Here is a 114366-nt window from a genome sequence, read left to right as displayed (position 1 = left end):
AACGGTCAGGTCCAGCCGCTGCGCGAGCACATCGCGCTGCAGGTGTCGAGCCCGGCGCAGGCGCAGAACAAGCACGGCGAGGCCGAGATCAAGCTCGCGGCCGGCCACACCGGCGAGCCGCTGCTGCCCGGCACGTTCGTCGACTACGAGCTGCGGCCGCGCGAGTACGAGCTGAGCGTCGCGCAGACCATCGTGCGCGTGCACACGCGCGTCGCGGACCTCTACAGCCAGCCGATGGACCAGGTCGAGCACCAGCTCAAGCTGACCATCCAGGCGCTGCGCGAGCGCCAGGAGTTCGAGCTCGTCAACAACAAGGACTTCGGTCTGCTGCACAACGCGGACCTCAAGCAGCGCATCCACACCCGCTCCGGGCCGCCCACCCCGGACGACATGGACGAGCTGATCAGCCGCCGCCGCAAGACGAAGTACATCCTGGCGCACCCCAAGGCGATCGCCGCGATCGGCCGCGAGGCGAGCAAGCGCGGTCTCTACCCGCAGCTCGCCGACGTCAACGGCACCCAGGTGCCGTCGTGGCGCGGCATCCCGATCCTGCCGTGCGACAAGCTGCAGATCACCGACCAGGGCACCACGTCGATCATCGCGATGCGCACCGGCGAGGAGAACCAGGGCGTCATCGGCCTGCACCAGACCGGCATCCCCGACGAGTACGAGCCCGGCCTCAACGTGCGGTTCATGGGCATCGACGAGCACGCGGTGCTCAAGTACCTGGTGAGCACGTACTACTCGGCCGCCATCCTCGTTCCCGACGCGCTGGGCGTGCTCGAGCACGTCGAGATCGGCCGCTGATGACCGAACTGCTTGATCTCGCGCGGACGGCGGGCCGACCGGCCGGCGAGGTGCTCGCGTGGAGCAAGGCGCAGGTCGACCCGGCCGCTCGGGCCGCGGTCGACCGGATGCCCGAGTCGATGGGCCGGATCGCGGCCTACCACTTCGGGTGGTGCGACGGTGCGGGCAACCCGACCCGTGCCGATGGCGGCAAGGCGATCCGTCCCGCGCTGGTGCTGCTGGCCGCCGAGGCGGTCGGCGGCCTGGCGCCGGACGCGGTGCCCGCCGCGGTCGCGGTCGAGCTGGTGCACAACTTCTCGTTGCTGCACGACGACGTCATGGACGGCGACACCACGCGGCGGCACCGGCCGACCGCGTGGACGATCTTCGGCACCAACCCGGCGATCCTGGCCGGTGACGCGCTGCAGACGCTGGCGGTGGACGTGCTCGCCGCCAGCGAGCACCCGCGTGCGCTGGACGCGATCCGCTCTCTCGGCGACGCGGTCGTCGCGCTGCTCGACGGGCAGGCCGCCGACATCGACTTCGAGACGCGGTCCGACGTGTCCGTGCCCGAGGTGATCACCATGGCGCGCGGCAAGACCGGCGCGCTGCTCGGTGCGGCGTGCGCGCTGGGCGCGTTGTTCGGTGGCGGCACGCCGGAGCAGGTGCTGCACCTGCGCGGGTTCGGCGAGTCTCTCGGGCTCGCGTTCCAGTTCGTGGACGATCTGCTCGGCATCTGGGGCGACCCGGCGGTGACGGGCAAGTCCGCGCACTCGGACCTGGAGAGCCGCAAGAAGTCGCTGCCGGTGGTGCACGCGCTCGAGTCGGGCACGTCGGCAGGCGCGCGGCTCGGTGCGCTCTACCACCGCCAGGAACCGTTGTCGGCGGCCGAGCTCGCGCTCGCGGCCGAGCTCGTCGACGCGGCCGGCGGCCGGGCGTGGGCCCAGCAGCAGGCCGACGAGCTGCTCACCGTCGCACTCGACCACCTCGGTTCGATCTCACCGACCCCTCGCGCCGGCGCCGAGCTGGCCGCACTCGCCCAGCTGGTGACCCGCAGGGACCACTGATCGGGTGTGCCGTCAGGGGCACCCTTGCGGCGTCGCGAGGGTGCCCCTGACGGCACCTCAAGAAAGGCTGGCGGCATGGACCGCACCGTCCTGCTCGCCTCACCCCGGTCGTTCTGCGCCGGGGTGGAGCGGGCCATCGAGATCGTCGACCGGCTGCTGGAGCAGCGCGGCGGACCGATCTACGTGCGCAAGCAGATCGTCCACAACGTGCACGTGGTGGCGTCGCTGGAAGCGAAGGGCGCGGTGTTCGTCGAGGAGCTGGACGAGGTGCCGCCGAGCGCGACGGTCGTCTTCTCCGCGCACGGCGTCTCCCCCGCGGTGCGCGACGAGGCCGCGCGCCGCGAGCTGGACGTCATCGACGCGACGTGCCCGCTCGTCACCAAGGTGCACGCCGAGGCGCGCCGGTTCGCCGCGCGCGGCGACACGATCGTCCTCATCGGACACGAGGGGCACGAGGAGGTCGAGGGCACGATGGGTGAAGCGCCGATGGTGCTCGTCGAGACCGCCGACGACGTCGCCCGGCTCGACCTGCCCGGCGACCAGATCTCGTACCTGACCCAGACCACGCTGGCCGTCGACGAGACGGTCGAGGTCGTGGACGCGTTGCGCGCCAAGTACCCCACCCTCCTCTCCCCCGGTTCGGACGACATCTGCTACGCGACGACCAACCGCCAGGTGGCGGTGAAAGCCGTTGCGGAGGAAGCGGATCTGGTGCTCGTGGTCGGGTCGCGCAACTCGTCGAACTCGGTGCGCATGGTGGAGCTGGCCAACCGTTCCGGCACGCCCGCGTACCTCGTGGACGACGCGAGCGAGATCAAACCCGAGTGGCTGGAGGGCGCGCGCGTGATCGGCCTGAGCGCGGGTGCGTCGGCACCACCGGAGCTCGTCGACGAGGTCATCTCGGCATTGGGCCCGCGTTCGGTGGTCGAGCGAACGCTCGCCGAGGAGACCATCCAGTTCACGCTGCCGTCGGCGGTGCGCCGTGCTCAGTGAGATCACCGGTCCCGGCGCGCTGCGCGCACTGTCCACTTCGGAGCTCCGCGCGCTCGCGGACGAGATCCGCTCGTTCCTGATCGCGAAGGTGCACCGCACCGGCGGCCACCTCGGCCCGAACCTGGGCGCGGTGGAGCTGACCATCGCCGTGCACCGGGTGTTCTCCTCCCCCACCGACGTGGTGCTGTTCGACACCGGCCACCAGTCCTACGTGCACAAGATGCTCACCGGCCGGGCGGGCGACTTCGAGTCGCTGCGCCAGGCCGGTGGCCTGTCGGGCTATCCGTCGGTCGCCGAGTCCGCGCACGATGTGATCGAGAACTCGCACGCGTCGACCGCACTGTCCTATGCGGACGGTCTGGCGAAGGCGTTCGAGCTGACCGGCCACTGCGACCGCAGGGTCGTCGCGCTGGTGGGTGACGGCGCGCTGACCGGCGGCATGTGCTGGGAGGCGCTGAACAACATCGGCGGCGCACCCGACCGCCCGGTCGTGATCCTGCTGAACGACAACGGCCGCTCGTACGACCCCACGACCGGTGGTCTGGCGCGGCACCTCACCGAGCTGCGCGAGGGTGGCCAGAACAACCTGTTCACCAGCATGGGCCTCGAGTACGTCGGCCCGGTGGACGGCCACGACCTGGAGGCCGTCGAGAACGCGCTGTGGCGCGCCAAGCGACTGGGCCGCCCGGTGGTCGTGCACTGCCTGACCGTGAAGGGCAAGGGCTACGAGGCCGCCGAGCAGGACGAGTCCGACCGCATGCACGCCGTCGGCGCCGCCGGTTCCTCGAGCGGCCGCACCTGGACGCACGCGTTCGGCGACGAGATCGTCGCGATCGGCGCCTCCCGTCCCGACGTCGTGTGCCTGACCGCCGCGATGCTGGAGCCGGTCGGCCTGCGCGCTTTCGCGGCCCGCTTCCCCGACCGCGTCTTCGACGTGGGCATCGCCGAGCAGCACGCGGTGACGTCCGCGGCGGGTCTGGCGATGGGCGGCCTGCACCCGGTCGTCGCGGTCTACGCGACCTTCCTCACCCGCGCCTTCGACCAGTTGCTCATGGACGTGGCGCTGCACCGCCTGCCGGTGACGTTCGTGCTGGACCGCGCGGGCGTGACGGGTCCGGACGGCGCTTCGCACCACGGCATGTGGGACGCCTCGATCCTCCCGGTCGTGCCCGGCCTGCGGCTCGCCGCACCCCGCGACCCCGCCCGCCTGGCCGAACTGCTGCGCGAGGCGGTCGACGTCACCGACGGGCCGACCGTGGTGCGCTACCCGAAAGCCTCGGTGGGCCCGGACATCCCGGCCGTGCGGCGCGTCGGCCACTTCGACGTGCTGACCGAACAACCGGACGCCGACGTGCTGCTCGTGGCGGTCGGGCCGCTCGCCGAGCCCTGTCTCGCGGCGGCCGCCGAGCTGGCCGGGCACGGTGTCCGCGCCTCGGTGGTCGACCCGCGGTGGATCGCACCGCTGGACCAGCACCTCGTCCAGCACGCGGCCGGCTTCCGGCTGGTGATGGCGGTGGAGGACACCACGTCCACCGGTGCGCTGGGTGCCCGGCTCGGGCAGACCATGACGGGCACCGGCACGACCGTGGCCACGTTCGCCCTGCCGCCCCGGTTCCTGCCGCACGACTCGCGGGCCCGGATCCTGCGGGCGCACGGGCTCGACGCGGCCGGTATCACCACGAGCGTGCTGAAGCGGCTGACCGGGAGGTAGGACTCAGGCCCGAGCGCGGCGGCGGGTGACCAGCCAGCCGATCCCGAACGACAGCACGATGGCGAGCGCGCCCACCAAGGGCGCCTTCACCTCGGCGGGAGCGGCCAGCGGGCGCACCGCCGTCGCGATCAGCAACAGGATCGGCCCCTGCACCACGAACGCCACGAACGCGCCGCGGTTGACGGCCGCGGGCACCGGTTTCCGCAACCGCCGCTGGGCGAACCCGACCATCCACAGTGATCCGGCGACCACCAGAACACCCTCGATCACCGCGAGCAACATCGCCTGCCAGCGGAACCCGCCGAGGAACGGCCCGGCGTCGTCCGCCAGGTCGAGCACACCGAGTGCGGCGGCGGCCACGGGCAGCAGCAGGATCACGAAGACGACGATGGTGCGGCACAACCGGTACACGTCGTCCGGGATGCGTTCGGCCAACCGGCGGCCGCCCGCGATGCCCAGTGCGAACATCCCGAGGCACTGCGGCCACCACCACAGGTGCAGGTCGCCGATCTGGCCGCTGCGGGCGGGGAACACCAGCCGCACCGCGAACGTCGTCAGCGCCACGAGCACGGTCACCCGCACGACGTGCCTGCGGGCGAGCAGCGTGGTGCCGTCGGTCTTGCGGAACGTGAGCGCGGCGTAGCCCACCGAGAAGATCAGCAGCACCAGCACGAACCACAGGGATCCGCTGTCCAGCAACGGGTCCCGGTGCGTGAGGACCCACCAGAACGACACGTCGCGCCCGGCACCCCGGTAGGCCACCCACAGGAAGAACGGCCACACCAGCAGAGCCGACGCCGCCCAGGGCAGGCCGAGCCGCACCGACCGTTCGAGCGCGAAGCGCTTCGGTCCCTTGCGCCGCACCGAATCCGGTGTCAGCAGACCGGCCATGAAGTAGAAGACGCCCATGAAGAACAAACCGGACGGACCGATGACGGCGGCGAGCACCGTCTCCACGCCGGGGTGGAACGTCACCTCGTTGATCTCGTCGTAGGGCCACCCGCCGATCGCGGAGTAGCCGAGCAGGGCGTGGCCCCCGATGACCCAGGCGACCAGGATCACCTTCAGATTGTCCACTGCGGACAGACGCGTGCGACGTTCGGCGGTGGTCGACACATCATCCATGTTGCTACGGGCGGTCCCCCGTGTACACACCGATCGCGCGGAACCTGAGACCGGGTTCCGCGTACTCCTCCAGCGCGTGGGCCACCCAGCCGATGACCCGTGCGACCGAGAAGACGGCTTCGCCCGCCTCCGGTGGCATGCCGAACAGCCGGGCCATCTCGGCCAGCGCCAGGTCCGTGTTGGGGAAGGTGTGGGGCTGGCCTGCGATGACCTCGTCCGCGACGAGCGGGCCGTGCGGCCGCAACGCCGCGAGCAGGTGCTCGGCGCGCGGATCCCGCCGCTGGTAGACGGCGTGCCCGAAACCCGGCAGCCCGGCGCCGGAGCGCAGACGTTCACCCAGCGCTCGGGCCGGATCGTTCTCAGCTTCCAGCAGGAACCGGTGCGCGATGGTGCTCGCCGTGCCGTGGTACTGGCCCTCCATGGCACCGAGCCCGGCCGACACCACCGCGTACAGGTGCGCCCGCGCGCTGGCCGCGACCCGCGCCGCCAGCGTCGACACCGCCAGGTCGTGATCGGCCATCAGCACCAGCGCGGTGTTCAGCAGCTCCGGCTGCGGCGGTTGGTCGGTCAGCTTGGCCCACAAGCGGTTCGCCAGGTCGTCACCGCATGGCGCCTGCCGGGCGGGCAGCGTGTCCACGACCAACGCGATGAGCGCCGCCGCGCCGCGCACGACCGACGGCGGTGCCAGGTCGAACCGCAGCGGGTCGGAGGCACCGGCGACCGCGACGGCGACGCGGATGTGGTCGGTCAGCGTGGCCGTCGGCGGCAGCGAGCCCACGACGGAGGCCACCTGCTCGCGCACCGCGTCCGGTGCGGTGAACCGGCTTTCGGCCAGCGCGCCGGTCCACAGCAGCTGCGCGACGGACTCGACCGGGTGCGCGGTCAGCTCGGTCACGTCACGACCGCGGTAGTAGAGCCGGTCCGACTCCAGGAGCGTGATCTTCGTCCTGATCCGCTCCGTCGCGCCGACGCCGCCGCCGCGGGACCGGTCCGCGAGCGCCTCGACCTCGTCGGCCGCGAACATGCTCACCCGGTTGACCTTCGTGCTGGTCAGCATGCCGCGACTGACGTACGCGTAGACCGTCTCGGGCTTCACGCCGAGCCGCCGTGCCGCTTGAGCGGTCGTCAACATTGATTCCATCAATATTGACGATACATGGATAGTGAAATCATGACCGCTGCGATTGAAGTACCAAGGGGTTTGAAGGACGTCGTCGTGACCACGACGGCGCTGGGGGACGTGCGCGGCACCGAGGGCTTCTACCACTACCGGCAGTACTCGGCGATCGAGCTTGCGCGGACGCGGACGTTCGAGGACGTCTGGTTCCTGTTCGTCGAAGGCCACCTGCCGTCGCCCGCCGAGCGCGCGGACTTCGCCGCGGAGGTCGCACCGCTGCGCGCGCTGCCGGACCAGCTCCGCGCGGTGCTGCCGGCGATCGCGACGAGCACGACACCGCTCTTCGGCCTGCGCACCGCGTTGTCGATGCTGCCGTCCGCCCCGATGTGGGACGCGCCGATGGCGCAACGCCGCGCCGACGCGCTGCGGGTGTGCGCGGTGACGCCGACGATTCTCGCCGCGCTGCACCGGATCCGGTCCGGCGCGCAACCGCTGGAGCCGCGCGACGACCTCTCGGCGGCCGCGAACTGGCTGTACATGGTGACCGGCACCGAGGCGCCGGCGGACGTGGTGCGGGCCGTCGAGCAGTACCTGATCTCGACGATCGACCACGGCTTCAACGCGTCGACGTTCACGGCGCGCGTCGTCGCTTCCTCAGGCGCTGACGTGGTTTCCGCCATCACCGCGGCGATCGGCACCTTCTCCGGACCGCTGCACGGCGGCGCGCCGGATCGCGCGCTGGAGTCGCTCGACCTGATCGGCTCACCCGAGCACGTGGACGCGTGGGTGCGCGCGAGGATCCTCGGTGGCGACCGCATCATGGGCTTCGGTCATGCGGTGTACCGCACCGAGGATCCCCGCGCACGGATGTTGCGGGACATCGCGGTGACGCTCGGCGGCCCGCTGGTCGACTTCGCCATGACCGTGGAACGCCGAGTCGTAGAACTGCTGGAGGAACTCAAGCCGGGCCGTTCCCTCCATGTGAACGTCGAGTACTGGGCAGGGGTGACTCTGGAACTGTGCGGGATTCCCCGGACAATGTTCACGCCGACGTTCGCGTGCAGCCGAGTGATAGGCTGGAGCGCGAACGTCTTGGAACAATCCATCGACACCAAAATTATTCGACCAATAGCCCGTTACAGTGGACCGCATGCTCCAATGCCGGTCCCACAGGCGCTTTAGTTGTACGGTGTGTGACCTTCGGCGATCACAACCGGCGCGGATGGAGTAGTGTCAGTAGCAGCGGCAATGGCGGGGGAAGCGGCGAGTCCGGCTGCGATCGCAGCAGCCAACACGAGGAGTCGGACGGGTCGCATGAGAAACCTCCGTCAATATGCGGGGCGAAGGTGTGCGCCATCGGTGGGCAACCGTTGGTCGGATCAGTATGAGGTCAAAACAATAGTTTGGATAGAACGAAGTACAACGAACAGGTAAACACCCACCGGCTAATGTCGAACTGGCACCGAATAGAACTCTTCCAGCACACTGGCTATTCGGGTGAATGGTCTTGTTCCCCTGCGGGCCTGCTTGTAACCTCCCCGAGGTGCAACCAAACGCGTTGCGGCTCGTCGGCCGTGACCGCGAACTGACCGGCCTCGCCAGGCGTGTGGAGGATCTCTCCAGAGGGCGCGGCGACGCCGTGCTACTCGAAGGCGACCCCGGCATCGGCAAGACCACGCTCCTCAAGTCCGTCACCGCGATCGCCGACGCCCAGATCCGCTGGGGCGCCGGCCACGAGCTCGGCCGAGTCCTTCCCTTGCAGCCCTTGGTGGACGCACTCGGCACGTCTCGCTCCGAACTCTTGGGCAGCCGCGGTGACGCGGCGGGTTCGGACCTCGTCGCGGCCACGGCGGAGCACCTCATCGAACGGGTCGAGAAGCTGTGCGCGGACGGCCCGCTCGTACTGGTCGTCGACGAGCTCCAGTGGGCGGACTCGGCGACGATCGCGGTGTGGCGCAGGCTGGCCGGGCTCGTCGCGCAGCAGCCACTGCTGCTGCTCGGCGCGGCCCGGCCGATCCCGCAGCGGGACGAGCTGATCGCGTTGCGCCGCACAGGTGTGCATCGGGTGCGGCTGGGCACGCTCCCCGCGTCGGCGGTGGCGGACCTGCTCGGGTACATCTTCGGCGGCACGCCGGACAAGGCGTTGCGGAAGCTGGCCGCGGGGGCCGGTGGCAACCCGATGTACGTCGTCGAGCTGGCCGAGGCACTGGTGCGCAGCGGCTCGGTCGAGGTGGTCGACGGGAACGCCCGGCTGATCAGCACCCAGGTGCCGGACTCGTTGTCCAGCGCGATCGCGGACCGCCTCGGATTCGTCAGCCAGGACACCAGAACCGTGCTCGCCGCAGCCGCGATGCTCGGTCAGGAGTTCCGGGTGTCCGACCTCGCGGTGGTGCAACGGCGCCGGGTGTCGGAGCTGCTGCCCTCGTTCCAGGAGGCGATCGCGGCCGGGGTCCTGGTCGACTCCGGCGAGGCGCTGGCGTTCCGGCACGGCCTGGTGCGCACGGCTCTCTACGACGAGGTGCCGCACGCGGCGCGCTCCGCATGGCACCTGGAGGCGGCGCGCGAGCTCGCCGAGGCCGAAGCCGAACCGGAACGCGTAGTGGTGCAGCTGCTCGCAGCGCAGGACACCGATGCCTGGGTCGTGCCGTGGCTCGTGCGGCACGGGCAGGAGCTGGTGGGCCACGCACCGGACGCCGCGATCGACCTGCTCGGCCGGGTCGTCGACACGGACGTCTCGGTGCCGCAACGGGAACGACTGCTGAGCCTGCTCGCGGACGCGCACTTCCGCGCGGGCGACCACGAGAAGGCCGAGGAGTGCGCGGTCGCCGGTCTGGCGCTCGCGGACGTGGTTCCGGTCGACCTGCACTGGACGCTCGCGCAGTGCCGCAGCCTCACCGGCCGCTCCGAGGAATCGCTCGCCGACCTCGACCGGGCCATGCCCGGCACGTCCGGGCGCGACCTCGCCAGGTTGCTGGTGCTGGCCGCGCGGGCTCACTTCGACCTGGGTGACCTGGACTCAGCGCAGAAGGCGGCGGCGGACGCCTTCGAGGAAGCAACCGCCTGCGCGGATCGCGGCACCATCAGCTGGGCGCTGCACGTGCGCGCGATCGTGGCGATCGTTCGCAACGCGATGCACTCCGCGCTGATCCTGCTGGACCAGGCACTCGCGGTCGCGTCCGCAGCCGACGGCACCGGTGATCTCCGGCTGCTGTTGCAGATCAACCGCGCGCTGGTGCTCGACGACCTGGACCGCCGCGAGGAAGCCGTGGAAGCCGCACGCGCCGTGCGGCACGCCGCCGATGCGGCGGGCAACATCGTCCGGCTCGCCCAGGCGCAGAGCGCACTGGGGCAAGTGCTCCTCTACACCGGCGAGTGGGACGACGCCCTGGTCGAGGTCGACCTGCTCGGCGACGACGTCAAGGACCCGCGGGTCTGCTCGACCGACCGCGGCGTGGCCGCGCTGATCAACCTGCACCGAGGTGACGCGAAGTCGGCGCGCAAGCACCTCAACGCGGCAGGCGAGGACAACGGGATCGTGGTCATCACGGTCACTCTCGCCAGAAGCCTTCAGCTGGAACAGGAAGGTGACCTCGCGGGTGCTCTGGAGGTGCTGCGGCCGGGTGTCTACGGCGATGTGGTCGTCGACGAGCTGCTGCCGGACGCGGTGCGGCTGGCCGTCCAGGTGGGCGATCTGGACCTCGCGCGCTTCGCCGCCTCGTACGCGGAGTCGTTGGCGGACAAGCTGGACGTGGCGCACCGTCGGGCCGCCGCGGTGCACTGCCGGGCGTTGCTGGACGGTTCTCCCGACGAGCTGATCCGGGCCGCCGACACCTACGGGGAGGCCGGGTTGCCCGCGCGGGCGGCGGAAGCCCTGGCGTCCGCGGCGCTGCTGCTGGCCGCGTCCGAAGCCAAGGTGGAGGCGCGGGCGGCGATGACCCAGGCGATCGAGCTCTACACGGAGCTGGGCGCCGAGTGGGACGCGCTGGCGCTGCTGTCCCACATGCGGGAGCACGGAATCCGGCGCGGGCCGCAGGTCAAGCACCGGCGGGCCCGCCACGGGTGGGAGAGCCTGACGCCGGCCGAGCAGCGCATCACCGAACTGGTCGTGCAGGGGTTGTCGAACCAGCAGATCGGTGAACACCTGTTCCTGTCACGACGCACCGTTGCCACTCACGTGTCCCACGTGCTCGCGAAGCTGGGCGTCCGATCCCGCACCGACATCACACGGGAGGCCGTGCGCCGGGGAGTCGTGGCGGGCTAGCACCCGGAAGCACAACGGGACGACGTACCACCAGATGCTGAACCAGCCGAGCAGCCCTGTGGTGATCCAGACGGCGATCGGTGTGCTGAGCACGACGTCCAGGATGAGCATCAGCGACGTCGCGAGCGCGAGCATCAGCAGGAACAGCCCGCCGGTCGCGAACCGGTTGGAGGCGCGCACGAGCTCTTTCTTGAGCCGCTTGCGGAAGACCACGCGGTGGAAGGACGCGGGGGCGATGAGGAGCGCGGTGCTCGACGCGCCGAGCACGAGGCCTGCGACGTACAGGTCGCGCTGGAAGCCGGTGAACTGGCCGAACGCGGGGGTGAACGCGAGCGTCAGCAGGAACGCCAGCAGCAGCTGAACGCCGGTCTGCGCGACCCGGACCTCCTGCAGGATCTCCGCGTAGCTGCGGTCGAGCTGCTGGGTCGGTGTCTCATTGCGCGCGATCGCGTTCCACCGGTCGTACTCGTCGATCCTGCTGACCATGGTCAGTCGCCTCCGCCGTGTGTGGTCCTAGGTGGACCACACTGGCGGTGGTGATCGACGCAGACATCCGTCCGGTGACGTACACGGGAAGGTCAGATCAGGGCGTGGATGTCGGCGCGCACCCGCTCGCGATCACGATCGACGACGTCCGAAGACCCCGCCAGCCCGGCCGAACGGTCGCGGTGAGCGTTCAGCCAGAGGGCGACAACTGCGATGAGGAGGAGAACTGCTGCGGTAGTCATGGCAGTAAGTTTGCGCTCGACGACATCCCGCCAACAGTGGCAGATCTGTCGATGTGCGCTAATATTCTGCCATGCTTCGTTCGGTGGCGGTTCCCTTGATCGAAGGCGTCGCGCCTTTCGAGTTCGGCCTGCTCTGCGAGGTGTTCGGCATCGACCGGACCAGCGACGGAGTGCCGCCGATCGAGTTCCGCGTGTGCGGTGAGCACCCCGGCGAACCCGTGCCGACCTCCATCCCCGGCGTCGCGCTGACGCCCGCGCTGGGACTCGACGCACTCCAGGACGCCGACCTCATCGCACTGCCCGCCGCCCGGATCCGCGACGACTACCCACCCGCGGTCGTGCGCGCGCTGCAGGAGCTGCACGGCACGAAGACGACCGCGCTGTCGGTGTGCAGCGGCGCGTTCCTGCTCGGCGCGGCCGGCCTGCTCGACGGTCGCCACTGCACCACGCACTGGCGCGAGACCGAGATGTTCCGCCAGCGCTTCCCGCTCGCCAAGCTCGATCCGGACGTGCTGTTCGTCGACGACGGCGACATCATCACCAGCGCGGGCACCGCGGCGGGCATCGACGCGTGCCTGCACCTCGTGCGGCGCGAGCTGGGCACCAAGGCGGCGACCGCGATCGCCCGCCGCATGGTCGTGGCGCCGCAGCGCGACGGCGGTCAGCGGCAGTTCGTCGAGCTGCCCATCCCCGAGTGCACCGGCGACAGCCTCGAGCCCGTGCTGGAGTCGACGCTCAAGTCGCTGTCCGCGGACCACACCGTCGCGTCACTCGCGCGGCAGGCCAACATGTCCGAGCGGACGTTCGCGCGCAGGTTCGTCGCCGAGACCGGCACGACCCCCAACAAGTGGCTGACCATGCAGCGCGTGCTGCACGCCCGCAAGCTGCTGGAGGAGACCACGATCGGCATCGACGAGGTCGCCACCGAGTGCGGGTTCGGGACGGCGGCGCTGCTGAGGCACCACTTCCACCGCGTGGTGGGCGTGCCACCGAGCGACTACCGCCGCTCGTTCGCCTGCCGCTGAGCCGCCTGCGCGCTGAGCCGACTGCGCTAGGCCGGCTCGTCGCACGCGGTCGTCAGCTTGTCGACCACCCGCTGCGAGATCCGGGCGAGCACGGCGACCTCCTCGTCGGTGAGGTTGTCGAACATCAGCTCGCGCACCTGCTCGACGTGCCGCGGCGCGGCGGCCTCGATCGCCTCGCGCCCCTCGTCGGTCAGCACGACGAACGCGCCGCGCCCGTCCGACCGGCAGTTCTCCCGCCGCACGAGGCCGCGCTTCTCCATGCGGCCGATGTGGTGCGAGATGCGGCTCTTCTCCCAGTGCAGGTTCCGCGCGAGCTCCAGCACCCGGACGCGCCCGTCCGGCACGTCGGTCAGGTGCACGAGCACGGCGAAGTCGGCCATCGACAGGTCGGAGTTCGCCTGCAGGTCCCGGCTCAGCCGCGCGTTCAGCTCACCCTGCATCCGCAGGTACGCACGCCACGCCTGCTGCTGACCGGCGTCCAGCCATCGAGTCTCCTGCGTCACTCCACCAGTGTACCGGAATAGTTGACACATCACCCATGTTGGTGGCAATGTAGGTGACACATCAACGAAGCGTCCCGGAAGGACACGACATGACCACGGCCACCAACCTCTCCGAACTGACCGGCGACTACGTCATCGACGCCGCGCACTCCCGCATCGGGTTCGTGGCGCGACACGCGATGGTCACCAAGGTTCGTGGCGCCTTCAACGAGTTCGACGGCAAGATCAGCATCGACGGTGACAACCCCGCGGCGACCTCGGCCCAGGTCGTGCTGAAGGTCGCCAGCATCGACACCCGCCAGGCTCAGCGCGACGAGCACCTGCGCAACAACGACTTCCTCGCGGCCGACCAGTACCCGGAGATCAAGTTCGTCTCCACGGCCGCCGAGCAGATCGACGAGACCACGTTCCGGCTGACCGGTGACCTGACCATCAAGGACGTCACCCGCGGCCTGTCCATCGACTTCACCTTCGAGGGCGTGGCCAAGGACCCGTTCGGCAACACCCGCGTCGGCTTCGAGGGCTCGACCACGATCAACCGCAAGGACTTCGGCGTGACGTGGAACGCCGCGCTCGAGACCGGCGGCGTCCTGGTGGGCGAGAAGGTCGTCCTCGAGTTCGAGATCTCCGCCATCAAGTCCTGAACCGCAGCTCCAGTGCCGTCAGGGGCACCCTCGCGACGGAAGACGTCACGAGGGTGCCCCTGACGGCGTGAGCGCGGTGACCGGGCGAAGTTTCGGTCACCTCGCTCACGGTTCACGGACGATCGCGACCGGGCAGGGTGCGTGGTGCACGAGCGCCTGACTGGTGGACCCGAGCAGCAGCCCGGTGAACCCGCCCCTCCCCCGGCATCCGACGACGAGCAACCCGGCGCTCTCGCCCAGCCGCAACAGCAGCGGCGCCGGCCGTTCCCGCGCCAGCACCTGCTCCACGACGACATCCGGGTACTTCTCACCCCACCCGGACACCCGCTGCAGCACGCCATCGACCTCACCCCCGGCGTGCGCGACGACGAGCACCACGCCGCGCGCCGAAGCCTCCTCGAACGCGAACCCCAGTGCGGCGTCGGACCCGGCGGACACGTCGACGCCCACCACGACGGGCCCGGCGACGGACTCCCCGCGCACCACGACCACCGGACACGACGCGTGCGCGGCGAGAGCGACGGCCGTCGACCCGACGAGTGCGCCGGTGAACCCGCCGAGGCCGCGCGACCCGAGCACGATCTGCCGCGCCCGCACCGACTCCTCGAGCAGCGTGGGCACGGAGTGCTCCATCCGGAGGTCGTGCTCCACCACCAGATCGGGTGACACCGAGTGGGCCGCCGCGACGGCGTCCGAGAGCCACAACCGTCCCTGGTCGTACATCGCCGAACGCAGCTCGCGCGCCGAGCTGATGACTTCGGGGTAGCCGCGCGTGGGCAGGCTGTAGGCGTGCACGAGGCGCAGCGGCGAGCGGTACCTCGTGCACGCATGGGCTGCCCAAGCAACCGCGGCCAACGCCGATCCCGATCCGTCGACCCCGGCCACGACGGGCAGAGCGGATGTGGTCATGATGCCAACGTAAGGGGGCCAACGCGTTGCGCCGCGTGCCGTAGGTCCTCTTCTCCCAGGGTCCTTCGAACCGCGCTACCGTGAGGTCCATGGTGACGCGCGTGTTCCTCGTCGACGACCACGAGATCGTCCGCCGCGGCATCGCGGACCTGCTCGAAGAGGAGCTGGACCTCGAAGTCGTCGGTGACGCCGCGAGCGTCACCGAGGCGCTGGCCAAGGTGCCGTCGGCACAGGCGGACGTGGCCGTGCTCGACATCAGGCTGCCCGACGGCAACGGCATCGAGCTGTGCCGCGAGCTGCGCAGCAAGCTGCCGGGGCTCCAGTGCCTCATGCTCACGTCGTTCGCGGACGACGAGGCGCTGTTCGACGCGATCATGGCCGGGGCGTCGGGGTTCGTGCTCAAGCAGATCCTCGGCGCGGACCTGGTGAACGCGGTGCGCACGGTCGCCGCCGGGCAGTCGCTGCTCGACGCGCGCACCACGAGCGCGCTGCTCAACCGGATCCGCAGGGAGCGCGAGGAAGGCGACCCGCTGCGGATGCTGTCCGAGCAGGAGCGCACGGTGCTCGACCTGATCGGTGAGGGCCTCACGAACCGGCAGATCGCCGAGCGCATGTTCCTCGCCGAGAAGACGGTGAAGAACTACGTGTCGCACCTGCTGGCCAAGCTCGGCATGCAACGCCGCACGCAGGCGGCCGTGTTCGCGAGCCAGTTCCGCAAGCCCGAGGACAAGCCCAGGTAGGACGAACCCAGATCGGTCGAACTAGGTGGGCAGCGGCACGCGCCACGTCACACGGGCGCCGCCTGCTGGTTCACCGGTCACCGCGAGCTCGCCGCCGAACCGCTCCGCGCGCGCCTGGAGGTTGCGCAGGCCGCTGCGCGCGACGCCGTCCGGCATGCCGATCCCGTTGTCCACCACCGAGATCACGAGCTCGGTTCCGGCCTCGACGGTGACCGTCAGCTCGGACGCTCCCGAGTGGCGCACCGCGTTCGTCACGGCCTCGCGCACGACGGCTTCCGCGTGTTCGCCGATGTCCGGTGGCACGGAGTTGTCGACGGTGCCGGACATCCGGACCGCGGGCGAGAACGCGGCGTTCTCCGTCAGGTCCGCGACGAGGTCGAGAAGCCTGCGCCGCAACGAGGTCTGATCCGTCGAGTGCAGGTCGAAGATGGACGTCCGGATCTCACGCACGGTCTCGTCGAGCTGTTCGACGGCGGTGCGCAGCCGGTCGACGAGGTCCGGCTCGGTGAGCTTGCGCATGGTCGCCTGCAGGGTGAGCCCGGTGACGAACAGCCGCTGGATCACGTGGTCGTGCAGGTCGCGCGCGATCCGGTCGCGGTCCTCCAGCACGTCCAGCTGACGCTGAGATCGTTGCTGCTCAACGAACTCCAGCGCGACGGCCGCCTGGTCCGCGAAGGACGCGAGCACCGGAACCTGGTCCGGCAGGAACCGGTTGCCCCCGCTGCGCCGCAACGCGAGCAGCACGCCGGTGATCACCGGGCCGGACCGCAGCGGCACCGCCAGCGCCGGCCCGAAACCGCCCAGCGCGTCGACGTCGTCGGCGAGCAGCGGGATGCCGGAGCGCACCACGTCCGTCACCCCGAAGTCCTCCGGTGAGAACTGCTCGACTGGCGCGCCGGCGCACGCGGCGACGTGCATCGGGACGTGCTGGTGGTCGCCGAGCGCGATCAACGCCGTGTCCGCGCCCGAGAGCTCGACCGTGCGCTGCGCGATGAGCCGCAGCGCGTGGTCGCCGGACGCGCCGCCGAGCAGCTCCGCGTTGATCTCGCCGATCGCCTCGAGCCACCGTTCACGCATGCGTGAACGTTCGAAGAGCCGTGCGTTCTCAATGGCGACACCGGCCGCGGCCGCCAGCGCCTGCAGCACGGCCTCGTCGTCCGGGGTGAACTCCTCGGCGTCGGTCTTCTCCGTCATGTAGAGGTTGCCGAAGACCTCGTCGCGCACGCGCACCGGCACACCGAGGAAGCTGTGCATCGGCGGGTGGTTCGGCGGGAAGCCGACCGACATGTCGTGCTGGGCCAGGTCGCGCAGCCGGATCGCGGTCGGGTCCTTGATCAGCGCGCCGAGCAGGCCCTTCCCCTCGGGCAGATGCCCCATCGCGGCACGGGTTCGCTCGTCGATGCCGACGTACACGAACTCGGCGAGGTCGTCGCGGGTGCCGAGCACGCCGAGCGCTCCGTAGCGGGCGCCGACGAGGTCCACCGCGGCCTGCACGATGCGCTGCAGCGTCGAGTCCAGCTCCAGCCCGGAGCCGACGGCCAGCACCGCGCCCAGCAGCTCCTGCATGTGGTCCCTGGTGGTGACGATCTCGTCCATCCGGTCGCGGACCTCACCGAGCAGCTCGTCGAGGCCGCGTCGTCGCAGGTGCCCACCACCGAATCCGCTGAACCGACCCGACATGCGACCCGCCATGCAGGACAGCGTGACACGACTGGCAGACCCGCACCAACAATGGCCCTAGCAAGTGAGGACCTTCGGCCGTTCCGCCCGCCAGCCTCCCGATCGGACAGTGGACACCATGACTACGGCGGCGACTCCCGCACTCGGCCTGGCCGGTGAGGACGTCCGCGGCGTGCTCTCGCTCGCCTCCCCCGATCCGCGGTGCCACTTCGTCGTCCTGCCCGATCGGATCGAACTGCACACGACCTCCCCGCACGGCAGGGACAGCAGGCTGGCCTGCGGTGCCGCGCTGCTGAACGTGCGGCTGGCGTTGCAGGGTCACGGCGTCCGCCCGCTGGTGACGCTGCTGCCCGGCCCCAGCGCAGGCAACGCGGCGGCCGTCGTGCGGCTGGGCGGCTACCAGGAGCCGAGCGCCGAGGTGCTGGCACTGCTGCACGCACTGCGCACGCACCGCCGGTCGTGGTCCGCGGTGCCCGCTGTCGACGTGCACCGGGGGCTGCTCGCGCGGGCGGCCGAGGTGGAACGAGCGTGGCTGCACGTGATGGCGCGGAACGGGTCCGGGCAGTCGGACGTGGTGGTGTGTTCCTTCTCCGACGGCGACGCCGCCGAACTGCGGGCTGGGCAGGCCGTGCAGCGAGTGGTGCTCACCGCCGCGACGGTCGGCATCTCGCTGCGGCCCGTGTCGCACCAGGTGTGCCTGTCCGCGCTGCGCGCGGACCTGCGCCCCAGCCTCGGCAGCACGCTCGTGCCGCAGACGGTGCTGCGCTCGGGCACGTGACCGGGACACCGGAACGCGTCCGGCCGCGCCGCGCGGGGGTGATGCGCGGCGTGACCGGACGCGGCCAGCGGGTGGAGGTGTCAGGGATTACTTGTACGTGGTCGTGATGAGCTTGTCCGGTTCGGCAACGGGAGATTCAACGAGCAGGTTCTTGTACTCGTCCTCGATGCCCTTGTTGTGGATCTGAATGGCGACAGGCGCCACCCGTCCCGCGGGCTCCTTCTTGTCCTCGAATTTCAGGACCTCGATGCCCTTGCACTTGGTCTGTCCCTCCGGGATCGGACAGCAGGCCATCCGCGCGATTCCGGTGGTCTGGTTGGCGAGCAGTTCGCACTGCGCCCACTTCTTGACGTCCCAGTTCGGGTGCGGGTACTTCGTGAACAGGCCCTTGCCGCCGTTGTTGTGCCCCGGCCGGTAGTCCCACGCGCCGCCGTTGGGCGGCTGGAACTGGATCGCGCCGAGCCCGTTGAGGGCGGGCGTCTGGATCTTTCCCCAGATCAGCACGGTCGGCTTGTGGTTGCCCGACACCTGGCGAACGTGGAAGATCCAGCGGAAGCTGCCGTACGACTGCTTGTTGTAGTACAGCCACCCCCTCGACGCGTCCTTTTGGCTGTGGATGGCGCCGCCCTTGACCACGAAAGCGTCCTTGGCGTGCGCGGTCCAGCCGTCGAGTGTCTTGCCGTCGAAAATGGGAACGAGGTTCGGTTCCGCGGCTCCGGCCGATGGCGCTCCCATCATGCCGACGAGCAACGCGAATCCGACCGCCAGTATCCACAATGGACGACGAATCATTTTACCGTCCTCGACTGAAGGATTTACCTCAGCGACGGTGGACTCAGGTTAGGAGCAAGTCATCGGGTCAGTCAACTCCAGTCATCCAAATGACTCACGTGAAAAGCGGACATTTCGGCCTCAGCGACCCGATGTCACCGCCCGCCAGACGAGACGTCCCAGCTCAGCGTGACAGATGTCGTTGTGCGCCCCGGCGATTCCATCGCTCGTGGAGACAACGGATCGCGCGTCGACGTTGTGCACCCGCCCCGGTGCCAGGTCGTGCACCTGCCGGACGTCGCCGTGGTGCACCGCTCCGACGTCCGGCCCGTGCACGCCGTGCACGCCGATGCCGCCGTACCTGGGCGGGCCGTCCGGGTCGTAGTCGAGCTGGCGGCCGGACCAGGCGGCCAGCGGGTAGAACGTCCCGACCGCGCGGTCGTGCACGGACGTGCTCACCACGATCGGCCCGGTGACCTTCCGGTTCGCCAGCACCGGCCGGAAGAGCCCCGCCGTGCCCGGTTTCGCCGGGATGGCCGAGCAGAACGACCACAGCGACATCGCGCCCTGGATCAACGACAGCGACGCGACCGGACGTGTCGCCCCCGCGGCGGCGGCCGAGGCGACGATGGCGCCGAAGCTGTGCCCCATCAGGTGGATCCGCGCGCCCGGCACGCTGCGCTGGAGGTCCCGCACGAACGCCGCCGCACCGGTTTCGCCGAACGTCCGCGCGCGCTTCTTCATCTTCCAGAACGTCAACACGCGAAGCGGCGTGAAGAGTCCTGCCTGGCGCAGGTCGTCGTCGAGCCTGCCGCCCTGGTACAGCCGCTCGGCGTCGAACGGTTCCCGGTCGCCCTCGGCCGAGTCGTCGGCGACGAGCCGGTCCAGCTCCTCCAGCGCCAGCCGCACGTCGGGCGGCAGCGTGGCGGGCGCGAGCTCGTCGAGTGCGGAGTGGACGATGGTCCCGATCGCCCGCCACGCCTCGGGACTGTCGCCGAACACGGACGCGTCGGCGTCCTCGTTGCCCCACGCCTTGCTGGGCCAGTGCAACCCGACGAGCAGCGACCGGAAGCCGCCGGGCAACGCGCGCACACGTCGCCGTTCCTCCACGCAGTCCGCCATGGTCGCGATCCACCTGCCGTACTGCTCGCGCGCGGCGGGGATGTCGCCGTTCCACCCGTGGCTGAAGACGAACACGTCGGTCGGCTGCTCGGACGCGGCGAGCGCCAGCACTCCTCTGCTGTCACCGCCGCGCTCGGTGCCGTTCTCGTCGTAGCTCAGCAGGTGGTAGTGCACGTCGTGGCCGGGCACCTTCTCCTTGGACATCTCCAACCTCCGTTCAGCACGCGCGCACGGCGGGATCACCGACCACCACGTAGTTGCGCGCGTCGTTGCACGCGGTCCAGAGCCAGGCGAGTCGCCGGTCGTCGGCGCCCAGCTGGTCCAGCCGCGTCGTCAGCTCGGCCGCGATCTCCGACCAGCGGCAGTTCACCGCTTCCATCGCGGTGCCGAGCCGATGTCCTTCGTGGAGCGACAACACCGCGCTCACCATCGCGGTGATGTGCTCGTCCGCCCCGTCCCACAGGAACGAGTAGCCCCACGCGCGGTCGACGTGACCGACGAACGCGAGCGCCCCGTGCACGAGCAGCCGCTGCGGCAGCCGCGACACGTGCGCGGCGAATCCTCCGCTGTAGCAGGCGAAGGAGAACACGACGCGCGGCACGACCGGCGCGACGACGTCGGCGGCGCAGAGGTAGTGGCGCTGCTCGATCGGTTGCGCGGCAAGAGGTCCGGGCCAGTCCTGGCACACCAGCGCGCCCTGGACGTCGCGCGCGTCGCCGTCGCGGCTGCCGAGTCCGTGGGTCGCGGTGAAGAGGATCCCGGGCCCGCCGGCCAGCAGGTCGCGCAGCCGTTGTTTCGTGGCCGGTGCGCCGACGTCCTTGGTGACCGCGGCGCCGAACGCGGTCAGCTCGCGGGCGAGCGGCTCGGCGAGCTTCCGCGCACTGAGCCCAGTCGGCTCGTCGTCGGGGTTGCTGGTGGCGAACAGGTGCGCGGGAACCGTTGCGACGCCCCGTTCCTCGGCCGCGACGACGTGCCGGGCGTAGGCCGCGTACTCGGCGACGGTGTCGAAGTCGACCCGGCCGACGGCGTACTGGACGTCCAGCAGGTACTGGAACGAGTACGGGACGAGCGCGGGCGGGCCGACGATCAGGAGGTAGTACGGCACGCGGCGGGGATCGGCCGGGCCGGGCCCCATCCCGTTGCGGCGCAGGAAGGTGCTCTTGTCCTCGCCGGGGCGGACGACCAGCTCCCGGTAGTGCGCGCCCGCCTGGCCCGCGCGCAGGTCGAGCAGCGGGCACAGCGCGTCGATGATCGCCGCGTCCAGCCCGTCCGGGACGACCAGGCCCCAGCCGGTCTGCGCCAGGTCGTCGAGATCGCGGACGAACGACGCCGTCCACGCCGCCAGCTCGCGCGGCAACACCGACCGCCGCGCCGTTCTCGCGATGTCCGCCGGGGACTGGGCCGGGAACAGGTAACCGCCGGTGCCCGCATCGATACCGTTGAACTCCACCGCACTCACCTGCCCGTCTGCTCCGTTTATCGGGAGCAGACGGGCAAGTGCGAATAGATCGGCCGAGAAAGAACCCGGACGGCCTAGCTCTTCGGTGCTCGGGGCTAGATGTTGCGGCGGTACTGGCCGCCGACTTCGAAGAACGCCTCGGTGATCTGGCCGAGAGTGCACACGCGCGCCGCGTCCATCAGCACCGCGAACACGTTCTCACCGGACTGCGCCGCGTCGCGCAGCGCCGTCAGCGCCTTGTCCGCGTCCGGCCGGTGCGCGTCCTGGAACGCACGCGTGCGGTCGACCTGGGAGCGCTTCTCGTCCTCGGTCGCCCGCGCGAGCTCGATGGTCACGTGCTCCTCGTCGCCGTGCGGCGCGAGGAACGTGTTGACGCCCACCAGCGGCAGCGAGCCGTCGTGCTTGCGCTGCTCGTAGAGCATCGACTCGTCCTGGATGCGGCCGCGCTGGTAGCCCGTCTCCATCGCGCCGAGCACACCGCCGCGCTCGGAGATCCGGTCGAACTCGGCGAGCACGGCCTCCTCCACGAGGTCGGTCAGCTCGTCGATGACGAACGAACCCTGCAGCGGGTTCTCGTTCGCCGACAGGCCCCACTCCTTGTTGATGATCATCTGGATGGCCATCGCACGCCGCACGCTCGACTCGGTCGGCGTGGTGATCGCCTCGTCGTAGGCGTTGGTGTGCAAGGAGTTGCAGTTGTCGTACAGCGCGCACAACGCCTGGAGCGTGGTGCGGATGTCGTTGAAGTTCATCTCCTGCGCGTGCAGCGAACGACCCGAGGTCTGCACGTGGTACTTGAACTTCTGCGACCGCTCCGCGGCGCCGTAGCGGTCGCGCATGGCGACCGCCCAGATCCGCCGGGCGACGCGGCCGATGACGCTGTACTCGGCGTCCATGCCGTTGGAGAAGAAGAACGACAGGTTCGGTGCGAAGTCGTCGATGTTCATGCCGCGCGCGAGGTACGACTCGACGTAGGTGAAGCCGTTGGCGAGCGTGAAGGCGAGCTGGCTGATGGGGTTCGCCCCGGCCTCGGCGATGTGGTAGCCCGAGATCGACACCGAGTAGAAGTTGCGGACCTGCTGCCCGATGAACCACTCCTGGATGTCGGCCATCATCCGCAGCGAGAACTCGGTGGAGAAGATGCAGGTGTTCTGGCCCTGGTCCTCCTTGAGGATGTCGGCCTGGACCGTGCCGCGCACGTTCGCCAGCGCGTAGGCGCGCAGCTGCTGCGACTCTTCGAAGTTCGGCTCGCGGTCGTGCTCGGCGCGGAACTTGTCGACCTGCTGGTCGATGACCGTGTTGAGGAAGTAGGCGAGGATCGTCGGCGCCGGGCCGTTGATCGTCATCGAGACGGACGTGGTGGGCGCGACGAGGTCGAAGCCGTCGTAGAGCGCCTTCATGTCGTCCAGCGAGGCGATCGAGACACCGGAGGTGCCGATCTTGCCGTAGACGTCCGGCGGGGTGTCGGGGTCGCGGCCGTACAGCGTCACCGAGTCGAACGCGGTCGACAGCCGGGTCGCGGGCGAGCCCTGCGAGAGGTACTTGAAGCGCTTGTTGGTGCGGAACGCGTCGCCCTCGCCGGCGAACATGCGGGCCGGGTCCTCGCCCTCCCGCTTGAACGGGAAGACGCCCGCGGTGAACGGGAAGAAGCCGGGCAGGTTCTCCTTGCGCAGGAAGCGCAGCAGCGAGCCCTTGTCGTCGTAGCGGGGCAGGCTGACCCGGCGGACCTTGTTGCCGGACAGGGTCTCGCGGGTGAGCTTGGTGTGGATCTCCTTGTCCCGCACGCGGAACACGAGCTCGTCGCCCTCGTACTGCTCCTTGGTCTCCGCCCACCGCGTGAGCGCGTCCTCGGTGTCGTGGTCGATCTTGCGCTGCGCGGCGTCGACGAGACCCGCGATGTCCTCGGTGGACTTCTCGGCGCTCTCCAGCGCCTGCCGCGCGACGTCGAGGCCGGTGTGCCGCTGGACCGCGACCACCTGCTCGTCGGTCTTGCGGTGGTAGCCGCGCACGGTGTCCGCGATGTCGCTGAGGTAGCGGGCGCGCTGCGGCGGCACGACCGTCGACGCGGACGTGGAGACCTTGGTGTCGACGTGGGTGAGCGCGCCCTCGGTGACGTGCAGGCCGTGCTCGACGAGACCGTCGCGCAGGAACTGGTAGAGCGCGGTCACGCCGTCGTCGTTGAACGTCGCGGCGCTCGTGCCGTACACCGGCATGTCGTCCCACTTGGCTCCGAACGCCTCGCGGTTGCGGACCATCTGGCGCCCGACGTCGCGGCGCGCGTCCTCGGCGCCGCGGCGCTCGAACTTGTTGATCGCGACGGCGTCGGCGAAGTCGAGCATGTCGATCTTCTCCAGCTGCGACGCGGCGCCGAACTCCGGCGTCATCACGTACAGCGAGAAGTCGACGAACGGCACGATCGCCGCGTCGCCCTGGCCGATGCCGGGCGTCTCGACGATGACGAGGTCCGCGCCCGACGCCTTGCACGCCTCGATGGACTCCTGGAGGCCGTCCGGGATCTCGGTGCCGGCGCGGCGGGTGGCGAGCGAGCGGAAGAAGACGCGGTCGCCGTCGAGGCAGTTCATCCGGATCCGGTCACCGAGCAGCGCGCCGCCGCCCCTGCGCCGGGTCGGGTCGATGGCCAGCACCGCGATGCGCAGCTTGTCCTGCTGGTCGAGGCGGAACCGGCGGACGAGCTCGTCGGTGAGCGACGACTTGCCGGAGCCACCGGTGCCGGTGATGCCGAGCACCGGGACCTTGCGGGCGTGCTCGATCTTCGGCGCCTTGCCAGCCTCGATCAGCGTGATGGCCCGCGCGAGCGCGTCGTCCGCACCGGTGAGCAGCGCGTCCCAGCTCCGCGGCGCCTGCGCGCTCAGGTCGGTGTCACAGCTCTCGATCATCGAGTTGATCATCTTGGCGAGGCCGAGCGTCTGGCCGTCGTGCGGGGAGAAGATCTTCGTGACGCCGCGGCCGTGCAGCAGCTCGATCTCCTCGGGGACGATCACGCCACCGCCGCCGCCGAACACCTTGATGTGGCCCGCGCCGCGCTCGTTGAGGAGTTCGACCAGGTAGGAGAAGTACTCGACGTGTCCGCCCTGGTAGGCGCTGATGGCGATGCCCTGCGCGTCCTCCTGGATCGCGGCGTCCACGACCTCCTTGACGCTGCGGTTGTGCCCGAGGTGGATGACCTCGGCTCCTTGCGACTGCAAGATTCGCCGCATGATGTTGATGGCCGCGTCATGCCCGTCGAACAGGCTCGATGCGGTCACGAAGCAGACCGGGTTCGCCGGACGGTGCAAGGTGTTGGCCATGAGAATAGTTTGACGTCCTACTATTGGTCGTGCAACTACTGGTGTTTCACGTCTCTGAATCGTGCTAGCGGTGGCCACTCGGATGGACCAATATCTGACCCATGAGTCAACGTGTCGCGGTGACCGGGGGTAGCGGCAAGCTCGGCCGCGCGGTCGTCACCGATCTGCTCCAGCACGGCTGGGAAGTGCACAACCTCGACCTGGTCGCGCCGCGTGACCAGGAGTGCGAGCACACGAGGATCGACCTCACCGACTACGGCCAGGTCGTCGAGGCGCTGACCTCGATCGACTCGCGCTACGACGGGATCGACGCCGTCGTGCACCTGGCGGCGATCCCCGGCCCCGGCGTCGCACCGAACGCCGCGACGTTCGCCAACAACGTCACCAGCACCTACAACGTGTTCTCCGCCGCGCGGCACGCGGGCATCCGCAACGTCGTGTGGGCGTCCAGCGAGACGGTGCTCGGCCTGCCGTTCGACACTCCCCCGCCGTACATCCCGGTGGACGAGGAGTACGCGGGCCGCCCCGAGACGGCGTACTCGCTCGGCAAGCTGCTCGACGAGACGATGGCCGAGCAGTTCTGCCGCTGGGAGCCGTCGATGAAGATCATCGGCCTGCGCTTCTCGAACGTCATGGAGGTGGCGGACTACGCCCGCTTCCCCGCGTTCAACGACGACCCGTCGCTGCGCAGGTGGAACCTCTGGTCCTACATCGACGCCCGTGACGGCGCCCAGGCCGTGCGACTGGCGCTGGACCTCGACGCGACCGGCTTCGACGAGTTCATCATCGCGAACGCCGACACGTGCATGACGACGCCGAACGCCGAGCTGGTGGAGAAGGTGTACCCCGGCGTGCCGCTGACCCGCTCGTTCGAGCCGCACGAGACGCTGCTGTCGATCGACAAGGCGCGCCGCGTGCTCGGCTTCGCACCCCAGCACTCCTGGAGGGACGCGTGAAGTACCGCAAGCTCGGGGCCACCGGCCTGGACGTGTCCGCGCTGTGCCTCGGCTGCATGAGCTACGGCGAGCCCGGCCGCGGCGGGCACCCGTGGTCGAAGGACTACGACGAGTCCCTGCCGTTCTTCCGGCAGGCGGTCGAGGCGGGCGTCAACTTCTTCGACACCGCCAACGTGTACTCGGACGGCTCGTCCGAGGAGGTCACCGGCCGCGCGCTGAAGGAGCTGACGAAGCGCGACGAGGTCGTCATCGCGACCAAGGTGTTCGGCGAGATGCGTCCGGGCCCCAACGGCCGCGGCCTGTCCCGCAAGGCGATCTTCACCGAGATCGACAACTCGTTGCGCAGGCTGGGCACCGACTACGTCGACCTCTACCAGATCCACCGGCTCGACAAGACCGTGCCGCTGGAGGAGACGCTCGAGGCGCTGCACGACGTGGTGAAGGCGGGCAAGGCCCGCTACATCGGCGCCTCGTCGATGTACGCGTGGCAGTTCGCGAAGGCGTTGTACACGCAGCAAGCGCACGGGTGGACGCGGTTCGTGTCCATGCAGAACCACTACAACCTGATGTACCGCGAGGAGGAGCGGGAGATGCTGCCGCTCTGCGCGGACCAGGGCGTCGCCGTGATCCCGTGGAGCCCGCTCGCGCGCGGCAGGCTCACCCGCGACTGGGACGCCACGACCGCCCGCCAGGAGACCGACGAGTTCGGGCGGACCCTGTACGTGGAGTCCGACAAGGAGATCGTCGAGCAGGTGGCCGCGGTGGCGTCAGCCCGCTCCGTGCCACGGGCTCAGGTGGCGCTGGCGTGGATGCTGCGCAACCCCGTGATCACCGCGCCGATCATCGGTGTCACCAAGCCGCACCACCTGGACGACGCGGTGGCCGCGCTGGACGTCGAGCTGTCCGACGACGAGGTGCGGCAGCTCGAGGAGGCCTACGTGCCGCACGCGATCGCCGGTCACTCCTGAGCTTTGAGGTGCCGGTAGGTCTCTTCGTCGAAGGCGACGAGGCGGACGAGTTGTACTTGCGTGTGCGCCGCCCGGATCGTGCTCATCGCGATCCGGGCGGCTTCGTCCGAAGGGAAGCCGTAGATGCCGGTCGCGATGGCCGGGAACGCGATGCTCCCGGCGCGCAGGTCGTCGGCCACTTCGAGGCTGCGGCGGTAGCACCTGGCGAGCACGTCGGCCTCGCCGTGGCCGCCGCCCTCCCACACCGGTCCGACGGTGTGGATGACGTGCCGGATGCGCGGTCCGAGCCCGAAGCTCGGCGTCGCCACGGCGTCACCGGGCGGGCACGGGGCCTGCGCGGCACCGGCCTTCGCGAGCTCCGGTCCGGCCGCGCGGTGGATCGCGCCGTCGACACCGCCCCCACCGAGCAGCGACTCGTTCGCCGCCGTCACGACGGCGTCGACCTGCTCGTCGGTGATGTCCCCGCGCACGACCTGGATCTCGGCCACCACCGCATGGTGCCAGTGCGGTGGCCGGGTTTCCGGCGTGTTCACCGTCCGCGTAGCGCGGGACTCGCCGAGGGATCGCATCACCTCGGCGAGCCCCGTGATCAGCCCTGCCGGGCGATGGCGAAAGCGGGCTGGCCGTTCGCGTCCTCCTGGACGTCCAGCACCTTGTCGTCGAGGAACCGCGCCGCGGCGGGCTCCATGATCACCCGCGCACCGGACTCCGAGGCGATCACCTCGTCACCCGGCGTCGGTTCGCTGACCGACAGCTCGAGCGAGGTCTGGCTGTCCTCGTCCCCCTGCAGGCTGAACCGCAGGCCGTGGTCACCGGCTGCGGGGGAATCGGTCACGAGCTCCTTGATGACCTCTGCGGCCACTGGGGTCACTTCCAGCATGTCGACCCTTTCCGTAGATGACCCGACCGGTGTTCCCCGCATCCGGAGCCGATGAACACGATTCAGCGGGCCGATTGCCGTGGTCCTGGTCACGCGGCGTGTCGCACCCCGCTACTGTCACGCCGTGCCAGTTGATCTCGACGGGTGGCGTGCCGACCCGAGCCGCTGGACCGAGGTCGCCTGCGACGAGGTCGTCGGCGCGGACGGTCGGCAGGAGGTGCTCGCCCACCGGGCGGCGCAGTGGAGCGTCGGCGAGAGCATCGTCGAGGCCACCGAGCTGCCGTCGAGGTACGGCCAGGCCGACGACGTCTGGCTGCTGCGGGAAGCCCAGTGCGCCAACGGCGACACGCTCGTCGGCATCGACGCCGCCGCCCTCTGCCCGGTCGGGGTGCCCGAGACGATCGCCTTCGTCGAGGCTGGCGCACACCCCGACCGCGACGCCCTGCTCGACCACCTGGTCAGCCACCGCGAGGAGGTCGCGTGATCGAACGGCTCCGTCCTGACCACGGCCCCGCGCTGCTGGCGTTCGAACAGGAGAACCGCGCGTACTTCGCGGCCTGGGTCCCCGACCGCGGCGACGCGTACTTCACCGACTTCGACGCCCGGCACCGCTCCCTGCTCGCCGAGCAGGCCACCGGCCTGTGCCACTTCCACCTGGTGCTCGACGCCGACGGCTCGGTGCTGGGCCGGGTGAACCTCGTCGACGTGGCCGGCGGCACCGCCGAGCTCGGCTTCCGGATCGCGCTGAAGGCGGCGGGCAAGGGCCTGGCCACCGCGTCCGTGCGGGCGGTGTGCGACCTGGCGCGCACGGAGTACGGCCTGACCTCCCTGCGCGCGTCCGCCGCCGTCGTGAACACCGCCTCGCGCACCGTCCTGTCCCGCGCCGGGTTCGTCCCGACCGGCTCGGCCGTGCTCTCCGGTGAACCCGCCATCAGCTACGTGCTCCGGCTCACCAGCGCCGACACTCAGAGCTCGGCCAGCCAGGCCGAGTAGCGCTCGTCGGTCCATCCGGAGCTGGCCGACCGGCCGGTGCCGGCTAGCGGGGCTCGTCCCCGGTCGTCACCACGTTCTCACCGGACACCTCGACTTCGATCACGGGCAGCGGGTCCTCCGCAGGCCCCTGCACCACCTTCCCGTCCTCGGAGCTGAACCTGCTGTCGTGGCACGGACAGATGATCACGTTCTCGACGATCTCGTTGACCGTGCAGCCCTCGTGGGTGCAGACCGCGTTGAACGCGGTGAACGTCGCCTCGGCAGGCTGAGCGACCACGGCCACGTCGTCGCCGACCTGGACGACGATGCCGCCGGTCAGCGGGACGTCGGCCGTCTTCGCGAGCACGGTGCCAGGCGGGATCGTCGCGCGACCCGCGGTACCGCGGGAACCGGCGTGGGCGGTGCCAGTCGCGCCGCAGGCCAGGGCGGCCGTGGTGGCGCAGCCGATGAAGCAGCGGCGGGTCAGAGCTGTGGTGGGAGCGTTCGGGTCCATGTGCGGTAGTCGCCTTTCTGCAAGGCGGCGGAGGCACCACGGAGGATCGTCGCGCCCGCAGCCCGGCGAAAGCTCGCACCCGGCTTCCGCATCACGCATGCCGACCGGGACGAAGCCTCGGCGCAGGCGTCAGGCCGCGTGCCGGGCGGGCTGACGCACGTGCCCGCAGTGGCTGCACACCCGCTGAGTGGGCATGGGGAACTCGGCCAGCAACCGCCAGGCGTCCTCGAACGTGGGCGGCCGCAACCCCGGCACCAGCAGGCTGTCCAGCACCTCCTGCCGCCGGCGCCCGCGCTCACGACAGCGCTGCACCGGGTCGCGCAGGTGCGCGCGGGCCTGCGAAGCGGCGGCCGCACGGGCCGACTCCCCCGCCTCGGCCAGCGGCGTGCGAGCCCGAGGCGCGTTGAGCGCCGCGTTGCGCCGGTTGACGCGCCACCACTGCCCCAGCGTCATGCCGGGTAAAGGCGGACGCGCGAACCCCGACCCGTCGCCGGACCAGGCGCGGAGCCGGGCGTGCAGGAACTCGTGCGCCACCTGGTCGCGGCCGCGCGGCCTGCCCTGGCTGGCGCCGTCCGGGCGGGTGTCGACGGCACGCAACAGGGCATCGACGCACCACCCGGCCGCGAACCACGGCGCCAGCACGTCGCGGATCCGGGAGAACACGGCGTCCGGCCAGCTCGCGCGCGAGCACAGGGCCTCGACGGCCACGTCGACCTCGCGGTCCGTCTCCGGGACCACCCGGCCTGGCCAGCGGCGGGGGTCGAGTCGCGTCTGCATCGTGAGCCTCCTCGAACGAAACGAACATCTGTTCGAGATGGTGCCACCGGGGTCTGACAAAAACGCGATTCAACTACTCTGACCTGCGGAAACTGCCTCGTTCGGGACCAGAACAGCCGCGCCGCGAACCCGGCCGGCACGCAGGTCGTCGAGAGCGCGAGCGGCGCCGGCCAGCGGATACTCCGACACCTCCACGTGCAGCCGATGCGCGGCGGCGAACGCGAGGAACGCACGGGCGTCCGCGCGGGTGTTGGACGTGACGCTGCGGATCTCGCGTTCCTGGAAGAGGTGCTCCTGGTAGTTCAGCGGCGGCACGTCGGTGAGGTGGATGCCCGCGATCGCCAGCACCCCGCCGCGGTCCAGCGCTGCCAGGCAGGCGGGCACCAGCGGTCCGACGGGCGCGAACAGGATCGCCGAGTCCAACGGCTCGGGCGGCGCCGACCCGGCCGACGCGGCACCGAGCGACAACGCCAGCGAACGCGCCTCAGCGGACCGCGTCACGACGTGCACGACCGCACCCCGAGCGATCGCGACCTGCGCGGCCAGGTGCGCGCTCCCGCCGAACCCGTAGATCCCGAGCCGCCCGCCGGCGGGAACCGACGCCCGCTCCAGCGCCCGATATCCGATGATCCCCGCGCACAACAACGGCGCCAGCTCGACGTCGCGGTACCCCACAGGCAGCCGATGCGCGTAGTCAGCGGGCACCACGGCGTACGACGCGTACCCGCCGTCGGCGTCCCATCCGGTGTAGAGCGACGAGGGGCACAGGTTCTCCGCGCCGCGCAGGCAGTACCGGCACGTCCCGCAGGTGTGCCGCAGCCACGCGATACCGACTCGCTCCCCCACCGCGAAGTCCCCCGCCGCCACCTCGACGGTCCCGACGACCTCGTGCCCCGGTGTCACATGTGGACGGTGCACGGGCAGATCGCCGTCGACGACGTGCAGGTCCGTCCGGCAGACACCGGACGCCAGCACGCGGACCAGCAGCTCACCCGGAGCAGGCGAGGGGACCGGAACGTCACGCACCTGCAACGGCGCGGTGTGCCACGCGAGCATGCGTCCGAACCTACGCTGACCCGGTGCATCCCGAATCCCACGAAGAGGTCACCGGCGACCGGATGAACTGGCTGCGCGCCGGAGTGCTCGGCGCGAACGACGGCATCGTCTCCACCGCGAGCCTCGTCGTCGGCGTCGCGGGCGCGACGACCGCGCTCTCGCAGATCATGGTCGCGGGCCTCGCGGGCCTCTTCGCGGGCGCGATGTCCATGGCGTCCGGCGAGTACGTGTCGGTGTCCAGCCAGCGCGACGCCGAGAAGGCGCTGCTCGCCAAGGAGAAGCGCGAGCTGAAGGAAATGCCGGAGGAAGAGCTCGAGGAACTGGCCGAGATCTACCAGGAGAAGGGCCTCCAACCGGACACCGCGCACGAGGTGGCCGTCCAGCTCACCGAGCACGACGCGCTCCAGGCGCACGCCGAGGCCGAGCTCGGCATCGACCCCGACGAGCTCACCAACCCGTGGGGCGCCGCCATCGCGAGCTTCATCAGCTTCACCGTCGGCGCGCTGCTCCCGTTGCTGGCCATCGCGTTCTCCCCGGTGTCGCTGCGGGTGCCGATCACGGTCGTCGCGGCGGTGCTCACGCTGGCGCTGACGGGCGCGGTGAGCGCGAAGCTCAGCGGTGCGCCGCAAGGCCGTGCGGTGCTGCGCAACGTCGTCGGCGGGCTGATCGCGATGGGCGTGACGTACGGCATCGGCTCACTGGTCGGGCAGGCTGTCTGATCGAAACGATCCAGTGGCCAGGTTTCGCGGTTAATCGTGGTCACCTGGACTCTTGCGGTGTACGCCGAACGCATGCACATCACCCTCGCGACCTCGGCCGACGTCGGCCGCGTCGCCGACATGATCACCCGCGCGTTCCACGACCTCCCGCCGTCGCGGTGGCTCGTCCCCGACCCGGCCGCGCGCGCGGAGCTCACCCGCGCGAACTTCACCACGTGGATCGCGCACGCGCTCAAGCACGGCCACGTCGACCTGCTCGACGACGCCCGAGCCGCCGCTGTCTGGTTCCACCCCGACGAAGGCCCGGTCCCGCTGCCGGACGACTACGCGTCCACCGGCCGGTTCCGGCTCATGGACGACACGTTCGCCGCACACCACCCCGCGGACGACCGGCACCACCACCTGTCGTTCCTCGCCGTCGAGCCCGCCCACCAACGACGGGGACTCGGCACAGCGATGCTGAACCACCACCACAGAACGCTCGACGAACGCGGGCTCTCCGCGTTCCTCGAAGCCAGCTCCCCGGCCAACGTCGAGTTCTACCTGGAAAGCGGTTACCACGTGCTGGGTGAGCCCTACCGATTGCCAGAGGACGGGCCGCCGATGTGGCCCATGTGGCGGCAGGCCTGACGGTCGTGTGCCGCCCGTCCGGTGCACGACCGGCCGGGCGGGTGCATGCTGGGTGGGAGCCGCCAACGTGAGGAGTCCGATGCTCGGCCTGCCCGACGACACGCGTGCCGTCCTGTTCGACCTGGACGGAGTGCTCACCAGCACGGCCGTTCTGCACCGCGAAGCGTGGAAGAAGACGTTCGAGGACTATCTCGGCGAACCGTTCACCGAGGACGACTACCTGCGCTACGTGGACGGTCGGCCCCGCTACGAGGGCGTGCGGACCTATCTCGAGTCGCGCGGGCTCCAGCCGGCCGAGGACACCGTGCGGCAGGTCGGCGACCGCAAGAACGCGCTCATCGACCAGATCATCAGCGAACGCGGTGTCCAGCCCTACCCCGGCTCGGTCGCCTACGTGGAGGCCGTCGAGGCCGCGGGCCTGCCCATTGGCGTCGTCACGTCGTCCGCGAACGCCACGCGCGTGCTCGAGGCGGCCGGGCTGACCCGGTTCGTGAAGGCGCAGATCGACGGGCTGGTGATCACGCGAGAAAACCTGCGCGGCAAGCCCGCACCGGACTCGTTCTTGGCCGGAGCGCGCGCCTTGGGCGTCGAACCGGCGCACGCGGCGGTGTTCGAGGACGCCATCGCCGGTGCCCAGGCGGGACACGCCGGCGGCTTCGGGTACGTCGTCGGAGTCGACCGCGGTGCCGGGGAGAAGGCGCTGAGCGAAGCGGGCGCGAACATCGTCGTCAAGGACCTGGCGGAGTTGCTGTGAGCTACGCGATCGAACCGTGGCAGCTGCGCTGGCGGGGACTGGCCGTCGACCAGCTGCGCCGCACCGAGTCGACGTTCGCGCTGTCGAACGGCCACATCGGCCTGCGCGGGACGTTGGACGAGGGCGAGCCGCGCGGCCTGCCCGGCACGTACCTGAACGGCTTCTACGAGGAGCACGACCTGCCGTACGGCGAGGCGGGCTACGGGTACCCGGAGGCCGGTCAGACGATCGTCAACGTCACCGACGGCAAGATCATCCGGTTGCTGGTCGAGGACGAGCCGCTGGACATGAGGTACGGCCGGGCGCTGGAGCACGAGCGGGCGCTGGACTTCCGCACCGGCACGCTGCGCAGGCGCACCGTGTGGGAGTCACCGACCGGCCGGGTCGTGACGGTGCGCAGCGAGCGGCTGGTGTCGTTCACGCAGCGCGCGGTCGCCGCGATCCACTACGAGGTCGAGCCGCAGGACGACCTGCAGCTCGTGGTGCAGTCGGACCTGCTGGCCAACGAGCCGATCGAGCGGCACACCAACGACCCCCGCGTCGCCGCCGCGCTGGACGCACCGCTGATCTCCGAGTTCACCTACGCCGAGGACAAGCGCGCCGTGCTCGCGCACCGCACGCGCCGTTCCGGCCTGCGGATGGCCGCCGCGATGGACCACGTGCTGAGCGTGGAGAACGGCGTCCACACCGCGATCAGCGCCGAGGACGACCTGGCGCGCTTCACCGCCGCCGTCGACGTGCCCGCGGGCGGTTGCCTGCGGCTGACCAAGTTCCTCGGCTACGGCTGGTCGGGACAGCGGTCGGCTCCCGCGCTGCGCGCCCAGGTCGAGGCCGCGCTGGCCGGCGCGTTGCAGACCGGCTGGGACGGGATGCTGGCCGAGCAGCGCGCGTTCCTCGACGACTTCTGGGAGGTCGCGGACATCACGCTGGACGGCGACGACGAACTCCAGCAAGCGGTCCGGTTCGCGCTGTTCCACGTGCTGCAGGCGGGGGCGCGCGGCGAGACTCGTGCGATCCCCGGCAAGGGCCTGACCGGTCCCGGCTACGACGGACACGCATTCTGGGACACCGAGATCTTCGTCCTGCCCATCCTCACCTACACGCTGCCCGAGGCCGCGCGCGACGCGCTGCGCTGGCGTCACTCCACTTTGGACAAAGCACGCGAACGCGCCCGCGTGCTGGGACTCGACGGCGCGGCCTTCCCGTGGCGTTCGATCAACGGCGCCGAGTGCTCGGCCTACTGGCCCGCCGGAACCGCGGCGTTCCACGTGTCCGGCGACGTGGCCTACGCGACCGCGCAGTACCTCGACGCGACCCAGGACGAGGCGTTCGACCGCGGGTGCGCGGTGGAGCTGCTGGTGGAGACCGCGCGGCTGTGGACGTCGCTCGGCCACCACGATCGGCACGACGGGTTCCGCATCGACGGCGTCACCGGCCCGGACGAGTACTCCGCGATCGTGGACAACAACATCTACACGAACCTGATCGCACAAAGGAACTTCCGCGCCGCCGTCGACGCGTGCACCCGGCACCCCTCGGTGGCAGCCTCGTTGGACGTGTCCCCGGACGAGCTCGCGGCGTGGACGTCCGCGGCGGACAAGATGACCATCCCGTACGACACGCTGCTGGAGGTGCATCCGCAGTCCGAGAACTTCACCAAGCACGCGGAGTGGGACTTCGAGAACACTCCCGAGGACTGCTACCCGCTGCTGCTGAACTACCCGTACTTCGACCTGTACCGCAAGCAGGTCGTGAAGCAGGCGGACCTGGTGCTGGCCATGCAGCTGCGCGGCGACGCCTTCACCGCCGAGCAGAAGGAACGCAACTTCGCCTACTACGAGGCGCGGACCGTGCGCGACTCGTCGCTGTCCGCCGGAACGCAGGCCGTGCTCGCCGCCGAGGTCGGGCACCTCGAGCTGGCGTACGACTACCTGCTGGAAGCCGCCTACACGGACCTGCACGACCTGCACGACAACGTCCACAACGGACTGCACATGGCCTCACTGGCCGGCGCGTGCGCGGCGATCGTCGCCGGGTTCGGCGGGATGCGCGACCACTCGGGCCTCACGTTCGCACCCCGCCTTCCCCTCTGCCTGCGGGGCTACACGTTCCGCCTGTGCTTCCGCAACACCAGGTTCTGCGTGTCGGTGACGTCGTCGTCCGCCACGTACGAGATCATCTCCGGCGGCGCGCTGGAGCTGCACCACCACGGCGAGCCGATCACCGTGAAGCCCGACTCCCCCGTCACGATGCCCATCCCGCCCACGCCGTCCCCGCCGCGCCCCGCGCAGCCGTTCGGACGCGAACCACGTGCCAGGATTCCGAACGGCACATGACTTGCGGAACGCGCTCCCACGAAGTTGGCTGAGGGGGTGGACGCCTACGCACCTCGCCCCGAGCACAAGTTCAGCTTCGGCCTGTGGACCGTCGGCTGGCGCGGCGCCGACCCGTTCGGCCTGCCGACCCGCGAGCCACTGGAGGCCACCGAGGCGGTGGAGCGGCTCGCGGAGCTGGGTGCGTGGGGCATCAGCTTCCACGACGACGACCTGATCCCCTTCGGGGCTTCCGCGTCGGAACGCTCCTCTCGTGTCGACGCGTTCCGCAAGGCGCTGGACGCCTGCGGCCTGGTCGTGCCGATGGCCACCACGAACCTGTTCACGCACCCGGTGTTCAAGGACGGCGCGTTCACCGCGAACGACCGGGACGTGCGCCGGTACGCGTTGCGCAAGACGCTGCGCAACATCGACCTGGCCGCATCTCTCGGCGCGTCCACGTACGTCCTGTGGGGCGGCCGCGAGGGCGCGGAGTCACCCGCCGCCAAGGACGTCGGCTGCGCGCTGGACCGGTACGCCGAGGCGCTCAACCTGCTGTGCTCCTACGTGCGCGACCAGGGTTATCCGATCCGGTTCGCTCTCGAGCCGAAGCCGAACGAGCCACGCGGCGACATCCTGCTGCCGACGATCGGCCACGCGCTCGGGTTCATCTCGCAACTCGAGGAACCGTCGCGCGTCGGGCTCAACCCGGAGGTCGGGCACGAGCAGATGGCCGGGCTGTCGATGGTGCACGGCGTCGCGCAGGCGTTGTGGCAGGACAAGCTGTTCCACATCGACCTCAACGGCCAGAACGGGCCCCGCTACGACCAGGACCTGCGCTTCGGCAACGGGGACGTCAAGACCGCATTCTTCCTGGTGGACCTGTTGGAGCGCGCCGGGTACTCCGGGCCGCGGCACTTCGACTTCAAGCCTGCCCGGACCGAGGACTACTCGGGCGTGTGGGCCGCCGCGGCCGGGTGCATGCGGAACTACCTGATCTTCGCCGAGCGGGCTCGGGCGTTCCGGGCCGACCCCGAGGTGCAGGAAGCTCTGCTGGCGTCCCGTGTGGACGGTCTGGCTGTGCCGACGGTCGGGCCGGACGAGACGTTGGCTTCGCTGGCGGACGACGCGTTCGACGTCGAGGAGGCCGCGGTGCGCGGGATGCACTACGAGCGGCTGGACCAGCTCGCACTGGACCACTTGTTCGGTGTCCGCTAGGCGCGGCACTGTTCGTCGGCCAGCGCGGCCGTACGACACCGCAAGTCCGCCCGAAAGCAGCAGGTCAACGCGTTGCATGTCCTTGGGACATACGGATTTCAACCACTCAGGTCCAGCACGACTTTCACGTCGTCAGGCCGGGTCTCGAAGGCCTCGACAAAACCGTCGAGCGGGACTCTCCTGGTGATGAGATCGGCCAGCCAGGAGAGGTCCACTCGCGACAGGATCTCGGCGGCGGCGCGGTAGTGCCACAGGTTCGAGTTGACGGTGCCGAAGACGACCTGGTTGGACAGCACCATGTTCCGGTTGAGCAGGCCGGCGTCGACGGTCAGCCGTTCCTCCGAGGGAACTCCGGTCAGACACACGATTCCGTTGCGGGCCACCGAGTCGAGCACGTCGAACACCAGCCGGGGCGCGCCGGTCGCCTCGATCGCGACGTCCGGGAACAGCTTGGTGGGCATCGACGTGTGGTAGGTCGCCCCCAACCTCTCCACGAGCGATGGTTTCGGGCCTGACGTGGCCTGGTCGAGCACGTGCACGTCCAGGCCGCGGTTGACGCCGATCATCGCGGCGAGCAGTCCGATCGGGCCCGCGCCGGTGATCAGGACGGTGGACGGTTCGAACCAGCTGCGCGCGCTGATGCGGGAGATCTGCTCCCACGCCTTGACGACGATCGAGGTCGGCTCCACGAGCACACCGACGGAGTGCAGGACCGGGTCCAGGCGGACCGTGAAATCGACCGGGACGGTCCAGAGCGTGCTGCCGTAGCCGTCGATGCCGGTGATGCCGCGCTCGGTGTACTCGCCGTTGCGGCACATGTCGAACTCGCCCCGCGAGCACGCCGGGCACGGCACGGGATCCGGGCGGCGCACGACGCCGACGACGTAGTCGCCCACCTCGAAGTCGCCTGCCGGTGTGAGAACCCGGCCCAGTGACTCGTGGCCGAGCACCAGGCGGCCCGCGGTGCCGAACTCGCCGCGGACGATCTCGCGGTCGGTGCCGCAGATGCCGATGGCCAAGCCCTCGACCAGCAGTTCTCCGGCGAGAGGAACCGGATCGGGCACCTCGTCGAGCGAGAGCGAGCCGGCGTCCGCGGGGTCGACCATCAGTGCGCGCATGATCCGAATGTTCACCCCATTGACACGTCACGGCAACGGCACGGACTATGAGAGCGCTCTCACACTGCCCCCTGCCTCGTGAGGAGATGCTGTGCGCAAGCACTTCCGGTCAGCCATGACGCTGATCGTGTCCGTCCTCGTCGGACTGGCAACGTTGTCAGCACCGTCGGCACAGGCGGCACCGCCGAGCATGTTGCCGCTGACCGTCCAGAACAACTCCGGCCGCGGCGACGCGGTGTACCTGTACGTCACCGGCATCCTGAACGGCAGGGCCGGCTACCTGAACGCGAGCGGCGGGTTCACGCCGTGGACCGGCGGCGCGATCCCACCGAGTCCCGCGCCGGACGCGTCGATACCCGGTCCCGGCAACGGCGGCAGCAGGACGCTGCAGATCCCGCTCGGTCTGGCCGGTGGCCGGATGTACATGTCGTTCGGGCAGAAGCTGAAGTTCTTCCTCGTGCCCGGCGGCAACCTGGTGCAGCCCGCGCCGTGGGCGGCGGGTGACGCGAACCGCGACATCCTGTTCGACTGGAGCGAGTTCACCTACGACAACGGCGGTCTGTGGCTGAACAGCTCGCAGGTCGACATGTTCAGCGTCCCGCACGCGGTCGAGGTGACGACCGGCACCGGCGCCGTGAAGCGGACCGGTCAGCTCGTGTCCGGCGGCCGCAACCGGATCTTCGACCAGCACCAGGCGCTCGGCGGCGACTGGGCCCGTCTCGTGTACAGCGCGGGCGGCCAAAGGCTGCGCGTGCTGAACCCGAGCAAGGGCCTGGACGCGGGTGTGTTCAACGCCAACTACTTCAACAGCTACGTCGCCGGCGCGTGGTCGACCTACCAGTCGCAGCCGCTGACCGTCGTGCCCTACGAGAACCAGCCCGGTGTCCGGTTCACCGGCCGCACCAGCGGTGGCGTCCTCAACTTCACCAACACCTCCGGTGGGCACGTCGCGTCGTTCCAGCAGCCGTCGAGCCGCGACATCTTCAACTGCGACGGCAGGCTGGCCGCGCCGAACAACGACATCGGGGCGATCTCGCGTTCGCTGTGCGCGGCGCTGAACCGGTCGACGCTGGGCTTCCTGCACACCCAGCCGACGACCAACCCCAGCCAGTTCTACACGCGGGCGACCACCAACCACTACTCGAAGATCATCCACCAGAACATGGTGGACGGTAAGGCGTACGGGTTCGCGTTCGACGACGTCGGCCACTTCGAGTCGCTCGTGCACGACCCGAACCCGCGGGCGGCGAAGGTGACGCTCACGTCGTTCTGATCATCGCGATCACGGACTCGTCGAGCTGACCGACCGTCTGGTCGGGCCGCAGGAGACGGCGACATCCGTCGAGCTCGACCACGACGGATGTCGCCTCGCCCGGAACGCTGAGCAGAGCGAACTTCGTGTGCTGCGCGGTGCACACGGCGGCGGGGACGGCGTTGTCGAGTGCGGCCAGCAGCGACTTGGCAGCGTCGTCCCTGATCGTGTGTCCCGCGACGAACTTCCCGACCTCCTGCTGAGTCTCGTAGACGCAGACGCCGATCGCGCCGACCGCGGTCCGCCAGATCGGCGTCGCCGGCCCCGGCTCAGCGCTGCTCGCCTCGATCGCGATGAGGTCCTTGTACGACTCCGAGCACCCGGCGTCCATCGACTGCTGGCTCTGCACCTGCACCACCGGCGTCTCCGCGATCGTGCGGAACGGCAGCGCCTCCAACGCCTTGCGCGCCTCGATCCGCGGCTTGCCGCACGAGTCGACCGGCACCTGGGGCAGAACCGCCCTTCCGGCCGCGTCGACCAGCAGGAAGTACGGCGGCACCACCAACTCCATCGTGCACGCGCTGGCGGTCGGGCCGTCGGACGGCCTGCGCAGCTGGTCGACCAGCTCCTGCGCGTTGGTGTCGGAACGTTCGGCGATCTGGATGGTCCACTCGCCCTTGCCCTGAATCTCGCGGACCTCGGTGCGGCAGCGCAGCACCCAGGTCGTGGCGAACCCGTCGGGGATGCTGCCCCTGGTCACCTGCTCGCCGCCGGGGAGCGGGTCCTTGTCCGGGGGCGGGCAGTTCGGGTCGGCCCAGACCGGCGGGGCGATCGTCTGGACCAAGCCGAGCGGTGCTTTGCCGCCGCATCCCGCCACGACGAGCAACACCGTTATCGCGCATGCCTTCCACCGCACCACGCCCACCCCCGTCGCTTCTCGTGGTGAGGACGGTGCGGAGGTGCCGGGAGGTTGCACGGCACCGGGCGTAACGATCAGCGGCCTCGCGGGGAAAGTCAGGAAAGCCTGCCGCGAGGAGGTGCCGGTTGAAGGTCGCGATCGCCGTCGTGTGCGTCCTGCTCGCGCTGGGCCTCGGTGGATGGGTCTGGTACCTGTCCGGCCTCTCCCTGCAGGACAAGGACAGCGCGTCGAGCGTGCTGGCCGGCGTCGCCGCGGTGATCTTCGGGGTGACGGGTGTGGTGCTCGGCGTCGCCGCGCTGCGCCAGCGGTCCGAGCAGGCGGCGGGCATGGTCGGCGAACGAGGCGTGCAGGGCACGATCAACGCGCCGGTGATCACCGGCGACCACAACACGATCACCGGCTGGTCGCCGCGGGCGATGTGGGTGATCGGCGTGATCGTGGCGCTGGCGGCGTCGGCGTCGATCGCGTCCGTCGTCATCGCGCTGCGCGGCGATCCGCCGGTGCGGCTCGGGGCGTACACGGTGACGGTGCGCGGCAGTGCGATCGGCGGTGACCCGTTCGAGCTGCAGGGTGAGCTGCGGATCCGGAAGGCGACGGACGGGCAGCCGTACGAGTGGTGCATGAAGGTGGGGTTCCCGATGGGGACGCCGAAGCCGGGCGCCATCTGGTTCGGCACCAACGGGACGTGCTTCGGCAAGGGTGCGGACAAGCCGGTGGCGACCGTCCGCGAGTCCGGCGGCGAGCACACGCTCACGCCGCTCAGCCCTCCTCCTCCACTGGACCAGTCGGCGAACACGTTCACCGCCACGTCCGGGCTGCTGGCCGTCGCGTACCAGCCGAACGCGGGCGACGTGCGGTTCCGCGCCACCGAGCAGCGGCAGGAAGGCACGCTGAGCCTGCAGGGACTGGCGTTGAGCGGGCTGAGCACGCCCGGCACGTTCACCGCGACGTTCACAGCGGTGCTGGTGTCCGACGACCCCGAGGCGCAAGTGTCGTCGCCGATCGACCCGGCGTTCGGCGAGAGCGAACAGCCTGCTCCGCCGCCGGACGTCAAGGGCACGCGGTACACCATCCGGACCATCACGTCGTTCAAGGCGAAGGCGGGCAGCGAGCAGTTCGAGGCATCGGCGCGCAGCCGGTTCGCGGCGGCCGTGTTCGTCATCGACGCCCGCGAGGACGGGGCGTTCGTGTACGACCCGCCGGACGCGCGCGACGACGTCTTCCCCATCACCGGCAAGGTGCTGAACACCGGACCGGTGCACGTCCTCGCTGGTAGCCGGGACGCGGGAAGCGGGCTCACGGCCGCGCACGCGGAGGTCGGCGGCACGCTCGACCTGACGGGGCAGGCACCCGTGGTGCGGTTGACGTTGAAGACGACCACCGGAATGGGCACGGAGTCGACCTACGAGGTGGAGGCCGTGCTGCAGTCCTGAGGAGAAATTTCGCGTACCGGCCACGCCCGGCTGAACCAATTGCAGTCTTGATTTTGAGACTGGTGAGCACCACTGTGTGAAGGCCGCCGCCGCGGCTCGCACAAGGTGGAGTCGGCGACCATGCAGGTGCGGATCTTGCTCGTCGAGGACGACGAGCGCATCCGGCAGGCCCTCGGCCTGGCACTCGGCGACGAGGGTTTCGACGTCGAAGACGCGTCGTCCGGCGAACAGGCCTTGCGACGACTCGACAACGAGGCGTTCGACGTCGTGCTGCTCGACCTCGGGCTGCCCGGTGTGGACGGTCTCGAGGTGTGCCGGACGCTCCGGTCGCGCGGTGATCTGCCGATCATCGTGGTGACCGCGCGGGCCGACGCGCAGGACGTGATCGCCGGGCTCGAAGCGGGCGCGGACGACTACGTCACCAAACCACTCATGGCCAGTGTGCTGGCGGCGCGCATCCGCGCGTTGCTCAGGAGACGCGGGCCCGGCCGGGCCGGGGACACGCTGAGGATCGGTGACATCGAGATCCGCACCCAGGAGGGCCTGGTGCACCGGGCCGGGGCAGAGGTGCACCTGACGCGCACCGAGTTCCGGCTGCTCGTCGAGCTCGCGGGCGCCGCGGGGCGGATCGTGTCGCGCGAGCAGCTGCTGCAACGCGTGTGGGGCTACGACTACTTCGGCGACACCCGGCTGCTGGACGTGCACATCCGCAGGTTGCGCCGCAAGATCGAGCCCAACCCGGACGACCCCGCCGTCGTGCTCACCGTGCGCGGTGCCGGATATCGGATCCACACATGAGGCGCATTTCGCTGCACTGGCGGGTCGCGATCATCCTCGGGTTCGGTTCGCTGCTGGTCACGGCCGTGCTCGCGACGGCGACGTGGAACCTCGCGTCCGGCTACATGATCCGCCAGCGCGAGGGCAGCGCGGTGCGGCAGGCCGAGGTCAACGTGCGGCTGGTGGAGAAGTCGCTCGACTCGACCGGGCTCGACGAGCTGCTGACCGGTCTCACCACCGGGCCGGACTCCAGCATCCTCGTGCTGCGACCGGGGAACCTGCTCACCGCCGGACGTCCGGTGCGCGTCGACGACCTGCCGTCACGACTGGTCGACCTCGGGCGCGAGGGGGTCGCGGCGCGGCAGCGGACCGTCGTGAAGGACCTGCCGGTGATCGCGGTGACGATGCCGGTCGCCAACTCCGTGTACGTCGAGCTGTTCCCGCTGGAGCAGCTGGACCGGGCGTTCCACTACATCAGCAGCCTGCTGATCGCCGGGACGGTCGCGAGCGCCCTGCTCGGGGCCGTGCTGGGGTCGTGGGCGAGCAGGCGTGCGCTGCGGCCGTTGAGCGAGCTGAACAGCGCCGCGACCCGCATCGCGGGCGGCGACCTGCAGGCCAGGCTGCCGGAGCAGGGCGACCCCCACCTCGCGACGCTCGCCGCGACGTTCAACTCGACGGCCGAGGCGCTGGAACAACGGGTGCGCCGCGACGCGCGGTTCGCCAGCGACGTGTCGCACGAGCTGCGGTCGCCGCTGACGACCATGGTCAACGCCGGTGAGGTGCTGCGGCGCAGGCTGTCGCTGCTGCCCGGTCCGGCGGGCCGCGCGCTGGAGCTGCTGACGTCCGAGGTCGACCGGTTCTCCCGGATGGTCGTGGACCTGCTGGAGATCTCGCGCGACGACCAGACCGACGACCGGACCCGCGAGGAGGTCGACCTGGGTGCGCTGGTGCGCAACGTGGTCGCCACCCGGCCGCAGCTGTCGGAGGTGCCGATCGAGGTGTCCGAACCTCCGGTCGTGGTGGTGGCCGACCGGCGCCGGTTGGACCGGGTGCTGACCAACCTGCTCGACAACGCCGAGCGCCACGCGGGCGGCCCGGTGCGGCTCGCCGTGCTGCGCGGGGACGGCGTCGCCCGGCTCGAGGTCGACGACGCGGGCCCCGGCGTGCCCGCAGAGCTGCGGGAACGCATCTTCGAGCGGTTCGCGCGCGGCACCAGGGGCGGCGAGTCGGGCAGCGGGCTGGGGCTCGCGCTCGTCAGCGAGCACGTGAAGCGGCACGGCGGGTGCGTGTGGGTGCAGGACCGCGACCCCGGCGGCGCCCGGTTCGTGGTGGAGCTGCCGTGCGCTGGGTGATGCTGGCCGCCGCACTCGTCCTCACCGGCTGCGGTGTGGACCACCAGGACGAGCCGGTGCAGATCAGCAGGTCCGCTCCCCCGCCGAGCACCCCGCTGGTCACCGAACGCCCGTGCCCGCTGACCAGCTCGGCGGCTCCCGCGCCGTGACCCGCTACTGGCGTTCGGCCGGGGACCACGGCTGGCGGCGGTCGCGTCCGGCGAACTGGACCTGGTCGCGTCCGCTGCGCTTGGCCCGGTAGAGGGCCGCGTCGGCGGCCGCGAGGAGGCCCTCGATCGTGTCCTCGGCGACGTCCGGCCACACCGCGACGCCGATGCTGACGCCCAGCCCGCCGACCGCGCCGACGCTCAGCCCGTGCACCTGGGTGCGGATGCGTTCGGCGATGACCGTCGCCTCGGCCTCGTCGACACCGGGCAGCAGGACGGCGAACTCCTCGCCGCCGAACCGGCCGACCGAGTCGCCGCGCCGCACCGCGCCGTCGAGGCACAGCGCGATCTGCCGCAGCACCTCGTCGCCCGCCTGATGGCCGTGCGTGTCGTTGATGTCCTTGAAGTGGTCCACGTCGACCATGAACAGGCCGAGCCGGGTGCCGGGCTGCTGTGCGAGCCGGTGCAGCTCCATCCGCGCCTGCAGGTGCCACGCCTCGGCGTTGAGCAGGCCGGTCTTGGTGTCCGTGCGGGCGGCGAGTTCCAGCTGGTGGATGAGCACCGTGCGGTGCAGCGCGACGGCCGCGACCACCATGGGCACTGCGAACCCCGGCCACCACAGCGTGCCGAGCGCGACGAACCCGCCCATCGCGAGCTGGCCCGCCTCCAGCAGGTTGTCGCCTGCCGTGCCGATCGCCTCGCGCGGATGCACCTTGGCCGTCATCAGCACGATGCCCGCGACCAGAGCCGTGTTGACCGTCCAATGGGTCACCCCGGACGCGACCAAGGAGAGCAGGTCGTTGAACCCGGATGGCGGACCATCCGTAAACCCGGTCAGCCGGGCAACCGCGCCGGCCGCCAGCACGACCAGCGTCATCATCGACGCGGTGAACACCGAGCGATGCGGTGGTCGGGAGGCGTCCCATCGGCCTACCATCCACCACCGGTGCAGGTAGATGACCGCGACCAGGAGCACAGCGGGTGGTGCGGGGAGTGCCAGTGCGCCAGCGAAGATCCAGATGCTGCACAGATCCACGTGCGGCACGCGGCTGTGGTCGCGCCTGATCCGCTCAATCCACTGGGAAGCCTGCAGGTGAGCGACCGCGCACGCGGCGAACACCGCGAACGTGATCCACGAGCGCGCGCTGACCGGACGCGCGGCGAGCACCGTCAGCGTCAGCGCGGCAACGTCCACCAGTAGGACGTAGGCCACCGCCCTGCGGGGCAGTGACCATAGGGACCAGGTCATGTTCGAAAGGTAACCCGTTCAAGGAGGTGAACACCATGCGCGACAAGATCTGGTGACTCAGGTGCGGGACCACGCGGCGGCCGCGGCGAGCGCCAGCACAGTTCCCGCGGCACCCGCCACTGCGATGGTGACGGCGGCGCTGCCCGTCCATGACGCGACAACGCCACCGAGCGCCACGCCGATCCCCTGCGCCGCGATGAGCCCGCTGCGGGCGAACCCGAGCGCCTGACCTCGGCGTTCGGGTGGCACGAGCTGGACGAACGTGGCGCCCGCGGTGATCTGGTAGGCGCTCGCGGCGCCGCTCAGCGCCAGCAGCACGAGCGCCGGGACGAGGCTCGGTGACGCCAGGTAGCCGAGCAGCGGCAGGCTCGTGAACACCGCCAGCACGCCCAGCCAGCGGGCCCTCGACGGCAGGAAGCGCAGCGCGAACGCGCCCACGATCATCCCGGCGGGATCGGCGGCCAGCAGCAGGCCCACCGCCGCCGCGCCGACCCCGATCTCGTCGGCGTACGGCGCCGCCAGCCCTTCCGGGACGACGCTGAACAGGGCGAGCCAGCCCAGCAGCATGAGGACGCGGAGCTGGCGGTCCGTCCACACCAGGCTCGCGCCGGCGCGGATCTGCCCCCACCACTGCGCCCAGTCCGTCCGGGAGACCTCCCGCGGCGCGGGACGTGCCTTCAGCCCGAACCGCAGCAGCACCGCCGACACCGCGAACGTGGCCGCGTCCACGGCCAGCGCGCCGGACGTCCCGAGCAGCGCCACCACCACGCCACCGCCGGCGAACCCGGCGAGCAGCCCAGCCTGGTGCGTCACGAGGTGCACGGACTGGCCGTCCTCGTACCGCTCCCCCAGCACCTCCGGCAGCAGCGCGCCCTGCGCGGCGGCGAACGGCGGCTCGGCGAGCTGCACCAGCACCAGCAGGCTCGCAACCAGCACCAACGGCGTGCCGGGGACGGCCATCAGCCCGACCAGCCCGGCCCGGACGAGGTCGCTGACCACCATCACGGTCCGCCGGGGGAACCGGTCCGCGAGCCCGCTCAGCAGCACGCCGGACACGAGGTTCGGCAGCATCGTCAACGCGTAGGTGAGCGCCGTCCACGCGGCCGAGTGCGTGCGGTCGAACACCAGGATCGACAGCGCGACGCGGGCGAGCTGGTCACCCGCGATCGAGAACAGGGACGCCGTCCACAGCGTTCTGAACTCTCCGATCGCGAACACACCAGCCCGCACGCGTCGCTCTCTTTCAATCAACACTGAAGCTATTACACCAAATCACGTCGCATGGTCGTCCAGCAGGCGATCACCGCGAACACCGAAAGGTAACCGGCGACCAGCAACGACGCCGTGGTTCCGCTCAACTCGGTCAGCACACCGGGTGCCCCGGTCGCCCCGAACGCACCCGCGAGGTTCCCCGCCGCGCCGCCCGGCAGCACCTTCGTCAGGTCCTCGACCGGCCCGAGCAGCGCGCCGACGCCGCGCAGCAGGTTCTCCACGACGACCGCCCACAGCAGCCCGAGCCCGACCGCGAGCGCAGGCCCGCGGGTGAGCACGCCGAGCACGACCCCCATCGCCGCCCACATCCCGGCGATCAGCACCGACGCGCCGAGGCCCTCGGCGAGGTGCCCGATCGACGGGAACGACCACGACTGGTCCTCGAGCGTCGCCACCAGCACGGACGCCCCGAAGTCCGCCACGAACGTCGCCGCCACCAGCAGCAGCACGATGGAGGCGAGCGCCGCCAGCGTGCCGCCCATCGCGGACAACCTGCGCGGGCCCGCCGTCAACGTGGTCTTCCAGGTGCCCCAGCCGTAACCGCTGCCGACCGCGAGCGCGGCCAGCACGATCACGATCGCGCCGCCGAACATCGGCAGGCCGCGCAGCACGGCCTCGGCCGACATCTCCGGCATCATCTGCGCCAGCAACTGCGCGCCGGACCGGCCGTTCTCAGCCTCGTCGCCGCTCTTGAAGGCGACGTAGTTGAACACGTACCCGAAGGTCAGCGTCATCACGAGCCACACGCCGATCAGCACCCACGTGGCGGGCCACTTGAACAGGCGCAACAGCTCCGCACGGTAGCTACCCATCACGACACAGCTCCTAGATCGTTCTTGGCGGTCATCTCGAAGAAGACCTCTTCCAACGTCCGGCGCAGCGGCCGGACCTCGCGGACCTCGACGTCCGCCTCGACGAGCTTGCGCACGATCACCGGCGCGTACTCCTCGGCCGCCTGCACGTGCAGCGCGCCGTCCACGACGACGCTGTCGTCCACGACCAGCGCCGCCTTCTCGATCGGGTCGGCGCGCACCAGCAGCACCGTGTCCCCGCGCAGCTCCGCGACGGTCGACTCGGCGACCAGCCTGCCGTTGGTGATCACACCGACGCGGTCGCAGATCTCCTCGACCTCGCCGAGGAGGTGGCTGGACAGCAGCACCGTCTGGCCCTGTTCGGCCAGTGCGCGCACCAGGTCGCGCATGTCGGCCATGCCCGCGGGGTCGAGCCCGTTCGTCGGCTCGTCCAGGATCAGCAGCTTCGGCTGGCCGAGCAGCGCGGCCGCGACGCCGAGGCGTTGCTTCATGCCGAGCGAGTACGAGCGGAACTTCGCGGCGGCGGCACCGGTCAGGTCCACCTGCTGGAGCACGGCCTCGACCTCGACGTCCCGCGCTCCCCTGCGCCGCGCGTGCACCCGCAGGTTGTCCCGGCCGGACAGGTAGGGGTAGAAGCCCGGTCCCTCGATGAGCGAGCCCACCTGGTGCAGGCCCTTCGGCGAGCCGGGCGGGTGGCCGAGCACGGTCGCGCTGCCGCCACTGGGCCGGATCAGGCCGAGCAGCATGCGCAACGTGGTCGTCTTGCCCGCGCCGTTGGGCCCGAGGAACCCGTAGACCTCGCCCTCGCGGACGTTCAGGTCGACCGCGTCGACCACGGCGCGCGAGCCGTAGCGCTTCGTCAGCTTCTCCGTTGTCACGATCATGCCGACAACTGTCGTGCGCGGACTCGTAGTTCGTCGTCCGCTCGGGAGCGGCTCGAAGATACGCACATCTGCGTACGCCCGGCGCCTTATCGTCGGAGCATGCGGATCTCGTGGCAGGACATGGCACTCACCGGGGCGCTGGTGGTGATCGGCTTCGGCGGTACCCGGTGGGCGGCTCTCCTGCAGAGCGCGGAAAGCCCAGGCGGGCTCGCGTACGGGCTGGTGGTGGTGGCCGCGCTCAGCGTGCTGTTCAGGTCGATCGCTCCACTCTGGACCTATGCGATGACGGTCACCTGCATCGCGGTGTACCTGTGGCTCGGCTACCCGTTCGGGCCGATCCTGCTGAGCGGGATCGCCGCGATGTACGCGGTGGCGCTGCGCTCGTCGGTCCGGACCATCCTGATCTGCGCCCTCCTCTACACCGCCGTGGTCGTGCCGAGGTTCGTCGCCGAACCGCTCGACATCCTGACCTGGTCCCTGGGCTGGATCTTCCTGCCCGCCGCGGTCGGTTTCGCGATGCGGATCCGGCGCCGGTCCGTCGCGGACACCCGCGAGCACGCGGTGACCGAGGAACGGCTGCTGCTCGCGCAGGAGGTGCACGACGTCGTCGGCCACGGGCTCGCGGTGATCGCGATGCAGGCCGGTGTCGCCCTGTACGTGCTCGACCGCGACCCGGCGAAGGCCCGCGCGTCGCTGGAGGCCATCCGCGACACCAGCCGTGACGCGCTGGACGGCCTGCGCGGCGAGCTGGACTCGTTGCGCGGCAACGCACCGCTGCGGCCGTCGACCTCCCTTGTGGACATCCCCGCGCTGGCGGCGCGGATGCGCTCGGCCGGCCTGCCGGTGTCGGTGGTGGTGTCCGCGGCGGATCTGCCCGAGGCGATCGAGACCGCCGCCTACCGGATCGTGCAGGAGTCGCTGACGAACGTGCTGCGGCACGCCGGTTCCGGCGTCACCGCGTCCGTCGAGGTGTCCGTGGTCGACAGCGTGCTCGTCGTGTCGGTCGTGGACACCGGTGCGACATCGGACTTCGTGGAGGGCCACGGCATCACCGGCATGCGCCGCCGCGCGACCTCGCTGGGCGGCACGCTGGACGCCGGACCTGACGAATCGGGCGGCTTCGCCGTCCGCGCCCGGATACCGTTGGCGTCATGATCAGGGTCGTGGTCGCGGACGATCAGGCGCTCGTCCGGATGGGCCTGCGCACGCTGCTGGAGACCGAACCGGACTGCCAGCTGATCGGGGAGGCCGCCGACGGGCGCGAGGCGCTCGCCCTGATCGGGCGGACGAAACCGGACGTCGCGTTCCTCGACATCCGCATGCCGTTCCTCGACGGGCTGGAGGTGCTGCGCCGCGTGTCGAGCGACCCGGCGCTCGACGCCGTGCGGGTCGTCATGCTGACGACGTTCGAGATCGACGAGTACGTGTTCGAGGCGCTGCGGTGCGGTGCGAGCGGGTTCCTGCTCAAGGACAGCGACCCCGGCGACCTGCTGCGCGCGGTGCACGTGGTCGCCGACGGCGGGTCGCTGCTCTCCCCCACCGTGACCCGCCGCGTGATCGAGCGGTTCTCGTCGGGCGCCTCCGCGAAACCCGTGCCGCACCTGGACAAGCTCACCGAACGCGAGCGCGAGATCATGCGGCACGTCGCGAGCGGCGCGTCCAACGACGAGATCGCCGAACGGCTCGTCATCAGTCCGGCGACCGTCCGCACGCACGTGTCGCGCGCGATGATCAAGCTGGGGGCGCGTGACCGCGCCCAGCTCGTCGTGTTCGCGGTCCAGTCAGGCCTGACGTGAGCTCGACAGGGTCGCCAGGCGGTTGATCAGCACCGGGGGCGGCGGCATGTCCGCGATCTCCCTGCTCACCTCGGACGCCGCCGCGCGCAGGCCGGGGTCGGTGAGCAGGCTGCCGACCAGGTCGGGGCTGATGTCCTCCGACGTGGCGCTCACGCCTGCTCCCCTGGCCGCCACCGCGGCGGCGGTGATGAAGCGGTCCGAGCCGTCGGGCAGCACGAGCTGCGGGACGCCGGCCGTCAGCGCCGCGAGCGCGGTGCCCGAGCCGCCGTGGTGGATCACCGCGTCGGACGTGCGGACCAGCGCGTCCCACGGCACCCAGCCGCACGGGGTGACGTTGGAGGGCAGCCCGCCCAGTCCGCTGATGTCGATGTCGCCCATGACGAGCACGAACTCGGCGTCCACCCCGGCCGCCGCGGACACGACGCGGTCCAGCCTGCTCAACCCGCCGACCTTCGGCGCCACCGTCCCCAGCGTCACCGCGATCCGGGCGCGCGGGCCGCGCGGGGGCACCACGCCCTCGCCGTTGTGCGAGACGGGACGCATCGGCCAGCCACGACTGACCCCGCCCACCATGCTCGGCGGTGCCACGTCGATGGACCACACCGGCTCCACCGGCACGGACAGCTGCGCCACCATCAGCTCGTGCAGCGGCGCGATGTCGGTGAACCCCAGGTCGTGCCGCACGGCGGGCACACCGGCGGCGGTGGCCGCGGCCGCCGCGGCCGGGAACAGGTACTCGTAGACCACCACGTCCGGCCGCCAGGACCTGGCCAGCTCGATCGCCCGGTCCACGACGAGGTCGTTGACCAGCGCGGCGAGTGGCACGAACGCGGCACGGTCGGCGGAGTTCGACTCCACGGTGCGCGCCATCTGCTCCGGGAGCTTCGCGGCGCCCAGCGCGCGCAGCTCGCGGCGCCAGTCGACGCCCGGCGCGATGTTCGCGAACGGCAGGTCACCGACCGCGGACTCGGCGCCGTCGAGCGACGCCACCAGCACCTCGTGCCCCGCCGATCGCGCGGCGTTCACCAGTGGAATCAACGGAAAGAGATGGCCTGCCGCGGGAACACCGCAGAACAACACGCGCATGACTCGCGATTGTCTACAGCCCAGAGCCGGTTATCAAGAAAAAACACCAGCTGAGACGCTGTGGATTTAGTGCAGGTCAGCGGGTATCTTTCGCATCGTGAACGAGTCCGCGCTGGTCGGCGAACGGCTGACATTGTCAGCATTCACACAGCTGTCCGGAACATTGGGCGGCTATCCGTTCGTGAAGGTCGTGGTGGATCGTGAGACATCTCTCATCCACTTCATGGACAGTCGCGAGAACCTCTTTCACGTCAAGTACATCGCGGCCGAGATCCTGCACATCACCCCTGATGAGCTGGAACGGACCCTCGACCAGTTCAACTACGAGGTCTACCACCGGCCCGACCGCAGGTTCTGCCTGGGCATCCTCGCACTGCACGGCGGTGACCGGCGATTCTTCTCGCTGGAAACGGTCGAAGCGGACACGATGACCGCGGAAATGCTCCAGTACTTCTACACGTTCGTGCGAGAACACGTCGATCCGAGCCTGCCGATCCTCCTCAAACCTGCCAACCACCTGCAAGAAACGCACGTGGCGGGCATACCGGCGGATGAGCTCCCCCGTGTGCTGAGTCATGAGCTTTTCTCATCTGCGCCGTTCGTACCGCTCAATCCCGGTACGACCGAAGGGCGGCTGCGAGTCTTCCGTACGGACGACGAATATCACGCTGCGCAACGGCCGGAGTGGCACGACATCATCGTGATGCACCGGGTGCCGGACGACATTCCGCGGCTCGCCGGCATCGTGAACTCCGAGCACACCACGCCTCTTTCGCACACGAACGTGCTCGCGTCCGGATGGGGCATCCCGAACGCCATCCAGGTCGGCGTGCTGGAGGAGGTCGTCGCCCTCGACGGCGAGTGGGTGCGCTACGAGGTCGACGCCAACGGCACCGGGATCGTGCTGGAGCCCATCGAGCGTCCCGCGTCGGCCGACGCCAAGCCGTCCTGGCTGGCCACGGCCATCACGCTGGACGAGCCCGAGGCGGAGTCCGGCCGGATCCTCCCGCTCGCCGAGCTGGGCTGGCGCGACCACGTCCGCTACGGCACCAAGGCCGCGAACCTCGGTGAGCTGTGCGAGGTCGCCGCGTCCGGCTCGAACCGGTGGCTCGGCTTCTACCGGATCGCCCGGCCGCCGCGCGACAACCTGCTGTCCTACCTGGCGCGGCTGCTCGACACCGACGAGGCCGGGATCGACGACGCGGCGCGCGCGCTGTTCGCCGAGCACGTGCGCGTCCCGCGTGGCATCGCGCTGCCGTTCTCGCTGCACCAGCGCTTCCTCCAGTCGTCGCCGCGCATCCAGCAGACGATCGGCAAGCTGAAGTTCGCGCTCGAGGTCGACGTGCCCCAGGTCGACGCGATCTGCGTGGAGCTGCAGAACCTCATCCGCGCCACCCGGTTCCCCGACGACCTGCTGAACCTCGTCGACGAGGCGATCATCCGGCACCTGTCCGGCGTCGGCACGTTCGTGGTGCGCAGCTCGTCGAACGCCGAGGACCTGGCCGGGTTCTCCGCGGCGGGCATCTACGAGTCGGTCAACCACGTGAGCGACGCGCGCGGGATCTTCAGCAGCATCAAGGAGGTCTGGGCGTCGCTGGTGTCCACGCGCAGCAGCAAGCTCCGCGCCCAGGCGGGCATCTCGCTGGACGACGCCTTCATGGGCGTGGTGATCCAGGAGCAGGTGCGCGCGGACTTCGGCGGCGTGCTCGTCACGACGAACCCGATGAACCGCAACGACTTCCGCAACGTCTACCTCAACGTCTCGCCCAAGGTGACCGACGTCGTCGAGGGCGGCGACGCGCCGTTGCAGTACCTGTTCAACACCGTCGAGGGCGGTGGGCGGACCGTGTCGCTCGGCGCCGCCGAGTCCGATGTGGACGACAAGACCAAGCTGCGGCTCCAGCAGCTGGCGCTCGCGGGCAGGCTGCTGCAGTCGCACTTCTCCCCGGACTACCGGTTCGGCCAGCCGGTCGACATCGAGTGGGCCGCCGACGCCGAGCACTTCCACCTGTTGCAGCTGCGGCCCTACGCGTGAACGTGATCCGCCTGTACAAGGCGTTCCAGCTGTGCAACGGGCTGCTGTGGTGGCTGCCGATCTTCTACCTCTACCAGCGCGACATCGGGTTGAGCGACCAGGAGATCTTCGGCATCCAGGCCATCTACTACGTCGCGTTCTGCCTGCTGGACGTGCCGACGGGGGCGCTGGCCGACCGGTTCGACTACCGCCGGTTCCTCCAGCTCGGCGCGATCACGATCACGATCGCGAACCTCGTTCCGGTGTTCGTCCAGAACTACTGGGGCATGCTGTCGCACTTCCTGCTCATCGCGCTGGCGTACTCGTTCACGTCCGGCGCGGGCAGCGCGTACCTGTACGAGTACCTGCACCGCACCGGCCGAGACGACGAGTACAAGAACGCCGAGGGCGGTGCGCGCGCGTACAGCCTCATCGGCCGCGTCGTGTGCCTGCCCGCCGCGGGTGTGCTGATGCAGTGGCACGCGACGTCGCCGTACCTGTTGTCCGCCGCGGCGACGCTGGTGGCGCTGTTCTTCGCGTTGCGGCTGCCGCCGTTGCCGCCGGGCGAGCACCGCCACGAGCAGATCGCCGTGACGCGGGCGTGGCGGGTGCTGCGCGCGTCGCCCTTGCTGGCGCTGCTGATGGTGCAGGGCGTCGCGATCTTCACGCTGGTGCGCATCCTGCAGGCCAACCTGTTCCAGCCGGTGCTGGACGCGAAACACCTGCCGGTGGCCGGTTTCGGCGTGCTGATGGCCGTGACGACGCTGTTCGAGGCGGCTGGTGCGGCGCGGCCGGGGCTGTTGCGGCGCAAGGTGAGCGACCTGCGCGCGGTGTTCCTGCTGACCGTCGTGATGGCCGTGTGCCTGGCGCTGCTGGTGCCGCTCGGCATCGTCGGCGTGGTCGTGTGCCTGTGCGTGTTCTCGCTGGCGTCCGGCCTGTCGTTCCCGGTGCAGCGGCAGCTGGTCAACGACGCGATCACCGACCCGCGCAGCCGCGCGACCCTGCTGTCGATGGAGTCGCTGATCGACCGGGCCGTGTGCTCGCTGGTGATCTTCGCGCTCGGCGGCTACCTGTCGCGCGGCGCGATGAACGACTTCCTGCTCCACGCGGCGATCGGCACGGTCCTGCTCATGGCCGTCGTCGCGACGACGATCCACCTGGTCCGCACGAAGGAGCGCTCGAGGTGACCAAGATCCTCTACCTGTACGTCAAGGGCGGCCCGCCGCTGGAGCACTCGTTCCCCCGCATCGCGGGGAGAGCCGAGCTGCACGTGCTGGCGCTGATGCCGTTGCCGGACACGGCGGTCGACCAGTGGCGGCCGGTGTGCGCGAGCATCACCGAGGCGTTCGACGCGCCGCGCGGCAAGGAGCTCGTCGAGTTCGTCGCCGAGCACGCCGCGGCCATCGGCGCGGACGCGGTGATCACGCTGTCCGAGTTCGCCGTGCTGCTCGTCGCGCACGTCGCCGAACGACTCGGCCAGCGCGGTGCGAGCGCGAACGTCGTGCGGGCGCGGGACAAGCGGCTCATGCGCGAGACGTGGCAGGCGGCCGGCGTGCCGATCCCCCGGTTCCGGCGCGTCGAGTCCGAAGAGGACCTGCGCGTCGGCGTCACCTCGCTGACACCGCCCGTGCTGCTGAAACCGGCCTGGGGCGCGGGTTCCGTGGCGCAGCTCGTGCTGAACGACCCGGCCGAGGTGCCCGCCGCGTGGCACGAGGTCGGCGAGGCGCTGCGGCTGGGCGGCGAGGTCGGCATGAACGAGCTGTACCAGTCCGGCACCGACGCCGACCTGCTCGTGGAGGAGATCTTCAGCGGCACCACCGAAGGCTGGTACGACGCCCCCGGCTACGGCGACTACGTGAGCGTCGAGGGCATCGTCGCGGACGGCGTGTACCGCCCGCTGTGCATCACCGCGCGGCTGCCGGTGATCCCGCCGTTCACCGAGGTCGGCAGCACGGCTCCCTGCGTGCTGCCGGAACCGTTGCAGCGCAGGATCGAGGACGTGTCGCGGCAGGCCGTCGACGCACTGGAGCTCGGGACGTGCGGCACGCACACCGAGATCAAGCTCGGCGCGGACGGCTCGGTGACGGTGATCGAGACCGGCGCCCGGTTCGGCGGTGTGATGATCACGCGGGAGATCGAGGAGGTCTTCGGCATCGACCCGATCGCGATGCTCGCCGACGAGCTGCTCGGCCGGGACGTCGACTATCCGGCCCGCATGCACGTCACCGCGGGCCGGGCCGCCGCGTCCGTCGCGGTGATCCCGACCGACGCGGCCGGAAACCCCTGGCGCACCACGCCGTTGTGGCGGCCCGACCTCGTCGACTGGTCGGCGATCCTGTCGCCGGGCAGCGCGATCGAGCAGGTGCCCGCGTTCTCCATGCCGGTCGGCGACCCCGTTCCGGTGTACGACACGTCCGGTGGGTCGCGGAACTGGCTGGGGCTCTTCGTGGTGACCGCTCAGGACGCGGAGACGCTGCGGCGCGACTGCATCGCCGTGCTGGACGGCCTGGAAGCCGCGCTGGGCGCGGTCAGTCCCACCGCACCCGGATCCCCTCGTCCTTGAGCCGCTGCACCACGGCGGTGACGAGCACTCTCGCCTCCGTGTTGCTCATCGGGTCCGCGGGTGGCCGGGTCCAGTGGTCCACGAGGGTGCTCTTGATGATCGACCACTCGTGGTCGCCCGTCACGAGCAGCTCGCCGTGGACGTCCTTCTCGCGTTCTCCCAGCCGGCACGTGATCAACAACCCGCGGACGTGCGGGCGGGAGATCGTGACGGTGACGTCCTCGGGCGACACCGCGTCGACGAGCTGCTGGGCCAGCACCGCTTCGGGATCCTCCTGCCGCAGGTAGCGGAAGTGGATCTCGGCGGGCGCGCGGACGTCCCGGCCGGTGATCCAGCGCGGCGCCTCCCACTGCTGGGCGACCACGGCGTGGACGGTCCCGTCCGCGACGACGAGCCAGGTGGCCTCACCGCCCTGGATCGTGGCCAGATAAGGACATTCCAGCACGTTCCGCACGGCGATCTCGATCGTGGGGTCGCCGAGCAGCTCGAGGAACATCAGGTGCGGCGCGTTCGTGTCGTCGCCCATGGCGACGCTGTCGCGGGTGACCCGGACACGGGTGAGCTGCACGCCGGTCATTCCTCGATCGCCCCGCCCACGGCGCGCAGGTGGTCGCGGAACGTCAGGCCGGGATTCTGCTCGCGGCGCTTGAGGAAGGCGTCGAAGCGGACCTGGCTGCGCAGCGACTCGCCGTCGCGGATCAGCTCGGCCTGGCGGCGTTCCGTGTCGCGGATGCCCTCGGCCAGCTCGATCACCCGGTCCAGCTGCGCCGCGGGCACGAACACCACGCCGTCGTCGTCGCCGAAGACGACGTCCTCGCGGCTGACCGTCCACTCGCCGAAGGACGCGCGCTCGAGCGCGTCCTCCGGCCGTGCGCGGATGCTGAGCGGACCGGTCGGCATGGTGCCCGCGCTGAACACCGGCAGCCCGATCGCCCTGATGTCCGCGGTGTCGCGGTGCAGGCCGCGGATCACGACACCCGCGAGCCCGGCCGACCGCGCCTCCAGCACGACCAGGTCGCCGACGCAGCTCTCGTCGGTCCGGCCGTCGTTGTCGACGACCAGGACGTCACCGGGTTCCGCGGTCTCGAACGCTTCGAGGAACACGTCCACGCTGCCCACGTGCCTTGCCGGGAGCACGCGTCCGCTCACGCGGTGGCCGGGTTCGACGGAGGTCAGGGACGCGCATCGCACCGGGACGCCCGCGCGGATGCAGGCGTCGGCGAGGTGAGCCGTGGTGAGATCCATGCAGCTCAGCCTAGAAGCGCTTTGAGGCCTTCCGCGATCTCCGGTCCGATCTCGTCCTGGGTGAACGGCGGCTCGGGGAAGTACTCGATGGCGAGCTGCACGGTCTTCGCGCCCGCGTCGGTGAACTCCATCGCGACCAGGCGGAGCGCCATGTCGATGCCCGCCGACACGCCGGCCGCGGTGATCACCTTGCCGGACTCGACGACGCGGTCGGTGCTGACCTCGACGCCCTGCGACGCCAGCAGGTCCCGGACGGCCCAGTGGGTGGTGGCGACGTCGACCAGTCCGGCCGCGGCGAGCAGGGTCGAGCCGGTGCAGACGGACGTCGTGTACTTGGTCGTCGGGTGGACCTTCCGCAGCCAGTCGATCATCGGCTGCTGCTCCAGCGCTTCCTTCCAGTGGCCGCTGCCGGGCACCACGACAACATCCGCGCGGTCCATCTCGGCGAACGTGGTCGTCGGCACCATCGTGAGGCCCCGGTCCGCGCTGACCGCGTCGCGCGTCTCGGCGACGAAGTGCGACCGGATGCCGGGGATGCTCGCGAGCACCTCGTACGGGCCGACCAGGTCGAGCGCGGTCATGTTCGGGTAGAGCACGAAGGCAATGTCCATTTCAGGCAACCCCAGTCGTCTGGAAGCGGGCGCGGTAGCTGCCCGGCGGGACGCCGAGCACGCGCAGGAAGGCGCGGCGCATGGTCTCGGCGGACCCGAAACCGCTGCGCCGCGCGACGGTGTCGAGCGGTTCGCTGCCGGTGAGCAGCTCGGTGGCGACCTCGACGCGGGCCCGTTCGACGTACTGGGCCGGTGAGACGCCGACGTGCTGCGGGAAGAGCCGGGCGAAGTGCCGGGTGCTCATGGCGGCGCGGCGGGCCATGGCGGGCACGGTCCAGTCGCGCGCCGGGTCGTTGGTGATCTCGTCGAGCAGGCCGCGCAGCGCGTCGTCGCGGACCGGCTGGAGCCGGCTGCGGACGCTGAACTGCGACTGCCCGCCCGGCCGTTGCAGGAACACGACGAGGTACTGCGCGATCCGGCGGGCGAGCGCCGCGCCGTGGTCCTGCTCGATCATCGCGAGCGACAGGTCGATGCCCGCCGTGACGCCTGCCGAGGTGACGACGTTGCCGTCGGCCACGAAGATCGCGTCGCGGTCCACGTCGGCGCCGCTGGTCTCCAGCTCGTCGAGGAACGCCCAGTGCGTGGTCGCCTTGCGGCCCTTCAGGAGTCCGGTCTCGGCGAGCACCAGCGAGCCGGTGCAGATCCCCGCCACCCGTCGCGCTCTCGCCGCGATCCGCTTGACGTGTGCGCACAGCTCGGGCGTGCGGGCCGCCTCGCCGTAGCCCCAGCCGCCGGCGACGATCAGCGTGTCGGCCTCGTCGACGTCGGCCAGGTCGGCGTGTGCGCTGATCTGGACGCCCGCGGTGACCGTGATCGGCCCGCCGCCGAGCGACGCCACGGTGACCCGGTAGCGCGGTGCCACCCCGAAGTTGGCCCCCTGGAACACCTCGATCGGCCCCGCCATGTCCAACAGCGCCGCGCCGTCGTACCCGACGACGACGATCTCCCGAACTCTCCCCATGGCTCCAGCCTGGAGGAGGCGTGGGGTGGCCGCAATGACACGTCGCCCTCGGATTCCGCCATCCACCGATTCGGCCACCTGGACGCGTCCGACCGGCCAGACTGACCGGGTGAAGATCGCGCTCCAGGTCGGTCTGGCCTGGGTTCTGGGGATTGTGATGTACGCGGCGATCGGCTGGCTGGCCCTGCTGGCGTTCGCCGCCGAGTCCGCCGAGCTGTTCCTGTTCGCGAGCGTCCCGGTCGTGGTGGTGTACGTGTGCCTGGGGCTCGCCGCGTACGACGTGGACTGGTACCTGCGGCCGGTGTGGGGGCTCGTGGTCGGCGCGGGCGGCATCGTCGGCACGGTGTTCGTGCTCCGGCTCGCCGAGCGCTGGGAGCCGGAGTGGCTCGCGTTCCTGACCGCGGGCTCGGCCTACGCGGTCATCGCGGCGCTGTTCGCCCGCAACTGGTGGGTGCGCGGCGCGGGCGCGCTCGTGCTGGCCGCAGTGCTCGTGCTGGCGCCTGCCCAGGTGTGGGACAGGTTCTTCGACACCTGGGCACGGCTGGGTTAGACCGCCTGGTTAGACGGCGGGCGGGCGGTCCTCGTACGGCGTGGACAGCACGACCGTCGTGCGCGTCGACACGTTGGCCGCCTCGCGGATCTGCCGCAGCAGGTCCTCCAGCGCCGACGGCGAGGCCACCCGGACGCGCAGGACGTACGAGGCGTCCCCCGCGACCGAGTAGCACGCCTCGATCTGCTGGAGGTGCTCCAGCCGCTTCGGGTAGTCGTCCGGCGCCGCGGGGTCGATCGGGAACAGCGAGATGAACGCCGTCAGCGGCAGCCCGATCTCTTCGCCGTCGAGCCGCGCGGCGTAGCCCTTCAGCACGCCGCGCTGCTCGAGCCGCTTCACGCGCTGGTGCACAGCGGACACGCTGAGCCCCACCCGCTCCGCGAGGTCGGTGAAGCTGCACCGCCCGTCGGCCGCCAGCTCCTTGAGGATCGCCCGGTCGATCGGCTCCAGACTCAAAGCACCACCAGCTCGTGTGGACGGTTGTTGAAGGACTCGACCCCGGTCTCGGTCGCGACGACGATGTCCTCGATCCGCGCGCCCCAGCGGCCGGGCAGGTAGATGCCGGGCTCGACGCTGAACGCCATGCCCGCCTCCAGCGGCAGCGCGTTGCCGCTCACGATGTACGGCTCCTCGTGCACGTCCAGCCCGATGCCGTGGCCGGTGCGGTGCACGAAGTACTCGCCGAACCCGGCGTCCGCGATGACCGTGCGCGCCACGTTGTCGATCTCCTCGCACGTGACTCCCGGCTTCACGGCGTCGACCGCGGCCTGCTGCGCGGCCTGCAGCACGGCGTAGGTGTCCCACACGTCCGCGTGCTTCGGCTCGCCCAGCACGTACGTGCGCGTGGAGTCGGAGTTGTAGCCCTCGGCGACCGGGCCGCCGATGTCGATCACGACGACCTCGCCCGGCTCGATCACGCGGCCGGAGTCGCGGTGGTGCGGCGACGCGCCGTTCGGGCCGGAGCCGACGATCACGAAGTCCGCGACCGTGTGCCCCTCCTCGACGATGGCGGCGGCGATGTCCTTGGCGACCTCGGCCTCGGTGCGCCCGGCGCGCAGGAACTCACCCATCCGCGCGTGCACCCGGTCGATCGCCGCGCCCGCCTTGCGCAGCGCCGCGATCTCGGCGGCGTCCTTGCGCATGCGCAGCTCGCGCAGCACCGGCCCGGCCAGCGTCTGCTCGCCGCCGACCGCGTCGCGCAGCCGCACGTTGTGCAGCGCGGGCATCATGTCCGCGACCGCCACCCGGCCCGTGCCCTTGAGAGCGGCCCTGACCAGCGCGTACGGGTCCTCACCGTCGACCCACGTGACGACCTGGACACCCAGCTCGTCGGTCGGGATGCCCGCGTAACCCGGCTGCTCCAGCTTCGGCACGACCAGCACCGGGGTCCCGCCGACCGGCAGCACGAGGCAGGTGAGCCGCTCGAACGACTCACCGCCGGCGCCGATCAGGTACCGGAGGTCCGATCCGGGCGAGATGAGCAGGGCGTCGATGCCTGCCTGCTCGGTCGCCGCGGCGGTGCGCTCCAGTCGCGCCTTGAGTGCAGACACGTCGATGGGTCCGGTGATCGTTGCCATGGCCGTGAGCCTAGTAGTTTGACGTCGTGAGCTCTCCTCTGGTGCTGCTGGACTCCGCGAGCCTCTACTTCCGGTCGTACTACGCGCTGCCGGACTCGATGACCGCGCCCGACGGGACGCCCGTCAACGCGGTGCGCGGCTTCGTCGACACCATCGCGCGCGTCATCATCGAGCGGGACGCGTCCCGTCTCGTGGCGTGCCTCGACGCGGACTGGCGGCCGGCGTTCCGGGTCGCGGCGCTGCCGTCGTACAAGGCGCACCGCGTCGACGACGGCGCGAACGACGGGTCCGAGGAGGTGCCGGACACGCTGACGCCGCAGATCCCGATCATCCTCGACGTGCTGGACGCGGCGGGCATCTGCACCGCCGAGGCCGACGGCTACGAGGCGGACGACGTGATCGGCGCGCTCGCGCACCGCGAGAAGGTGTCGCCGGTCGAGGTCGTCACGGGTGACCGCGACATGTTCCAGGTGGTGCGGTTCGAGCCGACCCCGGTGAAGGTCGTCTACGTCGGCCGCGGCTGGAACAAGGCCGAGGTGCTGGGCCCGGAGGAGCTGGCGGTGAAGTACTCGCTGCCGGTCGAGTCGGCAGGCAGCGCGTACGCGGACATGTCCGTGCTGCGCGGCGACCCGTCCGACGGCCTGCCCGGCGTCGCGGGCATCGGCGAGAAGACGGCCGCGAAACTGATCACCGACTTCGGCTCGCTCGACGCACTGCTCGCCGCCGTGACCGACCCGCGCGACCGCAAGCTCACCACCCGCGCCCGCAACAGCCTGATCGCCGCCGAGTCCTATCTGGCCGTCGCGCCGACCGTGGTGCGCACCGCCCTGGACGCGCCCGTCGTGCTGGACCGCGACGACGCCGTGCCTGCCGCGCCCGCCGATCCCGACCGGCTGCGTGAGCTCACGCAGCGCTGGGGGCTCGGTAGCTCGGTGCCTCGGCTCGTCAACGCCATGGAGCGCCGGGCGCACTAGGTCCCGCGAGCGCCGGCCGGCGCGCCAGGTCGCGATCGGCGCCTGCGGGCCAGGTCGCGCTCGGCACCAGCGGAATGCGCCGGGGCCGCGCGGCACCAGCCGCACAGCAGGCCGCCCGCGCTCAGCACCAGCCGCGCGTTCGGCATGAGCACCGCTACCCGGCGATCGGCGCCTGCAGCAGGCCGTCAGGGATCGCAAACGCGCCGACCTGTGTACCGGCAGGTCGCGATCGGCGCCACCGGCGATGCGGCCTGATCGCGGTCAGCAGTGGCCCGCAGAGAGCGGGGCGTGCGTAGCGGCCACTGAGCCGGCGAGATAGCACCCAGCGCCAGTAGGTGCACCGGATCGCGCGGCACCAGCCGCATTGCGGGCAGGAGCGCGATAGGCACCGGCCACAGCGAGCTTGACGCGACCTGGCGCCAGCAGGCCGCGCTCCACGTCAGCCACAGGCGGGCCCGGCGCAGTCCGACACCAGCCGCACAGCGGGCCGGTCGCGTTCGGCACCAGCGGGCTGGGTCGCGTTCGGCACCAGCGGGCTGGGTCGCGCTCGGCACCAGCGGGCTGGGTCGCGCTCGGCACCAGCGGGCTGGGTCGCGCTCGGCACCAGCGGGCTGGGTAACGATCGGCGCCACCACCGAAGCGGGCCAGCAGCCGCAGGGCGCGTTTGGCACCGGCCACGGCGAGCTGGAGGCAATCGCGCCGGCAGGCCGCGCCAGGTCAAGCTCCACGTCAGCCACAGGCGGGTCTGGCGCACTCCGACGCCAGCCGCGCCGCAAGCTGGAGCGCGCTCGGCCCCAGCCGCCGCGTTCGACGCGAGCAAGCCGCTACCCGGCGATCGGCGCCTGCAGCAGGTCGTCGGGGATCGCGAACGCGTCGACCATCGTGAGCGCGTGCGGGGCCAGTTGCTCCGCGACGGCGTCGATCTCCGCGGCCAGGCCGCGGACCTGGTCGGCGGTGAGGTGTCCCTCCGCGAGCAGCACACCGGTGTGCGGGGCGAGGCGCTGCAACGCGAACAGCCGGAAGGTCAGGTCCAGCGCCGCGCGCGCAGTACCGGTAGTCCCACGAGCGGCGGTGAGCAGCGACTGCGCGGCGAGCCGGGTGGCGTGGGCGTCGACGAGGTCGAGCGCCGGGTTGACGGCGTTGTTCCACCGGTTCGACGCGGGTCTGCGAAGCCGGGTGCGGGCGAACCGGTGGCGGTAGCGCTCGTGCCACATCAGCAGTGCGAGCAGGGAGTCGTTGTCCTGCAACGAGATCACGGCGGTGTCCACCGTCGGTGGGCGGTAGCCGCGGCCGATCAGCATGTCCGCGCCCGCCTTGGACCAGATGACGAGGTTGTCGCCCTCCGCGGTGATCGCGCCCTCGGTGGGCAGCAGCGCGTCGACGATCCGGTTGACCGACAGCAGGCCCTGTGCGCCGCACCGTTCGCGGCACTCGATCAGCACTTCCCTGGTCCGCCAGGTGAGCCAGCCCTTCGCGACCGAGATGAGGTTGTCGACCTCGAGCGCGTCGGACTCACCGCGCCCGACCAGGCGGCGGGTCGCCGAGCGCAGCAGTGCGGTTCCCGCGTAGGCGGTGGCCAGTGCGCCGAGGAGCCTGGTCTGGTTGCAGCGGTAGTCGAAGATCGGCACGGTGCCCTTGCCGGTCGACGCGAACGTCTGCCGCTGGTGGGCGTAGCGGATCGCGATGGCGACCGCGCCGCGCATGGCGCCGGCACCGGCGGCGCTGAGGCACAGCTTGCCCGCCGTGACCCGCTGGACCGACCGCAGGAACCGGCGGCGCCTGTTGGCGATGGTGCTGCGGAACTCGCCGTCCTCGGTGAGCGTCCCGTGGTCGCCGCCGAGGAACGCGGACCGCGGCAACGTCACGTGCTCGAACGACGTGATGCTGTTGTCCAGCGCGAAACCCGGCTTCTCCGGCATCGGGTCGACGGTGACGCCAGGGGTGCCCGTGAGCGGCACGAGGAAGAGGAAGACACCGCAGTCCTCACCGCGCACCACGAGCCGTGCGGCGACCAGTCCCGACTTCGGGCCGCCGGTGGCGCCCGCGTTCGGCATGAACTTCCGCGCGCGGGGACTCGGTGTGTGCAGGTCGAACGTGCCGGTCTCGTGCTGGTAGGTCGCGGTGGTCTCGAGGTCCGCCGCGTTGTTGCCGAAGCCGGTCTCGGTGATCAGGATCGTGCCGTACCGCTCCAGCGCGGCGAACGGCGCGAGATCGACGGTCCGCTCGCGGTCGAGGTCGAGAACGCTGCCGAGGAACAGGTTGTAGTGGATGTTGGCCTGCGAGGCGAGTGTTCCGTCGACGAAGCCGGCCCACTCGTGCAGCGCGATCAACCGCTCCGGATCGGACGCCAGCTCCTCGGCCGACGCGATCTCACCGTTGATCGCCCTGACCCGCCGATAGCCGAGCTCGGCACGCTCCACAAGGGACAGTCCGTCGCGGTACCGGAAGACGTCTCCGCAGAACACCTTCACCCACGGGTGGTGCAGATCGTCGAACCGCGAATCGAACAGCAGGTCTTGCAAAGCGTGCAGCATCGTCACTCCGGTGAGGAGAGCAGTGGGGTTGCTTTCACCCTACGTTGCGCTCACGCCCGGAAGCTCTGCGTGACGAAGCGAGACGGCGACCGTGGCTGTTGGATTAGAAGTACGTGCCGCACCAAGGAACTTCCGACACCGCGAACAGCCGATCGGCCGCGGCCGGGTTGCTCCCGGTGGCGCGGTTCGCGGTGACGAGCTGGCGGAAAGTGGTGTCTCCCAGGTACAGCGCGCCGAGCAGGTCGACGCTGAGCTCCACATCGGGCGCCTGATCGGTGCGGCTCGCGCCGTCCGGGGTGATGAGATAGCTGCCCGTGTTGACGGGAATCAGCCGGTCGGTCACCCCGACGACGACCGGGTCACCGTCGGCGTAGGTGCGCTGCGCCAGCATGAACGGCACGTCGATCAGCCGCAGCCACGTCTCGTCCTCGAACTCGGTCACCTTCACCGCGCGCGGGTCGGTGAACAGCCACTCCAGCGGCTCGTCGAGCGGGCGCAGCCACGCCTCGACCTCGTCGACCAGGTCGATGCCGATGAGGTAGCGCCACAGGTCGGCCCACGCGGCGGGCGACGCGGCGCACAGGTCGTAGACCTTGAGCACCCGCTCCTTGTCGCCGTGGTCCACTTTGTAAACGACGAAACCATCGTCGCCGTCCGGTCCACTGTGGACGGCAGAGACGAGGTTGTCGTCCGGCTTGATGTTGCCGAACAGGTTGAGCTCCCACCACCCCGTCCACCGGCCGATCGCACCGGGCCGCTTCATGCCGACGGAGTCGTGCAGCTCGGGCAGCAGCTTGCCCGCGGTGTCCCGGTCGACGAGGCGCACCCGCCCGGTCGCCTCCCCCGGCACGGCCGCGCGCCGCCGGTCGACCCGCACGGTCCGGCCGCGCGTCGCCACGCCGTACCCGAACCGCCCGTAGATCACGCCCTCGGACGCGCGCAGCGTCGCGGCGGGCTCGTCGAGCGCGTCGAACTGCGCGCGCATCATCGAGCTCAGCACACCGCGCCGCGTGTGGTCCGCGCGCACACCGACCCGGCTGACCGCCGCGTGCGGCACGACCGCGCCACCGGGGAGCACGAGGCTCGACCCGAACGACTGCACCGTGCCGACGATCTCGGCACCGTCGAACGCGGCGTGCGAGCGCCCCGGTTCGTACGAGTTGCGCGCGTGCTCCCACACCTCGTCGGGGGCGGCCGCGTGATGCAGCGTGCCGCGGAACAACGTGTGGTGGTCGCGGTACTGGGACTCGTCGAGCACGCGGATCTCGGTCACGCAGCGATACTGCCGCGCACCGCACCAGATCGCGACTCAGTTACCGCTCCGCCTCCGCCGGATCCCCTCTCCGCACCCTCGGGCCGGCACGCCGGAATGCGGTTCACCGTGCGGACCTCGCCGAGGTCGACCGTGGCCGCAGTCCCGCGGACGACCACGTAGTAGACCCGCACACCGGGCAGGTCGCGTGCCCTCAGCCACGGGTCAGCCACCGCCGTGCCCTCTCCCGCCACGTGCCCGCGCCACGGGTGAGCCGCTCCGCCTCCTCGGCGCTGATCGCCAGGTACGGCTGGAAGGGCGCTTTGCCCTCCAGCCGGGACAGCTCGTCCGTGGGGACCCACTCGCCGGGCCGGACGAACTTCTCCTCGGCCTCCCCGCGCCGCCGGACGACCACGAGCGCGTTGCCGACGTCCAGCGCGGCCGCCAGGTCGGCGAAGATCGCGAAGTACCGGTCGTCACCCGCCCGTTCGGACTTCTGCCTCTCCGCCCTGACCGACTGCGTTTGGTAGAACACGGCCATGGTCCCGCTGGACTCGGAGAACTCCTCGGCGACCAGCTCGGGCTCGGTGCGCACGCGCTCGAACAGGTCGGACGGTGCCCACTCCAGCACGTCGCGAGCGAGTGCTTCTTCGACGCTTCCCGTCAACCGGACGATCGCCACCCGGCCCCGGTCGCCCCGGACGTCGAAGTAGCGGGTGTGCTCGGTCGCCGCGATCCTGCGGGTGACCCGATCCACGTCCGCCGCGGTGATCGGCACGGTCTTCACCTGATGGGGCGCCCGCGTCGTCCGCCACTCACCGTCCCGCACGAACGTCTCCCACGGCTCGGTTCCCTCAGCCGGACACCGGATCACCGCGTACGCGGCGTCGAGGTCCATCACGTTGCCCCGGTAGTCGAAGACAGCGAAGTAGCGGTGGTCGTCGGCCGGTTCGGCACGCTCCTCCGCCCGCCTGAGGAAGATCATCTTGGCGAGGCGTTCCGACTCGTGCGCGGTGATCGGCACGGCCACCTCGTCCCCCGGTCCCGGCTGTCCGACCAGCCGCAGGGCCGACTCGAGGTCGACCACGTCGTCCCAGCGCCGGAAGACCGCGTACCCGGCCCCGTAGTGCTCCTGCTGCTTCAGGTACCGGTGGTCCCCCACCAAGGTCCCCATGAGCTCGACAGCCCGGTCCGGCTCGATCTCGTCGACGGTCGCCGCCCGGCGCAGCAGATCGGACACCTTCCACCCGAACTCGCCGGTGAACGCGAGCTCGCTCGGAGCCGCGTGCCGCGGCGTCGACAACATCACCACGGCGGGCGGACCGTCGTCGGCCGTGACGGCGTAGTAGCGCCGCCACCCGTTCCACCTCTCGTCGAGCTTCCGCCGGAGGTGCTCCGCCTCGGCCGGGCTGATCGGCAGGCTCTCCTCGGTCCAGTCCCTGCCGCTGCTCAGCCGGTAGAGCTTGTCCGTGCTCCCCCATTGCCGATTCCCGGAGTACTGTTCCTCGCCCGACGGCGTCGAGCGCCGGACGAGCATGAAGGCGTTGTCGAGGTCGAGCGCCTCCAGGGTGCCGTCGAAGATCGCGAAGTAGTCGTACTCGCCCACCCACTCGCCGACCTGCCTGGCGTGCCGCACGCGGTCGTGGACGTAGAACTCCTCCTGCCGGGCGGCCCCCTCGGTGACCGCGCGCACGGTCCACCGCGGCTGGTCGGCCAGCGTGCCGGGCAGGTCGTACGGCCGCCAGGCGAGGTCACGGGTGAACGCGTCGCCGGCAGTGCCCGTGAGCCGGACGACGGCCACCGCGGTGGAGCGCCGGTTCTCCCGCTCCTCGGCGTCGTCGGTGACCACGAAGTACCTCGGCTCCTCGGAGGAAGCGATCCGCCGGGTGATCCGTTCCGCCTCGTCCGCGGTGACCGGCAGGTTGCTCCACTGGAAGAACAGCTCGCCGATCCGCAGCGGTGCCGCCGTGCGCAGCCACACCCCTTCGGCGAAGAACACCTCCGCGCATCCGTCCCGAGACCGCCGGACCACGCTGACCGCCAGATCCGGGTCGGGCTCGGCGAACTGGCTGACGAGGTCGGCGAAGTAGTCGTACTCCCCCGCCCACTCCGTTCGCTGCCTCTCGTCCCGGACGGTGTGCGCGAACTCGAGCAGCTCCGCCTGTCCCTGTCTCGGGTACTGGAACCGCTGGAAGGTCAGATCCGGCCGGTCCAGCAGGTGCGACGGCGCCCACGCGAGGTCGCGGGTGTACGCCTCCTCGGCGCCCCCGACCTCGCGGACCACCGCGAGCGGCTGCCCCGCCCCGTCGCGGACGAGGGTGTACCGGGGCGCGATGAGCCGCTCCTCGTGCCAGTCCATCTCCCGCTCGGCGAGCCGCAGGCACACGTCGGGGTGTCCGTCGCCGTCCCGGATCTCGTCCAGCCGGTTCGCCGGCCGCCACTGCCCGTCCCGAGCGAGTTCCTCCTCGGGGCCGTCCGGGAGCGCCCTGCGGATCAACGTGTACGCGTTGTCCAGCAAGAAGGGATGTGCTTCGGCGGCGCGGAAGATCGCGTACCGCTCCAGGTCGTCGGAGGCGTGCGCGATCTCGCGGCCCCGCGCCGTGATGATGAACAGCAGGGCGTCGGCGGCCTGCTCGTCGGGGAGCTCCTCGAGAACCAGGTCCGTCCAGCCGCGCCAGCTGAACCGCTGCCCCGGCGGCGTGCCGATCTGGTCGCAGGTCTCCCAGTACAGGCCGTCGGTGTAGGCCTCGTCGGCGCCCTGCCACATCCGGCCCACGGCCCGCAGCACACCAGAACTGTCGTGAATGGCGAAGAAACGGTTGTCCACGTCGGCCCCCCAGCCAGTCCGCATTGGACACTTGATCTTACCGCCGGGAACGCGAAACGGGAGCCCCTTGAAGAGGACTCCCGTTGTGAGATCGCGTACTTCCACCGATCAGCCGCCGTGCGTCGCCTCTCTGGCCGAGATCCTGAGCCGGAGGCGGTCCGCTTCCGGCGCGTTGATCGGCACCGTCACCGCGTCATCCGGCCCAGGCTCGCCCACCACCCGCCGCGCCGAGTCGAGGTCCAGCACGTCGACCGGCCGCCGGAACACCGCGTAGCCCGCCGGGAAGTCCTTGTGCCGCCTCAAGTTCCGGCTCTGCCGAACCAGCCCGGCCATGAGCTCGGTGACGCGCTCGGGATCGACGTCCTCGACCGTCCACGTCAGCTCCTGGGGCGCGCGGCTCAGCAGGTCCGACAACATCCACGCCGGCCCACCGGTGAACGCGTGCTCGGTCTCCCCGGTGATCCGCGCCAGCGCGAGCGGCGCACCGTCCGCGGTGATCAGGCGGTAGCGCCGGTACGCGTGCCACCGCTCGGCGATCTTCCGGTTGAGGCGCTCCGCCTCGGCCGGGCTGATCGCCACGTACTCCTCTTCCCAGTCGTGGCCGTCGCGGAGCCGGAACAACTTCTCCGTCCGCTCCCACAGCAGGTTCCCGGTGAAGGCCTCCTCGCCGGACAGCGACGAGGAGCGGACGACCAGGTACGCGTTGTCGAGGTCGAGCACGTCGGCGGTCTCGTTGAAGATCGCGAAGTACTGGTACCCGGCTGCCTCCGCCGATCCGGCGTGGAAGTCCCCCATGCGTTCACCCCCAGTGATCCACATCGAGACTACCTGCGCAAACACGAAGGGGAGCCCTCCGAAGAGGACTCCCCGCGTGCGGAAATTTCCGGTTCAGCCGGTCGGCTGGCCGACCTCGTACTCGCCGTCCTCGGTCTTGACGGTGATCTTGACCGTCTTGTCCTTGCCGCCGACCTGCACCTTGCAGTTGAACGAGGTGTTGGGCTTGACCTCGTTCTCACCGGCGCAGGACGCGCTGCCGACGTCCGAGATCTTGTACTCGTCCTTGAGGATCTTCACGATGCCGTTCTGCACGGCGGTGTTGTCGAAGATCTTCTTCTTGAAGAAGGCGGGCGACACGAAGCCGGTGAACGCCACCGCGCCGATGATCAGCACGGCGACGGCGACGACGACCCAGATGATCGCGCTGGACTTCTTCTGCTGCGGCGGCGGACCGTACTGCCCGGGAGGACCGAACTGGCCGGGGACGCCGTACTGCTGCGTCTGCTGGCCGTACGGGTCCGGCTGGCCGTAGGGCTGCTGCTGGCCGGGCTGGGCGTACGGGTTCTGCTGTTGCTGCTGGTTCGGGTCGTAACCGGGGTACGGCTGCTGACCAGGCTGCGGCTGACCAGGCTGCGGCTGACCGGGCTGCTGGGGCTGGCCGTACGGGTTCTGAGCCGGGAATCCGCCGGACGGGGTGCCGGGGTAACCGCCACCGTAGGGCTGCTGGCCCCACTGCTGCTGCGGATCGTTCCCTCCGGACGGTCCGTACGGGCTGCTCATGCTCGACCTCCGTGTTCACAACATTTCCGGCGCGATCCAACCACACTGATCGCATCGCCCGTACTCCGACGCACGAAACCTTTGTCAGACCGTGGCCATGGCCACCACGCCCCGGCGCAGCGCGTCGACCGCCTTGGCGGCCGCCGCACCCACCGGATCCTTGCCGCCGACCACGTCGCGGATCTGGTCCAGCAGGTCGATCACCTGGCGGCACCACCGGACGAAGTCGCCCGCGCCCAGCTCGTTGCCGTTCGCCTCGGCCGCGCTGAGCACCTTCTCCAGCGACTCGCCGCGCGCCCACCGGTACACCGGCCACGCGAAACCCGCGTCCGGCTGGCGGGTCGTGCGCTCCAGCTTGTGGCCGCGCTCGTCGTCCTCGATCTCCGCCCACAGCCGGATCGTGGCCGTCATCGCGTCCGACACCTGGCCCTGCGGCAGGGTCTGGTCGACCATGCCGTCCCGGCGCGCCTCGTACACCAGCGACGACACGACGGCGGCGAGCTCGGCCGGGCCCAGGCCCTTCCACACGCCGTGCCGCAGGCACTCGGCCGCCAGCAGGTCCGACTCGCTGTAGAGCCTGGTCAGCCGCTTTCCGTGCTCGGTGATCGCGTCGTCCCCGCTGAGGTAGCCGCGCTGCCGCAGCAACGCGCGGATGCGGTCGAACTGGCGCGCCAGCGAGTGCGTCGTCGCCGAGACCTTGCGCTCCAGCTGCTCGGTCTCCGACAGCAGCCGGTGGTAGCGCTCTCCCCAGCGGGCGTGGTCCTCGCGCTGCTCGCAGCCGTGGCACGGGTGCGCCCGCAGCGCGCGCCGCAGCGTCGCCAGTTCGGCGTCGTCGTCCGGGGACGTTCGGCGGCGCTTGCCCGACGGCAGCTGGATGCCGGTGTTGCGCAGCGTGGACGCCAGGTCGCGCCGCGACTTGGGCGAACGCACGTCGACCACGCGGGGCAGTCGCACGTGCCCGAGCACCTCGACCGGAGCCGGGAAGTCGGCCGCGGACAGCCTGCCCGCCCACCTGTCCTCGGTCAGCACGAGCGGCCGCGCCTCGCCCAGCGGCTCCAGGCCGGGGTCGATCACGATCGCGAGGCCGGACCGGCGCCCGGACGGCACCGCGATGACGTCGCCCTTGCGCAGCCGCTCCAGCGACTTGGCCGCCTCGATGCGCCGCGCGTTGGTGTTCTGCTTCGCGAGCGTCTTCTCCCGGTCGCCGACCCGGCGGCGCAGGTTCGCGTACTCGGTGAAGTCGCCGAGGTGGCAGCTCATGGACTCGGCGTAGCCCGACAGCGCCTCGCGGTTGCGGTCGATCCGCCGCGACAGGCCGACGACCGAGCGGTCCGCCTGGAACTGCGCGAACGACTGCTCCAGGATCTCGCGTGCGGCGGACGCGCCGAGCTGGTTCACCAGGTTGACGGCCATGTTGTAGCCGGGCCGGAACGACGAGCGCAGCGGGTACGTGCGGGTCGACGCGAGACCGCCGACCTGCTTGGGGTCGATGCCCGGCTGCCACACGACCACCGCGTGGCCCTCGACGTCGATGCCTCGCCGCCCGGCACGGCCGGTGAGCTGGGTGTACTCGCCCGGCGTGAGGTCGACGTGCGCCTCGCCGTTGTACTTGACGAGCTTCTCCAGCACGACCGTGCGCGCGGGCATGTTGATGCCCAGTGCGAGCGTCTCGGTCGCGAACACGACCTTGACCAGGCCGCGGACGAACAGCTCCTCGACGGTCTCCTTGAACGCGGGCAGCAGGCCGGCGTGGTGCGACGCGATGCCGCGCTCCAGCGCCTCGCGCCACTCCCAGTAGCCCAGCACCGTCAGGTCGGCCTCGGGCAGGTCGCGCGTCTTCTCGTCGATGACGAGGCGGACCTCGTCGGCCTCCTCTGGCGTGTTGAGCCGCAGCCCGGCACGCGCGGTCTGCGCGACCGCCGCGTCGCAGCCCGCGCGGCTGAACACGAACACGATCGCGGGCAGCAGGCTCGCCTGGTCGAGCCGCTGGATCATGTCGGTGCGCGACGGCGGCTTGAAGCCGGTGTTGCGCGGCGGGCGGCCGCCGTTCTGCTTGCGGCCGCGGCTCCACGGCACGTGGTAGCGCGCCAGCTCCTCGGTCTGCCGCAGCACCTGCGAGTTGATGCGCGCGTGCGTCTCGTCGCCCTCGAACAGGTCGAGCATCTTGTTGCCGACGATCATGTGCTGCCACAGCGGGACCGGCCGGTGCTCGTCGACCACGACCGTCGTGTCGCCGCGCACCTCGACCAGCCACTCGCCGAACTCCTCGGCGTTGCTGACGGTCGCGGAGAGGCTGACCAGCTGCACGTGCTCGGGCAGGTGCAGGATCACCTCCTCCCACACCGGGCCGCGGAACCGGTCCGCGAGGTAGTGCACCTCGTCCATCACGACGTACGCGAGGCCGTTCAGCGTGCTGGAGCCCGCGTAGAGCATGTTGCGGAGCACCTCGGTCGTCATGACGACGACCGGCGCGTTGCCGTTCACGCTCGTGTCACCGGTCAGCAGGCCGACGCTCTCCGCGCCGTACCGCGCGGTGAGGTCCGCGAACTTCTGGTTCGACAGCGCCTTGATGGGCGTCGTGTAGAAGCACTTGCGGCCCTCGGAGAGGGCCAGGTGCACCGCGAACTCGCCGACGACCGTCTTGCCCGCACCGGTCGGGGCGCACACGAGGACGCCGTGGCCGTCCTCCAGCGCCTCGCACGACTCACGCTGGAAGGGGTCGAGCTCGAACGAGATCACTGAACCGAAGTCGGTCAGCTTGGGCCTGGCTGAGCGGCGACGTGAGTCGGCGTAGGCCTGGGCCGGGGACCGCGAAGCACCTGACACCCCTCAAGGCTTTCACATCGCACCGACAACCGTGTGAGGAGTGGATTACGTTCAGTTCACACTGAAGGTATGGAGACAACTGTCAACGCGTCGGGGACCGTCTCCATCGACAGCGGAAGGGGCGCCTGGCGCTCGCCGTCCGCGTAACCGACCCAGCCGTTGTCCCCCGACAAGGTCACTGACCTGGCCCGGAACGTCCGCACGGCCGGATGCTCGGTGTGACGTCCGGTGCGCAGCGTCGGCAGCATCCGCACGAGCACCGCCCGGCTCATCTTGGACACGACGGTCACGTCGAACAGCCCGTCGTCCGCGCGCGCCTCGGGGCAGATCGGGATGCCGCCGCCGTAGTTCGGGGTGTTGCCGACCGCGACGAGCGTCGCCTCCAGCTCCTCGGTGCCGTGCTCGGTCTCGATCACCAGCGGCGCGGCCCGCAGCGAGGCGAGCTCGGCGAGGATCGCGAGGTCGTAGCGACGCGGACCGGCGGGCCAGCGCATGGCGTTCGCCCGCTCGTTCACCGCCGAGTCGAACCCGGCGCACAGCACCGTCGCGAACCACTGCCCCGTCGACAGCCTGCCGAGGTCCAGCGTGCGGCGCTCGCCGTGCACCACGTCGTCGACGCACGTCGTGCCGACCGCGTTGGCCAGGTCGTTGCCGGTGCCCGCGGGAACGATGCCGAGCGTGGTCGTGGTGCCCGCGCAGGCCTGCATCGCGAGGTGCGCGGCCCCGTCGCCGCCGAGCACGACCAGCAGGTCCACCCCGTCGGCCACGGCGCGGTGCGCCATGGCCAGCGTGCCCTCGGCGGACTCGGCGACGTGCAGGTCCAGCTTCGCCACGCCCGCGCGCAGTTCGGCCGCCGTCGCGCCCGCCATCCTGGCCGCGCGCCCCTTGCCCGAGGCGGGACAGACCAGCAGCGCGGCGTGCGACCAGGTTTCGGGCATGCGCGGGAAGCTAGCACCTGATTGACCGAGGTCAGGCCACGCGACAGTTCCGATTCGATCTAGTTGGGGAAGTGCGGTCTGGTCAAGAGCAGGGCCGGGATTCGACTCGAGTCCCGACCCCTGTTCCGTGCCTGAGAATCAGGTCGCGTCGTCGTAGTTGACCCGGCGATCGCCGGACGACTTGGCGGGCCCGACAGGCTCCACGGGCTCCATCGGCTCGACCTGCTCGCCCTCGACCTTGCCGTCCGCGTCGGACGGCGTGTAGTCGAACGGCGTCGCCTCGTCGTCCGCGAGGCCGTCCCAGCCCTCCGCGAGCCGTTCCTTGGCCTTGCGCTTGTCGTGGATGCGCGCGATCTGGATGGCCATCTCGAACAGCACCGTCAGCGCGAGCGCCAGCGCGACCATCGAGATCGGGTCCGTGCCGGGCGTCGCGATGGCTGCGAACACGAACAGGCCCATCAGCAGGCCGCGCCGCCACTTGTGCAGCTTCTCGTAGCTGATGATCCCCGCCCGGTTCAGCATGACCACGAGCAGCGGCAGCTCGAAGCTCACGCCGAAGATCAGCAGCAGGGTCAGGACGAACGAGATGTACTTGCTACCGGTGAGCGCCGTCGTGAACTGGTCGCCACCGAAGCTCATCAGCACCTTCAGGCCCTCGGGCACCACCAGGTACGCGAGCACCGCGCCCGCGACGAACAGGATCGCCGCGAAGAGCACGAAGGTGCGAGCGAACTTGCGCTCCTTCGAGTAGAGACCGGGCGTGATGAACGCCCACAGCTGGTAGAGCCACGCCGGGCAGAGGAGCACCGCGCCTGCGGCCGTGCCCGCCTTCAGCTGGATCATGAAGATCTCGAACGGCTCGGTCTGCAGCAGCTTGCACGTGCCGTCGTTGCTGATGTTCGCCCGGTACTTGGCCAGGTCGGGCTGGCAGTACGGCCCCGTCAGCAACTCACCCAGCGACGGGATGGGGCCGAGCTTCGTCTGGAACCAGATGAACCCGAACACGCCGCCGACGGCGACGAACATCAGCGCCAGGCCGAGCCGGTGCCGCAGCTCGTAGAGGTGCTCTTTGAGCGACATCGTGCCGTCGGAGTTGCCCCGACGGCGCTTGCCGCGTTCCCGGCGCTCGGCAAACCACCGGAACGGACTTGCCACCGCGCTAACCGCCCTTACAGGTCAGTGACCGACAAGGTCAGTTGTTGGCCTTGTTCTGCTGCGTCTGCTCGATCGGCGGCGCGACCTGCGGCTGCTGCGGAGCGGGCTGGGCAGGCGGGAGCTGCTGCGGCTGCTGCTGCACGGGTGCCTGCTGCGGCTGAGCCGAGTCGTCCGACGAGTCCGATGAGTCGCGGAGTCCCTTGGTCTCGGCCTTGAAGATCTTGGCCGACCGGCCGAGCGAGCGGGCCATGTCGGGCAGCTTCTTCGCACCGAACAGCAGAATGATCACCACGGCGATGATGATCAGCTCGGTGGGTCCGAGGTTAGGCACGGTGATCCTCCTGTCTGCCCCGGTCCGTTGATCGTACGCGGGGTATGCCCTTGCGGGCCTGATCCGGACGCCGCTCGGCGAAGGCCACCTTCAGCGCTGCGGACCGCGCCTTCAGCAGACCGACACCGTCGCCGACCCTGTCATTCACCAGAGTGCGTGTGCTGGTGAATCGGCGCAAGGATCGGATGACTCTCGACATGATCACGATCAGGGCGACCAAACCGAGAGCGACCAGCACCAAGGTCGGCGTGTACGGCACATCCACACCGTATACGGCTCAGGTGGACAACAGGTGATCTGCCCGTCGCAACGCGGCCTCGGCGCGTTCGCGCACGTGGTCCGCGAGGCTCTCCGGCTGCTCGACGTGCACCTCTCCACCCAGGCCCAGCAGCAGCCGGACCATCCACGACGTGTCCGCGTACCGCATGACCACGCGCGTGCGGCCGTCGCCGAGCTCGGTCACCAGGTCCACCGGGTAGTACTCGGCGACCCAGTGCGCGTCCGGCTCCAGCAGCAGGATGGCCATGTGCTGGCCGTCCTCCGGCTGGAACAGCCCCTCCGACGTGTCGGTGGGCTGGGCGTGCGGCGGCGGCGCCGACGGCTCGTCCAGCTCGGTGACGGCGTCGATCCGGTCGAGCCGGAAGAGCCGCACGCCGAGCGCGGAACGGCACCAGGCCTCCAGGTAGCCGCGGCCCTCGACGATCAGCAGCCGCATCGGGTCGACGACCCGGTCGCTGATCTGGTCGTGGGCCTGCGAGTAGTACCGGATGCTCAGCGCCCGCTCGCGCCGCACGGCCTCCTGCACGGCGTCGCGGATCTCCGCGGTCTCCTCGCGTTCCCGCAGGCCGAGGCCCACGGCGACGCCTGCGGGCTGCGCGTCGCCGACCGCCTTCTCGATCTTGGCGAGCGCGCGCTGGACCGCGTCGGTGTCCACGACGCCCGGTGTGTCCGCGAGCGCCCGCAGCGCCACCAGCAGGCTCGTCGCCTCGGCGGCGGTGAGGCGCAGCGGCCGGTTCATGCCCGCGTCGAACGAGACGGTGATCGTCTCGCCCTCGAAGGACAGGTCGATGAGGTCGCCCGGCCCGTAGCCGGGCAGGCCGCACATCCACAGCAGCTCGAGGTCCTTGCGCAGCTGCTTCGGCGTGATGCCGAAGTCCGCGGCGGCCTCGTCCACCGGGATGCCCGGCCGGTTCAGCAGGTACGGCACGAGCGCGAGCAGGCGCGGCAGCCGTTCGTTAGAGGCGCTCAACGCTTCCCCTCCACGACGCCCAGGAGCCGTTCCCGGACGGACTTGGCGAGTATCTCGGGTTCGATGACCACCACGTCGGGCCCGAACCCGGCGATCCACTTCGCGGCCGACTCGGGGAACTTGAGGTCGATCTCGACGACGTCGCCGTCGTCCTGCTGGTCGACGACCGTCGCGTGCCTGCGCAGCCCGAACGCCCGGTCCTTCGCGACCCACAGCCTGGCCGGAGAGCTGGGCTGCGGCGCGAACTCGGTGCGGGCCACGAAGCTCAGCAGGTCGATGCCGTCCGGCGAGCGCACCTCACCGGGTTTGCCGAGGGTCGTCACGTCACCGACGAACCGCGAGAGCCGGAAGCAGCGCGCCGCGTCCCGGTCGCGGTCGTGCCCGACCAGGTACCACCGCCCGCGCCACGCGACGACGCCCCACGGCTCGACCGTGCGTTCCATCGTCTGGGCCGGGCTGGGGCGCCGGTAGCCGAACTTCACGGCCTGGCCAGCCTGCACGGCGGCCAGCAGCGGCGGGAACGCGGGCTCGCTCGTGCGCACCTTGGGTTCCACGGCGGCCGGCGCGGCCTCGTCGACGTCCACGCCCGCGGCCCGCAGCTTGATCAGCGCACCGTGCGCGGCTCCGGTGAGCTGCGGTGAGTCCCACAGCCGCGCGGCCAGCGCCACCGCGGCGGCCTCGTCGGGTTCGAGGTCGATGTCGCCGAGCTCGTAGTCGCGGCGCGCGATCCGGTACCCGTCACCCTCCTCGGGCCCGCGGCCGGTCTCCAGCGGCACGCCGAGGTCGCGCAGTTCGGACTTGTCGCGTTCGAACATGCGGAAGAACGCCTCGTCCGTCGGGGCGTCGGCGTAACCGGGGACGATGGCGCGGATGCGCTCGGCTGTCAGGAACTGGCGGGTCGACAGCAGGCACAACACCAGGTTGACGAGTCGTTCGGCGCGTGCGATTGCCACGCACAGACCCTAACCCGTTCGAACGCCCGTTCACCTCAGGCACCTGGGGTCAACGGCCCGTTCACCGCGTGAAGAACGCGGCCAGCTCGCGGGCCAGCTCCTCGGGCGCGTCCTCGGCGACGTGGTGACCTGAGTCGATACCGCGCCCGCTGACCTGGTCCGCCCACTCCCGCCACACGGCGAGCACGTCGCCGTGGATCTCGTGCAGGTCGTCGCGCAACGACCAGAGCACCAGCACCGGGCACGCGATGCGCCGCCCCGCGGCGAGGTCCGCGTCGTCGTGGGCGCGGTCGACCTCGAGGCCCGCCCGGTAGTCGCCGCACATCGCCCGCACGGTCTCCGGGTCGTGGATCGCCCGCTGGAAGTCCGCCCAGTTCTCCGCACCCATGCGCTCCGGGGTGTCGCCGTAGCGCTCGCGGTACCACGCGTCCGGGTCCGCGTTGATCACGCGCGCCGGGATGTCCGGCTGCGCCAGGAAGAACCAGTGCCACCACCTTCGCGCGAAGTCGGCGTCGCACCGGGCGAGCGCCGAGCCGATCGGCACGGTGTCGAGCGCGGCGAGGTGCGTGACGGACTCGGGGTGGTCGAGCGTCAGCCTGGTCGCGGCCGGGCCGCCCCGGTCGTGGCCCGCGACGGCGAACCGGTCGTGCCCGAGCCCGCGCATCAGCGCGCTGAAGTCACGGGCCATCGCGCGCTTCGAGTAGTCGCCGGGCTTCGACGACTCGCCGTAGCCGCGCAGGTCGGGGCACACGACCGTGAACGTCCGCGCCAGCAGCGGCGCGACGCGGTGCCACGTCGTGTGCGTGCGCGGATGCCCGTGCAGCAGGAGGACCGGCGGCCCCGCACCACCGGTCCTCACCCGCAACACGGCTTCACCGACGTCGATGCGCCGCAGGTCGAAGCCGTCGAACACGTACCCGATCTACCCCGGCACGGTTCACCGCAAACGGCCGACGCGGCCCTTCTCCCCCGCCGCCCAGCAGGTCCAGCCGGGGCAGTCGACGGTGTCGAAGCTGCCGGCGTCGGCCTTCGTCCACTTCTGGCCGTCCCTGCTGACGTCCGTGCCCGTCGGCCCGACGGCGACGAGGCCCGACCCGCGGAAGGCGACACCGGACCGGTAGCCGACCGGCGCCTGCTTCGTCGGCTGCCAGGTCCGGCCGTCCCTGCTGAGCGCGAGCGCGGGCGTGGGGTCGTCGGGCTTGAGGTAGTCGCCGCCGATCGCGACGCCCTGCCACGGCGTCCGGAACGCCACCGCGAACACGCCGGCCGCCGGTCCGCTGGGCAACGGCGTCTCCGCGGCCTCCCAGGTGCGTCCGGTGTCCTTGGAGTGCAGCACGCGGGCCTTGGCGCCGCCGCCCGTCGCGATCCAGGCGTGGTGCCCGGCGGTCGTCACGCACTGTCCACTCGCCGCGAACGCGAACTCGCCCTCCAGCGCCTGCGGCATGCCCTTGGGGTCGTTGACCTGCCAGGATCGGCCACCGTCGCGGGTGGACAGCACGCGGAACTTGCCGTCGACGGGGTCGCTGAGCGCGAGGCCGCGGTGGTGGTCGAAGAAGGCGACGCAGTCGTAGAACGCCTTGGGGTCGGTGTTGCGGAACGACTCGCGCCAGGTGCGGCCGCCGTCGTCCGTGCGGTAGATGCGCGACGCCTCGCCCTCGCCGATGGACAGGGCCACCGCGGTGCGGGCGTCGAACGCCTGGATGTCGCGGAACTCGAGCGTCGCCGTGTCCGGCGGGCCGACGGACTTCCAGCTGCGGCCACCGTCCGTGGTGCGCAGGACGGTGCCCTTGCTGCCGCTGACCCACGCGACCTGGGCGTTGACGGCGGAGAGCCCGCGCAGGCGGGCGTCGGTTCCGGTGGGCTTCAGGTCCCAATAGGACGCGTCGGCTTGAGCCACCCCGGGGACCACGAGCAGGGAGAGGGCACAGAGTGCCGCGATGATCCTCATGCGCGGCACTCTGCCACTCCTAAAGCGACGAGATAAGCCTCTCGACGCGCTCGTCCACTGCCCTGAACGGGTCCTTGCACAGCACGGTCCGCTGCGCCTGGTCGTTGAGCTTGAGGTGCACCCAGTCGACCGTGAAGTCGCGACCGGCGGCCTGCGCGGCGGCGATGAAGTCACCGCGCAGCTTGGCCCGCGTGGTCTGCGGCGGGGTGTCCTTGGCGGCCTCGATCTCGCCGTCGTCGGTCACCCGCTCGACCTGGCCCTTGCGCTGGAGCAGGTCGAAGATGCCGCGGCCGCGCCGGATGTCGTGGTAGGCGAGATCGAGCTGGGCGATGCGCGGGTTGGACAGGTCCATGTCGTGCTTGGCCTGGTAGCGCTCCATCAGGCGGTGCTTGATTGCCCAGTCGATCTCGCGGTCGATCTTGGACATGTCCTGCGCCTCGACGGCGTCGAGGGTGCGGCCCCACAGCTCGATGACGCGCTGCGCCATCGGGTCCGGCGAACGGCGTGCGGTGTGCTCGACGGCGCGCTCGTAGTACTCGCGCTGGATGTCCAGCGCCGAGGCCTCCTTGCCGCCCGCCAGGCGCACCGTGCGGCGGCCGGTGAGGTCGTGGCTGATCTCGCGGATGGCGCGGATCGGGTTGTCCAGGCTGAAGTCCCTGAACTGCACGCCCTGCTCGATCATCTCGAGCACGAGGTTCGCGCTGCCGACCTTCAGCAGCGTCGTCACCTCGGACATGTTCGAGTCGCCGACGATCACGTGCAGGCGCCGGTACCGCTCGGCGTCGGCGTGCGGCTCGTCGCGCGTGTTGATGATCGGGCGGGAACGCGTGGTCGCGGACGACACGCCCTCCCAGATGTGCTCGGCGCGCTGCGACAGGCAGTACACGGCGCCGCGCGGGGTCTGCAGCACCTTGCCCGCGCCGCAGATGAGCTGGCGCGTCACGAGGAACGGCAGCAGCACGTCCGCGATCCGCGAGAACTCACCGGCCCGTGCGACCAGGTAGTTCTCGTGGCAGCCGTACGAGTTGCCCGCCGAGTCGGTGTTGTTCTTGAACAGGAAGATGTCGCCGCCGATGCCCTCGTCGGCGAGTCTGCGCTCGGCGTCCACCAGCAGATCCTCGAGGATCCGCTCGCCGGCCTTGTCGTGCGTGACCAGCTGAGCCAGGTCGTCGCACTCGGCCGTGGCGTACTCCGGGTGTGAGCCGACGTCCAGGTAGAGCCGAGAACCGTTGCGCAGGAAGACGTTAGAGGAACGCCCCCACGACACGACCCGGCGGAACAGATAACGCGCGACCTCGTCCGGGGACAGTCGACGTTGCCCGTGGAAGGTGCACGTCACCCCGAACTCTGTCTCAATGCCGAAGATCCGCCGCTGCATCCCTCAACAGTAGGCGACTTTCCGCTCCTCAACAGTGATCCGTTCGGGCGGCGCGCCGACTTCGGTTAACGTCGGAGTGATGTGGAGACGGGTCAGCAGGCTGGACGAGGACCTCATGCGACGCAGCGGCAGGCTGTCGTCGTCGCCGGTCGACCGAGCTTTGAAGCGGCTGACGAGAACCGCCAACCACAGCCTCCTGTGGTTCGCCATCGCCGGCCTGCTCGCGCTGCGGAAGGGCCCGACGCGCCGGGCCGCGCTGCGTGGCGCCGCGGCCATCGCGGGTGCCTCCACCAGCGCGAATCTCGTCGGCAAGACGCTGTTCCCGCGCCGCAGGCCCGCCGCCGAGCTGCTGCCGGTGCCGCGCAGGCTGTCCAAACGACCGACGTCGTCGTCGTTCCCCTCCGGGCACGCCGCGTCGGCCGCCGCGTTCACCACGGCGGTCGCGATGGAGTCGCCGCTCGCGGGCGCGATGATCGCCCCGCTCGCGGCGGCGGTCGCGTACTCGCGCGTGCACACCGGCGTTCATTGGCCTTCTGACGTAGCGGCCGGTTCGGCCGTTGGGGTGAGCGCCGCGCTGCTGACCCGCCGCTGGTGGCCGACCGGCGTCAACGAGCCCGCCGCCGCGTACGAGCACGCCGACCACACGCCGCTGCACGAGGGCGAGGGCCTGGTGGTCGTCGTGAACCCGCAGGCGGGCCCGAACGACGAGTCTCCCGCCGCGGCGATCGTCGAGGAGTGGCCGAAGGCGCGGGTGATCACGCTCGACGAGCTGGACGGGGTCACCGACGCCAAGGCGCTCGGTGTCGCGGGCGGTGACGGCACGGTCGCCGCGGTGGCGGCCGTCGCGGCCGAACGCGACCTCCCGCTCGTGCTGGTCCCGGCGGGCACGCTGAACCACTTCGCCCGCGACGTCGGCATCACCGGCCTGCACGACACCGCGCGGGCCGTCGCGGCGGGCGAGGGCGTGCGGGTCGACCTGGCGACCGTGAACGACCTGTGGTTCGTGAACACCGCGAGCCTCGGCGGGTACCCGGACATGGTGCGCGTGCGGGAGAAGCTGGAGAAGCGCTGGGGCAAGTGGCCAGCGGCGGGCATCGCGATGGCCCGCGTGCTGAAGAGCTCGCGCCCGCTGCACATGGAGATCGACGGCGAGAAGCACCTGGTGTGGATGCTGTTCGTCGGCAACGGCCCGTACCGCCCGAAGGGCTTCGCGCCGACCATGCGCCCGCGCCTGAACGACGGCCTGCTCGACGTGCGCTACATCCGCGCGGACACGCGGTTCTCGCGGCTGCGGTTCTTCCTCGGCGCCCTGCTCGGCTCGTTGCAGCAGTCCCGCACGTACAAACACCTCGAGGTGCGCTCGCTGGACGTCCGCGTCCACGGCAAGCCGATCGCCATCGCCACCGACGGCGAGGTCGGCCCGCGCGACAACCACTTCGCGTTCCGCTCCCGCCCGGCCGCATTGGGGATCTACCGCCCGTGACCATCTCCTCCTGGCAGGCCGCCGGCCGTCACCTGACGATCGGCGGCAGGCGGATCTTCGTCGTGGACCGCGGCACGGGCGCACCCGTCGTGTTCGTGCACGGCTTCCCCGGTTCGTCGTACGACTGGCGCTCGGTGCTGCCGCCCGGCCGTCGCGTGATCGCGCTGGACCTGCTCGGCTTCGGACTGTCGGACAAGCCTTCGAGCGATCGCTACTCACTGGTGTCGCAGGCGGACCTGGTGTGGTCGGTGCTGAAGGAGCTCGGCGTCGGCTCGTGCACGCTCGTCGGCCACGACATCGGCGACACCGTGATCGCCGAGCTGCTGCACCGGTCGTTCCCCGCCGACCGGGTGGTGCTGCTGAACGGATCGATCTTCTCGGACCTCGTGTCGCTGAGCCTCGGCCAGAAGCTGCTGCTGGCGCTGCCCGACCGGCGGTTGCCTGTCGGTGTGCCGGGGCCGGTGCTGCGCGCCAGCCTGCGCGCCACGTTCGCCATGCCGCCCACCGCGGCTCTGATCGCGGAGATGGAGTCGCTGATCCGGCTCCAGCGCGGTGATCGGCTGCTCACCCGGCAGATCCGGTACGTGCTCGAACGGCGGCGCAACCAGCTGACGTGGACGCGGGCGCTGCTCGACTACCCCGGCCGGCTGGACCTGCTGTGGGGTGAGCGCGACCCCATCGCCGTGCCCGCGATGGCGCACCGGCTGCGGTCGTTGCGGCCTGAGACGTCCGTGACGCTGTGGTCCGACGTCGGCCACTGGCCCGCGCTCGAGGCCCCCGAACGCGTGCTCGCCGCACTGGCCTCGTCCTAGTGGCGTGGCTCGACTGAAGGAGCGTCATGCGTCCTGCCAGAACGGTGGCACTGGCACTTCTCGCCTTCGTCCTCCTCGGCGTCGTGGTGGCGGTGTGCGTCGTGCTCGGCCCCAGCCGGATCGTGGGACCCCGCCCCGGCCTCACCGCGGCCGAGCGGCTCAAGGCCGAGAACGACGTCCGGTCCACCCTGCTCCAGGGCCTGGGCGGCGTGCTCGCGGTCAGCGGCGTCGCCCTCGGTGCGGTGATGACCTTGCGCCAGGTGCGGGCCAACCGCGAGGGCCACACCATCGGTCTGTTCACCAAGGCCATCGACCAGCTCGCCGGTGACCAGGTCTCCGTCCGGCACGGCGGTGTCTACGCGCTCGAACTGCTGTCCGACCTGGATCCGCGGTACGGCGGGCACGCGCACGCGCTGCTCACCGCGTTCGTCCGGCAGCGCGCACCGTGGCCGCCCGTGCGGCCGGAAGCCGAACTGCGGGAGGAGCGGAGCCGGTACCACGGTGGCCTCGCCGACGACGTCGGTGCGGCGCTCGCCGTGCTCGGCAGGCGGTCGGTGATCACGGACGGTGCCTCGTCCGAGCTGGAACGAGCCGATCTGCGCGGCGCGGAGCTCGACGGGCTGGACATCCCGAGTGTCTGCTTCGCGCACTCCAACCTCGACGGCGCCAGCCTCGTCGGCGCCAAGCTCGGTGGTGCGACGTTGCAGCAGGCCTCGCTGCGCGACGCCGACCTGTCCCGCGCCGACCTGCGGTCGGCCGACCTGACCGGCGCCCGGCTCGACGGCGCCGACCTCACGGGTGTGATCGCCGACGACACCACCAGGTGGCCGGAGGGGTTCACGCCGCCCGGCAACCGCGCCTGACGCGCTATCTTTGACTTAGTCAAAGGTTTCCGGAGGGCGTCATGACCGTGGCCGAGGTGCGCGCGTTCAACCGCTTCTACACCGGCGTGATCGGGTTGCTCGACCGCGGCTACCTGGACTCGTCGTACTCGCTGACGGAGGTCCGCGTCCTCTACGAGCTCGCGCACACCGAGTGCGCCGAGGTCGTCGACCTGCGCCGCGACCTGGGCCTGGACGCCGGCTACCTGAGCCGGATGCTGGCCCGGTTCGAACGCTCCGGCCTCGTCGCGCGCGAGACCTCCCCCGCCGACGCGCGGCGCCAGGTCGTCCGGCTCACCGAGGCCGGGCGCGACGCGTTCGCGGTGCTCGACGCGCGGTCGGACGAGGAGATCAGCGCGTTGCTCGAGCCAGTCGCGGACCCGCGGCGCCTGGTCGACGCCATGGCCACGATCCGGCGCCTGCTCGCGGGGAAGCGCGAGGTGACGCTGCGCGGGCTGCGGCCGGGCGACCTGGGGTGGGTCGTGCACCGGCACGGCGCCCGGTACGCCGAGGAGCACGGCTACGACGTGAGCTTCGAGCAGCTGACCGCCCGGATCGTCGCGGACTTCGGGCAACCGGGCGAGGCCGCGTGGATCGCCGAGGTGGACGGCGAGCCGGTCGGGTCGATCTTCTGCTGCCACGTCGACGAGCGGACCGCGAAGCTGCGGCTGCTGCTCGTCGAGCCGTCCGCGCGCGGGCTCGGCGTCGGCACGCGGCTGGTGGACAGGTGCCTGGCACACGCGAAAGAAGCCGGGTACGAGCGGATCGAGCTGTGGACGGTCGCCGGGCTCGACGCCGCGCGGCGGATCTACGAGCGGGCCGGGTTCGAGCTCGTAGCCGAGGAGCCGCAGGAGCTGTTCGGGCTGAAGGTCGTCGGGCAGAGCTGGGCCCGAGCCCTCAGCTGAGCACGACGCACAGTCGCCGGACCGGACCCGTTAGACCTGACGGCCGCCGGACAGATCTGGACACGAACGCTCAGCTGAGCACCACGAAGTCGGACAGCCACCACCGGCCGGCCCGCCAGTCCGCGCGAGCCGCCACCGCCAGCACCCGGCGACCACGACGCACGGTCGCGGAGATCTCGGCGGCGTGCCGGGCCGGGTGGCACACGCGGAAGCCGACCAGGCTCGTCGTGCGAACCTGGCGGGCGACGCGCAACCGGCACATCAGACCGTGGTTCGCGGTCAGCTCGGCGAGGTGCGCCAGCGGTCTTCGGCCGTCCAGCACCTCGAGCACGAGCAGGACGAGCGTGCGCGCGTCGAGCGGCGGTGTGGTCTCCTCCGCCTGCGCGCCGCGGCGCGGACCGGGGATGGACGGGACGCCGACGGGTCGCGGGCACTCGGCCAGTCGCCTGAACACGGGGCACATGTCCACGTGAGCGGCGACCGGCGCGAAGCGGGACACGCTTCACCGCATCGGGGGACGCGCGAACTCACCCCAGGGGGTGTTCGACATAGTCGAACGTTTGGGCCTAGAGTGATCGCGTGCCCGGACCCATCCAGTCCATCGAGCGTGCGGCCGCGATACTGCGCCTGCTCTCGAGCGGCGCGCGCAGGATGAGCGTCGGCGAGCTCGCCAGGGCGCTCGAGCTGCCGAAGGGCACGGTCCACGGCATCCTCCGGACCCTGCAGCTGGTGGGGTTCGTCGAGCAGTCCGAGGACGGCGGCCCGTACCGGCTCGGCGCGGCGCTGTTCCACATCGGCACCAGCTACCTCGACGGCAACGAGCTGCGCACCAGGGCGTTGAACTGGTCGGACTCGCTGGCCGCGCGGAGCATGGAGAGCGTCCGGATAGGAACGTTGCACGAGGGCCAGGTCCTGGTGGTGCACCACGTCTTCCGCCCGGACAACAGCAGTCAGGTGCTCGAGGTGGGCGCGCTGCTCCCCGCGCACGCGACCGCGCTCGGCAAGGTCCTGCTCGCCACCGACCCGGTCGGCCTCGACTTCGCCGACCCGGTGCAGCGGTTCACCCCCAGGACGCTCACCGACCCGGACGACCTGACCAAGGCGCTGGACGAGGTCCGCGAGCTCGGCTGGGCCGCGGAGGTCGAGGAGCTGGTCGAGGGCGAGGTGTCGATCGCGGCCCCGATCCGCGACCGGCGCATGGTCACCGTGGGCGCGATCGGCGTCTCCGGGCCGATCGAACGGCTCTGCGACGCCGACCGGAAGCCCAAGTCGCAGCTGGTGTCGTACGTGCGCGAAGCCGCGAGAGCCATATCTCGCGAGCTCGGCGCACTCCCCTGGTGACCCCGGTAGCCACGAGCTCGTAACGAGAGGTTGACATTCACATGACCGCCAACGCAGGATCCGTTCGACAATGTCGAACGCTATTCGGCCAAGGGCGGTTTGAATGAGCACTGGTTCGATCTTCATCGGTGAGTTCCTGGGCACGGCGATCCTGCTGCTGCTCGGCAACGGCGTCGTGGCGGGCGTGGTGCTCGCGAAGTCGAAGTCGCAGAACGCGGGCTGGGCGGTGATCACGTTCGGCTGGGGCTTCGCGGTGCTCGCCGGCGCGTACGCCTCCGCCCCGCTCTCCGGCGCCCACCTGAACCCGGCGGTGACGATCGGCCTCGCCGTCCACAGCGGCGAGTGGGCGAACGTGCCCGTCTACATCGCCGCCCAGCTGCTCGGCGCGTTCGCCGGCGCGGTGCTCTGCTACCTGACCTACCTCGGCCAGTTCAAGGCCAACGAGGGCGAGGTGCTCGGCATCTTCTCCACCGGGCCGGAGATCAGGAACACCGTGCAGAACCTGATGACCGAGATCATCGCGACGTTCGTGCTGGTGTTCGTCATCCTCGCCACCGGCCAGACCAAGGGGCTCGCGGTCAGCGGCACCGGCGTGCTGGTCGTCGCGTTCCTGGTGGTCGGCATCGGCATGTCACTCGGCGGGCCGACCGGCTACGCCATCAACCCGGCGCGCGACCTCGGTCCGCGCGTCGCGCACGCTCTCCTGCCGATCCCCGGAAAGGGTGGATCGGACTGGGGTTACGCCTGGATTCCCGTGGTCGGCCCGCTGCTCGGTGGAGCATTGGCCGGTCTGGTCGACATCGCCGTCTTCTGAGGAGCCTCCCAGTGACCAACACATTCGTCGCCGCAATCGACCAGGGCACCACCTCGTCGCGCTGCATCGTGTTCGACCACGGCGGGAACATCGTCTCCGTCGCGCAGAAGGAGCACCGCCAGATCTTCCCGAAGCCGGGCTGGGTCGAGCACGACGCCGAGGAGATCTGGGCGAACGTCCTGGACGTGGTGCACGGCGCGCTGCAGAAGGCGTCGCTCAACGTGCACGATCTCGCCGCGGTCGGCATCACCAACCAGCGCGAGACCACCGTGGTGTGGGACAAGGAAACGGGCGTTCCCGTCCACCACGCGATCGTCTGGCAGGACACCCGCACCGACGCGCTCGTCCGCGAGCTCGGCGACCAGGACCGGTTCCGCGACAAGTGCGGCCTGCCGCTCGCGACCTACTTCTCCGGCCCGAAGCTGCGCTGGCTGCTCGACCACGTCGACGGCCTGCGTGAGCGCGGCGAGCGCGGCGAGGTCCTGTTCGGCACCATGGACACCTGGCTCATCTGGAAGCTGACCGGCCGCCACGTCACGGACGTGACGAACGCCAGCCGCACCATGCTGATGAACCTCGAGACGCTCGACTGGGACGACGAGCTGGTCGACGCGATCGGCGTGCCGAAGGCGATGCTGCCGGAGATCCGCTCGTCCGCCGAGGTGTACGGCACGGCGACCGGCACCCTCGAAGGCGTGCCGGTGGCGTCCGCGCTGGGCGACCAGCAGGCCGCCCTGTTCGGCCAGACCTGCTTCTCAGCCGGCGAGGGCAAGTGCACCTACGGCACCGGTTCCTTCCTGCTGGTCAACACCGGGCAGAAGCCGGTGCACTCGCAGCACGGCCTGCTCACCACGGTCGGCTACAAGATCGGTGACCAGCCGGCGTCGTACGCGCTGGAGGGCGCGATCGCGGTGACCGGCGCGCTCGTGCAGTGGTTCCGCGACAAGGTGGGACTGATCACCTCCGCCGCCGAGATCGAAACCCTCGCGCGCACGGTTGAAGACAACGGAGGCGCGTACTTCGTGCCCGCGTTCTCCGGGTTGTTCGCGCCGCACTGGCGCAGCGACGCGCGTGGCGTGATCGCCGGCCTGACCGGCTACATCGACAAGGGTCACCTCGCCCGCGCGGTGCTGGAGGCCTCGGCGTGGCAGACCCGTGAGGTCGTGGACGCGATGAACGCCGACTCCGGTGTGGACCTGACGACGTTGAAGGTCGACGGCGGCATGACGGCGAACAACCTGCTGATGCAGTTCCTGGCAGACGTGCTCGACGCCCCCGTCGTCCGGCCGATCGTCGCCGAGACGACCTGCCTCGGCGCCGCCTACGCCGCCGGGCTCGCGGTCGGCTACTGGTCGGACACGGAGTCCCTGCGCGAAAACTGGCACAAAGCAGCTGAATGGTTGCCCACGATGGAGCCGAAGGCACGCGACAAGGGCTACCGGAAGTGGAAGAAGGCGGTCGCTCGGACCGTCGACTGGATTGACGAGGACGATGATGAGTGACCAACGCTCTCTCGCAAGGGAAGCTCTGCAGCACGGCCGCTTCGACGTGGTCGTGATCGGCGGCGGCATCCTCGGCATCGCGACGACCTGGGCCGCTGCGCGGTCCGGGTTGCGCGTCGCCATGGTCGAGAGCGGTGACTTCGCGAGCGCCACTTCGAGCGCGTCGTCGAAGCTCGTGCACGGCGGTCTGCGCTATCTCGCGATGGGGCCGTCCGCCGTGCCCATGGTTCGCGAGAACCACGTGGAGCGGCGCGCGCTGGGTGACCACCTCGCGCCGCACCTGGTGCGGCCGCTGCCGTTCCTGGTGCCGGTGTACAAGGGCGGGCCGCACTCGCGGTTCGTCCTCGGCGCGGGCGTCACGCTGTACTCCGCGCTGTCCGGCTTCGGCGACGGCATGGGCAAGGTGCTGTCGGCGCGCCGGACGCTGGAGATGGTGCCGCAGCTGCGTTCCGGCGGCCTGCGCGGCGCGGCCATGTACTACGACCACCAGATGAACGACAGCCGCGTGGCGATCACCGCCGCGCGCGCCGCCGCCGAGTCCGGCGCGGTGCTGCTGAACCACATCTCGGTGGTGGGCCTGCGCAAGACCGGTTCCCGCGTCACGGGTGTCGACCTGCGCGACGCGCAGGGCGAGTTCGGCGTGGACGCCTCCGTCGTCGTCAACGCGACCGGCCCGTGGCTGGACGTGCTGCGGCGCATGGAGAACCAGGCCGCGGACCCGAGCATCCGGCTGTCCAAGGGCGCGCACCTGGTGATGCGCACGAAGGCACCGTGGCAGGCGGCGCTGACGATCCCGGTGGACGACGTGCGCGTGTCGTTCGCGATCCCGTGGGAGGGCCAGCTGCTGCTGGGCACCACCGACGAGGAGTACGTGGGCGACCCGGCGGCCGTCTCCGCGACGGACGCCGACGTCAACCAGATCCTGTCCGAGGCGGGCACCGCGGTGTCCGGCCTGGACCGCGCGGACCTGGCGTACTCGTTCGCCGGACTGCGCGTGCTGCCCGGTGGTCCCGGTGACACCTCGCACGCCAAGCGCGAGACCGTGATCACCGCGGGCTCCGGCGGCATGATCAGCGTCGCGGGCGGCAAGTGGACGACGTTCCGCAAGATCGGCGCCACCGTGCTCGCCCGCGTGAACTCCGAGCTGGGCCGGGCCACGAACGGCCCGCTGGACGGCGTCGCGCTGCCCGGCGCGGCCACGCCGGAGTCGATCGGCGAGGTGCTCGGCACCGCGTGGGACGACCTGCCCGCCGACGTGGTGCGCCACCTGGCGACCCACTACGGCACGACGTCGCACGAGGTCGTGGCGCTGGGGCTGGAGAACCCCGCGCTGCTGGAGCGGGTGCACCCCGACGGCCCGGACATCTGGGCGCAGGTCGTGCACGCGCGGCGCAACGAGTGGGCGTCCGAAGTGGACGACGTGCTGCGCAGGCGCACCACGGTGACCGTGCGCGGCCTGGACACCCCGGACGTCCGCGAGCGCACCTCCCTGCTGCTCGCCTCCTGAAGTGACGTGGTGGCCGCGGTGACCAAACCCGAGAACGGGGACCCCGGCCCCCCCCGCCCAACCCCGGCGGGGCGGCGGGGGGGACAGCGCCGTGTCCAGCCAGGCCCAGCGGACGCGCAGCTGGTCGAGCGTCGGGAGATGAGTGCGCGCACCCAGTGCGCCGGACTCCGAGGTGGCCATCATGAACGCGATGTCCGCGCACTCGTTGAGCGGCCGCTGATGGAACAGCCCGAGCAGCACCCCCGCGGCGAGCGCGTCACCGACCCCGGTGCGGTCGAGCCGCTGCCCGTGCGTGTGGCAGTCGTCGGCGCGGATGAACTCCTCCAGCGCGTCGCGCCCCGACCCGAGCCCGAGATAACCCTCGGGCCGTTTGACCACGACGACCAGCGGCTCGGTGTAGCCCCGGCGCCGCTTCCACGCGAAGAGCGTCTCCAGCTTCTCGGTCAGCGACGCGTCCTCCCGCGTCTGCCGCGCGGCCGACGAGTTGGCGAGCAGCTGGTCGAGCTGCTTCTCGTAGACGAACAACAGGTTGGTGCGGCCCAGGATCCGGCCGAGCCGGTCGGCGCCCAGCCGCGCGTACAGCGCACCCGGCGTGACGGACAGGACGGTGTCCGCGTCGAGCGCGTCGACCATGTCCTCCTGCAGCTGGCGCTCGGCGGCGCCGGTGAACGACGTGAGGTGCAGCAGCCGGGTGTTCCGCAGCGCCGCCATCGCGAGTGGGTACCGGCCGTCGGCGCGCAGCTCGGACGCGTAGAGCTCGTTGACGCCGGGCTCGACGTAGCTGAGGCTCCTGCCGTCGCGGTCGGTGAAGATCTGCGTGCGTCCGGTGGGTGCCTCGCCTGCCGGCACCACGACGATCATCGACGTGTCGGCGCCGACCGCCTGCAGCGCCTGGACGAGCAGGTGGCCGTCGGCGTCTCCCGCGACCGCGCCCGTGGCGGCCGTCCGCAGCCCGAGCTGGGCCAGCGCGGACACGGTGTTCGCGCCGGAACCGCCGGGGTGCCGGGTGGGGGCCCGCACCGCGGACTCGTGGTCGGCCGCGATCTGGTCGACCTGGAAGATGTGGTCCATGTTGTGCGCGGTCACGGTCAGCACGTCGAGCTGGCGCCGCCACGTCGCGGCCAGCCGCAGGTGCAGCTCGCCGGCGACGTCGACGTTCTCGAAGAACACCGCGGACAGCTCGTCCGGCAGCCGGATCCACGCGGTCGTGTCGGTCTCCTTCACCGCGACCTGCACCTGGCGGTAGCGGCCGGGCTCGGTGGCCGGGTCGTGCCGCACGACCTCGCGGTAGAACCACTCGGACATGATCAGCGCGAACACGTCGTCGCACGACTTGAGCACCGAGCGCAGCACGGGCGCGTCGAGCAGCCGGAACCCGAAGTTCAGCGCCTCGCCCGTGACGCCGTTCGGGTCGTGGTGGACCTCGCCCGCGTGCAACGCGACCCGCAGCCGGATCCGCGCCTCGGGCGAGCAGGCGGCGTTGTGCCTGCGCAGCGCCACCGCCAACCGTCCGGGGAGCTGGTCGGAGAGCCGCGTCTTCGGCACGTCCGGCGGGACGAGGATCAGCGCGCCGTCGCCCCGGTCCTCGCTGCGGCACTCGGCCCAGGAGACGCCTGCCTCGGCGAACGCCTGCTCCAACGCCTCGTACATCGCCTCGCGGATCACGAGCTGGTGCGCGTTGGTCCGGGACGGATCACCGAACCCCTCCACGTCGACCACCACCATCGCCCGGTGCACCGGTTCGTACCAGCCCATGTCGCCCACCTCCCCTACTCGCACGGGTGCGTGCACCCCAATGACGCAGTCCGATCTCCGTTCGTCGCATTGGCCGTCCGAAATGTCAGTGGTGTGGCATAGCCTGGGCACCGCGCACAGTTCTGGGGGGCGGGGGCGTGGAGTTTCGGATACTCGGACCGGTCGAGGCGCGGGACGGCAACGGGCCGAGACCGCTCGGCGGGCCCAAGCCCGCGACACTGCTCGCGCTGCTCGCGTCGTCCGCCGGCGAGGTCGTGCCGCTGGACCGGATCGTCGAGGCGCTGTGGGGCTCGCGACCGCCCAAGAACGCCCGCGCGACCGTCCACACCTACGTCTCCGCGCTGCGCAAGGCCGTCACCTCGGACGTGATCATCCGCCGGGGCGGCGGGTACGTCCTGGACGTGCCCGCCGAGCAGGTCGACGTGGCGGAGTTCCACCGCCGGGTCGCCGAGGGCGGGCAGGCGCTCCGCGCGGGCAGGCGGGTCGCGGCGGCGCAGGCGCTCGGCTCGGCGCTCGCGCTGTGGCGCGGCGGCACCCCGCTCGGCGGTGCGGCCGGTGAGTGGGCGGAGGAGGAGCGGGCGCGGTTGTGCGACCTGCGGCTCGCGGTGCTCGAGGACCAGCTGGACGCCTGCCCGGACGTGCCACCGGTCGCCGAGCTGGTGGCGCTGGTGGCGGAACACCCGCTGCGCGAACGGTTGCGCGCCCAGCTGATGCTCGCGTTCGCGGCGCTGGGGCGGCAGGCGGACGCGTTGACCTGCTTCCAGGAGGGGCGCAGGCTGCTGGCCGACGAGCTGGGCATCGATCCCGGCCCGGACCTGCGGCGGGCGCACCAGCGGGTGCTGGCGGGCGAACCGGAGCGCGAACCGGAACCGGCCGTGATCACCCCGGCCCAGCTCCCGCCCGACATCGCGGACTTCACCGGCCGCGCCCCCGAGCTGTCCGTCCTGTGCGCTCACGCGACCCGCACGGCCGCCAACGCGGTCCCGCTGGTCGCGATCTCCGGCCAGCCGGGGGCGGGCAAGAGCACCCTGGCCGTGCACGCCGCGCACCGGCTCCGCGAGCACTACCCGGACGGCCAGCTGCACGCGTCGCTGCGCGGCGCCCAGGAGCACCCGGTCGACCCGGCGGACGTGCTCGTGCGGTTCCTGCGCGCGCTGGGCGTGCCGGACGCGGCGATGCCCGAGTCGCCGGACGAACGGGTCCAGCTCTACCGGACGCTGCTGGCGGAGCGCCGGGTGCTCGTGGTGCTGGACGACGCGATCGACGAACGTCAGGTGCGGCCGCTGCTGCCGGGCTCGGCGCGGTGCGCGGGCGTGATCACCAGCCGGGTGCGGCTGACCGCTCTGGAAGGCGCGGAGCACGTCGAGCTCCAGGTGCTCGACGAGACCGAGTCGCTCACGCTGCTGGAACGCCTGGTCGGCGGGGCACGCGCTCAGTCGGATCCCCAGTGCGCGAAGGAGATCGTGCGGCTGTGCGGCCACCTGCCGCTGGCGGTGCGGATCGCGGGCGCCCGGCTGGCGGCGCGCCCGGACTGGCCGCTCGCCCGGCTCGCCGAACGGCTGCGCGCCCAGCACCGGGTGCTGAACGAGCTGGCGATCGGCGACCTCGAGGTGCGCGGCAGCCTCGCGCTGAGCTACGGGTACCTGGAGCCGTTGGCGCGCAAAGGCTTGCGCAGGCTCGGGTGGTTCGGTGGCGGCGAGTTCGAGTGCTGGCAGGCCGGCGTGCTGCTCGAGCTGCCTGCCGTCGACGCCGAGGACGTCGTCGACGACCTGGTGCGCGCGCAGCTGCTGGACCCGCTGGGCGGCGGGCGGTTCCGGATGCACGACCTCACCGCCGTGTTCGCGTGGGAACGCGCGGAGGCCGAGGAGCCGGGCACCGACCTGCTGGCGGCGGCGTCCCGCGTCGCCGAGCGGTGGCTGCTGCTGATCGAGAAGGCCTCGGGCGGCACGCCGGTCCGGCTGTTGCGGCCTGCGCCGAGCGGCCAAGTCGCCGACGAGGAGATCCCGGACCCGCTGGCGTGGTTCGAGGCCCAGCAGTCGTCGCTGGTGCACGCGGTCGAACGGGTCAGTCAGCTCGGCCTGGTCGACGTGAGCGCGCGGCTCGCGGCGGCGCTGTGCTCGTCTTCGTTCGCGGTGGACAACAGGTTCAGCCTCTGGTGGCGCACGCACTCCGCCGCGCTCGCGGCGGCCGAGAAGGCCGGTGACCGGTCCGGGCAAGGACTTCTGCTCGCCGGGCTCGGCTGGTTGCGCAGCGAGCAGGACCGGCTCGACGAGGCCACCGACTACTACCGGCAGGCCGTCGAGGCCTACGAGTCGGTCGGCGACGACGCCCAGATCACGCTGGTGCGGCTGATGCTCAGCGGCGTGCTCAAGGAGAGCGGCGATCTGACGGGCGCGCTCGAGCTGCTGGACCAGGTGCTGCCGCGCGTGACGGACACGCGGATGCTGGCGCGGGCGTCGCACATCAGGGGCATGACGCTCACCGAGCTCGGCCGCCTGCCGGACGCGCTGGCCGCGCTCGAGCAGGCGCGGACGTCGTACCAGTCGCTGGACGACGGGCACGGCGTCGCGCTCGTCGAACGCTCGCAGTCGATCGCGCACCGGGCGGCGGGTGCGCTGGACGTCGCGGAGGCGCTGGCCGTGCGCGCGGTGGGCGCGCTGACCGACGTCGGCGATCGGTTGATGGCGGCGTACGCGGCGCAGTCGCTCGCGAAGGCCGTCCTCCGGCAGGGCCGCGGCGACGAGGTGCACGAGGTGCTGCAGCAGGCGCTGACCACGTGCCACGAGATGCAGGACGGGTTCGGGCAGGCGCTGGTGCTGCGCACGCTCGGCGAGCTGGAACTGGCCAGGGACAACGCTTCCGAGGCGTGCCGCTACCTGGAGCTGTCGCTGCGGTGGTGGGACGCGCTGTCCCTGCCGCTGTGGCGGGCGCGGTCGCTCGGCACCCTGTCAGCCGCGCAGGGTGCGCTCGGGCAGGCCGACGATTCGGACGCGGCGTGGGCCGAGGCGCACTCGGTGTTCGCCCGGCTGGGGAGTCGCGAAGCGGCCGAACAGCGGCCTTTGGCCGTTTCACAGAATTCCTTGAGGGCCCGCCCGTAGCGTTCTGCACGACAGCGGGACTCCCCACCACGAGGCTCTCCCCCAGGAACTCCCCAGTGGCTCGTGGTTCCCGCGAACCGGGTTCCCCGGCGCCGCCAATCGCCCGGCGCCGGGGATGCCCGATTCAAGTCCGGTTTCCTCAAAAGGATCCGGAGGACGGTGCAAGTCCGGCACTCTTGTGACGCACCCGTCGCTATGCCCGACGGGCACCATGGATGAGGGGGGCTTGCGGCCCCCAGGCAACGGAAGCTCCCCTCATCCCCTCACCAGACCGGTGAGGTACCGGGCCAGCTCCGGCCCCGAGTCGAACGCACTGCGGATCACCAGCGACGCATCGCACCCGAACGCAACTTCGTTCACCGGCACGCGTTCGCCCTCGTCCGCCAGCCCCTCGACGTAGGCGTCGATGATCGCCTCGCGGATCTCGGGCAGCGCGCACACCGGCAGCGTGCCGTCGTGCGCGAGACCGACCAGCAGCTGACCGAGGTCGAAGCCGATCGGGTGCGGGCACTGCCAGGTCACGTCGATCACGACGAACGAGTCGGGATCGTCCAATGGCACCAACAGGTTCTGCGGGCACGCGTCGCCGTGCGCGCCCGCGTGCGGCAGCCGGTCGAGCCGGTCGAGCAGCTCGGGCAGTCGGGCGGCGAGCGCTCGGAGTTCGCCGGATTCGAGGCGCTGGAACGCTTCCGAATGCGGCCTGCTCTCGATGAGGAACCGCAACGCGCCGGACGGTGCACCGCCGAACCGCCGTCCGGCCCAGCGGCCGAGCAGTCGCGCGGCGCGCACGAACCGGGGCAGGTCCCACCGCACGTCCGCGCACGCGACGTCCTCCAGCCACAGCGCCACGCGGTCGCCGAGGTCGTCGATCCGGATGACCTCCGGCATCCGCAGGCCGGGTGGGAGTGCGAAGCCGGACAACAGGAAGTCCGCCTCGTCCCGCCAGGGGAACTCGGCGAGCAGGCGATCGCGAACGTGCTCGGGCAGCCCCGCGAGCATCGGCCAGAGCTTCGGCGAGCGCAGGATCTTCACGAACACCGAGCGGCCGGGCTCGACCACCCGGTAGACCGCCGCCGTCGCCGGGGCGATGGGGACGAAGTCGATCGGAACCACGCGCACGGCACACCTCACTGGTACGGATCGGTGATCTCCCGCAGCATCGTCAGCGTCTCCCGCAGCTGCGCCATGCGCCGCTTGCCGATGTGCCGCTCCCACTCCTGCTCGACCTTCGCGACCTCGCGGTCGGCCACCGGGATGCCCTCCAGCGCCCGGCCGGTCAGCCGGACGAGCCGCGCCCGCCCGTCCGCGGGGTCCGGCACGCGTTCGACGTAGCCCGCCCGTTCGAGCTGGTCGACGAGGAACCCGGCGGTCTGCTTGGTCACCTGCGCGGCCTCGGCGAGCACGGTCAGCCGCGTGCCGTCCGGGCCGATCCGTTGCAGCAACCGGGCCTGCGCGACGGTGATGTCGCCGTAGCCGGCCTCGGCCATGGCGGCGAACACGCGGTTCTCCATCGCCCGGTACGGGATGAAGAGCAGCACTCCCACGGTCAGTTCCTCGGCCACGGCACTCCTTGACGATAGTCAGAGACACTGATTAAAGTAGTCAGCCTCTCGTACTAAATCAAGGGGTGTGCACGATGGAGCGCAACGAGATGTGGCAGGTGATCGACGCCGAACGCGCGAGCGCCGCCGACCTGCTCGCGGACCTGTCGGACGTCGAGTGGACGTACCCGTCGCTCTGCGACGGCTGGACGGTGCGCGACGTCGCGGCACACCTCACGCTCGCCCCGCACGGGTCGGTGGGCCGCATCCTGGTCGCGGTGATCAAGGCGCGCGGCAACTTCAACCGGATGGTCCACGACACCGCCGTCGAGCAGGCCGCACTGCCGACGACCCAACTGGTTCAGCTGCTGCGCGACGCCGTCGGCAAGCACCGGCTCGCGCCCGGCCAGAAGCTGAAGGACGCGATGATGGACGTGCTCGTGCACGGCCAGGACATCGCACTGCCGCTCGGCCTGCAGCGACCCATGCCGCTCGAACCCGCGGTCGTCTCCGCGGATCACCTGTGGCACATGGGCTTCCCGTTCCACGCCCGCAAGCGGCTCGCCGGGCTGCGGCTCGTCGCGACGGACGCCGAGTGGAGCGCGGGCGAGGGCGACGAGGTGCGCGGGCCGATCGACGCGCTGCTGATGCTCCTCGCCGGGCGCACCGCGACCGTTCCCCGGCTCACCGGCGCGGGCGTGGCCACGCTGACGGCCAAGTGGGGTCTTGCCGCGTAGATACCGAGTATGCATACTCAGTATCCATGTCCGTCAAGCATGGTCTTCTGGCCCTACTCGAACGCGGCCCGATGTACGGCTACCAGCTGCGCGCCGCGTTCGAGTCGTCCACCGGCGGCACGTGGCCGCTGAACATCGGGCAGGTCTACACGACGCTGTCCCGGCTGGAGCGCGACGAGCTCGTGCGGCCGCTGCCGGAGAACGAGACGGGCCAGCGCCCGTTCGAGATCACCGACCTGGGCCACGCCGAGCTGGCGAAGTGGTTCGCCTCCCCCGTCAGCCGCTCCGACCGTCCGCGCGACGAGCTGGCGATCAAGCTCGCGCTCGCGATCACCACGCCCGGCGTCGACGTGCGGGCCGTCGTGCAGACGCAGCGCGGCGCCGCGATGCGCACCCTGCAGGAGTACACACGCCTCAAGACCGACGTGGGCGACCTGCCGTGGCTGCTGGTGCTCGACTCGATGATCTTCCAGGCCGAGGCCGAGGTGCGCTGGCTCGACCACTGCGAGGCGAGCCTCGTCCGGTACGAGGCTCCGGCGGCGCAGCCCGTCGACGCGGACCTTCCCAGGGATGCCGAGGTGCCGCGATGAGCGTCCTCGAACTGCGTCAGGTGCACCGCACGCACGGCACCGGAGCGACGATCGTGCACGCGCTGCGCGGCATCGACCTGGTCGTGCGGACCGGTGAGCTGGTGGCCGTGATGGGGCCGTCCGGCTCGGGCAAGTCGACGCTGCTCAACCTCGCGGGCGGGCTGGACAGTCCGACCAGCGGCGAGGTCGTGGTCGACGGCACCGTGCTCGGCTCGTGCTCCCGCAAGGCGCTGGCCGCGTTGCGGCGCAGGAAGATCGGGTACGTCTTCCAGGACCTCAACCTGCTGCCCAGTCTCACGGCGGCGGAGAACGTGGCGCTGCCGCTCGACCTCGACGGGGTGCGCGGGTCGCGCAAGCAGGCGCTCGACGCACTGTCCGAAGTGGACCTCAACGGCTACGGCGACCGGTTCCCCGACGAGATGTCCGGCGGTCAGCAGCAGCGGGTCGCGATCGCCCGCGCCCTGATCGGCGAGCGCACCCTCGTGCTGGCGGACGAACCGACCGGTGCGCTGGACTCCCAGACGGGGGAAGCGGTGCTGCGCCTGCTGAGGTCCAAAGTGGATGCCGGGGCGGCCGGGATGCTCGTCACGCACGACGCGCGCCACGCCGCGTGGGCGGACCGGGTGGTCTTCCTGCGCGACGGCCGCGTCGTCGACACCTCCGGTCCGCTCGACCAGCCGGAAGAACTGCTGCGGGCACCATGAGCGGCTTCCGGGTGGCGCTGCGCATCGCGTGGCGGGAAGCGAGGCGCGCCAAGGGGCGCGCGGCACTGGTGGCCGGCATGATCATGCTGCCGGTCGCGGCGTTGTCGTTCACCGCGGTCAGCTACGACACGTTCACGCTGATCCCGGCCGAACGCGCCGAGCGCACGATGGGCACGACCCAGGCGGCGGTCAGCTGGCCGTACAGCAGCCCGGTCGTGCAGGAGCCCGACCGGCTGTTCGCGCTGGCGTCCGGTGAGGCCCCCGCCGGTCAGACCGAGCCGAGCGAGGAGCAGCTGAGGTCGTTGCTGCCGAACGGCACGCGGCTGACCCCCAACCACACGTCCGGTCTGACACTCGACACCCTCGCGGGCTCGTCGACCTTCCAGGCGCGGCTGCTCGACTACGCCGCACCGCAGGCCGCGGGCATTCTCCGCTCCCTGTCCGGCCGCGCGCCCGCGTCCGACGACGAGGTGGCGTTGTCTCCCCAGGCCGTCAGCCGGACGGGCTCGGGCGTCGGCGGCACGGTCCGCACGGGCGACGGCAGGACGTTGCGCGTGGTCGGCATCGTCGAGGATCCGGACGACATCAAGGCCAGCACCGTCGTGCTGCGCCCCGGCGCGCTGCCGGTCGACCGCTCAGGACTGTCGTGGCTCGCCGAGATGCCCGACGCGCTCACCTGGGCGCAGATCAAGGAGCTCAACAAGCTGGGCGTCGCGGCGGTGTCGCGGCACGTGCTGGAGAACCCGCCGCCGATGGAGGACCGCTACCGCCAGATCGGCGGTTCGGGCAGCGACATCGAGGCAGGCGTGCTCGCGCTCGTCGCCGGGCTCGCGATCCTCGAGATCGTTCTGCTGGCCGGCCCGGCACTGGCCGTCGGCGCGCGCCGGCGTCGTCACGACCTCGCGCTCGTCGCCGCGTCCGGTGGCACGCCCGCACACGTGCGGCGCATCGTGCTCGCCGACGGCGTCGTGCTCGGCGCGCTCGCGGCCGTCGCCGGTGTGGTGCTCGGCGTGCTGGTGGCCGTGGCCGGACACGGCGTGGTCGAGCGGTTCACCGAGACGAGGTCCGGCGCGTTCCGCTTGTTCCCCGCGGCGTTGGGTGTGCTGGCACTGCTGGCGGTCGTCACCGGTGTGCTGGCGGCACTCGTGCCCGCGTGGGTGTCGTCGCGCCAGGACGTCGTGACCGCGCTCGCGGGCCGTCGCGGCATCACCCGCTCGCGCCGCCGCTGGCTCGTGGCGGGTCTCGTGCTGGTCGCGCTGGGTGTCGTGACCGCGTTCGTCGGCGCGTGGCAGGTGGAGCTGACGATCATCCTCGCCGGACTGGCACTAGGCGAACTCGGACTGGTGCTGATGACGCCGTCGCTGGTCGGTCTGGTGGCACGGCTGGGCAAGGGCCTGCCGGTGCCCGTGCGCATCGCGCTGCGCGACGCGTCCCGCAACCGCTCCGCCGCCGCGCCCGCCATCTCGGCGGTGATGGCCGTGGTGGTCGGCAGCCTGGCCGTCGGCGTGGTGCTGGCGTCCGACGTGGGCCGCGAGGCGAACCAGTCGGCGGGCAACGTCGGCGACGTCGCGCTCTACCACACGGCCGAGACGAACAAGATGGGCCAGGCCATCCCGGCGTCCGTTGTGGACACTCTGCGCCAGACCCTCCCGGTCGCCGAGGCGCACGAGATCAAGCTGCTGTCGTGCGAGGGCGGCCCGTGCTTCGCCCACGCACGCCGACCGGCCGCCCGCGAATGCCCGTACGGCCTGGACCTGCTGGGCCGCGAGCCGACCGAGGACGAACAGCGCGCGGCCCGCGCCGACTCCCGCTGCGACGGCATCGGCCAGCAACGCCGCTACTTCGTCGCACTCAGCTCACCCTTCGGCGTCGTCGTGGTGATCAAACCCGAGGCGGCCGGCGCCGTGACCGGACTGTCCGCGGCCGACGCGGCCGTGGTCGGTGAGGCCCTGCGTGCAGGCAAGCTGGTCGTCGACTCCCCGGAACTGGTGGAGAACGGCAACGCGCTGCTCGGCGTGGGCATGGTCAGCGACTCCACTCCCCCGCGCACGGTCACCGCCGCGGCTGTCGCCATGCCGCAGCGCCCCAAGGCGCCGATCGCGCTGATGACCGAGGAGACCGCCAAGTCGCTCGGGTTCGGCGCGACCACGTTCACCGTGTACGCCACCACGACCCGCGAGCCGACGGTCGACGAGCAGGACCGCCTGCAGGCCGCGCTGGGCGGCGAGTACGAGGTGCGCGTCGACCGCGCCGTCCAGTCCGACATCCAGCGCTCGCTCACCGTGCTCGCGATCGCCGCGGCCGTGATCACGCTCGGCGCGGCCGCGCTGGCCACCGGTCTGGCTGCCGCCGACGGCCGAGCCGACCTCACGACGCTGGCCGCCGTGGGCGCTTCGCCAACTTTGCGGCGGTTGCTGTCGCTGAGTCAGTCCGGGGTGATCGCCGGGCTCGGGTCGCTGCTCGGGACGGCGGCCGGGTTGGCGACGTCCGTCGCCGTGCTGACGGCGTTGAACCAGCGGTTCGCCGATCAGTGGCCGCCTCCCACGCCGTATCCGATCACGGTGCCGTGGGTCAACGTCGCTGTCGCGCTGGTTCTGGTGCCTGTGGTCGCGATGCTGGGGTCTGCGCTGCTTACTCGGTCGCGGTTGCCTATCGAGCGGCGCGGTTGACTCCGGGCGCGACCGCGTCGGTCCGCCGGTGCGGTCGCGGCTGGCGCGGCCGCGCCAGTCCGGCGGTGCGGCCGACGCGGTCGCGGCCGCCGGCCGGCTGGCACGCGGCTGGCGGTCGGCTGACGCGGTCGCGACTGGCGGTCAGCTGGCACGGTCGCGGCTGGTCGCAGCTGGCGCGGTCACGGCTGGTCGCAGCTGGCGGCACGGTCACGGCTGGCGGTCGGCTGACGCGGTTGCAACTGCCGGTCGGCCAGCGCGGCTGACGTGGCCGCGACTGCCGATCGGCCAGCGCGGCTGACTCGAACCGACCGCTGGTCGAACGGCGCGGCAGACCCGATCGCAGACCGCTGATCGGCCAGCGCGGCTGACGCGTTCGATGCGCTACGAGGCTCGCAGTCGGGGCATGGCGTGGCGGAAAGCGAGGCGCGCCAATGGGGTGCACGGCACTGGTGGCCAGCATGATCATGCTGCCGGTCGTGGCGGTTCGCAGCCATGGGCTCACGGCTGTCCGCTCGCGATCGTGCGCTCGCGGTCACCGACTTCGCGGCCCGCGGCTCACGGCCATGAGCCCTCGCTCGCGGTCACGGTCACCGACTTCGCGGCCTGCGGCTGACGGCCGTGGGCTCGCGGTCATTGGGTCGCAGCCGTCGGCGGGTCGCAGCCGTCGGCTCGCCATCCGCTGCTCACGGCTCGCGCTCATCGGCACGTGGTCCACGGCTCTTTGCCCTCGACTCACGGCCCTCGCCCCTCGACTCACTCCCGAGGGGCCATACAGCGGTGGCTGCTCAACCACGCCCACAGCCAGCCTGAGCCCCACGCCGCCCCCGCGTTCCTCTTCCTTGCGGGAACGAACGGGCCCACCCCTTGCGTTCCTCACGATCGGGCGATGTGGACAGTCACCGAGTGTGAGATCGCTACAGGCAACTCACGCGATGAGGGGGCCTCCCCAGCAGCTGCTGGAGAAAGCCCCCTCACCGGCGTGTTCTGGGAGTTACGACTCCGAGTCGGTCTCCGGCAGCTCCACGTCGACCACTTCCTCGCCCGCCGCGGTCTTCGGCAGCAGCTCGGTCAGTGCGGCTCCGGTGATGCGGCGGAACGCGCGGCGTGGGCGGGCGCGTTCGAGTACCGCTACTTCCAGCTTGTTGGCCGGCAGGATGTCCGCGCTTCCGTTGCCGGTCGACGGGGAGCCGGTGCTGAGGGCCTTGACGGCGACCGAGAAGGCGTCGGCGAAAGTCATGCCTTCGAGGTAGCTGTCCTTCAGGGCCGAGTTCGCGGCGTCGGTCTGGCCGCCCATCACGATGTACTGGGGCTCGTCGACGATGGAGCCGTCGTAGGTGAGCCGGTACAGGGTGTCGTGTTCGGGTGTGTGGCCGACTTCGGCGACGCAGATCTCGACCTCGAACGGCTTGATCTGCTCGGTGAAGTACGTGCCGATCGTGGTCGCGTAGACGTTCGCGAGCGAGCGGGACGTCACGTCACGCGGGTCGTTCTGGTAGCCGCGGATGTCCGCGAACCGGATGCCCGCCTGGCGCAGGTTCTCGAACTCGCTGTAGCGGCCGACCGCGGCGAACCCGATGCGGTCGTAGATCTCCGACACCTTGTGCAGCGTGCTGGAGGGGTTCTCCGCCACGAACAGCAGGCCGTCGGCGTACTTCAGCACGATGACGCTGCGGCCCCTCGCGATGCCCTTGCGGGCGTACTCGGAGCGGTCGCGCATCACCTGCTCTGCCGAGGCGTACAACGGCATCGTCACTGGTGGTGCTCCTGACGTCGAACCTGATGGGGACTGTGGGAGATCAGCCGGCCGGTCGGGACCGGCGGCCTTCCACGACGGCTTCGGCGATCACCGACGTCCGCTCCTCCGGCACCTCGACGGCGCCTTCGGGCCCGGTGATCGTGACGACGATCGGGAAGATCTTCCGGACCAGGTCGGGTCCGGACGTCGCCGAGTCGTCGTCCGCCGCGTCGTACAGCGCCTCGATGACCGTGCGGATCGCGGCATCGGCGTCCGCGTCCGGGTCGTAGAGCTTCTTCAGCGCCGACTTGGCGAACAGCGAGCCGGAGCCGACGGCCTGGTAGCCGAAGTTCTCCTCGTAGCGCCCGCCGGTGACGTCGTACGACACGATGCGGCCCGCCCGCTCGGGGTCGGCCGCCTCCGTGTCGAACCCGGCGAACAGCGGCACCACAGCAAGGCCTGCCATGGCCGCATCCAGGTTGCCCCGGATCATGGCCGACAGGCGGTTCGCCTTGCCCTCGATCGACAGCGGGACGCCCTCGATCTTCTCGTAGTGCCGCAGCTCGATCGTGTAGAGCCGGACTATCTCGACCGCGATGCCCGCGGTGCCCGCGATGCCGACGGCCGAGTGGTCGTCGGTCACGAAGACCTTCTTCATGTCGCGCTGGGCGATCACGTTGCCCATGGTCGCCCGGCGGTCACCGGCGATCACCACGCCACCCTTGAACGTCACCGCGACGATCGTCGTCCCGTGCGGCGCCTGGATGGTGCCCTCGGGGAGCTTCCGCCCGCTGGGCAGGAGCTCAGGCGCCTGAGCGCGCACGAAGTCGGTGAACGACGACGAGCCCGGCGTGAGGTACGCCGGGGGCAGCGCCGCGGCCGGGTAACGCCCGGTCGAGCTGTTGTCCATGTGTTGCTTGTTCTCCCGTCCCCGTCCAACAGGTCAGCGAGGCCTCATCGGAGGCTCACTGACCGCCCTTCTGCACGTACGCGCGGACGAAGTCCTCCGCGTTCTCCTCGAGCACGTCGTCGATCTCGTCGAGGATCGCGTCGACGTCCTCACCGAGCTTCTCGCGACGCTCCTGGCCCGCGGGCGCCGCGCCCTCGTCACCTTCGTCGCCGTCGCCGCCGCCCTGCTTCTTCGTCTGTTCCTGGGACATGTCGCCTCCCGGTCTTACGCCCTGGCAAGAACACTACCCAGCGGCACCGACAAAAGTCCTCAGCCACTCGGGTTTCGTGATCACCCTCTGGTGAGCGCGTCCACGAGCTGCTCGGCGGTGTCCGCCGCCTCCAACAACGCTCCGACGTGGGCTTTCGTGCCCCGCAACGGCTCGAGAGTCGGAATGCGGACGAGTGACTCACGCCCGAGGTCGAAGATCACGGAATCCCACGACGCCGCTGCCACCGAGTTGGGGTAGCGCTCGAGGCACCTGCCGCGGAAGTACGCACGCGTGTCCTCCGGCGGAGCGAGGATCGCGGCACGCACCTCCTCCTCGCTGACCAGGCGCTTCATCGAGCCGCGCGCGACCAGCCGGTTGTACAGGCCCTTGTCCAGCCGGACGTCGGAATACTGCAGGTCAACGAGGTTGAGGCGGGCTGAGCCCCAGGCCAGTCCGTCGCGCTGGCGGTAGCCCTCCAGCAGCCGCAGCTTGGCCACCCAGTCGAGCCGGTCGGCGCACTCGTTCGGGTCACGGGCGAGTGCGTCGAGGATCTCGCCCCACGTGCGCAGCACGTCGCGGTCCCCGATGCCCTCCTTCTCCACGAACTGCGAAGCGCGTTCGTGGTAGGCGAACTGCAGGTCCAATCCGGTGAACTTGCGGCCACCGGTCAGCTCGACCTTCACCTTGAGTGTCGGGTCGTGGCTGATCTGGTGGACGGCGCGCACCGGGTCGACGAGGCGGAGGTCGTCGAACCGCTGACCGGACTCGATCATGTCCAGCACGAGCGCCGTGCTGCCGAGCTTCAGGTACGTCGAGTACTCGGCCAGGTTCGCGTCACCGATGATGACGTGCAGGCGGCGGTACTTGTCCGCGTCGGCGTGCGGCTCGTCGCGGGTGTTGATGATGCCGCGCTTGAGCGTGGTCTCGAGGCCGACCTCGACCTCGATGTAGTCGGCGCGCTGCGACAGCTGGTAGCCGGCCTCCTCGCCGGCGGCACCGATGCCGACGCGGCCGGAGCCGGTGATGACCTGGCGCGACACGAAGAACGGCGTCAGGCCGGCGATCACGGCCGTGAACGGCGTGCTGCGGGACATCAGGTAGTTCTCGTGCGTGCCGTACGACGCGCCCTTGCCGTCGACGTTGTTCTTGTACAGCTGCAGGCGGGGCTGGCCGGGGACGGTGGCGGCGCGCATCGCGGCCTCCTCCATCACCCGCTCGCCCGCCTTGTCCCAGATGACGGCGTCACGCGCGTTCGTCACCTCGGGAGCGGAGTACTCCGGGTGCGCGTGGTCCACGTACAGCCGGGCGCCGTTGGTGAGGATGACGTTCGCCGCGCCGAGGTCCTCGACGTCGGAGTCGGACGGGTGGCCGCCCGGTGCCCCCAGGTCGAACCCCCTGGCGTCCCGCAGCGGGGACTCGACCTCGTAGTCCCAGCGAGCGCGCCGGGCGCGAGGTATGTCCGCCGCCGCCGCGTACGCCAGCACGACCTGAGTAGATGTGAGCACCGGGTTCGCGGTCGCGTCGCCCGGCACCGAAATGCCGTACTCGACCTCGGTTCCCATGATCCGCCGCATACCGCCACCCTATGCCCTGCCTGAGGTGCCGTTAGGGGCACCCTTGAGACGCTTGTCGTCGCGAGGGTGCCCCTAACGGATGTCAGCCAGACGCTAGACCGGCGGCCGGGCGGATGCGAGAAGCGCTGCGTGACGGCCCGAACGCGGCGAGAACCGCGAGCACCACCACGATCGCGCCGCCCACCAGCAGCGGCAGCACCACGGAGAAGCCGGGCAGCGGGGTGTGGTCGTCGAACGCTCCAGTTGAGACGAGCGCCAGCTGCGCGTACCCGAACCCGAGCGCCCCACCGCCGATCACGCCGACGAGCGCCAGCAGCACGGCCTCGGAGATGACGCCGCTCTGCACACCACCCCGCGTCACGCCGAGTGCCCGCCGCAGAGCCAGTTCCTTGCGCCGTTCCTGCACCGAGATCGTCAGCGCGGTGCCGATGCCGGTCACCGCGACGGCGACGGACAGCCCGAGCAGCACCATCATCAGCACGGTCCCCAGGTGCAGGTACCGGTCGGCCTCGGCGCGCTGGTCGGCGGCGGTCTGCACCACGACGGTCGGCGACGACGGCAGCGCGGCCTGCACGGCGGCGCGGTAGGCGTTCGGGTCGGTTCCCGGCTTCAGTGCGACGAACACCTTGGACAGCTCACCGATCGACGTGTCGGCGACGATCGCCGCGGGCCAGCCGAGCGCGTCGGACGGCACGCTGCCGACGACCCGGTAGGACTTCCCGGCGACGGTGACGGAGTCCTGCTGCCGCATGTGGTCGGGCAGCAGTGCGGTGCCGGGCGCGAACGCGTCGGCTGACCCGAGGTTCTGGGCCTTCAGCCACGCCTTGAGCCGCTCGGGATCGGCGCCGAACGTGTCGCCGTTCTTGTGCACGGCGACGCTCGCGGCGACCTGCGGCTGGTCGGGGATCCGCGGCAGCGGCCGGTCCCCCGCGTCGGTCACGATCGCGTCCGGGCGGGCCTCGTTGCCGAACTCGTCGGCCATGTTCGTGGCGGTGCCGGTGACGGCGACGAAGAACGTCACCATGGAGCTGGCGAGCAACAGGGGCAGCGCCACCGACGCGGCCCGTTGCGGCATCCTGCGCACCTCGGCGGACGCGAGCTTCCACTGCGTGCCGCCGAACTTGGCGAACAGCCGCGCGATGGCGGGCACGGTGACCGGGCCGAGCACCCAGAACAGGCCGGTCACCGCGAAGATCGCGGAGAACGTCGCGGAGAACAACGCCCCGGTCGAGCCCTTGCCCGCGATCGCGCCGAACGCGAGCAGCCCGGCGAACCCGGTCACCAGCAGCCCGAACACCGTGCGCAGCCGGCGCACGGAGCGCGACGGCACCTCGTTGTCCGACGTGCGCAGCGCGGCGAGCGGCGACACCCGTGACGCGCCCAGTGCGGGCCGCACGGCGGACATGGCGCTCAGCGCCGCCGCGACGCACACGCCGAGCACGATGTGCCCGACCGACGGCAGCAGGGCCGGGCTCAGCTGCACGGCGCCGAACAGCGCGGAGATGCCGGTCAAGTCGAACGTCCTGGCCAGCGCCCACGCCGTCGGACCGGCGAGCAGCGCGCCGACCACGCCGGCGAACGCGCCGGTGATCAGGGCCTCGGCGAGGCTGCGGCGCACCAGCGGGCCGCGCTGGGCGCCGAGGCAGCGCAGCAGCGCCGTCTGCCGCTGGCGCTGCGCGTACACGGCGCGGAACGTCGCGGAGGCGACGAACACCGCGGTCGCCAGCGCCAGGATGCTGAACGGCAGCAGCACGACCATCAGGTCGCCGCCGATCGAGTCGGCGTCCGGCGACGGTGAGGACACGACGTACGCGCTGCCCGCGGCGGCCTGCACCGCCTCCTGCTGCCCGCCGACCACCCACACGTCGGTGATGGACGGCTTCGGGTCGAGCTTGCGCGCCAGGTCCACCCCGGCGACCAGCACGGGCCGCGAGTCCATGCCGCCGCGTTTGGTGATGCCGCTGACCACCACGTCGATCGGCTTGCCGGACGCGTCGGCGACCTGGACCCTGTCCCCCGGCTTCAGGCCGCGGTTGTAGGCGGTGAGCTTGTCGACCGCGACCTCACCGTCAGCGCCGGGTGAGCGGCCCTCGCCGATCGGGATGCGCCGCAGGTCGGTCTGCTCGACGTCGACCTCGGCGCGGTGGTCGCCCGCGCGGCCGTCCGCGTCCAGCAGGTCCGCCTGGACCTGCTCCACCGGCACCGCCCGGCCGGCCGCCGACAACCGCGCCACCAGGGCGTTGTCGAGCTCGGCCTCCTCGCCCGGCGCGACGTGCACCACGTGGTCCACAGTGGACGGGGTGACGGGCGCGCCCTCGTCGACGGACTTGCCGAGCGTGTCGCTCAGCACCAGTGCCGCGAGCAGACAGGCGACCCCGACCACCAGGGCGACACCGGGCAGCAGCGCCCGTCCCGGCCGGGCGCGGAACTCGGCGATGCCGAGCCGCAGCGATGTGAACACGGATCCTCCTCGAAGTCGTTCACGACGAACGTAGGAAGACGGGCCGTCAGCGGGCGTCGGACTCGGGTAGCACGCCGGAGTACGCCTGGAGGAGGATCACCGGGTGGAGATGATCAGCCGGTACGACGAGCGGGGCGCGGTGGTCGGCGAGGTGAGCCGGGCCCGGATGCGCGCCGAGAACCTGTGGCACGGCTGCGTCGTGATCGTCGTCCGCTCGCTCGACGGTGAGCGCGTCTACGTGCACCGGCGCACCGACACGAAGGACATCTTCCCCGGCCTGTACGACTGCGCGGCCGGTGGCGTGATCGACGCGGGCGAGTCGCCGGACGCCGCCGCGGCGCGCGAGCTGGCCGAGGAGCTCGGCGTCCGGGTGCCGGTGACGTTCCTGTTCCGGACCGTCTACGTGGACGACGCGACGCGCTACCACGCGTGGTTCTACGAGGCGCGCAGCGACGGTCCGTTCACGCACCAGCCGGAGGAGGTCGCGTGGGGCGGCTGGATGCCGTTCGACGAGCTGAAGGCGAAGATCGAGGACCCGGAGTGGCCGATGGTGCCGGACGGCCGCGCTATTTCGCGGGAATGGCTGCGACGAGGCGAGTGACGACCTCGCGCGCCCGCTCCACCGAGACCGTCTCGAACTTCAGCGACACCACGACGTCGTCGCGCCAGACCAGCACGCCGCAGACACCGCGGCCGCCCGCCCGAGGCTCGCACCAGCCCGCCTGATCGCCGGGCAGCGTCATCTTCTCGGCGCCCGCGCACTTCAGCTCGGGCTTGCCCATGGCCGCCGCGTGGACGGCGATCTCCTGGTCGAGCCTGCTGGCGCCACTCGTGCTCTTGGTGACGATCCGCTGCCTGCGCGCCTCGCCATCGGGAGCCAGGTCCGCCTGGTCACCGCACAGCGTGAGCAGCGGCGCGTTCATCTCGACCGGCGGTTCCTGGACCTCGAGCCCGTCCGCGGTGAGCGCGGCTTTCGGCAGCGCGAGCGTCTTCGGGTCCCTGGTGGGTTTGGCGGGTTTGGCCTTCGCGTCGCGGATCTCGACCCGGCCGATGACGGAAGGGCTCGTCGTCGTGGTCGTGGTCACGGTCGGCTCGTCACCCGCGAACCCCCGGCGCAGCGGCGGACCGGCGGAGCACCCGGACACGACCACCAGCGCTGCCAGCACCACCACAGCCGCCCGCCGCACGACACTCCCCCTCCGCAAGGTTGATCTGCGGCAACCTATCGCTCAGTCCCACGACAGCGACGCGCGGGTCGCCCAGTACCGCTCCGGCGGCTCGGCGAGCGGTGGCAACGTCATGCGGGGATCCAGGACGACGCGCAGAGCGTCCATATTGGACTTGAGCTGCTCGGGGCTCGCCGCGCCGGACAGCACCACGTCCACCCACGGCTGCTCCAGCACCGCGGCGAGCGCCACGGCGTCCGGCCCCACGCCCAGCTCCTCGGCGACCGCGCGGACGGGTTCCGGCGGCTGGACGACGAGCCTGCCGTTGGCGAGACCTTCCTTGACCAGCACGGTGAGTCCGGCGTCGTGCGCCTCGGCGAGCGCGGGCGCGGCGGAGGGTTCGAGAACGTTCCAAGTGGACTGCACGGCCGAGAAGACGTCCAGGTCGAGCGCTTTCCTGATGGCGTCGGCCTGCCTCGGTCCCGAGGTGGAGAAGCCGAGCTGGACGCCGATGTCACGCATAGCCTTGTGCAGCTCCGTGTCGTCGAACAGCGGGCTGTCGACGGTCAGCGAGTGCACCTGGTAGAGCGAGACGGCGTCACCGAGCAGTGCGCACGTCTCGCGCCACTGCCGGGTGAACCGGTCGAGCGAGTGCTCCTTGACCTCGTGCACCTCGGCGTCGGGCCGCCAGTCCGCGACGTACTCGTAGCCCCACTTGCTGGAGACGACGACGTCGCCGTGGCCGCGCGCGGCGAGCCAGGAGGCGAGGAAGTCCTCGGAGAGCCCGTAGGAGCGGGCGGCGTCCACCCAGCGCAGTCCGGCGTCGTAGGCGGTGTCGAGGACGCGGTGGCACTGCTCGCGCATCGAGGCGACGTCACGTGACGCGGGCAGCGCGTCCTCACGACCGAGGTTGATGTAGGCGGGACGGCCGAGCGCGGCCAGTCCGAGAGCGAGTTCGGGCACCGCTCCAAAATAGATGAACGGCGGCCCCTGACAGGCCGCCGTTCACCCCTTCACCGCGAGATCAGAAGTCGTCCGCCGTACGAATCCGATCACGCACCCACACGCCCGCCGGCTTCAGCGGACCGGTACCCGTGAAGCTGTTGCCAGCACAGGTGCCGCCCTTGAAGACCGCGCCGGAGCGCTTGTCGTCCGAGAAGTTCCAGTTCGTCCAGCTGATCTTCTTCGCCTTCATCAGATCGATGTACTTCTGCGAGGTGGCGAAGTCGTTGCCGCCGTCACCGGAGGCCGTCTGGGTGCCGAACTCGGTCACGAAGACCGGAACCTGGTCCGCCACCTTGGACAGCGTGTTGATGTACTCCTGCTTGTGGGAGTTCGCGTAGAAGTGGAACGTGTACATCAGGTTCGTCGCCTTGATGGGGTTCTTGATCACTTCCTGCGGGTCCTTGCCGTCCGACAGCCCGAAGGTCGACCAGCCGTGGGTGCCGACGAGCACCAGGCTGTCCGAGTCCTCCGCGCGGATCGTCGGGATCAACGCCTCCGCGTAGGACTTGACCTTCGGCCACGACACGCCGTTCGGCTCGTTGGCCATGTCGTAGATGATGTTGGTCTTGTCCTTGTGCCGTGCCGCGATCTCCTTGAAGAAGGTCTTGGCGCGCGACAGGTTGTAGTTCGGGTCGCCCGGCGAGAGCTGGTGGAAGTCGACCAGCGCGTACAGGCCGCGCTTGGTGGCCTCCTCGATGTACCCGTGCACCATGTCGGTGAACTTCCGGGGGTTGGTCTCGTACCCACCCTCCTGGACGTACATCGCGATGCGGAGGACGTCCGCCTTCCAGTCGTTCGCCAGCGCGTCCAAAGACGCGGTCTTGATGCACTGGCTGTACCACTGGATTCCGTGCGTGCTCATGCCGCGCAGCTGGATCTGCTTACCGCTTTGGTTGCAGAGCCGGACGCCGCACACCTTGAGCTGGCCGTTGACAGCCGCGGGCGAACCCGGAGGCAGGGCAGCCGCTGCGACGTTCTGCGCCTGCGGTTCCGCCTCAGCGGCCGAAACCGCCGTGACCGGGACCAGAAGCGCCGCAACGAGTGCCACCGCTGCCTTGAGGCGGCCGTTGTGCCATGCCATTCAGCTTCTCCTCTCGGAATGCTGGCGGCGACGGATTAGATAGGTAAGTTTCCTTACCGTTTGGATCCTCGGAACTTTAGTGACCCGCCTCACGGCCCGTCAAGCACTTGACACCGAGAGTCACCGCTCCCCAGCTCAGACCACGGTCCGAGGCACTGCGCCTCCGCGCTGACTACTTTCGACTCCGTGATCGCGAAACTGCACCTCTACCTGCTGGACGTCGCGGCCGCGCTGGTGATCGCCTTCCTGTGCGGCTACGCGATGCTGGAGCGGCAGGACCCGCCGCTCTGGCAGGTGGTCCCGCTGGCGCTGGCCATCGGCCTGCCGGTGGCGGTGCGCAGGTGGTACCCGCTGACGACCATGACCGTGGCGTCCGCGGCCACCGCCGCCGCGGTGCTCACGACCGCGATCCCGGTGGAGGCCATCGGCGCTCCCCTGGCTTCCCTGTGCGTCTGCCTCTACAGCGTGGCGGTGGAACGCCCCCGCACCCACTCGCTCCTGGCGGGCGCGGCCTCAGTCGTCCTGATCGGCTTGCTCGGTTCGCTGACCGAGGTCGCCCAACTGTCGCTGGCACTCGCCGTCGCGTGGGTGATCGGCTACACGACCCGCGTACGCCGCTCGTTCGTCACCCGCGAGGCCGAACAACAGGCCGCCCAGGCCCTGACCGACGAACGCCTGCGCATAGCCCGCGAGCTCCACGACATCGTGGCCCACAACCTGTCCCTCATCGCGGTGAAGGCATCGACCGCCGCACACGTCCGCTCCCCGGACGAGGCCTTCGACGCCCTGGCCGTCATCTCCGACACCAGCCGCACCGCTCTGGCGGAGATGCGCCACCTGCTGGGCGTGCTGCGCTCAGACGCGTCCCTGGCCCCCGCACCGGGCCTGGCGGCCCTGCCCGACCTGGTCGACCGCGCCGCGATGGCAGGCGTCACGGTGTCTCTGGACGTGCGGGGCTCACTGGACGTCCCACCCGGCGTGAGCCTGTCGGCGTACCGAATCGTGCAGGAGTCGGTGACGAACGTGGTGAAGCACGCCACCCCGGCGTCCTGCGCCGTGTCCGTGGAGATAACCGACGCCTTGGTGCGCATAGACGTGACCGACGACGGCCCAGGCTCCCTGGCCCCGATGGGCCACGGCCTGCTGGGAATGCGCGAGCGCGTGGCCGTCTACGACGGTACTTTTTCAGCCGGACCGCTTGCGGCAGGGGGATTCCAGGTGCGAGCGGAGCTGCCCTACCGATGATTCGCGTCGTGATAGCGGACGACCAGGCCCTGCTGCGCGGCAGCTTCCGCCTGCTGGTGGACAACGAGCCGGACCTCACCGTGGTGGGCGAGGCGGGCACCGGCGCCGAAGCCGTCTCCGTTGTGGCGCAGACAAAGCCCGACGTGGTGCTCATGGACATCCGCATGCCCGAGATGGACGGCATCGAGGCACTGCGTCGAATTGTCGAGGGCCGCATCACCGATGCGCGGGTGCTCATCCTGACCACGTTCGACCTGGACGAGTACGTCTACGGCGCACTCCGCGCCGGCGCCAGCGGTTTCCTGTTGAAGGACACGCCACCCACAGACCTGCTCGCAGCCATCCGCGTAGTGGCGGCCGGAGACGCCCTGCTCGCCCCTTCGGTCACCAGACGCCTGATCTCGGAGTTCAGCAACCGCCCCGAGTTCACCGTGCCACGCGGCCTCGAGCGCCTCACCGACCGCGAGCGCGAGGTGCTGACGCTGATCGCGAAAGGCTTGTCCAACACCGAGATCATGGGCCACCTGCACCTGAGCACGGGAACGGTCAAGACGCACATCGGCAACCTGCTGTCGAAGCTGCACGCCCGCGACCGAGCCCAACTGGTGATCGCCGCCTACGAGTCGGGCCTGGTCCAAGCGAGGTAGGCGACGCGCCGCAGCGGGGCCAGCGCACCACGCTCTCGCAGGCGTCCCCTGGTGCGGAGAACCCCCCGATCCATGCTCCCAGCCAGCACTGACAATCCCTGCGCCGCAGGCACGCCAGCCACCAACCGGGGTGCGAAAGCCTGCGCTTTCTGCGGCGCGGCGGACACCCGCAAACGAAGCGAAGCCAGCACACCAGCGGCCCACCACGAAACCGGCAGGTGCCAAGGGAGCGCCGCCCAAAGGCACGGGCACCACAGGAACACCGCGCCAACCAGCGGGCACCAAGAGCACAGCGAACCGGCGCGAACCAAGCGAGCACCACCCGAACCGGCAGGCACCAAGTGAGCCCGACGAAACAGAGAGGATGTGGCGGCGGGATCGCCTGGGTTGGTCTGACCCTCGACGAAACTGACCGTGGTGTCCTTTGCCGGATCTGTCGTCCGGTCCGGGTGGTCTCGCGTGCACGTCACCAGGCGGGCGGAAGTGACCTGATAGGAGCCTGTCGCCACAGGACCCATCTCTGTTCTGTCCGCCCCGCCCGGCCCGGTGCGTGCCGCCCCCGACACGATCTCAGCGAGCAAGGGACGGCAGGTCTCACCATGCCCGATCCGCACACCTCTGCCCACACACAGATCGTCGGCGGAGTCGACACCCACACCGACACCCACCACGCCGCCGCCCTCGACCACCACGGCCGCGTCCTGGGCGACGACGAGTTCCCCGCCACCCCCGACGGCTGCGCACAGCTACTCAGCTGGTTGTCCAGCTTCGGCCCGGTCACCACCGTCGGCGTCGAAGGCACAGGCTCCTACGGCAAACAACTCGCCACCCTGCTGCGCCGCAACAACATCGAGGTCCGCGAAGTCTCCCGACCCAACCACGGCAAATCCGACGCCATCGACGCCATCAACGCCGCCCGCACCACGCTCTGCGGTGACGGCACCGCCACACCCAAAACAGCCACGGGACCAGTCGAGTCCATCCGCGCCCTGCGCATAGCCCGCACCGGCGCGGTCAAAGCCCGCCCCGCCGCACTCAACGAACTCACCAACCTGATCACCACAGCCCCCACCGCGCTACGCGAAGCCTTACGCCACCACAAAGGCACAGCACTGCTCACCGCCTGCACCGCACTACAACCCGACACCACCGCCCTCGCCGACCCCACCCACGGCACCATGCTCGCCCTGCACACCATCGCCGAACGGATCACCAGCCTCAACCAGCACATCCGCCATCTCGACAAACACCTCGACCAACTGGTCGCGGCCACCGCCCCGACCCTGATCGGACTGCTCGGCATCGGCACCGACGCCGCCGGCCAGCTTCTCGTCACCGCAGGCGACAACCCCGAACGCCTGCACAGCGAAGCCTCCTTCGCCAAACTCTGCGGCGTCGCCCCACTCGAAGCATCCTCCGGACGCACCGACCGCCACCGCCTCAACCGCGGCGGCGAACGACAAGCCAACCGCGTCCTCCACATCGCCGTCGTCGTCCGCCTGCGCTACTGCCCCCGCACACAGGCCTACCTGCAACGACGCACCGAACAAGGCCTCACCAAACGCGACATCATCCGCTGCCTCAAACGCTACGTCGCCCGCGAAACCCACACAGCGATCATGAAAGACCTCGCACTAGCCACCGCTTGACATCTATAGGAGCATCCGGCAGGTGCCAAGGGAACACAGCAAAAACCGGCAGGTACCAAAAGAAGGAGCGCCCGCCGCACTCCCAACCCACGCACTGCCAACCGGACGCGGCCCCCGAGCACAAACCGGCAGCCAAATAATCCCAAGCATCCGAAGGGCAGGGGGTGGGGAGGGGCTCGCGGATCAGGCGCAGCCTTGCCATATTTTCAGGTCGGGGTCAAGACGTCTTTTTGTCTTGACCCCGACCTGAAAATATGGCCACCTCTGGTGATCCGCGAGCCC

General features: G+C 70.7%; 105 protein-coding genes and 2 pseudogenes (1 of these 107 only partly in view). 50 read left to right on the top strand and 57 right to left on the bottom strand.

From position 1 onward, the window contains the following. From FKR81_RS34475 to FKR81_RS34460, 4 genes are all read left to right on the top strand, one after another. Nucleotides 1-807, top strand: partial view of a family 2B encapsulin nanocompartment shell protein gene (locus FKR81_RS34475; protein WP_186763347.1) — the 3' portion only. The gene continues 591 nt to the left of window position 1, outside the view; the window shows 807 of its 1398 coding nt (coding positions 592-1398); its start codon lies beyond the left edge, outside the window; the stop codon is at nt 805-807. Next, nucleotides 807-1853: a family 2 encapsulin nanocompartment cargo protein polyprenyl transferase gene (locus tag FKR81_RS34470; protein ID WP_146358418.1), complete on the top strand. Its 1047-nt coding sequence runs from the start codon at nt 807-809 to the stop codon at nt 1851-1853. The genes FKR81_RS34475 and FKR81_RS34470 overlap by 1 nt, the downstream gene beginning before the upstream one ends. Before the next feature lie 75 nt (nt 1854-1928). Next, complete coding sequence (ispH, locus tag FKR81_RS34465) at nt 1929-2846, top strand: 4-hydroxy-3-methylbut-2-enyl diphosphate reductase (RefSeq protein ID WP_146358417.1); 918 nt, start codon at nt 1929-1931, stop codon at nt 2844-2846. Further along, nucleotides 2836-4557, top strand: coding sequence for a 1-deoxy-D-xylulose-5-phosphate synthase (locus FKR81_RS34460; protein WP_146358416.1), 1722 nt, complete (start codon nt 2836-2838; stop codon nt 4555-4557). Before ispH ends, FKR81_RS34460 begins: the two co-directional genes overlap by 11 nt. A gap of 3 nt (nt 4558-4560) precedes the next feature. On the opposite strand, the gene FKR81_RS34455 is transcribed toward FKR81_RS34460, so the two are convergent. Beyond that, nucleotides 4561-5619: an acyltransferase family protein gene (locus FKR81_RS34455; RefSeq protein ID WP_146358415.1), complete on the bottom strand. Its 1059-nt coding sequence runs from the start codon at nt 5617-5619 to the stop codon at nt 4561-4563. Nucleotides 5620-5686: 67 nt separating this feature from the next. Continuing rightward, a complete protein-coding gene (locus FKR81_RS34450; protein ID WP_146358414.1) occupies nt 5687-6823 on the bottom strand; it encodes a citrate synthase in 1137 nt (378 codons plus the stop codon). Nucleotides 6824-6853: 30 nt separating this feature from the next. Here FKR81_RS34450 and FKR81_RS34445 point away from each other — a divergent pair, with 30 nt between their 5' ends. Both FKR81_RS34445 and FKR81_RS34440 read left to right on the top strand, forming a co-directional pair. Next, complete coding sequence (locus FKR81_RS34445) at nt 6854-7981, top strand: citrate/2-methylcitrate synthase (protein WP_222598497.1); 1128 nt, start codon at nt 6854-6856, stop codon at nt 7979-7981. A 361-nt stretch (nt 7982-8342) separates the two neighbouring features. Then, entirely contained in the window at nt 8343-11060 is a 2718-nt protein-coding gene (locus FKR81_RS34440) for an ATP-binding protein (protein ID WP_235921973.1), read from the top strand. Here FKR81_RS34440 and FKR81_RS34435 read toward each other — a convergent pair. Further along, nucleotides 10950-11546: a DUF6328 family protein gene (locus FKR81_RS34435; RefSeq protein ID WP_222598496.1), complete on the bottom strand. Its 597-nt coding sequence runs from the start codon at nt 11544-11546 to the stop codon at nt 10950-10952. The genes FKR81_RS34440 and FKR81_RS34435 overlap by 111 nt on opposite strands. A 92-nt stretch (nt 11547-11638) precedes the next feature. Then, a complete protein-coding gene (locus FKR81_RS43945) occupies nt 11639-11788 on the bottom strand; it encodes a hypothetical protein (RefSeq protein WP_186763346.1) in 150 nt (49 codons plus the stop codon). Nucleotides 11789-11859: 71 nt separating this feature from the next. Between FKR81_RS43945 and FKR81_RS34430 the strand changes: the two genes are divergently transcribed. Next, complete coding sequence (locus tag FKR81_RS34430) at nt 11860-12813, top strand: GlxA family transcriptional regulator (RefSeq protein WP_146358411.1); 954 nt, start codon at nt 11860-11862, stop codon at nt 12811-12813. 26 nt (nt 12814-12839) lie between these two features. Here the strand turns inward: FKR81_RS34430 and FKR81_RS34425 are convergent, their stop codons facing one another. Next, nucleotides 12840-13253 (bottom strand): MarR family winged helix-turn-helix transcriptional regulator, encoded by a 414-nt coding sequence (locus tag FKR81_RS34425; protein WP_407936565.1) that lies wholly within the window; start codon nt 13251-13253, stop codon nt 12840-12842. Between the two features lie 152 nt (nt 13254-13405). Here FKR81_RS34425 and FKR81_RS34420 point away from each other — a divergent pair, with 152 nt between their 5' ends. Beyond that, nucleotides 13406-13960: a YceI family protein gene (locus FKR81_RS34420; RefSeq protein WP_146358409.1), complete on the top strand. Its 555-nt coding sequence runs from the start codon at nt 13406-13408 to the stop codon at nt 13958-13960. A gap of 105 nt (nt 13961-14065) precedes the next feature. Here FKR81_RS34420 and FKR81_RS34415 read toward each other — a convergent pair whose 3' ends face one another. Then, a complete protein-coding gene (locus tag FKR81_RS34415) occupies nt 14066-14869 on the bottom strand; it encodes a universal stress protein (RefSeq protein ID WP_146358408.1) in 804 nt (267 codons plus the stop codon). Nucleotides 14870-14958: 89 nt separating this feature from the next. Between FKR81_RS34415 and FKR81_RS34410 the strand changes: the two genes are divergently transcribed. After that, nucleotides 14959-15609 carry a response regulator gene (locus tag FKR81_RS34410; RefSeq protein WP_146358407.1) on the top strand — a complete coding sequence of 217 codons (651 nt, stop codon included), beginning with the start codon at nt 14959-14961 and terminating at the stop codon, nt 15607-15609. Between the two features lie 21 nt (nt 15610-15630). Here the strand turns inward: FKR81_RS34410 and FKR81_RS34405 are convergent, their stop codons facing one another. After that, nucleotides 15631-17289: a sensor histidine kinase gene (locus FKR81_RS34405; protein ID WP_146358439.1), complete on the bottom strand. Its 1659-nt coding sequence runs from the start codon at nt 17287-17289 to the stop codon at nt 15631-15633. A gap of 118 nt (nt 17290-17407) precedes the next feature. Between FKR81_RS34405 and FKR81_RS34400 the strand changes: the two genes are divergently transcribed. Then, nucleotides 17408-18067: a hypothetical protein gene (locus FKR81_RS34400; RefSeq protein WP_146358406.1), complete on the top strand. Its 660-nt coding sequence runs from the start codon at nt 17408-17410 to the stop codon at nt 18065-18067. 87 nt (nt 18068-18154) lie between these two features. Here the strand turns inward: FKR81_RS34400 and FKR81_RS34395 are convergent, their stop codons facing one another. From FKR81_RS34395 to icmF, 4 genes are all read right to left on the bottom strand, one after another. Next, entirely contained in the window at nt 18155-18859 is a 705-nt protein-coding gene (locus FKR81_RS34395) for a family 16 glycoside hydrolase (protein WP_146358405.1), read from the bottom strand. A 120-nt stretch (nt 18860-18979) separates the two neighbouring features. Further along, a complete protein-coding gene (locus tag FKR81_RS34390) occupies nt 18980-20164 on the bottom strand; it encodes an alpha/beta hydrolase (protein WP_146358404.1) in 1185 nt (394 codons plus the stop codon). Between the two features lie 13 nt (nt 20165-20177). Further along, entirely contained in the window at nt 20178-21410 is a 1233-nt protein-coding gene (locus FKR81_RS34385; RefSeq protein WP_235921969.1) for a hypothetical protein, read from the bottom strand. A gap of 104 nt (nt 21411-21514) precedes the next feature. Beyond that, on the bottom strand, nt 21515-24727 hold the full coding sequence (gene icmF, locus FKR81_RS34380; protein ID WP_146358402.1) for a fused isobutyryl-CoA mutase/GTPase IcmF: 3213 nt from the start codon (nt 24725-24727) through the stop codon (nt 21515-21517). A 101-nt stretch (nt 24728-24828) separates the two neighbouring features. Here icmF and FKR81_RS34375 point away from each other — a divergent pair, with 101 nt between their 5' ends. Further along, entirely contained in the window at nt 24829-25683 is an 855-nt protein-coding gene (locus FKR81_RS34375) for an NAD-dependent epimerase/dehydratase family protein (protein WP_146358401.1), read from the top strand. Further along, on the top strand, nt 25680-26651 hold the full coding sequence (locus FKR81_RS34370) for an aldo/keto reductase (protein ID WP_146358400.1): 972 nt from the start codon (nt 25680-25682) through the stop codon (nt 26649-26651). The genes FKR81_RS34375 and FKR81_RS34370 overlap by 4 nt, the downstream gene beginning before the upstream one ends. Here FKR81_RS34370 and FKR81_RS34365 read toward each other — a convergent pair. Beyond that, the gene (locus FKR81_RS34365; RefSeq protein ID WP_146358399.1) at nt 26642-27139 is read right to left on the bottom strand and encodes an O-acetyl-ADP-ribose deacetylase; all 498 of its coding nucleotides are present in this window, start codon (nt 27137-27139) and stop codon (nt 26642-26644) included. The two genes, FKR81_RS34370 and FKR81_RS34365, sit on opposite strands and share 10 nt — an antisense overlap. Before the next feature lie 101 nt (nt 27140-27240). Continuing rightward, complete coding sequence (locus FKR81_RS34360) at nt 27241-27531, bottom strand: iron-sulfur cluster biosynthesis protein (RefSeq protein WP_146358398.1); 291 nt, start codon at nt 27529-27531, stop codon at nt 27241-27243. Between the two features lie 124 nt (nt 27532-27655). Between FKR81_RS34360 and FKR81_RS34355 the strand changes: the two genes are divergently transcribed. Together FKR81_RS34355 and FKR81_RS34350 are read left to right on the top strand one after the other, a co-directional pair. Further along, nucleotides 27656-28015: a hypothetical protein gene (locus tag FKR81_RS34355; RefSeq protein ID WP_146358397.1), complete on the top strand. Its 360-nt coding sequence runs from the start codon at nt 27656-27658 to the stop codon at nt 28013-28015. Continuing rightward, nucleotides 28012-28524 carry a GNAT family N-acetyltransferase gene (locus tag FKR81_RS34350; RefSeq protein WP_146358396.1) on the top strand — a complete coding sequence of 171 codons (513 nt, stop codon included), beginning with the start codon at nt 28012-28014 and terminating at the stop codon, nt 28522-28524. The genes FKR81_RS34355 and FKR81_RS34350 overlap by 4 nt, the downstream gene beginning before the upstream one ends. A 43-nt stretch (nt 28525-28567) precedes the next feature. Here the strand turns inward: FKR81_RS34350 and FKR81_RS34345 are convergent, their stop codons facing one another. The 3 genes from FKR81_RS34345 to FKR81_RS34335 form a co-directional block, all read right to left on the bottom strand. Further along, nucleotides 28568-29017, bottom strand: a complete 450-nt coding sequence (locus tag FKR81_RS34345; RefSeq protein ID WP_146358395.1) for a Rieske (2Fe-2S) protein — start codon at nt 29015-29017, stop codon at nt 28568-28570. A gap of 129 nt (nt 29018-29146) precedes the next feature. Continuing rightward, nucleotides 29147-29794 (bottom strand): hypothetical protein, encoded by a 648-nt coding sequence (locus FKR81_RS34340; protein WP_146358394.1) that lies wholly within the window; start codon nt 29792-29794, stop codon nt 29147-29149. Nucleotides 29795-29863: 69 nt separating this feature from the next. Continuing rightward, on the bottom strand, nt 29864-30850 hold the full coding sequence (locus FKR81_RS34335) for a zinc-binding alcohol dehydrogenase family protein (protein WP_146358393.1): 987 nt from the start codon (nt 30848-30850) through the stop codon (nt 29864-29866). A gap of 62 nt (nt 30851-30912) precedes the next feature. On the opposite strand from FKR81_RS34335, the gene FKR81_RS34330 reads away from it, so the two are divergent. The 5 genes from FKR81_RS34330 (at nt 30913) to xylA (ending at nt 36483) form a co-directional block, all read left to right on the top strand. Continuing rightward, on the top strand, nt 30913-31569 hold the full coding sequence (locus tag FKR81_RS34330) for a VIT1/CCC1 transporter family protein (RefSeq protein WP_146358438.1): 657 nt from the start codon (nt 30913-30915) through the stop codon (nt 31567-31569). A gap of 72 nt (nt 31570-31641) precedes the next feature. Then, nucleotides 31642-32199, top strand: coding sequence for a GNAT family N-acetyltransferase (locus FKR81_RS34325; RefSeq protein WP_146358392.1), 558 nt, complete (start codon nt 31642-31644; stop codon nt 32197-32199). Nucleotides 32200-32278: 79 nt separating this feature from the next. Next, complete coding sequence (locus tag FKR81_RS34320; protein WP_146358437.1) at nt 32279-32953, top strand: HAD family hydrolase; 675 nt, start codon at nt 32279-32281, stop codon at nt 32951-32953. Beyond that, nucleotides 32950-35289: a glycoside hydrolase family 65 protein gene (locus tag FKR81_RS34315; RefSeq protein ID WP_146358391.1), complete on the top strand. Its 2340-nt coding sequence runs from the start codon at nt 32950-32952 to the stop codon at nt 35287-35289. Before FKR81_RS34320 ends, FKR81_RS34315 begins: the two co-directional genes overlap by 4 nt. Nucleotides 35290-35325: 36 nt before the next feature. Continuing rightward, nucleotides 35326-36483: a xylose isomerase gene (gene xylA / locus FKR81_RS34310; protein ID WP_146358390.1), complete on the top strand. Its 1158-nt coding sequence runs from the start codon at nt 35326-35328 to the stop codon at nt 36481-36483. Nucleotides 36484-36581: 98 nt separating this feature from the next. Here xylA and FKR81_RS34305 read toward each other — a convergent pair whose 3' ends face one another. Beyond that, nucleotides 36582-37601: a glucose 1-dehydrogenase gene (locus FKR81_RS34305; RefSeq protein ID WP_146358389.1), complete on the bottom strand. Its 1020-nt coding sequence runs from the start codon at nt 37599-37601 to the stop codon at nt 36582-36584. Nucleotides 37602-37692: 91 nt separating this feature from the next. Between FKR81_RS34305 and FKR81_RS34300 the strand changes: the two genes are divergently transcribed. Next, nucleotides 37693-38874 (top strand): beta-1,3-glucanase family protein, encoded by a 1182-nt coding sequence (locus FKR81_RS34300; RefSeq protein WP_235921966.1) that lies wholly within the window; start codon nt 37693-37695, stop codon nt 38872-38874. Here FKR81_RS34300 and FKR81_RS34295 read toward each other — a convergent pair. Beyond that, entirely contained in the window at nt 38861-39769 is a 909-nt protein-coding gene (locus tag FKR81_RS34295; protein WP_146358388.1) for a hypothetical protein, read from the bottom strand. The genes FKR81_RS34300 and FKR81_RS34295 overlap by 14 nt on opposite strands. A gap of 128 nt (nt 39770-39897) precedes the next feature. On the opposite strand from FKR81_RS34295, the gene FKR81_RS34290 reads away from it, so the two are divergent. The 4 genes from FKR81_RS34290 (at nt 39898) to FKR81_RS43940 (ending at nt 43483) form a co-directional block, all read left to right on the top strand. Further along, nucleotides 39898-41205 carry a hypothetical protein gene (locus FKR81_RS34290; protein WP_146358387.1) on the top strand — a complete coding sequence of 436 codons (1308 nt, stop codon included), beginning with the start codon at nt 39898-39900 and terminating at the stop codon, nt 41203-41205. 120 nt (nt 41206-41325) lie between these two features. After that, nucleotides 41326-42003, top strand: coding sequence for a response regulator transcription factor (locus FKR81_RS34285; protein ID WP_146358386.1), 678 nt, complete (start codon nt 41326-41328; stop codon nt 42001-42003). Then, nucleotides 42000-43334, top strand: coding sequence for a HAMP domain-containing sensor histidine kinase (locus FKR81_RS34280; RefSeq protein ID WP_146358385.1), 1335 nt, complete (start codon nt 42000-42002; stop codon nt 43332-43334). The genes FKR81_RS34285 and FKR81_RS34280 overlap by 4 nt, the downstream gene beginning before the upstream one ends. Next, complete coding sequence (locus tag FKR81_RS43940) at nt 43322-43483, top strand: hypothetical protein (RefSeq protein ID WP_186763345.1); 162 nt, start codon at nt 43322-43324, stop codon at nt 43481-43483. The genes FKR81_RS34280 and FKR81_RS43940 overlap by 13 nt, the downstream gene beginning before the upstream one ends. A 4-nt stretch (nt 43484-43487) precedes the next feature. Here FKR81_RS43940 and FKR81_RS34275 read toward each other — a convergent pair whose 3' ends face one another. The 4 genes from FKR81_RS34275 to FKR81_RS34260 are packed head-to-tail and all read right to left on the bottom strand — an operon-like array spanning nt 43488 to nt 47697. After that, nucleotides 43488-44729: a GGDEF domain-containing protein gene (locus FKR81_RS34275; RefSeq protein ID WP_235921965.1), complete on the bottom strand. Its 1242-nt coding sequence runs from the start codon at nt 44727-44729 to the stop codon at nt 43488-43490. Between the two features lie 57 nt (nt 44730-44786). Continuing rightward, nucleotides 44787-45959, bottom strand: a complete 1173-nt coding sequence (locus FKR81_RS34270; RefSeq protein WP_146358384.1) for an MFS transporter — start codon at nt 45957-45959, stop codon at nt 44787-44789. Nucleotides 45960-45991: 32 nt separating this feature from the next. Continuing rightward, nucleotides 45992-46813: an ABC transporter permease gene (locus FKR81_RS34265; RefSeq protein WP_146358383.1), complete on the bottom strand. Its 822-nt coding sequence runs from the start codon at nt 46811-46813 to the stop codon at nt 45992-45994. Then, nucleotides 46813-47697, bottom strand: coding sequence for an ABC transporter ATP-binding protein (locus tag FKR81_RS34260; RefSeq protein ID WP_146358382.1), 885 nt, complete (start codon nt 47695-47697; stop codon nt 46813-46815). Before FKR81_RS34260 ends, FKR81_RS34265 begins: the two co-directional genes overlap by 1 nt. A 99-nt stretch (nt 47698-47796) precedes the next feature. Here FKR81_RS34260 and FKR81_RS34255 point away from each other — a divergent pair, with 99 nt between their 5' ends. Together FKR81_RS34255 and FKR81_RS34250 are read left to right on the top strand one after the other, a co-directional pair. Next, nucleotides 47797-48852: a sensor histidine kinase gene (locus tag FKR81_RS34255; RefSeq protein ID WP_146358381.1), complete on the top strand. Its 1056-nt coding sequence runs from the start codon at nt 47797-47799 to the stop codon at nt 48850-48852. Further along, entirely contained in the window at nt 48849-49493 is a 645-nt protein-coding gene (locus FKR81_RS34250) for a response regulator (protein ID WP_146358380.1), read from the top strand. Before FKR81_RS34255 ends, FKR81_RS34250 begins: the two co-directional genes overlap by 4 nt. Here FKR81_RS34250 and FKR81_RS34245 read toward each other — a convergent pair. Beyond that, on the bottom strand, nt 49479-50579 hold the full coding sequence (locus FKR81_RS34245) for a nucleotide disphospho-sugar-binding domain-containing protein (protein ID WP_146358379.1): 1101 nt from the start codon (nt 50577-50579) through the stop codon (nt 49479-49481). The two genes, FKR81_RS34250 and FKR81_RS34245, sit on opposite strands and share 15 nt — an antisense overlap. Nucleotides 50580-50676: 97 nt before the next feature. On the opposite strand from FKR81_RS34245, the gene FKR81_RS34240 reads away from it, so the two are divergent. From FKR81_RS34240 to FKR81_RS34230, 3 genes are read left to right on the top strand one after another with little or no spacing between them, the layout of a single operon-like run. Beyond that, nucleotides 50677-52614, top strand: a complete 1938-nt coding sequence (locus FKR81_RS34240) for a PEP/pyruvate-binding domain-containing protein (protein ID WP_235921963.1) — start codon at nt 50677-50679, stop codon at nt 52612-52614. Then, nucleotides 52611-53780 (top strand): MFS transporter, encoded by a 1170-nt coding sequence (locus FKR81_RS34235; protein WP_186763344.1) that lies wholly within the window; start codon nt 52611-52613, stop codon nt 53778-53780. The genes FKR81_RS34240 and FKR81_RS34235 overlap by 4 nt, the downstream gene beginning before the upstream one ends. Continuing rightward, on the top strand, nt 53777-55156 hold the full coding sequence (locus FKR81_RS34230; RefSeq protein WP_146358376.1) for an ATP-grasp domain-containing protein: 1380 nt from the start codon (nt 53777-53779) through the stop codon (nt 55154-55156). Before FKR81_RS34235 ends, FKR81_RS34230 begins: the two co-directional genes overlap by 4 nt. Here FKR81_RS34230 and FKR81_RS34225 read toward each other — a convergent pair. From FKR81_RS34225 to FKR81_RS34210, 4 genes are read right to left on the bottom strand one after another with little or no spacing between them, the layout of a single operon-like run. After that, on the bottom strand, nt 55122-55724 hold the full coding sequence (locus FKR81_RS34225; protein ID WP_146358375.1) for a hypothetical protein: 603 nt from the start codon (nt 55722-55724) through the stop codon (nt 55122-55124). The two genes, FKR81_RS34230 and FKR81_RS34225, sit on opposite strands and share 35 nt — an antisense overlap. 5 nt (nt 55725-55729) lie before the next feature. Then, a complete protein-coding gene (locus tag FKR81_RS34220; protein ID WP_146358374.1) occupies nt 55730-56401 on the bottom strand; it encodes an RraA family protein in 672 nt (223 codons plus the stop codon). 5 nt (nt 56402-56406) lie between these two features. Next, nucleotides 56407-57012: a DJ-1/PfpI family protein gene (locus FKR81_RS34215; protein WP_186763342.1), complete on the bottom strand. Its 606-nt coding sequence runs from the start codon at nt 57010-57012 to the stop codon at nt 56407-56409. Nucleotide 57013: 1 nt separating this feature from the next. Further along, complete coding sequence (locus FKR81_RS34210) at nt 57014-57973, bottom strand: GlxA family transcriptional regulator (protein WP_186763341.1); 960 nt, start codon at nt 57971-57973, stop codon at nt 57014-57016. A 109-nt stretch (nt 57974-58082) separates the two neighbouring features. Between FKR81_RS34210 and FKR81_RS34205 the strand changes: the two genes are divergently transcribed. Further along, complete coding sequence (locus FKR81_RS34205) at nt 58083-58523, top strand: hypothetical protein (protein ID WP_146358372.1); 441 nt, start codon at nt 58083-58085, stop codon at nt 58521-58523. Nucleotides 58524-58532: 9 nt separating this feature from the next. On the opposite strand, the gene FKR81_RS34200 is transcribed toward FKR81_RS34205, so the two are convergent. After that, nucleotides 58533-58973, bottom strand: coding sequence for an Lrp/AsnC family transcriptional regulator (locus FKR81_RS34200; RefSeq protein WP_146358433.1), 441 nt, complete (start codon nt 58971-58973; stop codon nt 58533-58535). A gap of 2 nt (nt 58974-58975) precedes the next feature. Beyond that, on the bottom strand, nt 58976-60100 hold the full coding sequence (locus FKR81_RS34195) for a M24 family metallopeptidase (RefSeq protein WP_146358371.1): 1125 nt from the start codon (nt 60098-60100) through the stop codon (nt 58976-58978). 26 nt (nt 60101-60126) lie between these two features. On the opposite strand from FKR81_RS34195, the gene FKR81_RS34190 reads away from it, so the two are divergent. Continuing rightward, the gene (locus tag FKR81_RS34190) at nt 60127-61074 is read left to right on the top strand and encodes a 5'-3' exonuclease (RefSeq protein WP_146358370.1); all 948 of its coding nucleotides are present in this window, start codon (nt 60127-60129) and stop codon (nt 61072-61074) included. 824 nt (nt 61075-61898) lie between these two features. Here the strand turns inward: FKR81_RS34190 and FKR81_RS34185 are convergent. The 16 genes from FKR81_RS34185 to pafA form a co-directional block, all read right to left on the bottom strand. Next, entirely contained in the window at nt 61899-63608 is a 1710-nt protein-coding gene (locus FKR81_RS34185) for an acyl-CoA dehydrogenase family protein (protein WP_146358369.1), read from the bottom strand. A gap of 103 nt (nt 63609-63711) precedes the next feature. Next, nucleotides 63712-64881: a GNAT family N-acetyltransferase gene (locus FKR81_RS34180; RefSeq protein ID WP_146358368.1), complete on the bottom strand. Its 1170-nt coding sequence runs from the start codon at nt 64879-64881 to the stop codon at nt 63712-63714. Then, nucleotides 64878-65093 (bottom strand): hypothetical protein, encoded by a 216-nt coding sequence (locus FKR81_RS34175; RefSeq protein WP_146358367.1) that lies wholly within the window; start codon nt 65091-65093, stop codon nt 64878-64880. Before FKR81_RS34175 ends, FKR81_RS34180 begins: the two co-directional genes overlap by 4 nt. Next, the gene (locus tag FKR81_RS34170) at nt 65075-67687 is read right to left on the bottom strand and encodes a hypothetical protein (protein WP_146358366.1); all 2613 of its coding nucleotides are present in this window, start codon (nt 67685-67687) and stop codon (nt 65075-65077) included. The genes FKR81_RS34175 and FKR81_RS34170 overlap by 19 nt, the downstream gene beginning before the upstream one ends. 108 nt (nt 67688-67795) lie before the next feature. Then, the gene (locus tag FKR81_RS34165; RefSeq protein ID WP_146358365.1) at nt 67796-68482 is read right to left on the bottom strand and encodes a hypothetical protein; all 687 of its coding nucleotides are present in this window, start codon (nt 68480-68482) and stop codon (nt 67796-67798) included. 93 nt (nt 68483-68575) lie between these two features. Beyond that, nucleotides 68576-69244 (bottom strand): DUF4333 domain-containing protein, encoded by a 669-nt coding sequence (locus FKR81_RS34160; protein ID WP_146358364.1) that lies wholly within the window; start codon nt 69242-69244, stop codon nt 68576-68578. 84 nt (nt 69245-69328) lie between these two features. Then, the gene (locus FKR81_RS34155; protein WP_146358363.1) at nt 69329-72070 is read right to left on the bottom strand and encodes a DEAD/DEAH box helicase; all 2742 of its coding nucleotides are present in this window, start codon (nt 72068-72070) and stop codon (nt 69329-69331) included. Nucleotides 72071-72126: 56 nt separating this feature from the next. Next, entirely contained in the window at nt 72127-73008 is an 882-nt protein-coding gene (locus tag FKR81_RS34150; protein WP_146358362.1) for a diacylglycerol/lipid kinase family protein, read from the bottom strand. Nucleotides 73009-73146: 138 nt separating this feature from the next. Then, the gene (tatC, locus tag FKR81_RS34145) at nt 73147-74088 is read right to left on the bottom strand and encodes a twin-arginine translocase subunit TatC (protein ID WP_146358432.1); all 942 of its coding nucleotides are present in this window, start codon (nt 74086-74088) and stop codon (nt 73147-73149) included. Nucleotides 74089-74200: 112 nt separating this feature from the next. Next, nucleotides 74201-74494, bottom strand: coding sequence for a Sec-independent protein translocase subunit TatA (gene tatA / locus FKR81_RS34140; RefSeq protein ID WP_146358361.1), 294 nt, complete (start codon nt 74492-74494; stop codon nt 74201-74203). Further along, nucleotides 74487-74753, bottom strand: a complete 267-nt coding sequence (locus tag FKR81_RS34135; protein WP_186763339.1) for a bacteriophage holin — start codon at nt 74751-74753, stop codon at nt 74487-74489. The genes tatA and FKR81_RS34135 overlap by 8 nt, the downstream gene beginning before the upstream one ends. 18 nt (nt 74754-74771) lie before the next feature. Further along, on the bottom strand, nt 74772-75743 hold the full coding sequence (locus tag FKR81_RS34130; RefSeq protein WP_146358360.1) for a helix-turn-helix transcriptional regulator: 972 nt from the start codon (nt 75741-75743) through the stop codon (nt 74772-74774). Next, a complete protein-coding gene (locus FKR81_RS34125; protein ID WP_146358359.1) occupies nt 75740-76696 on the bottom strand; it encodes a helix-turn-helix transcriptional regulator in 957 nt (318 codons plus the stop codon). The genes FKR81_RS34130 and FKR81_RS34125 overlap by 4 nt, the downstream gene beginning before the upstream one ends. A 61-nt stretch (nt 76697-76757) precedes the next feature. Continuing rightward, on the bottom strand, nt 76758-77609 hold the full coding sequence (locus tag FKR81_RS34120; RefSeq protein WP_146358358.1) for an alpha/beta fold hydrolase: 852 nt from the start codon (nt 77607-77609) through the stop codon (nt 76758-76760). Between the two features lie 24 nt (nt 77610-77633). Then, nucleotides 77634-78644 carry a beta propeller repeat protein gene (locus tag FKR81_RS34115; protein WP_146358357.1) on the bottom strand — a complete coding sequence of 337 codons (1011 nt, stop codon included), beginning with the start codon at nt 78642-78644 and terminating at the stop codon, nt 77634-77636. 19 nt (nt 78645-78663) lie between these two features. Continuing rightward, nucleotides 78664-80022 carry a Pup--protein ligase gene (pafA, locus tag FKR81_RS34110; RefSeq protein ID WP_146358356.1) on the bottom strand — a complete coding sequence of 453 codons (1359 nt, stop codon included), beginning with the start codon at nt 80020-80022 and terminating at the stop codon, nt 78664-78666. Between the two features lie 79 nt (nt 80023-80101). Here pafA and FKR81_RS34105 point away from each other — a divergent pair, with 79 nt between their 5' ends. From FKR81_RS34105 to FKR81_RS34090, 4 genes are read left to right on the top strand one after another with little or no spacing between them, the layout of a single operon-like run. After that, entirely contained in the window at nt 80102-81505 is a 1404-nt protein-coding gene (locus tag FKR81_RS34105) for a bifunctional phosphatase PAP2/diacylglycerol kinase family protein (RefSeq protein WP_146358355.1), read from the top strand. Then, nucleotides 81502-82317 (top strand): alpha/beta fold hydrolase, encoded by an 816-nt coding sequence (locus FKR81_RS34100; protein WP_186763338.1) that lies wholly within the window; start codon nt 81502-81504, stop codon nt 82315-82317. The genes FKR81_RS34105 and FKR81_RS34100 overlap by 4 nt, the downstream gene beginning before the upstream one ends. A 26-nt stretch (nt 82318-82343) precedes the next feature. Further along, complete coding sequence (locus FKR81_RS34095; RefSeq protein ID WP_146358353.1) at nt 82344-83180, top strand: pentapeptide repeat-containing protein; 837 nt, start codon at nt 82344-82346, stop codon at nt 83178-83180. A gap of 41 nt (nt 83181-83221) precedes the next feature. Further along, complete coding sequence (locus FKR81_RS34090; RefSeq protein WP_146358352.1) at nt 83222-84103, top strand: bifunctional helix-turn-helix transcriptional regulator/GNAT family N-acetyltransferase; 882 nt, start codon at nt 83222-83224, stop codon at nt 84101-84103. A 70-nt stretch (nt 84104-84173) separates the two neighbouring features. On the opposite strand, the gene FKR81_RS34085 is transcribed toward FKR81_RS34090, so the two are convergent. Continuing rightward, nucleotides 84174-84602, bottom strand: a complete 429-nt coding sequence (locus FKR81_RS34085; protein ID WP_146358351.1) for an Rv3235 family protein — start codon at nt 84600-84602, stop codon at nt 84174-84176. A gap of 80 nt (nt 84603-84682) precedes the next feature. Here FKR81_RS34085 and FKR81_RS34080 point away from each other — a divergent pair, with 80 nt between their 5' ends. The 4 genes from FKR81_RS34080 to FKR81_RS34065 all read left to right on the top strand — a co-directional run bounded on the left by FKR81_RS34080 (nt 84683) and on the right by FKR81_RS34065 (nt 89267). Beyond that, nucleotides 84683-85444, top strand: coding sequence for an IclR family transcriptional regulator (locus FKR81_RS34080; RefSeq protein WP_146358350.1), 762 nt, complete (start codon nt 84683-84685; stop codon nt 85442-85444). Nucleotides 85445-85547: 103 nt separating this feature from the next. Then, nucleotides 85548-86258: an MIP/aquaporin family protein gene (locus tag FKR81_RS34075; RefSeq protein WP_146358349.1), complete on the top strand. Its 711-nt coding sequence runs from the start codon at nt 85548-85550 to the stop codon at nt 86256-86258. A gap of 11 nt (nt 86259-86269) precedes the next feature. Further along, the gene (glpK, locus tag FKR81_RS34070; RefSeq protein ID WP_146358348.1) at nt 86270-87760 is read left to right on the top strand and encodes a glycerol kinase GlpK; all 1491 of its coding nucleotides are present in this window, start codon (nt 86270-86272) and stop codon (nt 87758-87760) included. Continuing rightward, nucleotides 87753-89267, top strand: coding sequence for a glycerol-3-phosphate dehydrogenase/oxidase (locus tag FKR81_RS34065; protein ID WP_235921961.1), 1515 nt, complete (start codon nt 87753-87755; stop codon nt 89265-89267). The genes glpK and FKR81_RS34065 overlap by 8 nt, the downstream gene beginning before the upstream one ends. 228 nt (nt 89268-89495) lie before the next feature. Here FKR81_RS34065 and FKR81_RS46095 read toward each other — a convergent pair. Continuing rightward, nucleotides 89496-90338, bottom strand: a pseudogene (locus tag FKR81_RS46095) (PfkB family carbohydrate kinase); the annotation flags it as partial. An 821-nt stretch (nt 90339-91159) separates the two neighbouring features. Between FKR81_RS46095 and FKR81_RS34055 the strand changes: the two are divergent. Continuing rightward, complete coding sequence (locus FKR81_RS34055) at nt 91160-94120, top strand: AfsR/SARP family transcriptional regulator (protein ID WP_146358346.1); 2961 nt, start codon at nt 91160-91162, stop codon at nt 94118-94120. Nucleotides 94121-94375: 255 nt separating this feature from the next. Here FKR81_RS34055 and FKR81_RS34050 read toward each other — a convergent pair whose 3' ends face one another. Together FKR81_RS34050 and FKR81_RS34045 are read right to left on the bottom strand one after the other, a co-directional pair. Further along, nucleotides 94376-95239 (bottom strand): aminoglycoside phosphotransferase/kinase family protein, encoded by an 864-nt coding sequence (locus tag FKR81_RS34050; protein WP_235921957.1) that lies wholly within the window; start codon nt 95237-95239, stop codon nt 94376-94378. Nucleotides 95240-95247: 8 nt separating this feature from the next. After that, the gene (locus FKR81_RS34045; RefSeq protein WP_235921956.1) at nt 95248-95682 is read right to left on the bottom strand and encodes a MarR family winged helix-turn-helix transcriptional regulator; all 435 of its coding nucleotides are present in this window, start codon (nt 95680-95682) and stop codon (nt 95248-95250) included. Between the two features lie 74 nt (nt 95683-95756). Between FKR81_RS34045 and FKR81_RS34040 the strand changes: the two genes are divergently transcribed. From FKR81_RS34040 to FKR81_RS34020, 6 genes and pseudogenes are all read left to right on the top strand, one after another. Next, nucleotides 95757-96398: a maleylpyruvate isomerase family mycothiol-dependent enzyme gene (locus FKR81_RS34040; RefSeq protein ID WP_146358345.1), complete on the top strand. Its 642-nt coding sequence runs from the start codon at nt 95757-95759 to the stop codon at nt 96396-96398. A gap of 26 nt (nt 96399-96424) precedes the next feature. Continuing rightward, a complete protein-coding gene (locus FKR81_RS34035; protein WP_146358344.1) occupies nt 96425-96988 on the top strand; it encodes a PadR family transcriptional regulator in 564 nt (187 codons plus the stop codon). Continuing rightward, entirely contained in the window at nt 96985-97692 is a 708-nt protein-coding gene (locus tag FKR81_RS34030; RefSeq protein WP_146358343.1) for an ABC transporter ATP-binding protein, read from the top strand. The genes FKR81_RS34035 and FKR81_RS34030 overlap by 4 nt, the downstream gene beginning before the upstream one ends. Beyond that, nucleotides 97689-98852: pseudogene (locus tag FKR81_RS46090) on the top strand (hypothetical protein); the annotation flags it as partial. The gene FKR81_RS34030 and the pseudogene FKR81_RS46090, both read left to right, overlap by 4 nt. A gap of 861 nt (nt 98853-99713) precedes the next feature. After that, on the top strand, nt 99714-100361 hold the full coding sequence (locus FKR81_RS46085; RefSeq protein ID WP_407936564.1) for an FtsX-like permease family protein: 648 nt from the start codon (nt 99714-99716) through the stop codon (nt 100359-100361). A 28-nt stretch (nt 100362-100389) separates the two neighbouring features. Beyond that, nucleotides 100390-100659, top strand: coding sequence for a hypothetical protein (locus tag FKR81_RS34020; protein WP_146358341.1), 270 nt, complete (start codon nt 100390-100392; stop codon nt 100657-100659). A 693-nt stretch (nt 100660-101352) separates the two neighbouring features. Here FKR81_RS34020 and prcA read toward each other — a convergent pair. The 5 genes from prcA to FKR81_RS33995 all read right to left on the bottom strand — a co-directional run bounded on the left by prcA (nt 101353) and on the right by FKR81_RS33995 (nt 107291). Continuing rightward, nucleotides 101353-102114, bottom strand: a complete 762-nt coding sequence (gene prcA / locus FKR81_RS34015; protein ID WP_146358340.1) for a proteasome subunit alpha — start codon at nt 102112-102114, stop codon at nt 101353-101355. A 43-nt stretch (nt 102115-102157) separates the two neighbouring features. After that, entirely contained in the window at nt 102158-103006 is an 849-nt protein-coding gene (gene prcB, locus FKR81_RS34010) for a proteasome subunit beta (RefSeq protein WP_146358339.1), read from the bottom strand. Nucleotides 103007-103061: 55 nt separating this feature from the next. Next, nucleotides 103062-103256: a ubiquitin-like protein Pup gene (locus tag FKR81_RS34005; protein WP_146358338.1), complete on the bottom strand. Its 195-nt coding sequence runs from the start codon at nt 103254-103256 to the stop codon at nt 103062-103064. Between the two features lie 80 nt (nt 103257-103336). After that, complete coding sequence (dop, locus tag FKR81_RS34000; RefSeq protein WP_146358337.1) at nt 103337-104830, bottom strand: depupylase/deamidase Dop; 1494 nt, start codon at nt 104828-104830, stop codon at nt 103337-103339. An 82-nt stretch (nt 104831-104912) separates the two neighbouring features. Beyond that, nucleotides 104913-107291 (bottom strand): FtsX-like permease family protein, encoded by a 2379-nt coding sequence (locus FKR81_RS33995; RefSeq protein ID WP_146358336.1) that lies wholly within the window; start codon nt 107289-107291, stop codon nt 104913-104915. 109 nt (nt 107292-107400) lie between these two features. On the opposite strand from FKR81_RS33995, the gene FKR81_RS33990 reads away from it, so the two are divergent. After that, nucleotides 107401-107892, top strand: a complete 492-nt coding sequence (locus FKR81_RS33990) for an NUDIX domain-containing protein (protein WP_146358429.1) — start codon at nt 107401-107403, stop codon at nt 107890-107892. On the opposite strand, the gene FKR81_RS33985 is transcribed toward FKR81_RS33990, so the two are convergent. The 3 genes from FKR81_RS33985 to FKR81_RS33975 form a co-directional block, all read right to left on the bottom strand. Next, nucleotides 107858-108478, bottom strand: coding sequence for a hypothetical protein (locus FKR81_RS33985; RefSeq protein ID WP_146358335.1), 621 nt, complete (start codon nt 108476-108478; stop codon nt 107858-107860). The genes FKR81_RS33990 and FKR81_RS33985 overlap by 35 nt on opposite strands. 42 nt (nt 108479-108520) lie before the next feature. Next, nucleotides 108521-109420, bottom strand: a complete 900-nt coding sequence (locus tag FKR81_RS33980) for an aldo/keto reductase (RefSeq protein ID WP_146358334.1) — start codon at nt 109418-109420, stop codon at nt 108521-108523. Nucleotides 109421-109481: 61 nt separating this feature from the next. Beyond that, entirely contained in the window at nt 109482-110543 is a 1062-nt protein-coding gene (locus tag FKR81_RS33975; protein ID WP_146358333.1) for a glycoside hydrolase family 5 protein, read from the bottom strand. 186 nt (nt 110544-110729) lie between these two features. Here FKR81_RS33975 and FKR81_RS33970 point away from each other — a divergent pair, with 186 nt between their 5' ends. The 3 genes from FKR81_RS33970 (at nt 110730) to FKR81_RS33960 (ending at nt 114084) form a co-directional block, all read left to right on the top strand. Beyond that, nucleotides 110730-111788, top strand: coding sequence for a sensor histidine kinase (locus FKR81_RS33970; protein WP_235921954.1), 1059 nt, complete (start codon nt 110730-110732; stop codon nt 111786-111788). Beyond that, nucleotides 111785-112435 (top strand): response regulator, encoded by a 651-nt coding sequence (locus FKR81_RS33965; protein ID WP_146358332.1) that lies wholly within the window; start codon nt 111785-111787, stop codon nt 112433-112435. The genes FKR81_RS33970 and FKR81_RS33965 overlap by 4 nt, the downstream gene beginning before the upstream one ends. Before the next feature lie 599 nt (nt 112436-113034). Next, entirely contained in the window at nt 113035-114084 is a 1050-nt protein-coding gene (locus tag FKR81_RS33960) for an IS110 family RNA-guided transposase (RefSeq protein ID WP_146358331.1), read from the top strand. The last annotated feature ends 282 nt before the right edge of the window (nt 114085-114366 follow it).

The sequence above is a fragment of the Lentzea tibetensis genome, assembly GCF_007845675.1.
Taxonomy (GTDB): Bacteria; Actinomycetota; Actinomycetes; order Mycobacteriales; family Pseudonocardiaceae; genus Lentzea; species Lentzea tibetensis.
Note: the sequence above shows the minus strand (reverse complement) of the source record. Positions and strands in the feature narration are given on the sequence as shown.

Bases quoted from the DNA above. Each gene is read 5' to 3' on its own strand.
- FKR81_RS34470 (WP_146358418.1), top strand. From the start codon at position 807: ATGACCGAACTGCTTGATCTCGCGCGGACGGCGGGCCGACCGGCCGGC.
- ispH (WP_146358417.1), top strand. From the start codon at position 1,929: ATGGACCGCACCGTCCTGCTCGCCTCACCCCGGTCGTTCTGCGCCGGG.
- FKR81_RS34450 (WP_146358414.1), bottom strand. From the start codon at position 6,823: ATGGAATCAATGTTGACGACCGCTCAAGCGGCACGGCGGCTCGGCGTG.
- FKR81_RS34445 (WP_222598497.1), top strand. From the start codon at position 6,854: ATGACCGCTGCGATTGAAGTACCAAGGGGTTTGAAGGACGTCGTCGTG.
- FKR81_RS34435 (WP_222598496.1), bottom strand. From the start codon at position 11,546: ATGGTCAGCAGGATCGACGAGTACGACCGGTGGAACGCGATCGCGCGC.
- FKR81_RS43945 (WP_186763346.1), bottom strand. From the start codon at position 11,788: ATGACTACCGCAGCAGTTCTCCTCCTCATCGCAGTTGTCGCCCTCTGG.
- FKR81_RS34430 (WP_146358411.1), top strand. From the start codon at position 11,860: ATGCTTCGTTCGGTGGCGGTTCCCTTGATCGAAGGCGTCGCGCCTTTC.
- FKR81_RS34425 (WP_407936565.1), bottom strand. From the start codon at position 13,253: ATGCAGGGTGAGCTGAACGCGCGGCTGAGCCGGGACCTGCAGGCGAAC.
- FKR81_RS34420 (WP_146358409.1), top strand. From the start codon at position 13,406: ATGACCACGGCCACCAACCTCTCCGAACTGACCGGCGACTACGTCATC.
- FKR81_RS34415 (WP_146358408.1), bottom strand. From the start codon at position 14,869: ATGACCACATCCGCTCTGCCCGTCGTGGCCGGGGTCGACGGATCGGGA.
- FKR81_RS34410 (WP_146358407.1), top strand. From the start codon at position 14,959: ATGGTGACGCGCGTGTTCCTCGTCGACGACCACGAGATCGTCCGCCGC.
- FKR81_RS34405 (WP_146358439.1), bottom strand. From the start codon at position 17,289: ATGTCGGGTCGGTTCAGCGGATTCGGTGGTGGGCACCTGCGACGACGC.
- FKR81_RS34400 (WP_146358406.1), top strand. From the start codon at position 17,408: ATGACTACGGCGGCGACTCCCGCACTCGGCCTGGCCGGTGAGGACGTC.
- FKR81_RS34395 (WP_146358405.1), bottom strand. From the start codon at position 18,859: ATGATTCGTCGTCCATTGTGGATACTGGCGGTCGGATTCGCGTTGCTC.
- FKR81_RS34390 (WP_146358404.1), bottom strand. From the start codon at position 20,164: ATGTCCAAGGAGAAGGTGCCCGGCCACGACGTGCACTACCACCTGCTG.
- icmF (WP_146358402.1), bottom strand. From the start codon at position 24,727: ATGGCCAACACCTTGCACCGTCCGGCGAACCCGGTCTGCTTCGTGACC.
- FKR81_RS34375 (WP_146358401.1), top strand. From the start codon at position 24,829: ATGAGTCAACGTGTCGCGGTGACCGGGGGTAGCGGCAAGCTCGGCCGC.
- FKR81_RS34360 (WP_146358398.1), bottom strand. From the start codon at position 27,531: ATGCTGGAAGTGACCCCAGTGGCCGCAGAGGTCATCAAGGAGCTCGTG.
- FKR81_RS34345 (WP_146358395.1), bottom strand. From the start codon at position 29,017: ATGGACCCGAACGCTCCCACCACAGCTCTGACCCGCCGCTGCTTCATC.
- FKR81_RS34340 (WP_146358394.1), bottom strand. From the start codon at position 29,794: ATGCAGACGCGACTCGACCCCCGCCGCTGGCCAGGCCGGGTGGTCCCG.
- FKR81_RS34335 (WP_146358393.1), bottom strand. From the start codon at position 30,850: ATGCTCGCGTGGCACACCGCGCCGTTGCAGGTGCGTGACGTTCCGGTC.
- FKR81_RS34330 (WP_146358438.1), top strand. From the start codon at position 30,913: ATGAACTGGCTGCGCGCCGGAGTGCTCGGCGCGAACGACGGCATCGTC.
- FKR81_RS34325 (WP_146358392.1), top strand. From the start codon at position 31,642: ATGCACATCACCCTCGCGACCTCGGCCGACGTCGGCCGCGTCGCCGAC.
- FKR81_RS34320 (WP_146358437.1), top strand. From the start codon at position 32,279: ATGCTCGGCCTGCCCGACGACACGCGTGCCGTCCTGTTCGACCTGGAC.
- FKR81_RS34305 (WP_146358389.1), bottom strand. From the start codon at position 37,601: ATGCGCGCACTGATGGTCGACCCCGCGGACGCCGGCTCGCTCTCGCTC.
- FKR81_RS34285 (WP_146358386.1), top strand. From the start codon at position 41,326: ATGCAGGTGCGGATCTTGCTCGTCGAGGACGACGAGCGCATCCGGCAG.
- FKR81_RS34280 (WP_146358385.1), top strand. From the start codon at position 42,000: ATGAGGCGCATTTCGCTGCACTGGCGGGTCGCGATCATCCTCGGGTTC.
- FKR81_RS34275 (WP_235921965.1), bottom strand. From the start codon at position 44,729: ATGACCTGGTCCCTATGGTCACTGCCCCGCAGGGCGGTGGCCTACGTC.
- FKR81_RS34265 (WP_146358383.1), bottom strand. From the start codon at position 46,813: ATGGGTAGCTACCGTGCGGAGCTGTTGCGCCTGTTCAAGTGGCCCGCC.
- FKR81_RS34260 (WP_146358382.1), bottom strand. From the start codon at position 47,697: ATGATCGTGACAACGGAGAAGCTGACGAAGCGCTACGGCTCGCGCGCC.
- FKR81_RS34255 (WP_146358381.1), top strand. From the start codon at position 47,797: ATGCGGATCTCGTGGCAGGACATGGCACTCACCGGGGCGCTGGTGGTG.
- FKR81_RS34250 (WP_146358380.1), top strand. From the start codon at position 48,849: ATGATCAGGGTCGTGGTCGCGGACGATCAGGCGCTCGTCCGGATGGGC.
- FKR81_RS34245 (WP_146358379.1), bottom strand. From the start codon at position 50,579: ATGCGCGTGTTGTTCTGCGGTGTTCCCGCGGCAGGCCATCTCTTTCCG.
- FKR81_RS34220 (WP_146358374.1), bottom strand. From the start codon at position 56,401: ATGGATCTCACCACGGCTCACCTCGCCGACGCCTGCATCCGCGCGGGC.
- FKR81_RS34215 (WP_186763342.1), bottom strand. From the start codon at position 57,012: ATGGACATTGCCTTCGTGCTCTACCCGAACATGACCGCGCTCGACCTG.
- FKR81_RS34210 (WP_186763341.1), bottom strand. From the start codon at position 57,973: ATGGGGAGAGTTCGGGAGATCGTCGTCGTCGGGTACGACGGCGCGGCG.
- FKR81_RS34195 (WP_146358371.1), bottom strand. From the start codon at position 60,100: ATGGCAACGATCACCGGACCCATCGACGTGTCTGCACTCAAGGCGCGA.
- FKR81_RS34185 (WP_146358369.1), bottom strand. From the start codon at position 63,608: ATGCTGCACGCTTTGCAAGACCTGCTGTTCGATTCGCGGTTCGACGAT.
- FKR81_RS34165 (WP_146358365.1), bottom strand. From the start codon at position 68,482: ATGGGGGACTTCCACGCCGGATCGGCGGAGGCAGCCGGGTACCAGTAC.
- FKR81_RS34160 (WP_146358364.1), bottom strand. From the start codon at position 69,244: ATGAGCAGCCCGTACGGACCGTCCGGAGGGAACGATCCGCAGCAGCAG.
- FKR81_RS34150 (WP_146358362.1), bottom strand. From the start codon at position 73,008: ATGCCCGAAACCTGGTCGCACGCCGCGCTGCTGGTCTGTCCCGCCTCG.
- tatC (WP_146358432.1), bottom strand. From the start codon at position 74,088: ATGTCGCTCAAAGAGCACCTCTACGAGCTGCGGCACCGGCTCGGCCTG.
- FKR81_RS34115 (WP_146358357.1), bottom strand. From the start codon at position 78,644: ATGAGGATCATCGCGGCACTCTGTGCCCTCTCCCTGCTCGTGGTCCCC.
- pafA (WP_146358356.1), bottom strand. From the start codon at position 80,022: ATGCAGCGGCGGATCTTCGGCATTGAGACAGAGTTCGGGGTGACGTGC.
- FKR81_RS34105 (WP_146358355.1), top strand. From the start codon at position 80,102: ATGTGGAGACGGGTCAGCAGGCTGGACGAGGACCTCATGCGACGCAGC.
- FKR81_RS34095 (WP_146358353.1), top strand. From the start codon at position 82,344: ATGCGTCCTGCCAGAACGGTGGCACTGGCACTTCTCGCCTTCGTCCTC.
- FKR81_RS34090 (WP_146358352.1), top strand. From the start codon at position 83,222: ATGACCGTGGCCGAGGTGCGCGCGTTCAACCGCTTCTACACCGGCGTG.
- FKR81_RS34075 (WP_146358349.1), top strand. From the start codon at position 85,548: ATGAGCACTGGTTCGATCTTCATCGGTGAGTTCCTGGGCACGGCGATC.
- FKR81_RS34065 (WP_235921961.1), top strand. From the start codon at position 87,753: ATGAGTGACCAACGCTCTCTCGCAAGGGAAGCTCTGCAGCACGGCCGC.
- FKR81_RS34040 (WP_146358345.1), top strand. From the start codon at position 95,757: ATGGAGCGCAACGAGATGTGGCAGGTGATCGACGCCGAACGCGCGAGC.
- FKR81_RS34035 (WP_146358344.1), top strand. From the start codon at position 96,425: ATGTCCGTCAAGCATGGTCTTCTGGCCCTACTCGAACGCGGCCCGATG.
- FKR81_RS34030 (WP_146358343.1), top strand. From the start codon at position 96,985: ATGAGCGTCCTCGAACTGCGTCAGGTGCACCGCACGCACGGCACCGGA.
- FKR81_RS46085 (WP_407936564.1), top strand. From the start codon at position 99,714: ATGGTCAGCGACTCCACTCCCCCGCGCACGGTCACCGCCGCGGCTGTC.
- prcB (WP_146358339.1), bottom strand. From the start codon at position 103,006: ATGGACAACAGCTCGACCGGGCGTTACCCGGCCGCGGCGCTGCCCCCG.
- FKR81_RS34005 (WP_146358338.1), bottom strand. From the start codon at position 103,256: ATGTCCCAGGAACAGACGAAGAAGCAGGGCGGCGGCGACGGCGACGAA.
- dop (WP_146358337.1), bottom strand. From the start codon at position 104,830: ATGCGGCGGATCATGGGAACCGAGGTCGAGTACGGCATTTCGGTGCCG.
- FKR81_RS33990 (WP_146358429.1), top strand. From the start codon at position 107,401: ATGATCAGCCGGTACGACGAGCGGGGCGCGGTGGTCGGCGAGGTGAGC.
- FKR81_RS33975 (WP_146358333.1), bottom strand. From the start codon at position 110,543: ATGGCATGGCACAACGGCCGCCTCAAGGCAGCGGTGGCACTCGTTGCG.
- FKR81_RS33965 (WP_146358332.1), top strand. From the start codon at position 111,785: ATGATTCGCGTCGTGATAGCGGACGACCAGGCCCTGCTGCGCGGCAGC.
- FKR81_RS33960 (WP_146358331.1), top strand. From the start codon at position 113,035: ATGCCCGATCCGCACACCTCTGCCCACACACAGATCGTCGGCGGAGTC.